The following is a 101065-nucleotide window of genomic DNA, read 5'->3' as shown; positions in this document are numbered from 1 at the left end:
GCGTAATGGTGGGTGGTACTTCCATTGTACAAGGAAACATATGACGGTCTCTATTTTTTTTACAAATTATTACTCCGAATTTTGGCAAGTACAGTTAAATATATGAACCATACTCGAACCAGTCAAAGTCCGCTACCTGATCGGAGGACTGACCGTTACTGCTACTGAACATACCGATACAGCACCCGACAAAACCGCCAGCTACCTCCGTGCTCAGACTGGTCGTGTCCACTTGTCCTGCAACCAGATGGTATTCGCGTCCATCTGTGCTGTAATAGAAGCTGAGCTGCTGCCCAAGCGCAGCCATTTTGAGGTAGACTCGCGGAGTCTCTCCATCCAGCACAACGCGTCCAGCTTGTGATTCCACACCGCCAAGCCAGGTCATGACTCGCAGCACCTGATGCCCTTCTTCGATTGCCCGCTCTATCCGCACATGATACTGGTCGTTCTGAATAACGACCAGACCGGCTGTTTCATACTCATGCTGCGGTACAAATTCCATGGCCGCTGCTGCCACGTAATCCATATGTCTTTGCCGCACACAGACAAAGCTGGAGTTTTCAAGTTCCTTCAATGTTTGCGGTTTCAGCTTCAAGCGCAGGTATCCTTTGCGTTCCGTCAAGGAATACAGGTCCTCCTGCAGATTACGCAGGAACATCCACTGCAAGCCCAGATGATCATGGTCAAAATGTTCACAGCGCAAATCTGGTGCCACAGGCGCAGCGGGCAGATGAAGCACACCCTTCTCCTCCAGCTTGCCTATTCCACGATTAACAACAGGCCAGCCATCCTCCCATTCCACCGAGGCAATGAAGGTTTCGCGGCCAAGGTTGCTGAAATCTCCGCCATACGGTCTGGAAGCCAGCATCACCATAAACCATTGTCCATTAGGTGCCTGCACCAGGTCAGCATGTCCTACATTGATTACCGGATAGTGCTTGCCCATATGACGATGCGTAATAATCGGGTTATTCGGATTGCCGACATACCCCCCGGTTAAACTGCTGCTGCGTGCAATTGTGACCGCATGGTTCAGACCTGTACCACCTTCTGCAATCATCAGGTAGTAATAATCTCCGATTTTGTATAGATGCGGACTTTCCGGCCAGATGACATCCACCATCGCCCCGCGCCACAGCACATAGCTGTCACCCACCAGCCTCATGCTGCCCAGATCAAGCTCCCGCAGCCACACTTCCCAGTTCCCGTTATAACGAACTCCCTCGGAGCAAGGCCGTGTCCCCAGATAATACGCTTTACCATCTTCATCGAAGAAAATCGTTGGATCGATACCTTCCGCTCCTTCAATAAAATAAGGATCGGACCATGGCCCCGCCGGGTCTGTAGCGGTCACTACGAAATTTCCGCCATGGGACACATTGGTGGTGATCATGTAGAAAAGCCCATCATGATACCGAAGCGTCGGGGCAAAAATCCCTTGCGAATGCCCCGCTCCCTTCAGATTGAGCTGCGAAGCACGGTCCAGCACATTGCCAATCTGCTTCCAGTGAACCAGATCGCGGCTGTGAAAGATCGGCACGCCCGGAAAATATGCAAACGTAGAAGTGACCAGATAAAAATCATCCCCCACCCGGCATACGGACGGATCAGGATAGAATCCTGGCATGATTGGATTGTTAAACGTACATAACTCGCCTTGATTTGCATTGTTCATTCTTTTACCCCTCCAATGGTGAGTCCAGTGACAAAGTATTTTTGCAAGAACGGATACAGCAAAACGATGGGCATTGCCGTCACAATGGTAATCGCTGCCCGAATGGATACAGGGGTAACCATGTTTGTCACATTTTTATATTGATCCACATTGACGGTTCCCCCTTGTGACGTTGACGAGGATAACAGCTTCATTAACTCATATTGCAGTGTTGTCAGGTTGCGGTTGCCTGCCGTATAGAGCATGGAGTCAAACCATGAGTTCCATTGACCCACAGCTATAAATAAAGCAACTGTAGCCAGCACCGGCTTGGACAGCGGAAGCACAATACGCATGAAGATGCGAAAATCTCCGGCTCCGTCCATCTTGGCCGATTCAATCAGTCCCTCCGACAATCCCTGAATATAGGTACGAATGACAATCATGTTAAATACACCGATCAGGCCCGGAATAATGTATACCCAGAAGCTGTTCAGGAGTCCAACCTGTTTGATCAGCATGTACCCGGGGATCAAGCCGCCGCTGAAATACATCGTAATCACAAAGAGTGTTGTGACAAGCTTGTTAAACATGTATTCCTTGCGGCTCAGCACATAAGCCAGCATAGCGGTACAGAAGAGCTGCACCACCGTTCCGACGACGGTTCTCGCAACCGAGATAAATGCCGCTTGGGTCAGATGAGGATTCTGGAACACGGACACATAATTTTGCAGCGTCCACTCCCTCGGCCAGAGATAGATTCCCCCGCGAATCGTATCCAGACCGTTATTGAAAGATACGGCAATGGTGTTTAAAAAAGGATATAACGTAACAACCATAACAAGCAACATAAATATGCCATTGGTGATCGAGAAAATAGAGTCACCCAGGCTTCGTTTTCCACTAATTCGGTTCATAGCGCTTCCCCCCTCATCATATCAACCGCTCTTCACCAAGAGATTTGGCAATCCCGTTGGCGATAAAGATGAGCACCAGACTGACTACACTTTTGAAAATCCCGGCTGCGGTAGCAAGGGAGTAGTTTCCAAGATTAATCCCGTATTTCAGTACGAAAATATCAATGGTCTCGGATACATCCTGCACCAGTCCGTTCCCCAGCAAGTATTGGATCTCAAAGCCTGCATTCAGCACGTTACCCACGTTGATAATCAGCAGGATAATGATGGTTGGTTTGATGCTCGGAAGGGTGACATTCCACATTTTGCGGAAGCGACCCGCTCCATCAATGGAAGCCGCCTCGTACAGACTCGGATTAATGGAAGCCATCGAAGCGAGATAAATAATCGTGCCCCAGCCAATCTCCTTCCACATGCTGGACAGACCTACGATGCCCCAGAAATATTTCGGTTCGGCAAAAAAATTGATCGGCGTGTCGATAAGCCCCAGCTTGGTCAACAGCACATTCACAATCCCGTTCTCTGTTGATAGTACATTCGCAACAATCCCTGTCACGATAATCCAGGACAGAAAGTGCGGCAGATAGGATACCGTCTGTACAACACGTTTAAATAAAACCATACGCAGTTCGTTGAGCAATAGCGCCAGCCCAATCGAACCGACAAACCCGAGAAACAGACTGATGAGACTCATCGCCAGTGTGTTTCGAATGACACGTAAAAAGGTAGGGTCCGTAAACAAGGTTCGGAAATGATCCAGCCCCACCCACTCCTGCTCCATCAAGCCCAAGCCTGGTCTGTAATTCTGGAAAGCCATCAGCCAGCCCCATAAAGGACCGTAGGCAAAAATAGCAATAAACGCAATGAAGGGGAAGGACATCCACATCAATTGACGCTGACTTTTCATTCTGGACAAGTTATATCCGATCCAGCTTTTCCCTGAAGGAATATGGCTGGTATTTAACGAGGGCTGCAGCTCCTTTTTGGCCATACGTTCTCTCTCCTTGATTACAAGTTTTATCTATATCATCCAACGCGGATGATTCGAATCCATTCCAGTCCAATAAGCACACGTCTATGTGTTGAATAAGAAAGGCTATAGGGATGCCCCATAGCCTCTGACTTGCTCACAACTTTACTTGCGTATAGTGCTTGTGGTATTGCTTATCATTTTTCTTGTTGTATTTCTTGCCAAATATTTTGTGGTGTTACTTATCGTATTGCTTGTCACATAGCTTGTTGTATTTGCTTGCGTTACTTGTGGTATAGCTGTCATGCTACATGTAGCGTTGGTCCGCCATTAACCCCACAGCTCTACACGTCTGCGAACCTCTTCGGTCAGCGCATCCTCATAAGCTTTAATATCCGCGCTCTCTTTCAGGGTCGATTGATATTCTTCCCATGTTTTATCGAACTCGGCCGGAGAAGTCATGATGACTTTCGGCAACCATTTCCGCTTCACATCATCCATCTTCTGTCTGGCAATCGTCTCTGGTTTGTTGGGTTCGAAGTTGTACGTATAGATCGGGAACCAAGGCTCGTTATCTTCTGCTGGCTCCAGGAAATCGGTAAATTTGGTGTATCCGTAAGCCTTGAGCACTTTTTTGTCGATATCATTCAAGGTTGCAAGGTACTCTTCCGGCTGTTCTTTCGGGTCCATTGCATTTTTACCGTCTGCTGTCATGCCTTCATGATGCGGGAAGTACACCAGCGGGCTTCCTGTGTTCGCAAGCACCCAGTCCGGATCTTTGGCATTGGCACGCTGCTCCTCATTACGGGAAAATACTCCTTTGTCATCCACCTGATAATCCACATCTTTCTGTCCCCACGTTCTGAGAACCTCAATCTCCGGATCAAGCAGGTCGTTAATGTATTGCAGTGCTCCTTCAACATCTTCACAGCTCTTCGTGATCGCCAGTCCGCCGTTAACATTCAGGATTGGCTTATGCTGATAACGCCCCTTCACATCCTCGGACAATGTAATGGACAGCGGCACGTACGTTCTTTCATACAGCTTCTGTTTGACAAGTGAAGCCTCTGCATCAAGGAACTGCCATCCCTGATCGACCATGCCCAGTACACGTCCTGTTGAAATTTTGGAAATGTACTGATCGTAGTTGGCTGTGAACGTTTCGTTGTCTACGAGTCCTTTGTTGTAAACCTCATTGATCTTTTTAAAATAAGCCTTCGCTTCCGGAATCGTATTATAGTTTTTCGCTGTTAATGTAGCCTTGTCGATAATAGCGGCCCCTTCGTTCGGATAACCAGCCAAGAAGAGTGGTGGGTTCTCCAGCGCGAAGTAACGCCAGTCGTACGAGATAATCTCAAAGCCAATCGTTGGCTGACCGTTAATCGTTGGATTGGCTGCTTTGTACTTTTCGATCAGATCGAAATACTGATCCAGCGTTTTGATCGTTGGGTAATTCGCCCACTCCAGCACCGCTTTTTGAATCCAGAATGCTTCCCCATCATGGGACACCTTCATGGAATCACCCTGCACGTTGCCGAATTGTGGAATGAAGTAAATGTGACCGTCGGTTGAATTTTTCATCTTTTTCCAATCGTCACCGAGATAGTTTTTGATATTTGGATATTTGTCGATATAGTCTTCCAGTGGCACAAGTGCACCGGCAGACACCAGCTGCTGTGTACCATCACTGCCATCAATAAAGTCCGGATACTCTCCACCTGCAATCATGACACCGATTCGTTCTTTGGCCGTCTGGCCTGTAAGCCAATCCATCGTTACTCTTACACCCGTCTTTTCCTCAATGGCCTTCATCACACGATTATCGTCAGGTGCAATCTTGCCAGGTACGGCAAAAAATGCGGAAAATTGCTTCAGTTCCTTGCCGTCTGCGGTCTTCTCATCCGTTTTTGATGCTCCTGGCGTACATCCAGCCAGCACTACCGTCAGCATCAAAGTCAGTAAAACGAACTGCCTGAATCTTTTTCTGACATCCTTTTTCATCATGACCCCTCCAGCCAAGTATGTTGAGAATCGCTCTTTGGAAAGCGCTTTCCAAAGGCTGACTTAAAATTATCATTGTTACCTGAGCCGCTCAACGGGACAAATTATAGACCTCATCCCAATAATTCCAGATATGCAAAAAATCCTGCTCCCCTCTCAAGGGGGACAGGAGGATTAATCTGCAGTATGCATTGCTTGTGCCCTTTTTCGATACTGGGCAGGCGTCTCTCCCCTGATTTTCTCAAAGCGGTTAATAAAATAATCCGAATCCCGATATCCCACCATCACTGCAATCTCATACACCCTGTAATCCGTTCTGCGCAGCAGCCGGGTGGCCTCTTCAATTCGAATCTGATTCAGATAATCACTGAAGCTGACGCCGTAATGTTTTTTGAAAATCTGTCCAAGATACGCACTGTTCATATAAAACTGCTCCCCGAGCAGCTTCAGGCTGATATTATCCATATAGTGCTCATGAATGTATGCTTCGACCCGGGCCAGCACACCCATTGCATTCCATTTCTGCCGCTCCTTCAGCTTCTCCGCACATTTGTATGAGAACTCACACAGATTATCGATATTCTCTTCCATCGACAGCATGGCATAATTCTCCTGCAGAAACGTCGATTGCATCCATTCCCCGTCCAGACTCAGATCGCTGTCGTCTCTGTTAACCAGTCCGAGCAGGGTATACGCCAGATAATGCAGATGGATACCTACGATGCCCGGCTCTATGCGCTCCTCCAGAAAAAATTGAAAAACAGCCTGTGCATGACCGCGTATATCCTCGGTACGATGCTCCTCGATAGCCCGAATGAGTCCGTCAAAAAGCTGTTTCTCCCGTCCGGCGGGCTGATTGTTAAACACACCTGTATCCATATGTTCAAAATAATAGATCGGACCATATGCGCTAAAGAAACGCAGGCTTTTAATTTTACCACAGGAGTAATAGGACTCATGCAGCTCCTCCAGCCTGTTAACTTCCCTGCCGGCATAAATGGCAATCGCTGCACTCTGTATGCGGCTCAATTCGGTATACAGCCGCGTGACGTATTGTTCGAGTGATACAGCCTCCTGCTTCAGCAGCAGATCGGTTACAATATGGAGCACCCTGTTTTTCTCACCTGTAAAGGACTTCAGGACATACCCGGCATACTTTTGGTTTAGAGCAGCTTCCACGTGTAGGCACCCTTCTGTCTGCTGCTTTTCCTGCTCCGACTCTGTTTCAATCATCAGACATCGATATCTGGTTGCTGTCCCGTAAAGGCTTTGCACATGATCAACTGTATCCTCATCAGCCGTTCCTAGCAGGATCGATTGCACATGCTGAGCGAGAACGATCTGTTCCTGCTTTTCCTGATGCCGCTTTTCTTCTGTTCTCTCCCGAAAGAAATCTCTGAAGGCCTCCAGCACTTGCTGCAGCTCGTCCTTGACAATCGGTTTGAGAATATAATCGTTTACCTGATACTTGATCGCTTGTTTGGCATACTCAAATTCATAGAATCCGCTGAGAAGCACCATTTTCATCTCGCCGCCATACTGTTCATATATGATTTTGGCAAGCTGCATCCCGTCCATCTCAGGCATTTTAATATCGGATATAACGAGATCAGGCTTCACAGCCCGAATACATTCGAGCGCCTGTACGCCGTTTGAAGCTTCCCCGCAAATCTGAAATCCCATTGCGTTCCAATCCATCAGCAAAAGTAGTCCTTGGCGAATAAATGGCTCATCGTCCACAATCAGCACGTTGATCATATCCTCGCTCCTTATCCCTGAGATGCTTGTACAAGAGGAATTTCAATCCGAATCGTGGTTCCCTTGTACCTTTCACTGACAATGTGCACCTGTACACGTTCATCAAAGTACATTCGAAGCCGTATAAAAGCATTCATCACCCCGATGCTGCTAAGCTCGCTGAGCCGCTCCAGACTTGGATCAAGCATCATATTGCGCAGCATAGACAGCTTGTCTTCATCCATACCAACCCCCGTATCACGTATCACAATGTGCAGTTGCTCTTGCTGCTTCTGGAAGCTTACTTCTACAACACCATCACTTGAGCCGCCCTCGATGCCATGTATGCAAGCATTTTCTACAAAGGTTAATACGGTCAGCTTTGGTATTCTCATCTCCAGAATGTCCTCATCGCCAGCATGGATCACGAACTGCAGCTTCTCGCCAAAGCGATACTGCTGAATAACCAGGTAACTCTCGACAAACCGAATCTCATCCTGGACGGTAACCAGATCATTGCCCCAATTGATCGTCTGTCGCAACAGCAACGCCAGCTTCTGAATAATGTCAGACGTTTCATGCTCATCCTTGATCAGACTTCGCATTCGAATGGTTTCAAGGGTATTAAACATAAAGTGTGGGTTAACCTGGCTCTGCAGCGCCTTTAATTCAGCCTGTTTCTTCGAAAGCTCCAGCGCCTGCCGTTCAACCTGTCCTTTAAATACAATCTCGATCAGATTCCTGATTTTGACCACCATCATGTTATAGCTGTGGGTCAGGCTGCCGATCTCATCCTTGCCAGCGGGTTCTGTGATCACTTCGAATTTTTCCTGTTTAACCTGGTCCAGATGCCTCGCGATTCGTCCTACTCTGTCAACAAGCGATCTGGAAATCAGCCAGATCAGCAGTGTCGGCACCAGCAAATTAAGGATAATAAGCAGCAGCAGATTCGCTCTGGAGTCAATCATCTCCGTTAGAAAATCCAGCTTCTCTCCACGAACGATAATTTGCCAATTTTCCGATACAACAGGAATGGATTCCGTGGATTGCGAAGCATCCAGCTCCATGCTGGACATAAGGTTAAACGGCTTCCGCGCCTGATTCATCTGTGCATCATTGGAGAAAATAATTCGATCATCCGAAACGATATAGATTTTGCCGCCAGCGCCCTCATTTTTGAAAGACTTATTGATGAAGGCATAGTCGAGATCAACCTTTAACACCTTCTCCACCTGCTGCTTCCCGAAATAATTCAGTTTGCGAATAATGCTGACCTTCCGCCCGCCTTGACTTTGCGACATCTCCGCCTGCTGCTTGTCAAAATACGAGTAGATCATCATCTGGTCGTCCGTGTTCATCAGTGCCTGATACCATTCACTCTTCCTGATGTCATCGTTCAGCTTGATAAAGTTGCCTCCGTTCACGAAGGTATCATTGTCTACATAAAAGGTCACCTGGTTCACCTGCTGGTAGCTGTAATAGTACCGAACCAGATTGTTGCCGCTCAGCATATCATAATATGCAAAATAATAATCTTCCTGATTACGGTATTTGGACTCCATAAACCGATTCAGCGTGGCATCCGTGTATAAAAAATTGGATACGTACAGGCTGTTGTCCAGACTGTTCCGCAGATTAAAACGAATCCGCTGCTGCATTTCATTGATTCTGCTCTGCTCCTTCGCTTCGATCTGTCCCTTGATGCTCTGATAGAACACGGCATTAGTCGCCAGCACAGGTATCAGCACACAAAAAATAAACAATATGTATAACTTCGTTCTAAGACTCCAATCATCCAGCACCTGAATACGCTTACAAGCTAACTTGCGTTTCATAATCGTTGTTGTCTCCCCCACCCGTGTCGTCCATTAACACCATTATAACGAGCAATGGTGATAATGGAATACACGTTTCGGATTAACATCTTACATATTTGCGTTTAAATCCAAGCTGATTGCGGTCCATTGCCTTTTGAATATTATCGGAGGCACTGATCAGCTTGCTTTTTGGCTTGTCCTGACCGACTTGCACAGGTCCAACCTTCTTCGCCGTTTCTACGGCCAGATCATGCAGCGAAACATAAGATATGGCAACGGTATAGATAAACAGATTCATGGCTATTTTCGCACGTTCAGGAGCGGTGTGAATGGTCTGCTCCACCTGTGCAAGCATCTGTCTCAGCTTATCCTCCTCAAACTCGGCATCCTTGCGGCTGCCCAAAAGCCAGCAGTAACAGCTCCACCCGCCGGACATTCGCAGCTCTTCTCCACTGACAATCCAGCTATCTGCAACGTCCTGTGCTATATCCGTCTCGGCCAGCGTCACAGCAACCACATAATCGGATAACATGTAGAAATATGCCGCATCCATCCAGCGCTCAAAATCGGCAGGGCTCATCGCTTTGGGATCAGCAATAACACCAGCAAAATACATCGCATCATAATTGCCTGTAGCATACAGCTGTTCAGCCAGCGGCTGATCTTTCTTGATCTGCTTGGCCATCGGTTTCATCGCCCCTGTCGCCACACCAAACAAGGGTTCATGTGCACCGTTGGACAGATAGATTTTTTTCGTACGTTCCGTGCCTAAAGCTTCAAGCTCCTGCATAACCTCATTTACATTCATGTGAGCAGCTCCCTTTGTAAGGATTAAGTTTACACGAACACTCCGATGACAGAACTCCGTTAAAGTGAAAATGAATCGTTTAGTCTCATAGTAATTAAAAGCAACTCGCGCTATACATAGCTTCAAGTTTTGAAATACTTTTTATCAGTCTAGCACATCAGGTAGTATGTCCATACATGTAACGTATGACATTCAGCGATAAAATGCTCCATCAGTCATAACAAAAAGCCCAAAGACTTGCAGCGTATGTGCTGCGAGCCTTGAGCTCTCTTGTAGCAAATCATTTTTACGGACACTCCGATGATGATGTTAAACCGAAGCCTGCGCCCCTATGCAGGTGATGATCGTATCAAATGGAGCGATATGCACTGTCTGCATTCCATACTCGGTGTCAATTGTTGTTGTCTGCGCCTGGTCACTGTTGTTGATCACAACCAGCTTGCCGCTTTCGGGATAATACGCACATTCGATAAGTACATTATCCGTAATATACCGGGCACTTTGGAGTTCATTACCGGCAAAACGAATCAGATTCAGCAGCAGTCTGGCATTCGCCCAGCTAAATTCATATGAGGACAAATAGATGCCTTTCCCTTTGCCAAAATCATGAATAGACAGCGCAATGCTTCCTTCCGTTTCTTGCACCACTTCTGCCGTTCCATCCGTTAGATAGACTTGTGGTTTACCTGTCATAGACACACCTTTTGGCATGAGCTTATGTCGATCCTGCACATCATAAGTCCATTTGCCATGCACCACGCGAGCTCCTGTGTCCTCATCCACCCCAAGCACATGAGCCATGCGAAAAAAAGTATCATAGCCTTCCACCGCTGACGGCTGGTTCATGCCGATGAACGTGCCGCCTTCGTGCACCCAACGCGTGAGCAGCTCCACACATGTCGTATCATGCCAGTGCTCGCCGCCGCTCCACGCTGAACCCGCTCTGCCCGCATTAATGACCACATCGACCTCGCTCAGCACACCTTGACGAATATCTTGAAAATCAATAAACCGGACGTCTAGCGGCAGCCCGGATAATGCCTCGTTCACATGGATCAAATCATGCATGTAGGTTTCGTGAAAATGACCCGACAATGTCCACGACCTCAATCGGCCCCAGCTATGGAGCACCGCTACCCGTGTCCGAAGCTGAAACGGCTTGCCTGCCTGATGCAGCTCCTTGATCTCCCTGAATTCATCTGCCACCTTCTCGATGTAGTCTACAAAGTCAGGATAAGGCTCCACCAGATGCAAATATCCGCCGAGTCCAATCCGGTCAATCTTCTCACGCAGCAGTGCGCGTCGAATGTTAATCCAGTAGTTTTTGGCGTCCAGCGTTGGATTGCCCCCTTCCTTAAAGGTCGGCAGTCCACCCAGTCCGACGGGGAACAGATAAGGGTGAAGACGGATCTCATGTGTATCCACGTTGATGCCCGAGCACATTCTGGCCTCATACCCGGAGAACACACATTTGATCATGCCGTCAAATCCAAACTCCTCAAAGCGCTCATTATACGGCTCCATACCTACCCAGCTGTCATCGTAGAATACGTAGGCAAGCTTGCCATGCCGATGCACGATATCAATCAGTTTGCGGCCAAACCCAATGACAAAATCATTGATGAACGCCATCCAGTCCAGCTTTCGCTGCCCAGCAGGCATATGACTGACCTGGTACTTTCCACCATTCACAAAATCCTCTGCCGTGAGTGAATAGCCATATTTTTCGGCAAATAAATCCAGACCTCTCGAACTTACCGTGAAATCGTATGAGCCCCAGTCCGAGAACAGATGACGGTTACGCTCATCACTGCCCCATATCCAGGCAAAATTATAAAATAGAGACGTAAACCGAACCACCGTTGTTTCCGGGTGAGCAAGGCACCACTTTTCCATCCAATCCAGCAGATAGGTCTGCGTATCCGCATAGATCGGGTCGATCTGCATCAGGTGCTCCTTGTGCCAGTTGTTCGTGGTATGATTGTACATCGAGATTTCTTCCCAGATACGATAAACCATAAAGCTCACTGTGTACTTATGCCAAGGCGTAATACCTGTGAGAACAACGTTTCCGGATTCCCTTTCGTAATTCCACTGGCTTCTTGGCACTTCCCGTCCTGTGGTACGGTCAAACACCTGCCAATACTTCAACGCTTCTCTGGAATCATTCACTTTGAACTGTTCGGCAAAAAAATCCTCCATCAGATAGATGGAAACGTAATCCTGCACCGCTACCTTCGGCTGGGTGATCAGAAAACATTGCTGCAGCTTATCCAGATTCCTCGATGCCCACTCATTATGATCACGGATGATACAGATCGTCGAATAAATGCCGTATCCGGCCTGAATAATCTCCTCCGACAATTTCGTCCCGTCACTATCGCGAATGACATCGGCTCCCCACCGTTCAGCAAGCTCCAAGGTCAGTGCCTCATAACCTGATTCTCCGGGCAACGTGAAGGCACCTTTGGTTGATTTTGGCAAATTGTTTCCTCCCCCTTATCTCACTAGGTCAGACAGAAATGCCAGTGCCAATCCCTGCCCCCAGCCTTGAATCCAGTCCTTCGGAATGTTGCGGTAACCGTCACGGTCCTTCATCACGGCCGTTCCACCGGATACCCCGAGCACACGTCCATCCTCGCTGATATTGCTCAGAATGCCTTCAAGCGCTTTTTGCACGTATTTCGTATGCAGCGGATTGCCATTATTGATCATAGCAGCGGCAATACCGCACGATGCAGACACTTCCTCATATGATTCCGGGTCATCCAGCACCGTACGCCACAAGCCATTGTCTGTTTGCAGCAGCTTAATAGCCGCGAGCTGATCGCGCAAGGAACATTCCACGTCCATACACTGCGGGTATAAATACCACTCCTGGAGCTGAGGTTTCACCTGTGACATCGTATAAGCTCCCCATGCATTCGCCCGTCCCCAGTAAAACCCGGACATATGATCCTTGTTTACGTTGTTATAGCCGTGATACCACAGACCTGTACCAGGGTCCTGGAGGTATTTGATATGCCAATAATATTGGTTCAGGGCATCCTGAATCATCGCTTCGTCCTTCAGCTTGCTGCCCACCCGGAGCAGGAAAAAAGCAGCCATAAACAACGTATCCGCCCAAGCCTGTTCGGGAAAATCATTCGCTGTTGACACCGTATGCTGCAGCACACGATCGCCAAAGCGGAGCGCATGATTTTGCAAATAATCCACCTTGCTCATCACAATATCCCAATACTTCTGATCTCCAGTCTCTTCGTATATCGTAATCATCACATGCCCCATCGCACATGTATTTACCGTCCAGCTGGGCAGTCCCAGCTCAATATATTCATCTGCCCACTTCACCAGTCTGTCCAGAATCTCCTGATTGCCTGTCGTCTGATAGGCTCTCGAAACCCCGTAATAGGCTACGCCGCAGGGCCAGTCCCAGGTCAAATCCATATCCAGCGTTTTGTTCGTTACGTTCTGAATCGCGTTTAATAGTTGCTCACGGTCATATTTCACTTGCAGCATGTGTATACCCCTCTCCTGCGCACACTCCTCGGATGATGTATGAGAAGTGACTGTCCTGTGATGAAAACGCTTTACTTATTTCATTGTACGCAGTAAAATAGTCTGCATCTAAGCATATTCGTAACAAAACTGCGCAATTTCGATCATTTATAATCCGACGAATGGGAGCAGCCGGACATGCCCAAACCGAAAAAACCTGTCATTGAATACCGCCATTACAGCTTGCCCATTGATTTTCCCGTTCTATTGCTCAGCGGAGAGCGCTGGAAAATCTCGGATATCAAAAGCGAGCATCTGCACTTTCATAATCATATGGAGATTGGCATCTGTTATTCGGATGGAGGTGTGATGGAGATTAAAGGAGAGAACGTTCCTTTCCAGGCAGGAGACGTCACGTTCCTCCCTCGTTATCTGCCCCACACCACTTACAGTTCGCCTAATAAGGCAAGCAGGTGGGCCTATCTCTTTTTTTCACCGGAAGATCTGTTTCAGCATGTTATAAAGACACCCCAAACGAATATGGAGCCGAATCTTCGGGCCATTCAAGCCAGCCGTTGTGTTCTACATAAAGACCAGTATCCCAAGGTATATACGCTGGCGACATCGATTGTTGAGGAAATTCAACGACAGTCCCCTTTTTACCGCGAGAGTGCATATGGGCTGTTAATGTCCCTGTATATTGAACTGCTGCGAATTCACGCAAATGATGAGAATGGGGGTAACCGGGAACAGGAGCAAAATCTGGAGCAGGCACTGGGACAGACACGGGAACACGAACTGAACAGTCGCCTGCCTGATCTTGTGATCTCACCCGCTCTTGAATTTATCACGAAAAATTACATGCTGCCGGTCACGATTGACGAGCTTGCAGAGCTGTGTCACCTGAGCACTACCCACTTTCGCCGCAAATTCCATGAAATTATGGGTACGACACCGCTTGATTTTCTGAACAGCACACGTGTAGAAGAGGCCTGCAAACGTTTAAAAAGCACCGATGCCTCCGTCCTGTCGATCTCCGAGCAGGTGGGCTTTCGCTCCATCTCCAGCTTCAATCGCTGCTTCGCCAGATTAATGGGCGAGTCGCCCAAGGCCTGGCGCACAGGGGCTCACATGGAATCCCAATCTGCCAAAGCATCGATACTTGCCTTTACAGGCTGGGTATAGCTCGCATATAAAAATCCCGAAAGTCATAGAGACTTCCGGGATTTTTGTTAAGAAGTAATGAGATATGTTTTATAGCAAATCAGGTAAGATCGGTTATCACGCACCCGGATTATACAGGATTACAATAAACAAAAAATAAACAAAGAAAATTGTCGAAATTCAATTGCACCCCCTGGGGATATCCGCTACAATGCCGATAGAATACTAGAGATGATTGGTAATCTCCAAAGGAGCAGCAGAACGTGTTAATACGAATTTCAGGTGTTGTTCTCACAGTGTTACTCGCTGTTACGCTGCTGGTTCTATCCACAGCAAGAGAACCGCAAGCTGCCGCGCTCCATGCACGTCAGGGCATTCTCGATCTATCCACCTGGAACCCGAAGCTTGAGGATCGCATCAGGCTGGACGGTGAATGGGAATTTTATTGGAAACAGCTGCTACCAGCTCCGGATCACGTGGCGGATGGCAAACAACAAGAAGCCCTAGCATCACCTGGTGATTTTGCAGAGGTCCCGGGCACTTGGGGACAGCTTCAGGTAGACGGCAAACACCTGCCCTCCCACGGCTATGCTACATACCGGCTTGTGCTCCGCAATACACCTGTCGAGGGTACACTCGCCATCAAGAAAAGCAACATTCGGTTTGCCAGCGAAATTTATGTCAATGGCGCCAAACTGATGCAAGACGGACAAGCCATGGAGAAGACAGCAGGTTATAAGGCAGGCAATTCACCGCAGATCGGATTTTTCCCGTATCATGGCGGCGATATTGAAATAATTGTTCGTGTCGCCAACTATGACTATCCCAATGCAGGCATCTCGGGTCCACTCTTTTTCGGAGAACAGGCCGCCATGCTAAAAAGCCATCAAAACCGCACAGCTATTGAACTGGCAACCATGGCTGTATTGGCCACGATATCTATCATTTTTCTCATCAGCTATCTGGGATCTGCCCTGTATCGAAACCGGGATGACTCGCTGCTAATTCTCGGCCTCATCTGCCTGTTCTATGCCCTTTACAATGGCATGATCAGTGAACGTGTGCTGGCGGGAACCAGCCTGAACCTTTCCTTTAATATGTTATATAAAATTAAAGATTTCTGCTCCGTTACTTGTCTCGGCCTGTTAATCTTTTATTTCTACCGCTTCAGATCGGGCATAATTTCCGGAATAATGACCTTGATCACACTGTTTATATTAGGAGCTTATATTTGCCTGCTCACATTTCTTCCGATCTCTGTTTACGTGTTGACGGCACCATTCGTTATTGGGCTCTATACGCTGGTACTGCTATGGCTGCTCATGCAATGTGCAATACGATATGTCATTAGTGAGAAGGGGGAGCGTCTATCCGGCTTCCTGTGGTACGCCGCAATACTCTGTATTACGCTGTACTGTCTGGATGTTAACCTGTTCTCTGTATCACTCAAAGAAAATGTGAATATCGGACAGTTTTGCATCGTTTTATTCAGCATCCTGATGCTCTTTCTTGCAGTGCTTCGATTTTTCGAGGCTTACCGTACCGTTCGCTCGCTCAAGGATCAGCTTCTCTTGCTGGATCAGGTGAAGGATGATTTTCTATCCAATACTTCGCACGAGCTGAAAACACCGCTCAACGCCATCGTTAATATTAGCGAAAGTCTGCTTCGAGGTTCCGAAGGAGCGCTCACGGAGGATCAGGCACATAATCTGGCCATTGTAACGGGCAGCGGGAGACGTTTGACTTATTTGGTGGATGAACTCCTCGACTATTCCAAAATGAAGCATGGTGACATCACCCTGCATCGCTCGGCAACCGATCTATCCTCTTATGTTGATTCTGTTATGCGTATGCACTCCTTCTTGCTAGGTACAAAAAAGCTGGAACTGCTGAACGAAATTCCAGCCAAATTCCCGTTGATTTATGCCGATGGAAACCGACTCGTGCAAATACTGCATAATTTGATCGGTAATGCGATCAAATTTACAGAGGAAGGCTCTGTACGCATCAGCGCTGCTATCATTCAGGGCAGAGCTGAAGTGCGCATTACAGATACCGGGCGCGGGATCAGCCCGGACAAGCTGGAGCATATTTTCCTGCCCTTCGAGCAGGAGGCAGATGCGGGACCAAGGGCTGCCGGAGGTACGGGACTAGGTCTCAGCATTACGCGTAAGCTCGTTGAAATGCACGGTGGAACCATTTATGCGGAATCGGTACCTGGTGAAGGTGCGACGTTTATCCTCACTTTTCCGCTTGCCGAAGGTAAAAAGGAAAAACGTGTCCATGTTACCCCTGTCAGTATGCCTCCTGCCATCACAGGTCATCGAGAACTGAGATATGATGAACCTCTCATTATAAAAGGGACCAGAGCGGAGTGGATTCTCGTCGTAGATGACGATGCTGCCAATCTGCAAACGATCAGCAGTCTGCTAAAGCTGGAAGGTTATAGTTATGCCGTTACTTCACGCTCCGATTCTGTATTGGAGCTGCTAGACCAGTTACCTTCCATACATCTGGTGATTGCGGATATCATGATGCCGGGAATGTCCGGCTATGAGCTGCTGGATCGCATCCGGGAGCGCTTCTCGCCTTCTGAACTGCCAGTGCTCATGCTGACGGCTGGCAACAAAGCTCATCAGTTAAAGCTGGCTTTGGAGAAAGGCGCTAACGATTTTGTATCCAAGCCCTTTGAATTGGAGGAACTGCTGGCCCGAATTGGTGGTCTGACCCGGATGAAAACGTCAGTGCAGGCTGCCCGTAATGCCGAGATCTCCTTTTTGAGGTCCCAGATCAACCCGCACTTTCTATACAATGCCTTGAATGCTATTGCTGAATTATGTGTCGATGCGCCAAATGAGGCAGAACGATTGATTTTGCAATTATCCAGTTATCTGCGGGGCAGTGTGCATTTCAAACATCTGGACTCCAAAACCAGTCTGGAGAATGAGCTGGACATGATTAATGCTTATGTTGCGATTGAACAAGCCCGCTTCGGATCAAGGCTGGAGGTTATTATCGATGTGGACGCCGATGTGGATCGAACTATGCAGATCCCGCCGCTAACCCTGCAGCCTTTGATTGAAAATGCAATTCGGCACGGACTGATGTCTCGTGTGGGGGGCGGACGTGTGATGCTGTCCATTCGCAATCTGAATGAAGCAGAAGCAAGGTTTACCATCGAGGATAACGGCATGGGTATGACCAAACAGAGAATGAATGATATCCGGCAAGTCTCCGACGGAAGCACGGGTGTAGGTCTATGGAATATATCCAGCAGACTAAAGCTGCTGTATAACAGAGATTTTCAGATGGAAAGCCATGATGGTGAGGGGACTCGCATTACATTTGATCTTCCCATCCAGCACCATACCTCTAAGGTGAACGGGAGGCATATTACATGATCAAAGTAATCATTGTAGACGATGAGGACCTGTCGCTCAAACGGCTAAAGCGTATATTGATGGAAAGCGGAGCCGTTGAGGTGTGCGAAGTATTTCAGGACCCTGAGAAAGCTTGTGAATACGCAGCACAGCATCGCTTTGATGCAGCCTTCCTTGATATTACGATGCCGCGTATCTCCGGAATGCAGTTGATTGGAGAATTGCGCAAGCATCAGGCTTCCCTGCCAATCGTGCTCGTAACGGGGTATGAGGAGTATGCCGTGCAGGCTTTTGATAAGGAAGTAACGGACTATATCATTAAACCGGTGACAACCGAACGTGTGAGCAGCAGCATACAGCGCTTGCAGCAGCGACTTCGTAACACTACAGCCTTGCCTGAGCCGATTGCCCCGGCTCCCCGCTTAACGGTGCAGCTATTGGGTGAATTTACTGTACTCGGCGGAGCAGATGCCAGCAATCCTGTCAAATTGAGAACACCCAAAACAGAGGAATTGCTCGCATTCCTCTTATATACGAAATCAACAAGCCGTGATGCTCTTGCAGATACGTTATGGAAAGACCTTAGTCCGCAGAAAGCCTGGACCAACATCAACTCGACGCTGTATTATGTCAGACGTGCAATTGGAGACAACAGCGATGTTCCGATTATCCTGAAGGATCGTAACGGAATTCGTATGGACCGTGAAGTCATTGATTGTGATCTGTACGAGTTCGAAGCCTTGTTGCGTCAAATTCGCCAAACCTCGACTTATCAGCCAGAGATGTTTGAACGGATGGATGCTCTTTATCGGGGGGAGCTGTTGAAGGGGCGACATTATGAATGGGCTTTGCCATGGTCAAGACAGCTCGAAATGGACTTCATTACCACAATGGAGACAGCTGCTCAATATCATAACCAGCAAAATCAGCCCTTGCGAGCCCTTCATTATCTGGATCGGATTCTGCAGATTGATTCTATTCGGGAAGACATTCATCGTGAGATGATTATGCTGTATTTATCCCTTGGTCGGCGTACGGAAGCCCAGTGGCAATATCAGCGGCTGGAGGAACTCCTGCAAGAGGAGCTGGGCTCCCGCCCGTCCTCCGATATCCAGCAGCTGCTGCGTCAAAGATAGGTAGCCTGATATAATAAAGAATAAAGCCCGAGCCAGTGGTATAACCAACCACAGGCTTGGGCTTCTTGCATGTTTCACATATTTAATTACAGATTCTCGGTGGCAAGCGTAAAACCTTCAATAACCGCGTCCTCATCCACCTCAATCATAATACAGCGTCTTCCCTGATAGTTGACTTGTCTCACATATTTGAGGTCCTGCGGACTGATCGAGATGGTTGCCACCTTCGTATCAATCTTGATCGATTTGGAGGTGTACTTCGGCATCACACTGTTTGCCTTCAGCTCATAATTTTTGTTGTCCACGATCGTTTCAAAGGCACGTTCCACCTTTTCGGTGGTCAGGTCTTCAACGCCGCTGGCGGTAAGCAGACGCTCCACGTCTTTGTAATCCAGCTTCGGCGGCTCTTCCTCATGGGACTCTTCATTCACTTCAATCACCCGGTTGATCTCTTCGTATACATGGGCCAGTGTGGTCGCATCCATCTGCTCCCCCGTGATCTCTTTAACGATATCCTCAAAAATCGCCCGCTCCTCGAGCGCCGTTACGGAACGTTCCCCATTCAGCACATTCTCTACAAAATGAGGGTCCGGGAAATTCGATTTCCCCGTGCAGTACAGCACACGATTCACATCGGAGTAATTATCGGTCACGCTTGGATACAGAAAGCCCTGTTCAGGCGTACTTAATTTGATAATAGGATCCACGATGATGTTATATTTAAACTCCCGCTCCACATAGTCGAAGAGCAGCGTCTTCCGCTGTTTCTCCGTCGAGTTCACACTGCACAGGATGAAGGGATGCGCAAACACCTCGTTTTTCTCGCTCTCTTCCGCTTCATCATTTCTGGCCTTGGTCGGTAAATAATACTGCCCTTTGATAAACGTAACCACCATATCCCGCTCATACTTAGCATCGGCCAGCATACGGTCAACGAGCATCAGCATCAGATCCTGCCACTCATCCGGGTCACCTGTGACGAGGGCCTGATGAAGCATCACCTGTGCGGGCTCTTCTGCCTCTTCCTGAAATTTCAGCTCGAACAGCTTCTGATCCAGTTCGCCTGTCAGCAATTTTTTGAAATTACCCATGTATAACTCTTGCTTCTCCCGATCCACCAGTTCAAACGGATGGCGTTCCCAGTGATAGACTTCATTGGTTTCTTTCGTAATATAGACATTCAGGATGTCGTAAATGTTCAGCAGGTCATGATCCAGCTTGAATTGTTTGCGAATGTGCGCGACTTCTTTTTTATTCATGATTCGTTAGACAACTCCTCAAGTAAATTGGCTTTACAAGTATAAACGATAAAAAAAAGCTGCGCCAGAAGGATAATCTTTGAAATTGGATTGTACCATATTTTCACTTTACTCTTTTAATGACCTTAAATAATATATAGTAAGCAATTAAATTTATTAAAGAAAGGAATCTTCAAATATGGAGGAACAACAATTAAGAAATATTAAACAAGCAATAAATAATTTTCAACAATACATACCCGCAGGAAAAGAAAAATTATTAATGATTGACTCTATGGATACAAAGGATTTGTTATCTTCTTTAGATAATATCTTTGAATTGGAAGAACAAGCTATAGAACTAGTACATTCCCGGCCATATGTAACTGACGATTATGAGAATGATATTATGTTCTTTGCTATACAATTGTTAGATTCCATGGTACCGAGCCACAATGAACTTAAGACCTATGATGAATATATGAATTTGCTGCGCCACAGACATGTGGCTTATGGGTTTTACAATACGATCGAGCAAAAACGTATAGAAGTAGTCGATGTGTTGGATGACACCACAATAGAAAGTTTGCTCTACTCGGGCTTGGTTGAATTTTACCAAAATTACTTTGGGACTTTCACGGATAATCAGAGAGCGATCAAGTTTCTCTGTAAATTTTATCCTAAAGATGATATTTCGATTGAACAAAAAGATACTACAGTTAGAGCAATTTATAGACATATTACAAATGCTGGAACGCCAAGTGATTTCGGTTTCGCCTTCAGTGGGATTGAAAGAATTCGGGAGAATATAGGATATCTTCCTGTAGAAATTATTGATCTTTTACTTCAAAAGTATGAGTTATATAAAATCGTTAATAAAGGTGTTTACAGAAACCAAATATTCACCATTATTGAGTACTCCTTAATACCTGATGCAGAAAAGCAAAAATATAAATTCAGTTTTTTGGACAGTTTACTTATAGCAGATTTAATGAACTCTGGTCTTTATCAAAAATACGGAGTCCAAGAACATTTAATTAGAAATTATCTTCATCTCGATGAAAGTCTAGCGTCGGACAAGCTTGGATTAATAATAGATAATCATCAAAAAAGTATTTATGGCTATTGGACAAATTCTTGTGCTTTCGATAGACAGTTTATCATAGATGAAAAAGCAATTATCAATATACATCTTCATTCTGACAATAAACAGATATCTGTAACCTACATAGATAATCCTAGTACAGAGGTGATTTTCGAATACTCCTATCAAGATTGGATGTTAGATAACTACCGCTCAATAGAATCAGAACAAAAAGTATTGGAATTCATAAATGAAGATTATTCAAAAGAATCAGAGTACATTTACAGGTCTCTTAAGTTTTCACTTCTTTATCTTAATCGTTATAGAGGTATGAAATCTCAGCTAATTGATTTTGACCATAAATTCACTTATAACGTTAACACTAAAGAACTCAAAGCTTCATTTAACTCCGATGAGATGCCAAGCTTTTATGGAAATAAAGTCTACTCACTTTCATGTATAGTTGGCAAGAATGGTATGGGAAAAACCAGTACGGTAGATTTTTTACGAGATACTTTTTTCCGCCTCATCCATTTAATAAAAGAGAAACGTATTTCATGTAATAACGGAATCGTAAATGAACTTGAATATGAACCTTATAAAATAATGGAGAATAACATCGAATTTTTTATTGTATTCCATTTAGGTGATCAACCATATTATTTGACAAATATAACCAGCACCATAACTTCAGGTGCCAATGCTTTTAATCACAAAGCATATGAAAGTAGAAATGAATTAAGCAAAGTTGTATATTTCTCAAGTATGCTCAGTGTTAACCAAGATAGTCTATTTGATATCGAAGAACTGACAACCAGAAAAGAAGAAAGAAAAAAAGCAGACAATGAAGATGACAACAAGAGCAATAAAGAGGATTTTGCCAAATCCCTTATCGGTTTAAGGCAAGTTGATTATTCTGAAAATTCAAGTTTCATTGAAAAAAGGAATGTTATAAAAAACGCTATAATTAATAAAAAAAATAAGCGAGCCAGGCCTTTTGAAACAGTCAACAAGGATCTATGTTATCAACTTGCTTTCTTAGACTATTTGGCACAAGAGGAGTTTTGGGAATATTTTGATTTCCCAGAAGATAAGAATTTTTTTGTGATGAGTACCTTATCTGAAACTCCTGAAAAACAAATATTAGTTAAAAATCTAGATGAGAATCTTAACTCTATAAGTCAATTTCTTACTTTACCTGATTCCAAGCTTGGACATTTTTCATCTGGACAGCATGCTAAATTTTCTTTTCTATCTAAGCTCTACTGGTTTCTAGAGGGCCGTCGAAAGTATTTGAAAATTTTTGAGGATTTAGTTAAAACTCAACTTTTCAGTGATGATGAGGCATTACAAGAAGGAGAAACTGCTCTTCTATTTATAGATGAAGGGGAGCTTTATTATCATCCTGAATGGCAGCGAAATTACATTAAGATTCTTATTGATCTCATACATGCTTCAAAAACCGAATCTAAGATCCAAATCGTTATTACGACAAACTCACCATTCATTATCTCTGATGTTCTTAGTGAGGACATTTCTTATCTTTCAAAAGAAGATACCGAGTTTGACCAAACATTTGGCCAAAATATACACAAACTTCTTACACATAATTTTTTTATGAATTACACCATAGGTGAATTTAGTCGAAAATTCATTGTAGATGTCAGTGAATTACTGAGTCCTGATGAAAACAACAACATTAAGCCCAAAATCAGCACATTTCTAAAACAATACTTTGACGCCCCTTTTGAGTCTGAACAATTATATGAAAAAATGAGCCAATTGATTAATAAAATTGGTGAACAAGTATACAGAGAAAAACTGATGCTCACTCTTAGCCAAAAGTTAGGTGAGGATGCTGAGTTGGATCTTTTAGTTAAACAGAGAGATGAATTAGATCTCAAGATCAAACAGTTTAAATTAATTAAAGAAAGGAAAGAGACAGAATGATTCAAATTCAAAATTATTCAGAAGAGTTTGAAAGTGAATATTGGAAATCTGTTATTGGCAAAATTCCCACCCCTTGTCAAAAACTAATTTTGAAAAGTTGTAAAAAATATCTACCCTCTAACTTCTTTGATAAGAGCAGTGATGAATTTAAGACCCTAGTTCTTGCACCTTTGCAAAAGTTAAAGGATGCATATTCCTTCATCAATAAAAATAGCCTTGAAATAATGAATAAAGAATCCTTTATACAATCAAATAAAAGTAATCCTCCTATGAAGAAATTATATAAAAAATTACATGACTCCTACTCAATTATTGCAAATTCGGAGGTTAACAAGGTTTCTGTCCGTGTTAGATTAGTTCGAAGTTCCGGTCTTAATGTATGCCCCTATTGTAATAGAGATTATATCAATTGCAGGGCAGACAATGTTGCAGGAGCACAATTAGATCATTTCTTTAATAAAGCTAAATTTCCTTTGTTTTCAATTTGCCTGTATAATTTAATACCAGTGTGTGGAAATTGCAACAGAATAAAGGGGTCAAAGAAATTAGAATTCTCCTCTCCTTTTGATAGTTCAATCAACTGGATCAATGATATAAAGTTCACTTATGATGGAACCACTTCAGATGATATGAAAATTATTGTAAAAACAGAAAGTGGTACCGAACATAATATTGCAGGAATGAGAATTCGTGAGGCGTATCAGATTCATAGCACTGAAGTACTTGAACTAATCGAAAAAAAACAGATGTACAACAACACACAAAACGAGGAAATTCAAAAAGTATTGGGCAAAATCAATTTATCTGATTCAGAAATCAAAAAAATTATTTTCGGACCAGAAATTACTGAGGACCAATTTAAAAATAAACCTCTTACAAAGATGATGTATGATCTACATAAGGAATTGAAAATTTATCCTTGACCACTTTGCAATTTTCTGAGAATTATAAGGGTTATAATACACAGAGATGTTATGGTAATTCAATATTTGTCGCCTTTCGAGATATCGTATTTCACGGTATCTTTATTTTTACTCTTAATGTACACATCCAAATCAGAATTAACAGTGGGACATTAGTTCCCCTCAGAATACATTATCTCTTTCCATATACCATTTATTAACCTAAACAACATTTGTCCATGTCCAAGCAACGCCAAGCTATGGTTGAAATGCCCTAAATCCGTTAAGTTCATGATAGTTAGTAACCACACTTAATGCATGGAAAAATGATATTTCGTTATTTCAAAAAACAGGATGAGGAAGGAAGCGAGCGATATAATGAGCACACATACAACTTCAATGATGGGATTTGCCCCTGCGCTGGGCTGGAATTCATGGAATACGTTTACGTGGGACATTAATGAGCAGTTGATTCGGGATGTAGCTGATGTGTTTGTGACGGAAGGGTATCGGGACGCCGGATACGAGTATATTGTCATCGACGATTGCTGGAGCCTGAAGGAGCGGGATGCGGACGGCAACCTGGTTGTTGATCCCGCCAAATTCCCGAGCGGAATGAAGGCGCTTGCAGATTATATTCACGACAAAGGTCTGAAGTTCGGCATGTACTCTTGTGTGGGTACGCACACTTGCGCCGGTTACCCGGGCAGCTTCGAGCATGAATTCCAGGATGCAGCACTGTTCGCCGAATGGGGTGTCGATTATTTAAAATATGACTACTGCTTCAAGCCTCGCCATATCTCTGGCGAACTGTTATATAAACGGATGAGCCTTGCCCTCAAAAACTGCGGACGCGACATTCTCTTCTCTGCCTGCAATTGGGGAGAAGACAACGTGTATGAATGGATTCGCGAATCGGGTGCACATATGTACCGTTCCACCGGGGATATTCGTGACAACTGGGATTCCGTCAAGGAGCTGGCCCTCTCACAGATCGGCAAACAAAGCTATACCGGCTCCTTCTGCCACAACGACATGGATATGCTGATCGTTGGCATGTATGGTGGAAGCAATAGCGATTTTATCGGCAGCATTGGCGGATGCAACGATATTGAATACAAAACCCACTTTTCCCTCTGGTCCATGATGGGCTCACCGCTCATGATTGGATGTGATGTGCGCAAGGCCAATCAGATCACCAAAGACATTTTGCTTAACCCCGATCTGCTTGCGATCAATCAAGACCCGGAAGCACGTGGTGCTTATCGCATCAAACCCGAGCCGCAATGGTTCCACACGGATGATGTATTCATGCTGGTGAAGGTGCTGACGGGCGGTGATCTGGCGATTGGTTTCTTCAACCTGAGCGACAGCCAGCGCGAGCTTTCCCTGCAATTCTGGGATATGGGACTGCCTTACGCATCAGGTTACTCCCTGTCTCTCTATGACTGCTGGGAGCACAAGGAACTGGGTGTATTCCGTGAGCGTTATGCACCGGTCGTTGCAGCTCACGATTGTCTTGTCGTACGGGCCAAGCTGGTGAAATAAATGGCACAAAGCCGCCTGTGTACCACCTGTCAGGTTCCGCTCTCATCCGACGATGTGGGCATCTATCTCAAGTTAGTCTCACGCACAGCCCAGCAATTTCTCTGCATTGACTGCCTTGGTGTGAAGCTGAACTGCGGGCGTGAGCCGATTGAGCAGCTGATTCGGTATTTTCGCGAGTCCGGGAACTGTGCCTTGTTTCGCTAACGCTCTCTCTTTTTCTGGTGCAACATCATATATGCGGATGGCGTATGTGATGTTGCCTTTTTGAATACTCGGGAAAAATAAAGCGGATCATGATATCCGACCGAATAGGCTATGGATTGAATGGACAGCCCGGATAACTTCAACAGCTCACAGGCACGCCGAACACGATAGGAAGTCAGGTATGCTGATATTGATTCACCCGTAGCTGCTTTGAACCTGCGGAACAGATAACTTCGCTCCAGGTTAACTGCCTGTACAATCTCCGTAACGGTCAAGGTTGGCTTCCAATAGTTCTGCTCAATGTATGTTCTCGCCATCCACACGTAATCCTTGGGCTCTGCTTCCGCTTTGCGAGGGAAATACTCTATGTAATAGGACAACAATAGCTGCAAGCGCGCATCCGCCCTCAATACTTCGCCTGGTGATGCTCCCGCATTCCAGCTTAGATAAAACCAGGGCTCCAGCGTTTCGGGCGCAGCTGGCAGTACAGGGCGCTGAACCGATAGCTGTGTCAAATCTACGAATCGCGAGGCGTCTCGTCCGTTGAACTCGATCCATACGTACTCCCACGGGTCCGCCGGGTCGGGGTAGTAATAGATTTCTTTTTGCGGAAAAATGATAAAGCTCTCTCCGGCACCCAGCCGAAATTGTTGACCTCCGGTCTCCAGTGTGCCCTGTCCCTGAATGATATAATGCAGTGCGTAAATGTCACGTACGCCAGGTCCCCACTGGTGGAGATTGATCGGTTTGTGACCACCGCTAATAAAATAAATCTGGCTTGCCCTGCTTCCGTCTCGCCATAACGAGTCCACACCCGAGCACCTCCACTCTTGATACCAGTCATTATATATCATTATGGGGGTGTCTTGGTTTAATTTCGATGCTGGAAACAACACTTCAAGTTGCTTATGATAGAGATAGAGGGTTCAATACCCAACATAATTGTAAGCGCAACCACACATCTTGAATCGGCTTGAATATAAATGTTCAATTCAGAGAGGAGAATGTTGTGTGCTTCGAACAGTTACGGTAGAAAATGGTCAAATTCAGGGACTGCCCGCCGCAGACCCGCGAATTACAAGTTTCAAAGGCATCCCTTTTGCTGCGCCCCCGGTGGGGCAGAACCGCTGGCGCGCACCTCAACCGGCAGAGGATTGGGATGGAGTGCTGCAAGCTTTTGATTTTGCACCGACCTCTATGCAGGCTCCAACCGTTATTGATGATAATAATATCTATACACGAGAATGGGCTGTTGACCCCGACCTGCCAATGGATGAGGATTGTCTGTATTTGAATGTGTGGACCCCTGCCAAACGTACGGATGAGAAGCTGCCCGTTTTCGTCTGGTATTTTGGCGGCGGGCTTCAGGTAGGTCATACCGCCGAGATGGAGTTTGATGGTGAGCGCATTGCTCGCAGAGGAATTGTTGTCGTGACCATCAATTATCGACTGAATGCGTTTGGCTTCCTGTGCCATCCCGAGATTACTGCCGAGTCGCCACATGCACCTGCAAACTTTGGTCATCTGGATCAACAGGCAGGCACGGCATGGGTGAAGCGTAACATTGCCGCATTTGGCGGTGACCCGGAGCAGATCACGATTGGTGGACAATCCGCCGGTGGCGGCAGTGTACTCAGCCAGATGACCTCGCCTCAGAACAAAGGTTTGTTCCAGCGAGCCGTTATTATGAGCGGTATCGCGACTGAGCTGTATCCAAAGGTACATGTACCTGCTGTCCGCAGTACGCTGCAAGATGCCGAGCAGAAAGGGGTAGATTTTTTCCGTTTCCTTGGAGTATCTTCACTGGAGGAAGCCAGACAACTGGATGCCGTCACACTGCGGGATAAAATTTTGGAGTATAGAAGCTTCTGGGGAACGGTCATTGATGATCAGTTCTGTGTAGGTGATCCCTTCACCCGTTTCATGCAGCACAAGCGCGAGCTCGTGCCCGTGATGCTTGGTCACACCTCCTCCGAGTTCTGGACACGGCCTGCGGTAAACAGTATGGAGGAACTGAAGCAGATGGCTGCAGAACTGTTTGGTGAAGATGCTCCTGTTTTCCTTCAGCTATGTGAAGCCGATACGGGTGATCTCGATCATGCCTTGCAGCGCGCCTCCATCCGCATGATTGAACATGCGATTCAGCTTGTAATCCGTTCAAACAGCGGTCATCCGTCAGAAACACCTCTCTATTATTATAACTTTGATGCAGAGATTCCAGGCTGGGATCAACCGGGTACGTTCCACTCCGTTGATTTGTGGTTTTTCTTTGAAACACTTGCCAAATGCTGGCGGCCTTTTACAGGCAAGCATTATGACCTGGCACGCCAGATGTGCAATTATCTATCTAATTTCATCGCAACAGGCGACCCGAATGGTCTCGATTCCACTGGAAAACCTCTGCCTTACTGGATTCCCAGCAGTATTGAACAACCGTATCGTATGGAGTTCGGGGATGTGTCCCAGCTACAACGTGCAGAGCCTGGTCCTGTGCTTGAGTTGGTGCTTGAGCAGCATTTTAAAAAACAGAACGAACCGGTGGTATAAACACATCTAATCGCTATTTATGTAAAGATCAAGAGATAGCCCTGCACTTGCAGCAGAGCTATCTCTTGATTCACTTCATAAGTTTATAATGTATATAGCTATACTTGGGATACCTTTACTCCCACTCGAAAGCACCCGTATGTAACTGATAATATATGCCTCTGTTCTCCAGCAATTGATGATGATTGCCGCGCTCCTTAATCCGACCTTTATCCATAACCAAAATAGCATCGGAATTACGCACTGTTGACAAGCGGTGAGCGATGACAAAAACGGTTCGACCATGCATCAGATTATCCATTCCCTTCTGGACCAGCGCTTCTGTACGCGTATCAATGGAGGAAGTCGCTTCATCCAGAATCATGACAGGCGGGTTCGCAATCGCCGCTCTTGCAATTGCGAGCAGCTGGCTCTGTCCCTGGGATAATCCATTCCCGCTACCATCAAGCCAGGTGTTATATCCATCTGGCAATCGTTCGATGAAACTTGATGCATAGGACAATCTGGCAGCCTGGATTACCTCCTCGTCACTGGCCTCCAGCCTCCCGTAACGAATATTGTCAGCTACTGTACCCGAGAACAAATGGGTATCTTGCAGCACTATTCCCAAGGAACGACGCAGGTCTGCTTTTCGCATACGACGAATATGGATGCCGTCATATATAATCTCGCCTTCTGTAATATCGTAGAAGCGGTTGAGCAGATTGGCTATCGTTGTTTTGCCTGCCCCGGTCGCACCGACAAAGGCGAGCTTCTGTCCTGGTAGCGCGTATAACGTAATGTCCTGAAGCACCTGCTTTTTCCCGTCATACGTGAAGCCCACACCTCTGAATTCCACTTTGCCTCTTAACGTTACCGTAGAGCCATCCTCCAGTTTCCAGACCCATCCTGTCTGATCTGCTTTCCTCTCCAAGGTCACACGCCCTTCATCTGTTTCAGGCTGTTCATCCATCAGATTAAATATGCGCTGTGCTCCAGCAAGCGCAACGACAAACATGCTCACCTGAGAGGAAATTTCGGCAATCGGCATCGTAAAATTACGCGACAGACTCAGAAAAGCGGCTATACTTCCCAGCGTCAGACCCGCGTTCCAGCCTGATATCGCCATAGCCCCGCCTGCTATTGCAACAAGCACATAGATTAAGGTCGCCAGATTGGCATTAATCGGCATCAGTATATTGGAGAACTTGTTCGCGGTTGCCGAATTGTTAAACAATTCATCGTTCAGACGTGCAAACTGTGCCGTGGCATGCTGCTCGCGGCTGAACACTTGCACCACCTTTTGCCCGTGAATAATCTCCTCAATATATCCGTCCACCACACCGATGGATTCCTGCTGCCTAAAGAAGTGGTCCGTTGCCTTCGTGCCCACCTTCTTCGTAACCCAGAGCATGACAAGCGCGCCCAGCACGACAACAATGGTGAGTGGAACATCCAGATACAGCATCGTTCCCAGCACCACGATTACCGTAACGGCTGTGGACAACAACTGAGGAAGCCCGTCTGTCAGCATCATATTCAACGTATCCACATCATTGGTATAGTGACTCATAATATCACCATGGGCCTTCCGGTCAAAATATTTGACCGGAAGCTTCTGCATGTGTTCGAACAGGCGGTCACGAATCTTCTTCATGATCTGCTGCGAGATCGTAATCATCAGTCGCTTCGAGATAAATGTGCTGATCACTCCAGCAGCATAGATCACAGCCAAAATGATTAAAGCCCGGAACAAGGCATCAAATACCGGATGCTGATCGCCCAGCAGCGGTACAATATAATCATCTATGAGCAATCGCAGAAAAGCTGCTGAAGCGACAGAGACGGCAGAAGTTACAAGCACGAGTATCAGTACAAGAGCTGTTCGAAATTTATAATATTTGAAATAAGACAGCAGACGTTTGATCGTAAGGCCATAATTAATGTTGTCCATCCTGCTCTTCACCGCCTTTCGTCTGGGTATGGTAAGCCTCTTGATAGATTTCGCTTCTGCGGAGAAGCTCCTGATGTGTTCCGATATCGGCCATCCTGCCTTCGTCCAGCACGATAATCTGATCGGCATCTTCGACCGATGCAATGCGCTGTGCAATAATAATTTTGGTTGTATCCGGTATGCTTTCCTTAAAAACACCTCGGATTAATGCATCTGTACGTGTATCCACAGCACTTGTAGAGTCGTCCAGTATCAGAATCTTCGGTTTTTTGAGCAATGCTCTGGCAATACAAAGCCTTTGCTTCTGTCCACCGGAAACGTTGGTTCCGCCTTGTGCAAGATGGGTGTCATAACCGTCCGGGAAAGCCGAAATGAATTCATGTGCCTGTGCCGCCTTACACGCCCGGGCCAATTCCTCGTCTGTTGCTGCTTCATTCCCCCAACGCAGGTTCTCTTTGATTGTGCCTTCAAACAACACATTTTTTTGCAGCACCATCGCCACCTGATCCCGGAGCACCTTCAGATCGAAATGCTTCACATTGGTTCCACTAACCAATACCTCGCCGTCACTGACGTCATATAGACGTGGAATCAATTGCACCATTGTCGATTTGGCACTGCCGGAAGCACCGATAATGCCAACAGTCTGTCCTGAGCGTATGTGCAGATTGATGCCAGATAATGCATACTTCTCCGCTTTGTCAGAGTACCGGAAAGATACATTGCGGAATTGCACTTCTCCACTATGCAGCTGTGTAACCGGTGATTCCGGGCTGATAATATCAGGCTGCTCGCTCAACAGATCGTTGATCCGTCCAGCAGATGCCCTGGCAATCGCAATCATAATAATGACAAAACCGAGCGTCATCAAACTCATCAATATTTGCATGGAATATGCAAACACACTGGTAAGCTCCCCGGTAGTCATGCTTCCGCCTACGACCAGCTTGGCTCCGATCCATGAGATGATTAACATGACGGCATATAGTACAATTTGCATCAATGGGAGTTCATACGACAGAATGCGCTCCGCCTTCACCATCTGTGCGAATATCCTCTCGGATACAGCCTGAAACTTGGATATCTCGCGTTCCTCGCGAACGTAGGATTTCACAACGCGAATGCCGCGCACATTTTCCTGAACGACTTTGTTCAGATCATCATAGCTGCCAAAGGCCCGCTCAAAAATAGGAAAGGAATACTTCATAATTAGTCCCATGCCGATGGCCAGTACAGGAATAACAATCACAAACCACATGGCAATTGTCGGGCTGATGCGATACGTCATGATCGTAGCAAAGATCATCATCACCGGACTGCGAAAGGCAATCCGTATAATCATCAGAAAGGCATTCTGCACATGGGTGATATCCGTAGTCAGTCTCGTCACGATGCCAGAGGTTGAAAATTTGTCCATATTGGAGTAAGACAACTGCTGTACATGACGGAACAGGTCATAGCGCAAGTTTTTACCAAATCCCGCCATAGCGATAGCAGAATGTTTACCCGCAAGCACTCCGAAAACAAGTGATACCAAAGCGAACAGCACCAGGATCAAGCCGTACTTCACCACCTGATTCATCTGCCCACCCGTAATCCCCTGATCAATCAATTCAGCCATAAAGAGCGGAATGACCACTTCCATCGCTACCTCGCCGAGCAGAAACAGCGGAGTTAACCATGTATCTTTTGTATACTCGCGTACACTTCCTAATAATTTCCTTACCATAAGCATTCTCCTTATCTAAAATAAACGCCCTGCTTTCGATCTAGCGGTAGATCGGCGGTCAGAACAGCTGTATTATAAACTGTATAGCAACTATACAGTCAATCCACTTCTTTCGACCTGGAGGTACCTATGCATCCGAACGATATGTTGTCCATTAGTGCTTTTTCCAAGCTGTCCGAGGTTACGCGCAAAACGCTTATATATTACGACCATATCGGCCTGTTCAAGCCCGCCTATGTTGCAGATAACGGTTATCGCTATTACAGCCGCAGCCAGCTTGAGACGATCGGAGTTATTCATATTTTCAAAGAGCTGGGCATGTCACTGGAGGAAATTCACGAGCATCTCGGTCGGCGTTCCCCGGAAAACACCCTTGAACTGCTGCGCAAGCAGGAGGAGGTGTTGCGATTGCAGATTGCCAAGTTAACTCAGGCCGAACAAATGATTATCCGGCGCGCGAAAAATATAGAGCAAACGCTGCATCTGGACACCAGCCAAATGCATGTCATATGGCAAGCCAAAGCACCATTACTGCTGAGCTGCCGCATCTATTCCTCCAAACAGGAATTTCCTGAAGAGCTGTGGGAGGACTTCCGGGTACGCCTGAACAAGGAGAATGCACCGCTTGGATATCCGGGGGGCGTCATCATTCCCAAAGAGGATTTGCTGAAAAAGGATGGCGACAAGATCTCCCATATGTACAGCTTCATGAAGACAAAACATCACAAACAGGCCTATATGCCGGAGGGATACTATCTGGTGTCCTATGCCAGAGCAGATTATGCGGATACCGAGAAAATCTATCCGCAAATCTTTGATTATATCGAGCAGAAAAAGTACGTCATTAAGGGGGATGCATACGAGGAGTACATGCAGGATGAGATTGTCCTGCAGCATGCAGAGGAATATCTGGTTCGAGTCATGGTGCAGATTGAGAAGCCCGGCGAAGAAGAAGTTCGGCCTTAACCCGGGTCAACTCAAAAAAAGGGAGTGACTCGACTTATGCCGAATCGCTCCCTCTTCTCTATAGGAACTAACTATACAATCACCTAGCGTTTTCAGACACGTCCTGGTTTTCTCACTAAATCGTTATACTCTTAACAGACCTCGAAAACCTCTTGCAGCGTAGTAGGATTCGGCACCATTATGGTACATAAACACGGTATCGTAACGAAAATCGCAAAAAACAGCTCCGCCCCGCTGCCGGATCGTGTCCGGTGTCAGCACCCAACTGGATGTTTTCATATCAAAGTTCCCCAGCTGCTGCAGCTCCCGATACTGAGACTCACTTAGAAGCTCAATGCCCATCTCGATGCACATCTGAACAGCACTGTGCTTTGGCTTGTTTTCTTTCCGTGCATCCAGCGCGGCCTGATCATAACAAACACTGCGACGTCCCTTCGGACTCTCGGTGGAACAATCTACAAATATATATTCACCCTTCTCACTGTGCAGTTCAACCAGATCAGGTTCACCGCCTGTCTTCTCCATCTCATGAAGCGACCATAGCTTATCCGGGTTGGCTTCTAGTCTAGCTTCTACGTTAACCCATCCCAGGTTTGGATGACGATCCTTGTTTTTCTCAAAACGTGCCTTTAAGGTGTTCAATAATTCATCACGTTGTTCCATTGATAATTGTTTATCACTTTCAATAGAATTTGTTGTCATCCTCATTCTCCTTCGGTTCGTGATCGAAGTGTAACGTTCGCTGTTTCTACTCGATTGTAGTGAAAATAAAAACAAAAAACAACCTGTCCCGTTCACAGGTTGTTTACCTCGGCATCGAGCCGCCGAGCCAGCCGGGTTATGTCATAGACTGCTGTCTTGCCAGCACTTGCAATCGACTTCGCATGAAATCCGGTTGGGAGCTGTTCCCCCACTATGGGCAGATTGTCGAGCTGTAGACCCGCTGTATCCAGCAAATAGACTCGTTTGGCAATCCGCAGCATCTCATCGAGCAGTACGATTAACAGCGTAATCGGAATCACTTTCCATACGTCTGTAAGGATTGCCGATTGATATATATCATCCTCACAGAAATTGACGAACCCTGCTTTGAAGGCGGTATGAACATCTGGTCTCTGCATACGAATCATCTCGGCGTTACGCTGATTACACGCAAATACATCCGTAATATTGAACCTGTTTACGAAGGCGGGGGTCATGTACCCCACTGCTAATCGTCTGCCTTCATTATGCAATCCAAGCCGGGTCGGGTCAAGATCGTCGTAATCCTGCGGCAGATATTGATCCGCTACTTTAAACTGTCCGAGTACCATCTCATATATAAAGTTTTGATTCACATAAGACAGCTCAACCGGAAGCTCCTGATGCAGCTTTACAAAGTGCAGATGATTTTTCCGGCTGGTCATCTCCACCGGATTGAACTGCTCATGTGGCAAATGTAATGCTCGGAGCGAGGGGTCTGCCCGGAAATGCAAGCCAGCCTTCCAGAGCCGATAACCTAACTCCAAATCCTCGTGCCCCCAACCGTGAAAAGACTCATCAAACCCGCCGACCTGCCTCAGTAAATGCGTTTCCACAGAAACCATGCTTGTCCAGAACATCGACCACGGAGCTAAGCAGCGATCCAGATCATTTTCGTAAAAATCAAACTGTGTTTGTCTGGAATCAGGATAGGCCTTCAGCATTGGATTCCGCAAGCAAGCCTCGGGATGTTCGGAGGAAGCAATGGATTGCAAGTATTTAGCGAGTGGATGCTGGTCATCCTTTTGATTCATGCCATGAACCGTGCCGAGTCCAATCGTATTTTCGTAACATTGATGAAAATGAATGATATTAACAATGAGGTCCGAGCCAACCAGCACACCCGTATCCAGATACATACATATTTCATATTTAGCCAGATGCAGTCCCATATTACGTGCTGTTCCTGCCCGAAATCCCAAGTCCTTCTGATAACAGTATCGTAGATCCAGGTCAGCTTCGAAGGAACAGGCGACCTCTTTTGTATCATCACTGGAACCGTCATCACACACAATGACCTCAAATAAAGAGGTATCAGCCTCCTGATGTTTCAGACATACAAGTGTTCGCTCCAGCAAATCCGAGTGATTATATGTAGGAATGATGACGGTGACGCCCCGAATCATCTAACATGCCTCCTTCCTGAACTTGAACGATTCCATGATCTGTGCATGTGACAAGTTTCATGTTTGGATCCACGATATCCACGATGCTGTATTCGATGGCCTTGCCCTGCTTTTTCAAAGAAGTAATTGCTGCAAGCAGAGGCAGAATTTCTGTTCCTGGACTCAGGCAATAGCATACACGCGAGGTTCTCAGCGCTTCCACCAGCAGATGGAAGATCATCTCGGGCCTGTACATCGTCCAAACGGTTGTAATAATACACCCGTCGAAAGTTAATGCTTCAAACGGCATGCAGCTCCCGGCAAGCGTGTAAACCTTTTTTCCAGAAATATTCATCAGGTCTTCGCTCATTTCTCTAGGGTCAATAAGAGTACTCACCTGCGATAAGGCAAACAGCCCGGCTTCATAACCTACCAATAACAAGTGAGTGTCATAGCTTGAAGTGACCATCTGCACAACAATCTGCATCACGTTGCTCATTTCATCTCTCTGTGAGAGGCTGTCGTCTATGGGTATGGTATTGGCAGTGGCCGGGACTACGGCTGAGTCCTTCCTCCAATCAAGCAGTTTGAGAAAGAATAATTCAATCTCCATGGTAGGGTATTTTCGTAAAAACCTTCTTGCATTAACCGTCTGCTCACGCCTCCGCTTTGCCTCATCCACCTCATGCGGCACATGCACAGCCCAAGCTGCCCGGCTCAACGTGAGTGTGTAACCCGATTGAACAAGTCTGTATCCCACCTCGATATCCTCAATTCCCCACCCTTTGAATCTGTGATCGAATCCACCTGCACGCTGCAATGCGGTTCGGGAAACAGAGATGTTGCCTGACCAGAATACGGCCCAAGGCCACTGCAGTTGCATTAACTGATCCTGCACTGGCCCGTAATATTTCTCCCGTTCATCTGCACTGCGCCCGGATTCATGCTTAAACCATCTCATAAATGCTTCAAGCTCCAGCTTCCCCTCATAGTTCAGCTCCTCCCGATTTATGCCCTTCTTCCCGTAAATATAACCAATGACCACATCATGTCCGGCACCCTGCATCGCCATATGCTCGCCCACAAAATCAGCGCACACAATCGTATCGGCATCGAGAAAAATAACAACATCCTCAGTGGACTGTCGAATCGCTCTGTTTCGTTTGTCTGATACCGTTGTATGTGCAGGTGTATCAAGGTAATGAAGTCGCAGCTTATGTTCAAAGGCATCTTTAAACGGTTCAAAAGCTATCGATCCGCCCTGATCAACGAGGTAAACAGAGAAGCCGGAATAATGCTGCTCAGCAAGCGCCTGCAAGGTCAGGTTCAGCACATCAGGTTTGCCGTATACCGGGATGATGACCGTCACGCTCATAATGATTCCTCCGCGAGCGTCAGGAAAAAGCTTTCCAGAATGCAAGATGTCAAACGATCCAGTGCTGTACCATCGTAAGCATACGTCTGAAGCTCTGTCTGACCACGCAAAATCTCACTGGCATATTTAGCAATCAGCCCCTGATCCATCCCGGACTCCTCCAGCCACCGGATATAACCTCTCTTGCCCATCTGCCGTGCATAAACAATATTGCTGCGGTTCACTTCTTCTCTCCGGGGAACAGCAATAGCCGGTATACCCAATGAAGCCAGTTCCCACAGCGTCGTATGCCCACCCCTGCACACCACCAGGGAGCTGTCTCTCACTTCGTCCATAAACGAACCCGGGTCTGCAATAAACTGTGTCGTTTCATCCCCGAGCCGCTGCAGTGATTTGGTCAATGTACCGCTGTACACCAGCTTGATATAATCCGTTTCCCCCTTTAAATCTGATATTGCCTTTCTGAAAAAAGGGACGTCCACAAGCGTCGCTGAGCCTGACGTGATGACAATCTTTTTCTCCCTGGCCGCTGTCCGTTCAGGCACTTCAACCACCGGGCCTACAAAGTTCAGCTTCTCCCGAATCGAGTCCGCTGCCCCGAACATCCAGTGATCCTGCTGATCCACAATCGCAATCTGGTCCGCCATCTGCAGATAGCCCACAATCTCAGGTTCATCCTCCAGCCAATTCGTGATAAAGCAGGTAGGAATGCCCATACTTTTGGCAATTGGCAGAACCAGCAACTCTTCATCCACCACGATGCCGTCGGGCTGTGTGCAACGTATCAAGTCCAGCAACTTCGAGGTTCGCTCAGCACTGCTGCCAGCAGAAGGCAGTTTGAGATCGATCAATTGGCCTGAATATACCCTCTGTAAATATTGAAGTCCTGATGAATAAGATGCGATAATGACTTCATGATTAAACTGTATGAGCCGCTGCGCAACGAGCAGATCGCGCTTTGCATGTCCAAAACCGTTTCCCCGCGAAACAAAGAGTACCTTCATCGGATATTTCCCCTTCCTCGGCTTCCAAGTATCACCCAACGGATGCGGCCATTCCCTGCTTCTTCAGCAAAGCAACCTGCGCACCGTACATGTTACGAAATACTCCATCCTCCTCCAGCAGCCTGAGCGGTGCACCTTCCTGCACAATCTGCCCGTCCGCCATAACGTAAACCCTGTCACAATGCATAACTGTACTGACCCGATGCGCGATCAGCAGGGCCGCTTTACCCTGAGCTGCGAATTGTTTCACACTTCGTACAACACGTTCCTCCATCACCGGGTCCATTGCAGCCGTAGGTTCATCCAGAATCAGCATGGTTCGCGTATTAGCCATCGCCCGGGCTACAGCCACACGCTGCCATTGTCCGCCCGACAGCTCCGTTCCGTCTGTATATCCTGTACCCAATCGTTTGTCTCCACTTCGCTCGGTGATATCCTGTACAAGCTGCTGTGCAGCTTCATTCCATTCCCGATGAAGTCCAACATTCTGCTGTACACTGAGCGGGAGTCTGGCAAAGTCAGCATAAGCAACAGAGACTGCACGCAGCCTGTCTGTATGCAGACTGGGTCTTCCATCCACCCATATCTCACCTTCGGCAGGCTCAAGCAAACCACAGATCAGATTACACAGCGTCGTTTTACCAGCCCCATTCTCGCCCACCAGTCCGACCAGCTCACCCGTGCGAAAATGCATGGTCACATCGGTCAACACAGGTTTGCTGTGATTTGGATAGGAGAATCCAACGCCATTCAGTTCAATCTCGTTCTCTGCTTTCTTGGGTAAAGCCTCTACTTGATCCGAAGTATCTGTGGCCAGAAAACGGGTAAGATTGGATGCAGCGAGCAGCTCGCTGGTAAACATACGGAGCTCCAGTACAAATGCATTGGCTTTGCCAAGCAATTCATCAATCAGTTGAAATGCGATGATCAAGCCACCAATGGAGGAACTGGATGTCAGAATGGACACCATGTAGGCTACAGAGATAAGAAGAAGCTGCCCGATCTGCATCAGTCCTGATGTCTTCTGGGAGGTAAGAAGAAAGGTTTGATTCGTCTTGCTGATATCAGCAAATGTATTTTTCCACAGGCTCACAATATAAGGTGAGTATCCAAACAGCTTGCGTTCTTTGCCCAGTTGAAAATCCATGACGGTGCTGCGGTAGTAGTTTTCCCGAATACGTTGTCTTGACAGCCGGTTCTCAACGTCAAACATCTGACGGCCCAGCTTGTATTGTTTGAACACAACAAAAGCAAAGGTTACCATCATTACCAGACACCCGATTTTCGTGACAAACCATAGTGCTGTACCCAGGCTGATCAGGGTGACTGCCGCACTTAGAACATCCAGCGCAAGCGTGAGTATGCGATGCCCGCGATCCAGGCCGTTCGCTGCCTTTTCGGCCGATTCGGAGAACGAGGCATCGAGAAGCCTCTGATATGGCACTTTATTGTATTGATCAATGTACAGCTCTTTGGCGGCTCGGCCCAAGTGAACACGCAGTCCCTCCAGCGCTATGCCATATAACGAATCCATGACTTTCTCTCCGATGGTTGCCGCTGCGAACCAGGCCATCAGCAGCAACATGCGATCGAGATCGACTCCGGAAATCACCTGCTGAACGGCATAACCAAATAGAAAAATGCGAACAGCAGGCAATATCCCTTTCAACAGCGTCACGGACAGAGCGAACGCAATCCATGGCAACAACTTTCGTTTACCTTTTACCTTAGTCAACCACATTCAGGCCACGTCCCCTCCTTCCTCTTCCTTCATCGTTTCCATAAAAGAAGAAGAGGCTTTCCACATTGCTTGATAAGGTGTGCTTGTCTCAAGCAGCCCTTCATGGGTTCCATAATCCCGGATTTCCCCGTGATCCATTAGGATCACCGAATCGGCAAAAGCACAACCGACCAGACGATGAACAACAAACAATACGGTGTAGCCCTCTAATCGATTAATGATGGACTCCAAAATGCTTAATTCGTTACTCGGGTCCAGTTTGGACGTTGGTTCATCCATAATAATGACCGAACCTGCACGATAGATAGCCCGGAACATACTTCTGGCTAACGCCAGTCGCTGCCACTGCCCCTCCGACAGATCCGAGCCTCCGACTTCCGGCCAGAGCTCGGTTTGCTGCCCTTGAGGCAGCTTATCTACAAATTGGGCATTGGTGAGCTTCAACGCTTCCATCATATCTTCCGTATGCTCTTTACGAGTGATATCCCCCAGATATACATTCTCGGCAGCGGATAACTTATAACGTCCGTAGTCTTGCAGGCAAAACCCACCAACATTCTCTGACGCTACGGAACCGTGATCCGGCTTCAACAGACCCGCAAGCATCAGCATAAGTGTGCTTTTGCCTGAGCCATTGGCACCAACGATCGCCACCTTTGCTCCGCGTGTAACATCAAAGTTGATATTTTTGAGAACAGCATGCTCCCCGTCATAACTGAACGTTAATTGACGAACGGATATGGCATAGGGAATGTCCATATCATTGTTTTTACAGTCAACCGTATTCATCGCCATACCTTCATATGGCGTTGTGTTTGTACTGCTGGCAACAACATTTGTGTTTGCTAATGTTTCAGAAGCCGGGCTTGCAGCTGTGTTCGTCTGTTCCTCGGCAGGCTGCTGAAGGAGCTCTGCCAAAAACATTTTCCGTCCCAGCCAGTGCTTGCCTTGGCTAAGAACCAGGCCAAGCAGCTGTTCCAGATGCAGACCTCCGATAAGCAGTGCAGCAACTTCTCCCGGTTGCAAGGTACCTTGCCACAGCTTCCATAAACCCGCCAGCAATACAATAGTCGTCACAATCCCACTGCCCAGCTGACCTGCCAGCCTGTAAAATCCGGCCTTGACCATTTGCCTTATCGTTAACCGTGCAATTCGACTTTGCTCTGTCTGCCACTTGCCTTTCATCCAATCGGACATGCCAAAAACACGCATTTCTTTGGCAGACTTCAATGTGGTCAGCATATCCAGAAACGTCCCTTCGAGCCTCGTGGTTTCCGAAATACTTTGCAGAAAACCCGATTCAGAGAGCGCTGCCCTTTTCATAAGCCAGACATTAAGCACCGTTCCAGCCAGGATCAGCAAAGGCGCCCACCACGCCACCACCAGCAGAATCCATATCAGGGAGAATCCCGTTATTATGACCTGAAGCAATGCCGTCAGCCCATCCAATCCGCCATGGTAGATCGAGCTAACCGATTCAGAAGTACTTGAAATTCGATTTCGCGTTGCCGCCCGAAGCAGCTCATTCTCTGTTCTGCGATTGACATTATCAAACAAACGAATAGACAAATTGTGATAGACGTGGTCTTTTACTTTTCTAAGAAAATAGGGCTGTATCACGTTGAGCAAAATCGCAATCGTGCCAGCCCCAGCAATAATGCCTATGTAAGCTAATGAAGAGTTGCGGTCGCCATCAGCCAGTTGATTCACTGAATGCTTGATCGCCCATATCATGAAGCCAGGCCATACACCGAGTGCCAAAATGAGCGCTAACAAGGCCCAGATGGCCCGATCTCCTGCCCGAACAATCATCCATATCTGGGCAAACCCGGCATGTATACGGATCATAATATTCTCCTTCCCGAGGCAGAATCTACGAAAGCAATCGGTGTATGAATCTGTGACAATACGGAAGTCTCAATGTAATAGCCTGGTTCAGTCCGAACGGAAGGGCATAATAAAACAAACTTCCAGGAGGTCTCGACATCATGATCAATGAGCAGACAGAGCGTGTCCGCAGTATCGAATTGCTTCTGCCCCGTCATATGCTCATAAGTCACGGCGGCTTCATGATAACTGCGTTGTATATGATGCCTGGAGCAGATCTCTGCAGCACCTTCTGCATCCCACGGCAGGACTAGAAACGGATACGCTCTCTCCAGTTCACCCTCATCCTCAGAATCGGCAATATCATAATAATCAGCAATCCATCTGGTATTCGCCAAAAGTTTATACTGATCCTGAATAGAGACACGAACTTTCTTCTGGATCGTATGTACGACAGTCATAGGAATATCATGACGAGCCTCTTCCAGATGCGGAGGGGGCCAGTGAGCATTCAGACTGCGAACATATTCGATCAGATGATTGCCAAACCCCATCTTGCCATCATATTGCTCGAGCGCCCACTGGTAGACCAATTTATCTTCTTCATGGAAAACCAGATCAATATTCGTACTGAAAAAGTGATCCACTTCAATCAAAATGATAGCTGAAACCAGATTAATCAGATACGGCTTCAAGCCCTCCTTCACTTCTCCATATTCACCTTCATGCGCAAGCAGCCATTCTTTAACGAGATAATGGATACCACCTCTGGCGAAGAAAGAGATGTTCAGGTTAAAATCATCCCACAGCTGAAGCGGTGGTGCTCCAAAAGCCAAATGGACGGAGGTAGTCATGGCCTTGCTCAGACTTGCTCCAAATCTCCCAATCTGCGGAGGAGGCATGGTTGATAACGGATACAGCTTCAGCTCAACAACCTCGGCTATATCAAAATTTTGAACTAAAGGTGCAAGATATTCCCGAATCGCCTCACATTGTGAAGCCAGATATTTTTCATATTCAGCCATAACCTCATCGGCTTTGTGATCGGCAGATGCACCGAGTATGCGCTTGACCAATTTCACTTCCGGCCCAGTCTCGACAGCCAGCATATCTTTCAGCAGCAAACTGCCCCAATATCGATAGACATTAGAACGAAGACCGCGGTTACGAATAAGATTCAACAGCGCAGGTGGATAGTTTCGCTCCTGGGTAACCGTCCATAGCTTATCTTGTCTTAACTCATTAATGGCTCTACACAGCTCCAGTAATAGCGGATATTGACCAACTCGTACACGAAGTGTCGGCATCGTATTCCGGCTCCCCTTCTTCCCTGATACTACATGTCAACGCAAGCCTCTTCCTCCTTGCGCTGACATATGCAGGTTATGCTGGCGCGACTACGTGAGAAAAAACAAACGGTTCTCTTCAATACTGCTTCTCCATTGCTTCGGCACAGCGCTTTCTGGAAAAATAGCTGCCACAGGGCAGGCCAGATCACACAAGCCACAATCGGTACATACCGATGGATTAATGTAATACTGCTTGGCATCCGGAGATGTCTGAATGGCGTTCTCGGGACAAGCCACGATACATTTAGCCAAACGTTCTCCTTCGCACGTAGCGGTAATTACCCATGTCATACGTTTGTCCCCCTCATATGAAAACCTATAATCGCTGCAATGCTCAGTTCGGCTTGCAGGTTATTCCAATAGTCGACTGCTGTCCGAGCCACAAAGTCCACATCACTCATGCCAATAATACCGGCAGATTCATCGGTTTCTCTCGCCACATCATAACCAGCAAAGATCACGATCCTGCTGGCAGCATACGGGAGCTCCGATAGATGCTGTCTTGCACCTTCATGAATGACAATCGTTGTCCATCCCTTCTCCCGCATACTCCTCAACTGATTGAGCGGATTTTCCTCAATGAGAATCTCTACACCAAAGGCACGGGACAAAACCTTATCATACGAAAATCCAATGGCCTCAGGATGAACGACTACCTTCATTTCAGAGAATGACCCTTGTGAACGAACTGCAGTTGATAAACACTGATTATCGGAATTTTGATTAAGCATTTGCTCATCTGGTATGTCCAGCCGCCCCAATACATCCTTTCGTCGTACGGGAGGATCAGACATATGATTACGATCACCCGCAGTAACAACGAAGTCATGTCCCAGGCTGATAATGCGATGAGCCAGATAACCGTTCATCTGGTCACGAACCAGTACAACGTCCCCTTCTTTTATTTCATCCAGTAAAGGCTGCACTGAAATTTGTTGCCCCTGAACGAGAAGAGGATGCATGCAATGGCCCTCAATGACGATCGGAATGGACTTCCCTTGCTGCAATGCGCGAATCAGGAAATCCTGTCTGCGGGTACTAAGCATTCTTTCAGAACTCCTATTTTGGATAATGCCGTTACAAAGTCCCGAATGTCATCCTCAACATGATCTTCATCGCCAATATTAAAATTCAGTTTGATCTGCTGACACATCTCATCAAGAGATTGCACGGAATCTGCAAGCATGTTCCATACCGCTTTACTGACATCATCCTCCAAGACGAATACTTCACCAGCATCAGAAAGAATGAATATTCCCTCTACATTTTCATCAAAAAAGACATCATCGGCTATTTGAAACAACTGGCTCATTCGTTTTACCTCCTGCCATTTTGAAATATGCGACCATTTTTCTACGGATACCGCGTCTGATGCCTGAACAATCCTGAGGAGAGGTTCCGTCAACATCGCCTGTAGCTCCCCAATGGAATGCACGACAGCCCCCGCCACAGGATTCCCTGAACGTACATTTCATGCACTCTGGTAACGTGTGCACCGTCCTGTTCCGCGAGCGTTCGAACACCTCCGATGTCTCCCATATTTCCCTAAGTGACTTCTCTCGAATTGATCCAGCGTGGAACATTGGAGAATGCATCAGTTTGCAGGGGAATACGTTGCCTTTCGCATCGATCGAAAATTCACTCGTGCCGTGACCACAATGTCGCCGACGCTCATATTGCCTTACGTTCAAGGCATGACAGTCTTCATGGGCATCCCCCATCTCGATATCCAGCATCCGATCGGCAATACGGCGACGTTCACCAAAGTTCAGTCCTTGCATGCGATCATCCCCGCGGCCAAGCGTCGCTAGAGGTACAATATTCAAGCGCACCGAGCGTTCCGTGGCAAACTTCAGCATCGGATCAACCGAATCCCGGTTATGCTTGGTCACCGTTTGGTTGATTTTCAACTTGATTCCGGCTTCCAGAAGAAGATCAATGGCCTTGCGCGCCCGTTCCCACGTATTTTTACCGCGGTTGGCTTCATGCTCCTCTTTGTCAAGTGAGTCAAAGCTGATCGTAAACAGATCCACCAGCTTGGCAATTTCATTGACCTTTTCACGGCTATTAATCAACGTGCCGTTGCTGATTACGTTGACTCGCAATCCAATTTCCTTGCTGTAGGCCATGAGCTCCATAATATCCTTGCGGATAAATGCCTCACCGCCCGTAAACACGATGGTACTGGTCCCAAGTTCCTTGATCTGTCTGATCATGTCCTTGGCTTCCTCGGTGCTCATATCCCCGTTCATCGAGCGCTCCGGGCTGCTATCCGCGTAGCAATAAATACAGCTCAGATTGCATTTGTAGGTGGTTACAAAATAAACAGCGGTAGGCGGCACCTTGCCCATTCCCTGCTTCTGCATCACATCCAGCATGTGATACTCGGCAGGTCGTTCTCCTTGATAAGCCACGCGATACATCAGCATCTTTCGGGCAACCTGCTTCACCTGCTGAGGATTTAAGCCTGAATCAATCAATTCAGCTGCCGATTTTCCGTCGTATATCAATTCCGATGCAATCTCATACTCGCTTGGTGAGTACACAACCCAACAGTTGAGTTGAACGTTATGTACGACATAATGGCCATCTTCGTAGTACACCGCGACATCCGGAATATGCAATCGTTCGTCTATTTGCATGAACAAGCCTCCAGTAATCAAGATAAGAGGCCGATAAACAGGCCTCTTTGTGTGTTCATGAACAATAAATGATTAGCAAGATCCATAACCGCCACCCACCGAAAATGCGCAGCCGCAGCCGCAGCCTGCTGCAACGGCAATCGCTGCAGATTCCAGTTTGCGGAACGTTGGTTTTTTATAATTCGTCATGTCTCCTCACCTCCTCTCATATAACAACGTAACGTAAGCGCTTGCATATTGAGCCAATAAAATCTAGTGAAAGAGGAAGCTGGCTGAGAGAACAAAAAAGCTGAAACAATTGAATCAGAACGAAAGGGGCAAAGGCTTGTCTAGCATAACGTTGTACATCAAGTCTAGTTTTAAACGAAAGGAGGGAAACAAGAGGTCATTCTAGGAGTGAACGTGAACATAAGTTAGGTCACATTGAATAGTACAAAAAGGTATACTGTAGAGCATTTGCGTATGTGAATTTTAGCATTGCATTGAATGCATTTTGTTTCATATATTTGAATTTTTTTCTAGAATACTGCCATTTTTTTACTGTGTCAACTGTTTTTTCGAATATTTTGTGAACGATTCATTTCTGGTGTATAGCTCTATGCTTGGAAATGTCCTGCAGTGCCTGTTCAAAACGTTCTGCAATGCTTTGAACCGCATACCTCCTTACAGATTCTCTGCATACTTCCGGAGCAGGAAGAGACAAGTCACCCTGCATCATTCTGTCCAAAATTGAAGTCAATTGCCCCGGATTCTCAGGCTCGTACAACCAGCCATTACTGGCATTCACAATCTCTCCTGGTCCATACTTGCAGTTACTGGAGATCACAGGTATTCCCCTGGAAAGTGCTTCAATAAGAACCAGTCCAAACGGTTCAGTATCGGATGCCAGAACTAATGAGGTTGCATTGTGTACTGCATCCCACGGCCTTTGCTGCCATCCATGCCAAACCATGTGATCTTGCAGCCCCAATTGCCGGGACAGCTCTACCAGCAATTCATATTGATCACCATCACCGATGATGTGTAATTCAAAATCTTTCTCTTGCAAAGGAGAAAAAGCCCTCAAAATCTGATCCACATTTTTCACCTTGGCCAATCTCCCAACAACCACAAAAACGGGATGGACTGCCCTGTTCACATATGGAATGTTATCAAATTTTACGGGATTATAGACCAGCCTGTTTTGTTTTTCGGGAAAAACACATTGCAAATCTCTTAAATTTCCTTCGCTAATGGCCAGATGGCCATCCGCAGCCCGTAAATCCTCGAAGAATTGATAATAGAAATCCAGATTAAAGTGAAGCCAGCTAACGACTGGCACGTGCATATTTAACCGTTCTATCGCCATCGTCGAGGCTTTCACACCAATTGCCCCTGTTGATACGATGATATCTGCTCCCGGAAGATCTTTCATGACGTTTGCCAAGGCAGCAGAATACATATTGAACAAAATATGCTGCGGGATAAAATCGTTTATTTTCGCTGATAACGCGATCGTGTTGATTCCCTCTTCCCAGGTATCATCTTCTGATTGCCCTCTCAAAATCACGGTGATATCATGTTTCTGTTTGAGTTCATGATAGATTAACGAAAGGGCTGTCTCCATTCCACCTCGACCACTAAGCAAAATATCCACGACAAATAGGATGTTCAATACCGGATGCCTCCTTGAATGTAGGTCGTTCAGAAGCAAAATCCATGGTTTTTTTCTAACTTTTTCCACCAAATACTAACACTTCTCCGCTTTAAAGTAAATTATTTTTTTGACCTCTAAAACTGTTTGTTCCACAAGCTCCATTTATCGATATTTACATGATCCTGCTTGTTATACAGAAAAAGCGGCACAGATGATTCCCTGCACCGCTTTTCCCCATTTATCTTATTCAGAGATCGTACAAATATCTAGCGCCCGCAGCCGGATTGCCTCGTGCTCATGCTGCCTGTAAGCTCTAAGACGCTCGCGGCAATCTTCATTCCAGAACAGTGCCTCCCCAGCAAGCTTCAACAGGGAAAGCTCTATATAAGATGAAGCCAGGTCGATCCGTAATTTCAATATATCGACGATGCCAAGAAGCTGCTCCGGTTCCCAGTATGATTTGCTTGCAAGCAGTATTCGGGTAACCTGCTGATCCACCGAATCCCATACATACGGATGAGCATTCATGATTTCTAATACAGCGTTCAGATGTACCACCGCCAGGTCAGCCTGACTCCAGCCTATTGCAGCTAAATGTAGAGGAATCACAGCAAACTTTAGCGTTTCATACGGCTGAAGCGCCTCAATTATGGCCGCATATAACGGTGCAAGCATACTCCTCACTGGCGGAGATAACGACACAATTCTCTCCAACAGCCTCAGCAAGCGCTGACGATTGGGCAGGTCTCTCTCGCTGCCCGCATTCCAGTCGTCCTTTATCTTCGCTTCAGCCAACTGCCGAATGACATACACGACCTGATCATTCACTTTTCCGTCCTGGACAACATGGACGAACGCATGCAGTGCGGCTTGCCAGCGGCTTGCGTCTTCCAGATCGATCAATGCTCCGCCCGCACAATCCGCGATGACTTCTGCACTCACACTGCCCCAGCGAGTCATGGCCTGAAAAGCCTCCATCGATACAATCGGGTCATCATGACCGGCAATTTCCGTAATCCACTGCAAATATCGCAAACGCGCTTCTACCGGCAGCTCCGCCGGGGACTGGTTCAGCAAGCTTCGAGCAATATCCCGGTCCGAAGAAGATGCCATGACACTCATCATGGCCCAGCTTCGCTCATCATCCAGACATTGTCTGGCAGCATGACCGATAGCAATGATAACATCCTTATGCTGGTTCGGCTTCTCGTACTCCCGAACAAGCAGCGGCATGCTTTCACTGCTTTTGTACGCCCCCAGCAGCCGTATCGCTTCCTTCCTCACCGTGATCTTCAGCTTCTCCCGATCCAGCAGCTTGGACAGCATAGAGGAAAGCAGCTCCGGGCTTACCCTGCGTGCACATTTCGGTATGGAATACATCGCTACGCGCGCACGATCCCCGTCCAGATTGTTCAGCAGCACCGGAAGTGCTTCTTCCGGCTCCTCTGTTAAAGAAAAAGCATGCAGCGCGGCTTCTACAATATGTACTTCGGGGTCCTGCAGCTGCTTCTCCAGCTGATCCGAGTGATAATCCGGCATGCCTGCCAAACTGCGCATTGCACTGGCTCGTTCGTGGAAGCTGCGCTTGTTGTCCTGCACCACACGCTCAAGCAGCGAAGCAAGCGCCTGCTGCTGACGCGGCAGCCAGCGGTAAAAGCCATCATACGCAGGCACGAGATAGATCGTTTTGCCCGTTAGATGTTTGCCTTTAAGAACCTTACCGGAGATAAACGGGTCCAGCCACTCCTGACGTTTCCGGTGCAGATGCTCAAACACCTCATAGAATGAAATAAAGGTCGGGTCACGGTCCAGCAGTTCCCTCACACGTGCATCCCTTGTCTTGTAGGGTGCTAACCAGTAACGGACGGCTTGAGCAGGAGCCTTCTTGCTCTTGACCAATTCCTCCAGCAGCTGATGAAGCTTGGGCAGATGATCTATGGCTTCCCCAAAACCATCAGCCATCCGCAAAACAACATAATCACTTTCCCGCTTGTTTGCTTCTAAACCCACGGCATAGATTTCGTCAAATAATGTTTCGATCGCAGCCCGTGGTATTCCCTTCCAATCCCTTGCATACAGCATGAACTGTCCGTCACGCATCGTCATTCTTTTCATCACTCTAAGCGCAAACTGGAACAGCGGATGTTCAGCCTCCCCGGCATGCTCTCGCAGAATCGCATAAGCCAGCTTCTCCGTTGCCGATCTTGTCCCATGAGAAGTATCTCTGGCCTCAATGACGCTATCGACCAGGATTGTCAGATGATCCACATGCTCCCCCTTGAACATCGGGGCAGGGCAGCTAGACAATTCTGTCATTACAGTGAAGCGCACAGGGTCCTGATCATTCTTCACCCTTGTCAGGAAACGCAAGGTCTCCCCCATGCCGCGCCGGGATAACGCTGTGCTCTGGATAAGCCGGGCATACGCTAATGCACGCTCATCTGCACTGGACGCCTGCGCCGACAGCTCCAGCGTTTCTCTGGCTGCATCGATCATACGACGCGCAGTCAGTTCAAGCATAATGCCCCGATCTTCCCGAGCATCACGCAAATTGAGCATACGGGCTGCTTCCCGATCGCGCAGCTGATGAGGAAGCACATCGAGCAGGCTCATCGGGAACATGCGCAGCTTGCGCTCCTGCTCTGGATAAGCAGCCTCGAACAACGCCCCCCGGCTGGAAGGCGCAAGTGTATCCAGCACCTTCGCCACTTGATAAGGCGCCGCAGCCAGCAGCTTCACCAGCGCAGTCCATTGCGCAGAGGTGAACCAGCCTCTTTTTTTCAATACACCCGCCGGAACCCCGTTGTTCAGCAAATACGCCCTCGATTCCTCCCGTGTCAGCAGCTCGAATACTCGCTCGGGGCTCGTTTGAATCAGAATACCCAATTGCCCTTTGATCACGGGATGGATCAACTCTTTGGGGCCATATTTCAGCGCGTAGTCCAGTATCATTCCAGGCCTGAACACACTCAGCTTCTCTACCGCAGTGCTCATCGTGTACCAGACACCTGACTTCCCGCTATCTGACGCCTCGCTCAATACCTTGTTCAGATATGCAGCTGCCTGATCAGGATAACGAGTTGTGAGGACCCGCCAGTTACGGAGAGCGTATCCCAGCTGCGGCAGCCTTGTGCGAACCGTTTCTTCACTGCACATCGGCAATAGTATAGCGGCCTCCTTGGCTCCCCAGCGTTCCAATACGATCTGCAGCAGTCGTTCTGCCCAATCCTGTCTTTTATGCTTCACGATGCTTCGGAGCAGCAGCTGACGCTCTTGATGAGACATCGAAACGATCTCGGCTTCAACAGGGTAACCTGAATCGGTAATCAATTCTGCGAGCATCCAGGCCGCCCGGCCCCTGACCCCCGATTTGCAATGTTTTAATGCATGTTTCACCGCTTGTGCATCCCGCATCGCGCCAGCACCGGTTAAGGCCAGATGGGCTTCGTAAGCTGTTCCGCTCTCCAGCAATTCGATCAGCAGCACAGCATATTCTTCAGGGACTGGATGATCCAGGCCCAGCCGTGCCATTTTTTTCATCCGATCCGAGTAGCCCAGTGAATCCAGTTCCTGCAAGATTCGATCTTTCGTTAGTGGAGTGTGACTGTTCTTCTTCATGAAGCTCTCTCCCCTCACATGTTGACATTCCTTCTATATTAACCCTTCATACCCTGCATAAGTTTCATCTGCAAATCAAAAATGCACGGCTGCTGCCTCCATCTTCTTTTCCTCTGCTATCCCATCATCTGCTCCTTCCCCTTCCACAACGATCACCGATCGGTATTACTTAGAATGACAGGCAGCTCAATCTGTAATGTGAATCTATCATTTCGCTCTGATGTGCTTAACGTTCCATTATGCTGCTCCAGAATTTTTTTACAGCTGACCAGGCCAATCTCGTTGCTGTCCTTCGTTTTGTCAACAGGTCTGATCCGATTGGAAACGTTCATGTATAATATTTGCTGTTTCATATGCAGCTCAATATGGACAGGATGGGATGTATCTGCATACTTTTTTATATTCGAGAAAATATTATCAAACACACGACGAATCGCAACCAGATTCATTTCCAGCAAAAAAGGCTGCTCCCCGTAATTCGGCTGAATCTGAACATCGATATCCTCGATCACCGCCAGCTGCTCATCCAGCAGCTGATCCAGCAGCTCCCGGCCCTCATAGATTTCGAAGTCCACATCCTCTTCCTCTGATGCAGAAGATACCGTAAAGTATTCAAACAGCTTGTCCGATAAAATCTTGATCTGATATGCCTTCTCCCGGCTATTATGGATGTATTGCAGCAGGTCCTCCTGTGTCTTGTATTTGCCAAGCTCAATGATGTCCATATACCCCAGCAAAATGGTGAGCGGTGTGCGCAAATCATGAGAAATGGCCGTAATCAATTCCCGATTGGCTGTCCTCACTCTTTCCTCGCTACCAAGCCGTTCCACAAAGGATTTCCGCATCTCATCAATACTCCAGGCGAGTGATGACAACTCATCTCTGCCGGATATGGTGATCTTGTAATCCAGGTTGCCGCCTTCCAGAATTTTAATCTCCCGCTCCAGCTTGCCTATATACGAGATTTTATGACTGATAAGCAGCAGAAAAGCGATAATAAAAGCAATAACGGCAGCGAATACACTCAAAATGAGAAGCAGGTTGTAATACTGATATTCATAAAAACCAACCAGATACACCTGTGCCGGCTGATCTGCAAACTGGACTGTAGTAATCGGTATTTTGGATGGTAAAAACTGAGTCAGCAGCTCCTCATTAATCTCCGGGTCAGCCTCGGTATTGGAGGTGTAAATCAGCTTGTCTTTTACAAATATAAACAGCTTCAGGTAACGCTCCCCGCTAATCCATCCGGATAATTCCTCATGATCCTGTGTAGACAACTGCTCGCTGCTTACAAGAGCCTGGAAGCGTTCCAGCGCATCCTTCTGCCTGTTCTCGACAAAGGTAGATTTGCTAAGATAACTGTCCAGTGCCGTCTCTCCCACCACTTGAAAAACAATGGATACACCTGCTGCAACAAGCAGCGAGATAATAATGGCAAGCACCATCTTGAGCTTCAGCTGTTTGCCCATCAGAAATCTATTCAATTTTGTACCCCTTCCCCCAGACAGTCTTCACATATTTCGGATGCTGCGGGTCGTCTTCCAGCTTGTTTCTCAGGTTACGGATATGGACCATGACGGTGTTATTACAGGTATAAAAATAAGGCTGTCGCCAGACACTCTCATATATATTTTCGGCTGAAAATACCTTTCTCCGTTTCGATGCCAGCAGCATCAAAATCTGATATTCAATATCGGTGAGCGAGACCTCCTTCTCCCCGATGTATACTGATTTGGAATCCTGATGAATCTTCAGATCCTTCACCACGATGTGGTCTGTCTCTTCGATTTTCTCTTTGCCCCGGTAGACATAATAGCGGCGCAGCAGCGCTTTGACCCTTGCAACAAGCTCGGTATAGGAGAACGGTTTGGACAGAAAGTCATCGCTCCCCGAGGAAAAGGCTAGTTGTTTATCCGAATCCTGTGTTTTCGCTGTAAGAAACAGGATCGGTGCACTCGTTTTTTCACGAATCTCGAGACAGGCCCTCAAGCCTGACTTGTTGGGCATCATCATATCCAGAATAATGAGGTCCGTCTCTTCCGTTACTTTATCCACGGCATCTTGGCCATCCACGGCTTCAATAACCTCGTAATTTTCACTCTCTAACAAAATCCTGACGATCTCGCGTATTTCACTATTGTCGTCTGCAATCAGAATCTGCTTGCTGTTATTCATTGCAATCCCTCCGTCCACTATCAGTATAGTCCGCGATTTCACCCAGAGCCAGCACATCCATCCCGGCTTAAGAATTCTTCAGAAGTTCTGTGGGCTAATCTTCATGTTTCCGATTTATACTGTAAGTAATCAAGGTTATTAAACAAAGGGAGTCGTATCTATGAAGCAATATTCGAAACATGGCGTGCTCAAAATACTGCTGGGTCTGTTCGTTGCCTTGGCGATGGGTCTGCTCATCTATTACGCTTCTGACATTATCAAAATCATGTCGTCGATGGACAACTTCAGAGCTTATATTCATTCCACGGGACACTGGGGCCCGGTCATGTTCATTTTGTTCCAGATTCTTCAGATCGTCGTTGCACCGATTCCCGGGGAGATTGTACAGATTGCCGGGGGATATATCTATGGTTCTGCACTTGGCTCCTTCTATACAACAGTCGGTCTGATCCTGGGTTCAGCCATCGCCTTCTATTTCACCCGGTTCATCGGCCGTGATTTCGTATCCCGCCTGCTTCAGAAGCAGAATATGAAATGGATCTCGTTTATGCAGGACGAGCGCAAGTTTACTGCCTTTTTGTTTATCTTTTTTGTGGTTCCGGGGCTGCCCAAGGATATGCTGGTATTTGTTGCCGCACTGACCTCCATTAGCTCCTTGCGTTTCTTCATCATACTGCTGGTGGCACGACTGCCATGGATTATCGGATCAGCTGCGTTAGGTTCGACCATTCAAACACAGCAGTACACTGTTGCGATCATCATATCCGTTATTGCTGTTATCGGTTTTGTACTCGGCTATATCTACAAAGACAAGCTAGTGAACCTGTTCTCCAAAGCGGAGCAGGCCAACGAAGCGCCCCAGGTCGATGAGACTACCAAAACAAATGAGACAAAGGATGCAAACAAGGTCATGAGCGCTGTCAAGGCCAAAGCTTCCCCTGCTCTGACCAAGCCGCGAGACATGGCCACCGTCAAAAATAAAGGATAATACGATATAGCTATTCTTCATTCTGTACTATGTACAACTTAACTGGAGGAATTATTTATGCACCCCATTGAAACCAATCGATTGATCCTGCGCAATTTCACCGCCTCGGATGCTGCAGGACTGCTGGAGTATACAGCTAACCCACGCGTGAATTGTTTTATGGATCATCAGATGACAACACTTGAGCAAGCCGTAGTTGAAGTCGAGAAACGCAGCAATGACGATTCCCATATCGCGGTCTGCCTGAAAGACAGCAATGAACTGATTGGTGAGCTGTTCGGCATGAAGGAAGAGAAGGATTCAGATACGTACAGTATTGGCTGGAATTTCAACGGAAGATATGAAGGGAAAGGTTATGCCAGCGAGAGCGCGAGTGCGTTCATCGAACATCTCTTCACGGAGCAGGGCATACGTAGACTGTACGCCTATGTGGAGGACGATAACTTCCGTTCCCAGAAGCTGTGTGAGAAGCTGGGCATGCGCCGGGAAGGTCTGTTTCTCGAATTCATTTCGTTTGTCAAACATGAGGATGGCACCCCGAAATACGAGAACACCTACCAATATGCTTTATTAAGTAAAGAATGGCTTGCGCAGCAGGAAGCTCGGAAGTAACCGAAATAAGCCAGCTAACGCAGCCGTGGCCTTATATGCAGATGCTGCATGATGCAACGAAACGGCTCACCATAAATAAGGCGGCTTCTCCCCGGATATATTCCGAAGGATAAGCCGCCATTTTGCTTTTATAGATGTATAGAAAGGTGCTGCCAGGCACAACATCTGTTCAGCTTAGATCGCATTTCCCCAGTATTGCTTTGCAATCTGCTGACCCTGATGAATTTTTGCCCACTGCTGTGCTTCACTCAGCTCATTCCCGCCGTCACAGGAGGCAAAGCCGCACTGGTGAGAGAGCAGCAGTCTGTCCTTGTCGATAATTTTGGATGCCTCATCCAGCAAACGGACAACGCGCTCCTCATCGTCAAGTGTACTTGTCTTGGAGGACAGCAGGCCGAGAACAATCTCCGTATCCGGTCGATCCTTGAACACCTCCAGCGCTTCGATGGAACCGGCACGATCATCATCCCACTCCAGGAAGAAGCGGTCATATTTCAACTGTTTCAGGAAGAGATTCGCAATCTTCGCATATGATCCACCGCCCATGTTGCGGGAATCATAGTTGCCGCGGCAGTTATGTGTCCACATTTTCAGACCCAGGCTGTGACCGTAGTCAATAATCGTGTTGTTAATGTCGATAAACTCTGTAGCGAGCCCTTGTACTTCCTCCTGATTAATATGCTCCCCGGTGAACGGCGAGTTCGGATTGTCGTCAGCGAACAGCTCCCACAGGCAGTCGTCCATCTGCAGAATAGTACCGCCCGCAGCTGCAAATTCCTGCACAAATTCCTTATACGCGCTGACCAGACCTGCTTTGAGCTCCTGTATATTCTGGTACACCGCTTCCTTGCCTCCGATGTTATCCGACCAGGATAATTCACCGAAAATATGCGATGGTGACGGAATGCAGAGCTTGGTCTGCTGGTCGCCAGCTTTCTCTTGCAGCTGTTTGAACAATTGAATAAAATGATGGTTTTTCCCGCTCAACTGGCCCGTAATGCGCAGTCCGATATCCTTGCGAGTTTCATATTTCGAAGTGCCATCCACATCTCTGAAAAAGTAACCATGATCCGCGATATAACGCTGCACCCCATCAAAGCCCCAGACAAAGTCGAGATGCCACATCGATTTGGAAAATTCACCATCCGTAATGACGGTCAGCTTGTTCTCAATCTCTTTCTGTACAACCTGATCAATGGCTTTGCTCTCACATTGCTGGTACCCTTCAAAGTTTGCATAGAATGGATACTGAATATCATCCCGGTGCTCAATCTGTGTTTTATATGTCAACAGCTCTTCTGGCCGCAATAAACTTCCTACAATCTGAAACTTGTCTGTCATAAAAATAACCCCCTCGTTTGTATATGTTCATCATATCACGCAGAGCAGGGTTAGAAGAGATACCAAAAAAGTATGACTGGTTATAGCTTTAGGCTATATCACTATGCTTCCATTACTACCGTTTCACAGCTGTTAAATAACGAGAATCGCTGGAAGCAATCGTTCACTTGTGCTTCAAGCTGCTTGGTTAACTGTACATCTTTCTCATACCAGACATGTTTCACAACAAGCTTGCTGGCTTTACGCTCCACAACAATCTCAGCCCTACCAATAAAGCGATCCCCATATAATAAAGGCAGCACGTAATAACCAAATTTTCGTTTGAGTGCGGGCGTGTAGATCTCCCATTTATAATCATAGTCAAACAATGCATTTATGAGTTTTCTGTCCCACATCATATTGTCCAGCGGAGCAATCAGCTCGCAGCGCATAGGAAATTCCGGATTTTGCAGTATAGTGTCGATCCAGGGCATATCTTCAGCCCTGCAATATAAGGTCTCCTTCATCTGCTCTACCTTGACCTCGATAATCCGATCTTCCTGCAATAGTTCTTCGAAGACTTTGTTGCGCTGCTCCGATTTTAATCCCCATATATGAAGCCAGGCATCCGATGCACGATTCCACAGCAGGCCTACAGCACCAATTCGGCGCAATACCCTCCACTTGTGATGCTGCAATTCGTTCAACAGTGGCTCAGGCGCATGCAGCAGATCAGACTGTATATGTTTCTCGGCCACATCATAATACTTGCGTGTCCCCTTTTTATGATGTATAACCAGCTCGCCTGTCGAATACATCTGCTCCAGCACGGACCGGGCAATGTTGTTACCACTACTCCAGTGGATGGCTGAGCTCCAGGCGAAATCTCCAGTCAGCTGTAAAACATTCAAATCATTCGAGCTTACCGGGCCATGATGCTGTATATAATTCCTTACTTGTGTAGTTAGCGCCTCCATCTCGGGATACTTCATGGCATGCTGCCTGGCAGCTTGTCTGTATCGTTCGAAATAAGGCCAGTCCTCCACGGGCATGATCGCCAGATTTTTGTCAGGATAATCGACCAGCAATCGATCCTGATACAATAACTCGTCAAGCATGCTCTTGCTAAACCCGCTGATTCGTGACTGGAGTACCAGTTCGGCGTTTTTCCCGCAGACATCGATCGGATCATATTGAATGCAGCCAACTTGCCGCACAAAGTCCATAATGCCTGCCTTTCCGATAAACTGATGTTCCCCCAACAACCCATGCTTCAACAGCAAAAACTGTCTTGCCTGCCGTTTGGTTAATCGTATCATGATCACGTCCACTCCTTAACAAGTTCAACCCCAGGAATCTACGGATATGTATTAAACAAAACAAAACAAAACAAAAACAAAACGTATGTTCTTATTCTATTGTAACATGAATCTTACCTTAATTGCCATTATCGTGCACCTAAGAAAATATGTATTATGGTATAATTGCATAGCAATGGAAAGGCTGATATGGGCGGTCGGCTAATCTCCCGGAAGGGAGGTGATGCCTTGTGACAGTGTTTGAAGCGATTATGCTGATGCTTACCTTTGGTTTGCTAGTTGCAGCGCTACTGTCCGATAAACACAAGTAGACCGCCCTCCATCCAAAGGTTGCGGTCTACTTGGTCGTGTATCCTCTTGTTTGAAGCCCACCGCCCTTAAAAGCGGCTATTGCGCAAAGAGTCGTGTTGACGCACGGCTCTCTTTGCATTATAAGCTGTTTATAGCCTTAGTATAACATGAGAAATAAAGATTTTACACCGTTCTGCGGCGCAGTTCATAAAAATACTGCACAGCAGGATGCTTCATTTTAATCGACTCTGACATGTTCAGAATACGCTTTTTACCCACTCGCCTGTCAATCAGCGCTAAAATATTAAGCAGGATATCTTTACTCTCCAGATTGTCCTCAATTGAAGTCGCTAGAAACGTAGTTGCTGCTGTCGTAAAGTTAGATTTGCTTAACGCCGTTTGAGCGGCTAACAGCTCTTTGGCATGAGATGTGCTTTTTCGGCCTCGCACCATGATCTCCAGCCGCTCCTCAGGCACAGCCCCTTTCGTTTCTTTGCGAATGGCTTCAATCTCTTCATGACTTACAGCAATGACGATGTTCGGATCGTTTTTGATTTCCTGATCGGTCTGATACCAACGGATGGGTGTTGTCGTATCTGCCATATTAAGGATGTTCTTCTGATCTACGGTCAGGTAACAGCTTCCTGATTTATCCGGTGAATAGCGATAGCTGGTCGCCCGGTACGCTACTGTTCCAGCCAGTGTGGGACTAAGAAAACTGTCTAATTGTTGTTTTAATTTACTCCAGGACATATACCTCACCTGCTTTCTCTATTTATTTGTTCGAACGACCAAGACCCCTCTTGAAAGAAAAACATAGCCGCGCAGGCTATGTCTCTCTAACCTAAATCATCATTCTTCTGAATTTCCAGTAACTAAGTCAGTCTACTTGCTTACCTGCCTCATCTGAATTATGGTTTTTGTCAAACTCATCCAGCAATTCACGTACTCTGGCGGTTGTTTTGGCGTTCATCAAGTTACCTCTCAGCTCACTCGCACCGCGGAAGCCACGAACGTAAATTTTGAAAAAACGTGCCAGCGGACTAAACGAACGCGGTTCGAGTTCCGAGTATTGATCATGCAGGTCCAGATGAAGCCGCAGCAGATGAAGAAACTCCTCCGTGGTGTGCTCGCGCGGCTCCTTCTCAAAAGCAAATGGATTTTGGAAAATGCCCCGCCCGATCATTATGCCGTCCACGCCGTATTGTTCCGCCAGTTTCAGACCAGTCTCACGGTCAAGGATATCCCCGTTAATGGTTAGCAGTGTATTCGGTGCGATCTCGTCCCGCAGCTTTTTGATCTCGGGAATCAGCTCCCAGTGCGCGTCCACCTTGCTCATTTCCTCTCTTGTACGCAGGTGAATGGACAAATTCACGATGTCCTGCTGCAGAATATGAGTCAGCCAGTCGCGCCATTCATCGACCTCGGTGAACCCAAGCCTTGTTTTGACGCTAACGGGCAGCCCTCCGGCTTTTGCCGCCTGAATAATCTCCGCCGCAAGCGCCGGTCGGCAGATCAGACCGCTCCCTTTGCCATTCTCTGCTACATTCGCCACAGGACAGCCCATATTAATGTCAATGCCCTTGAAGCCTTCCTTCGCCATACCGATGCTCATCTCGCGGAAAAACTCCGGCTTGTCTCCCCAAATATGAGCCACAATCGGCTGTTCATCTGCGGTAAAGGTCAACCGCCCGCGCACACTTTTGTTGCCCTCCGGGTGACAGTAGCTTTCCGTATTGGCAAACTCGGTAAAAAACACATCCGGTCTGCCCGCCTCACTGACCACATGACGAAATACAACATCCGTCACGTCCTCCATCGGCGCCAATATAAAAAATGGTCGTGGCAATTCACGCCAAAAATTGTCTTTCGTCATATCCAAAACCTCTCTATGCATACTAGGGAAATTCTTTATCCCGAAAATGGTCAAACATCTGTAGAACGATTATATCATACCCCTGAAAGAAGCATACTTCTCTTGGAAAACTGAATACATTTGACATTACCATATATCAAGGATATTATAGATATGTTTAATCTTTAATTATTGAGGACAGATTGTGAAAATCGCAAGACTCCTCGGAACCATTCCGCCCAAAATGAATTTATCTAAAATAAAATAATCACATGTGATCTACCTGATTTTCACTTGCCGATCCTCAATGGCTCAACTACAATGAAACTCGGGTAAATGGTCATTAACATTCATACAAAATGGAGGTTTACATCACATATGGAAATTTCACTGGATATCATGAAGGACAAGGTTGAATGCCTTCAGGCTTATGACTTTCAGGAACTGGAACGAGCGATCGATGAACGAATCAATGTGAACAAAGCCCTTCTTTTACGCGTGAAGCTGGTTCAGCATCAAACTACGTTTGACCCTGTTCGCAATAAAATGCTGTATAGTGCTGTGGTACATTTTGCAGTAGAGTGAATGGCTTATTTTTAGTAAAGCTTCATGATATTCGTTGAAAAAAAGCAGGTTATCCAGAAGATAGCCTGCTTGTGCTGTATTGCTGCATAATACATGTGGAGCTAAACGTATAAGCGGATGATACGGCGATCTCCTCTGATCGAAGTTCACATACTACTTCATGCATTCCCTACGGATTCAGTTAACAGAGGTGAATACATCATAAGCGCATTGTTCTCTGTGATGTATTCATCGTTAACAAGTTCACCATCCTGATTAAAAACACGTCGATGGAGCACATTACTTCTGACATATCCTCCCCAATGCTGCTGTTCAATGCGGTGCTGTTTCTCATAGATTTCATAGGAATACAGAGCTTTCTCTTCTGCACGCCATTCTCCTCTCAGTACATGATCTCTCAACTCCAGATGAAGCTGATAACAGATTGAGGTTGGATTTGAGATCATCAGATCCAGATAGTTATACGCACACGTTGCACCGCTGCCAAACGGTTGTGTACGGTTGGAGTCCGGAAAAACATCGTAACTGTGCCGATGACGCTCAACCACAGCGAGTGGAGTGTGCAGGGTCATCCAATATATAAGATTCGAGAGCTGACAGAGGCCTCCACCAACTCCCGGCTTAAAGCCGCCATAGAATAAAATCATACCCGGAACGTAACCTTTACGTGTGGTTGTTTTACCGATCAGCTTCCAATAGGACATCGTTTCACCTGGCTGAATAAGAAGTCCATTGAGGCATTGAATCGCAATCGACAGATTGATCTCTTTGTTGTGCTGAAGCCACATATCGACATCCTTTAATTTTCGGAGTGTCGGCGTTTCGTGCTGAAATACAACGTGAGGAAGCTTCTTCTGCGAAAAAGATTTAGCGAATGAAGTACCGTCCACCAGCCATCTGGCATATCTTCGCCAAGTGTAATATGTTTTCCCCAGCAACAGTCTAAGCCTGGATCTCGGAACAGGTTTCATTATCATTCAATCAGTCCCTTCCTTCATGCGATATCTGAATTCACAAGAATCCAGATCAACGATACATGATGGGATTTACATTCAGAACAGGAGCTTTCCTTGTTACTCTTCAAGAAAAACAGATAAAAATTCCGTGTCTTGCCACATCTCTTTGGATAACAGCAGTTCTTGCTCTATAGAGGGACCTGCTTCATTCTTGCGAATGAATTCCTTGAGCATGACCTCAGCGTTCATATGATTCACAGCCTCCCGTAATTCCGAAGCACGGATAACGTAAAAACCGTATTATACGGCTGCCAATGCTTCAAGCCATGCTTTTTTATAACAGAGCAAACATTGATAAAGTCGTTCAATCGAGCCACCGTCAAAAAGATAATGAAACAGCGCCTGCTCCCAAAGCACACCGTTAGCGTACACAAAGTTCCTGGCTTTATCTATGGATACTCGCATCGTGCGACCTCCCTTTATTACTCAAGATAGGTGAACGTTAACGTGGATAATTCCATACCTCTCTGCAAATCCCTTCCCCTACAGCTTGGGTTTCAAATGTCTGATTACAGCTACACTCAAAATGGTCATCCCCACGCCAAAGCCTGACATGGATAATGGACCAAGCAGAAATCGCATGACCTCGCTCTGCACAACAAAGCTCGCAAGCATAACGACCATACAGATCACTGTGAAAATGCCCACCGTTAACGTGCCTATAACCTCATTCATAGAATGGTTTTGCTCACGGGTGATCGTAATCTTATTTTCCTTCAGGATAGGAAGCTCTAACAATCTAGGAATGTAGTCCGTAATCTGGTCCTTGACCTTGCTTATGCGCTCCTTAACCATCTGCCCTTTGTTCATATGATCGGCATAGGACTGACTTGCTGCGGATAAGGAGAACGTATCATCTACAGATGACAGCGTCCCATCCAACGTAATGATGGCTCTGAATGCTCCCGCAATCGTTGGTTTTAAGGACATCCCCATCTCCGTGATCATGGACATCATTCGTTTCATCATGACAGTGGTCGGGTCTGGTGAGAAAGATGCTTCTGCTAATAAACGATTAAGACGTTGTTCGATCAGCTTTTGATCCAGTAAGTCCCCTTCCTCGCAGACCTTTGTTAAGCCATGCGCCATCTCTTTGGTATCTTTATTGCTGTAACCCATCAGGAAGCTTAACATGCCGCCTCGTTCCTCATCTGTCAGATACCCCACTGAACCAAAATCGATCAGTGCAACTTCGCCATCGGCAGTCAGCATGAGGTTGCCAGGGTGCGGGTCTGCATGAAAAATACCCATCATCAGAATTTGATCCAGGAATGCATGCATCACCATCTCCGAAACGTCGTTTGTCACCGCTCTGGTGAAGCTGGTTCCTTCGATATATTCCATAGTGAGAACCTGCTTCGTTGAACACTCGGCATAGATTTTAGGAACACGAATTTCAATACCATGTTCCTCGAAGGCTTTTCGCATCAGATTCGTATTTAAAGCCTCAATATCAAAATCCGTCTCTTCAAGTAAATTCTGTTTGAAACCTTCGGCCAGCTGGATTAATCCAAGTCTCCTGATTTTGACCGAACGTTCGGAGAGCCATGACACAAACTGGATCAAAATATCCAGGTCCACTGTCATCTTCTGCTTCACATCCGGTCTCAAAATTTTAACGACAACCTTCTCCCCCGCCAACTTCAGCGTTGCCAGATGAACCTGTCCGATCGAAGCCGCTGCAATAGGTACCATGCCGAAGGATTCATAGGTTTCATCCATATTTCCGATTCTGGCGTCAATGATTGTTTTCAGTTCCTCCTGACTTAGAGGTTTGACCTGGTCGTGTAGACTGGAGAACGCTTGAATATAGGTTGCAGGCAGCATGTCTTTTTTGGTCGATAACACTTGAGCAAACTTGACAAACACGCCGCCCATGTTATCCAGAACCTCAGCGATGGCAAAGGGCAGCTTCGCATGATCCTGCTGAATCAGATGAGTCAAGCCTTTACGTGAAATAATCCAGAACAAACGCATCATACGTCTGAAAGCACGAACCTTGTTCCAGATATAGAGGAGTGGATTGGTCGCTTGCAGCATTTTAAAATTAAACAGGCTAAGCAGCATGTAGACATAACACGCAATAAACACAATCAATAACGGATAATACATAAACATCACTCTAAGAACTTCGGCGTCCGGCGGAGCTGTGGTTTGATTGAAGTATGTAAAAGAGAGCACCAGGGTTACGATGGACGTACTGAATAATACCGCCAAGATCAGTCTCAGCTGATTGCTTTTCAACGTGCTGATATTCCCGATAATAAAATAAACGACAAACGCCGCCACTAAAATACTGCTCAGATAAAATTGCTCCAGAACCTGAAGCAGCACACTCACCACAAAGGCACTGGCTAACGAGATCAGCACTTTATGTTTCCTGTTAAATAACGAAGTCAGCAGCATGAATACAATGAAACACACAATCAATGTAATGAAAAAGAACATTTGCATCCCACCTGTTATGTAATTAGTACCGTTGGACTCTCTTCCTCATCAATATAACATACTCCCCCTTGTGTAAATAAACACAAATAACCAAGCCTCCGTGCCACTGTTAACATGCTATAAAACGTCTTTCTCCATATACACCATTCAATCGTTTTTTTGACAAACAAATATAATTACAGTAAACTGTAAACAATACAGTAAAGTGTAACATAGATAATGAACTGTAATGAACAGATCAATACTTTAGGTCAAAGGAGATGCACCATGAACAGTTATACCGCTAAACAAATCGCTGAAATGCTGCAGCAGGATGACCCGCGTATGAATCTGCGAACCGTGAGGTATTACACTCAGATCGGTATGGTACCTCCCCTTGAATTAGCAGGTAACAAAAGAGTTTACACAGATAACCATCTCCATTATTTTCGGGCAATTATCACACTGGCGAGAACCGGGGAAACCCTGGCCTCCATCCAGGAAACATTGAAGAAACTCTCTATAGCAGACATTGAAAAAATAAGTCAGCAGCTAACCTTATATGAACCCAGCCGGATAATTGAAAATGAAACGCTCAAAATCACAGATGATGTCATCATCACGTTCAGCCCTCGAATATCCGCAGAGGTCAAACAGCGAGTTATTGATTCAGTATCACAAGCTCTAAGGGGTGAGAATCTGTAATGTTTGATATCCAATTAGCAAAGTCCAAGATGGAGAACGAAGAAGGAATGAATCATCTATGGATCAGGCTCGTTCAGGGGGAACAATGGCAGGCAGCAGAAGTTCAAATACAACTGCCAGAAGGGATATACCGCTCTCAAAATTTGAATGGCCTCACTGAGAATGAACGAGGACATATTGTAGTGGATGCGCCAGATCAAGATGTGCTCCTTGAAATCTATACGCAGACAGCTGTTCCATGCGGTGAAATGACCATCGTAGTAATCCTGCACACCGCCGAGACAATGATACGCCGAGATATTACAATCCAAGTGGTTGAGGAAGACGAAATGCACACTGCCGAAATGAATGAGCACGTTGTGGAACGAATCAAGACGTTGCGTCCCCCCTCCTCAGTCAGCAATCAAGACGATGATGGAAGCACTATCATATACATTCAACCAAAGAAATTGGAAAAGAGTACATCAGAATATTCTCATCTAGAAAAAGATTACAGAGTTGACTACCGAACTTGACTACTGAAATGGAAAGGATGAACGCCATGACTCTGATTCCTTACGTTATCGAGCATACCTCGCGAGGGGAACGATCCTACGATATTTATTCCAGACTGCTGGTTGTCCAAGCCGACTGGTCAGCCACTGGAAAAGATTGCACAGGATACGGATAGGGACCACTTTATGAATGCGGATGAAGCTCAACGTTACGGTTTAATTGACAAGGTCATTCATGCGGCACAATAAAAACTTATAGATTAAGGAGCTTATGCCATGCAGGAACTACAATTTGTAAAAGGTTATAGAGATCAGGACACACTTCGAGCAAGTTTCTTCGAACTCGCTGCGAGTACGTTTGGTATCCACTTCGAAGAGTGGTATCAACAGGGATGCTGGGGCGAGGGATATGTCCCCTTTTCCTATGTGGATGGAGATCAGGTCGTTGCCAATGTTTCAGTAAATCTCCTTGAACTCATCATTCATGGGGAGAAGTATAAAGCGATACAGGTCGGCACGGTGATGACACATCCTGATTACCGAAAACAAGGGCTGTCAGCCCGTTTAATGAACAAGGTTTTGGAGGAATATGAAAATAAATACGACTACATGTACCTTTTTGCCAATGAATCGGTGCTTGATTTCTACCCCAAGTTTGGATTCAAACCCGTGGAAGAGCATCTTTTTTCGATGGATTATACGGCGAAAAAACGATCGATGCCTGCGAACATTCGCAAACTTGATGTTACTAACGCGGAGGATATACGTCTTATCTCTACATTTGCATCCGAAAGACAACCTGTTTCGCAGCATTTTGCAACCGCTCAGACTAAAGGCATACTCATGTTCTACTGCCTGAATGTTTTTAGCCATGATATTTATTATTTGGAAAAGGAAAACGTCATTGTTGTTTATCAGAAAGAAGGCAATACGATCAACCTTTTTGACGTCATTAGCTTAAACGAAATCCATATGACCAATATTTTAGATCAGATTGCAGATGAAGATACGCAGGAAATAACATTTCATTTTACGCCGGATGCAGAAGATAATATCATGCTCAAAAGCACAATAACCAATGAAGGTTTGTTTGTAAAACCTCATGGTGAAAATCTCTATCCTGTGCATGTGAAACATCCGGTTACATCGATTGCTTGATACATCTTCGGACCAACCTTATATCAGCATTATGCAATGCGTTGAGGACAGATCAGTAAGGAGTGGGGCTTCCCCCGCTCTTTTTTTATGATCAAAGATTGATCTTCTGCTCCTTCTTCTTTCGAATTGACCTTAGAAATAACCCGAAACCAACAAACAAAACGGTTGTCACAATCCCCGTTGTTGGACTGAGCCAGAATTCCCCTACTTGGGTTAATGTGATGATCCCCGCTACGGATACCAACAAGGTCGGTACTCCATCCTCCACAGCGTGCATGATCACACATGGCCATACTGATTGGGTCAGACGGTATATTTCAACGTACATTATGGACCAGGCAATCATCAACACACACCCTATGATCAGAAAGCTCAGTCTGGTCGTATTTTCGAAATAAGTTTCCGGTAGGAAAACCATATAATACGCAGCATGCCATAAAGCCCATATAAGGCCAGACACAAAATAGAGCGTCCAGTCGTTTAGCTTCAATTCAATCAATTTGGGAGTCAGATAGCCGCGTTAGGCAAATTCTTCAAAAATGTTCTTAATAAAACTGCCTGCAATGGAAACCCCGATAAGCGGCAGCAATGTGTTTAGTTCAACATCAGCGGCACTGGCACTATTGAAAAGGAAGGCAAGACCTACAACAATCACCATCACAACCGGATAGATGACAAGAGCTGCACCATACCATTTCAAATTGCCCTCCAGCTTGAATCTCACACCAATATCCTTCCAATCCCGATTCACAATTCGCAGTACAAGCATCATGAGTAACGGCAGGATTAGCCACAATCCCATGCCTAGGGAATTTTCTGCTGGCTGCTCCGGCATCACCGTATCCACCCATACACCAATCCAGCCACTTGCTAATACGACCACTACGAATACAAGAAGACTGAGCTTTATTCTTGCTGCTGACATATTGACAAGCACCTCCTGTCAGGATTGTTCCATCCTCCGCCTCGCTGTGCTGATGACATCTTCGGCTGCACTATTCATAAGCCTGATCATCTCTTGTTCCGTATACTCTTCCGGCAACAGCTCATTCGCAGCCATCACGCTGATCCCCACCTGAAACATCTTCATCTTGAGCAAAATTGTCTTCAGTTCATCATCTGATAATCCATTCAGATCAGGGTCCATTCTCATCACGTGTATGAAGCTCTTCGTTTCCTCCTCATTGTGCTTCGCTTGATCATTTTTCTTCATCACAATATCCCGAAACAATATAGGATACTCTCTGGCAAAACGGATGCTGGCTACACCAATATCCTGAAACGGATGTCCTGAGTTCTGCTCCAGCAGCATTTGTCTACTCACCTCAAAGGTTTTCTGATATACCCCTTCTAACAATTCGCCTACCTCTTTGAAATTCACATAAATCGGTGCAATGGACCCTCCCAGCTTCTCTGCCACCTTGCGAATCGTAATGAATTCAATGCCTTCTGTTCTAGCGATTTCGAATGCCGCATCAATAATTTGATCTTTAGTAAATTTCTTTTTGGGTGCCATATGTCTCCTCCCGCCATAATTGCAACGATAAATTTCATACGATATATATCATATGATATATATCGTCCAAGCCACACGTCAACTACATTTTTTCAATATAATCAAGCTCTCTCGGGAGTATACAAGGTATAATGAAGTCAGATGACCGTTTGGCATAAATTTATGACCATCATAACGAAGGAGAGGACATTCGTGGCGTTTATTCCGTTAAACTGTCCCAATTGCAACGGACGAATTGAATACAAAGAGGGTGAAATTCTAAAGTGCCCTTATTGTGAAACAGAGCTTCTATTGAAGCAAAATAATGTCTATTACGTAGACCAAACCATTAATCACTATCACGGAACGCCTCCTAAAGCTCCGCCGAAGCAGGCTGGCTCCGTAAAGCTGTTACTTATACTGATGCTGGTGCTCGTCGGCGCCATCGGTACTTATGTGTATTCGAGCGTTAGCTCCACTCATCCACAAACAGAAGCCAAGCTGCCAGTGCGCAAGATGCCTGAAAGCGAGGTACTGCTCTCCTTTTTGCGGGATATCTTCGATAAAGGGGCTGCCTTGCCGACCGAGGAAGAACTAGCTCGTATTCGCTATTTGACTGTAGATTATTCGGATAATGACCAGTGGGAGTTTACATACAGCTTCTCCGATCCCTTCAGCGATGAACAGGCCGAGAAAATTACTTATGTGACTCAGGACAAAAAACTGAATACCCAGGAGATTGATCAGCGAGATTTTGAAGCTTTTACGGGACTGACTGCACTCGATCTGACCGGAACCTATGAAATTTCCCAGACCGATCAAACTACTTTTGCACATATGCCAGGTTTAAAAAGCTATGGAGGCGCATTTAACGAATCCTTCAGCTCATTTTCCGATTACTTTGGTGATAAGTCTAAAATTACGCACCTTTCTACCCAGTTACGAAGCAATCGGGAGTTAGCTCTACTGCTAGAATTCCCTAACCTTAACTCGTTATCGATTACCTATGTGGATGAGTCTGTAACGGATTTTCACCTGTTAAACCAGCTGCCGCTCAAGTCTCTGTCGCTCACCTTTGTCAATGAATTGGGATGGTTATCGTCCATGACGGGATTATCATCCTTGTCCATCCATTACAGTGAAGCTACAGACCTACAGCCGCTATATGCATTAACCCAGCTTCAGGAGCTTCATCTGTCTTTTTTATCCAATGTGAAGTCTATCGACTTTGTGCAAAACATGCCTGCTCTGCAAACGTTAGATCTCGAAAATGTCAACTTTTCGAATCTGGATCGCCTTGCTGGCAAAGCCTCCATTACCAAACTACGCCTGGTTTCATTAAACAAGCTTGGCTCGGTAAAGGCCATAAACACCCTGCCCTCTCTGCGTGAGTTAGTATTGTCAGGCTACTACGAAAACGCAGAAGCGCTGTCTTTACCTAAGGTAACGCGAGTAGAAATTCCAAGCGCTTTTCTCGCCGGGCTGAAGGCGCCCGCTGCAACCAGTCTGACGCTCCGCGGTGGAAGCGGCGATCTGAATCTGGCGGCGCTGGGTAAATTCCCGAAGCTGGGGCAGCTATCCCTCTGGGAAACAAGTGAAATTACGGGTCTTGGTTCACTGGACACCTTGACCAGCCTGCAGACCCTGAACATCTATGACTCCTCACTGTATCAGGAGAGCGATGCCTTATTTCGTCTAAAGCAGGTTAAATCTCTGACGTGCTCCGAATGCAGACTGAATTTTGAACAGCAATCTGCCGCGGAGAACAACGTTCTTGAGCAATTGACCCTGGACCAGTCCTATTTTAGTAAAAATAACAATTCGATCACCGAGGTGGATCAGATCATGCCTTACTTTGCGAAGCTGTCCGCTCTGCGTTCCTTCACTCTGCAAGACAGTAATCTGACTTCTCTCGATTTCATGAGCGGTTGGAAGAACATAGAAGAGCTGCATCTTGAGAACAATGCCATTTCCAATGTTGAGCCCCTAAGCCAGCTGCCTCAACTGCAAAAGGTACATCTGACTGGAAATTCAGTACAAAACAAGTCTGTGCTTGGTGCGGGTGTGCAGGTGTATTAATAGTTTTGGAACGGTTATATCTTCAACATCATTTCATATTGAGTGACAAAGTGCTGTAATCCAAGGCTTATGAGAAATTTCGGATGTACTTCTAGCTGCGGAATATCACCACTTTGTCACTCAATGATGCCATATCCAGCGAATTCCCCACTATACCTGACGATGACATGTATGAATGCTTCGGGGATAGCGGTAACACATTTTCCACAAAACACTCTATCATATCTACTAACTCAGTATTTTAAGGAGGAAATCACGTTTGGAGACAAATAGATGTAACATAATCAGGCTGCAAAATAATGATTATCACGATGTGAAATTGATTTATATGAATGAGAAAGTTAGAACATATCTCGGTGGAATCATACCTGAGGAGCACACATTAAACAAGTTTTTAGATACATTAGAACGCTCCCGGACGGGTTCTTATTATTGGGTTGTGCGATTGAAAAGCAATAATGATTGCATCGGCCTGGTTTCTTTGGATAAACACATGGATGGTCAGCACTTTGAGGTTTCCTACGAGTTTCTGCCTGATTGGTGGGGACGAGGATATGCCAAAGAAGTGATTACTCGCATGCTTGATTACATATTTAATGAGTTAAATCTAACCAAAGTCATAGCCGAGACACAAACGGCCAATCATTCCTCTTGCAGACTATTAGAAAGCGTAGGAATGACATTAGAGCGAATCGTCATAAGATACGGCGCTGAGCAGGCCATATATGCTATGGAGAAACAAAGCTGGGATACCTAGTCATTCCGTTAGTAGAGGGAGAACGATATGGAAAAACCCGTAGTGATCGAAGAATACAATGAAAACTGGGCTTTCGAGTATCAACGGGAAGCACAGAGAATAAAGCAGATACTTGGTGTTCATTGTATTGCAATAGAGCATATTGGCAGCACTTCTGTTCCCGGTCTAGGGGCTAAACCGATCATTGACTTCATGGTTGGCGTACACGATTTAGGTGAAGTTGATACATGGATAAATCCCTTAGCTGCGTTAGGTTATGAGCATGTCTACCATAAAGAATTTCCTAACCGAAGGTTCTTCCGAAAAGGGCAATGGAGGGCCGGAACGCATCATTTGCATATATACACTTATGGCGGTGAGGAGTGGAAAAACATTATTCTCTTCCGGGATTATCTCCAAATCCATCCTGATATACGCAAGCAATATGAACAATTAAAACAAGGATTAGCTGAAAAATATCGTAATGACAGGGATGCTTATACGAATGCCAAACATCCCTTTATTATGGATGTGATTCAAAAAGCAAAAACGGAGTAACGACTAGTGTCATTTGAATACCTCAACGATTAACGTTATGAACAGGCCCCTGCGAAGACTTAAATATGTTTATCCTCAAGGATCAATATCGTTTGAAACAACCGGGGAAAGAGGGGGTAGTCGCCTCTTTTTTATGTCCATTCACTCAAATCTGATGATATGTTGTTCCGCATCCATAAACCCTAATACCCTTCCCCATGGGTGAAGTGCTGATGGTAACTCAACTGAGTATGATGTGGCTGAATTCACCTATTCAAGCAACCTGACATCAGCCGCTTTTACGTGACAAGGTAATTGTTCATAATTCCCCATCTCTTTAATGATCGGATATATATCCTGTAAAGCATCCTTGCTCAGTCTTCCGATTGTTGAATACTTCACCATATCCTTGGATGTCACGCCAGAAAAGGCTCTTGCAAAATGGTTAGTCGGCAATACTGCTGTAATTCCGATCCCGTAGTTAGCTGCCGAAAAAGGTGTATACTCACCGATAAGAATTTCACCTGCATTGTTTATACGGGTTAAAGCCAGATTCTCCGTTTCTTTATCACATACAATCATCAAATGTTCTGGTGCAAACCAATTAACAAACTCAAAAGCTTCCTCGATGTTTGATGCAATAACGATTGCTCCCTTACCGTTAGAACCAAAAACATTTAGTAAGTATTGTCTTCGTTTTTCTTCTACCTCATCAATACAATTCCATAGAAGCGCTTCTACTTGATGAGCAAGTATGGTCGAAGTTGTGACAAAGATAGAAGAAGAATCGGGACCATGCTCCCCTTCATTAATTAAATCACAAGCTATTTTAAACGGATCGGCAGTTTCATCTGCGAAAATTACACATTCGGTTGGGCCGATACCTAATACACTCTTTTTACCATATGTCATTGCCACACTCATTGCCGCTGCAATTCCACCCGGACCTGGCCCATAAATCCCATCAACTTCTGGAATGGAGCCTGTGCCCTGAGCAAACCCAGCAATAATCGATACTCCGTTGCCGATCACAAATTGATCTGCTCCCGCAAGTTTAGCCGCTGCAACCGTTCCTTGATCTCCTAGTCCATTTTTTAATGGTGGCATTCCCACTATAATTTTTTTAACACCAGCGGTTTTGGCGGCTACAACCAGCATTACGGCAGTAGAAATTAACGGACCTTTCCTTGCCGGTATCCATATACCTACCGAATCCAAGGGAAGCACATTTTCACCGATTATTGTTCCAGGTCTGATTTGCTTTTCCCACGTTTTCGGAAACATCGCTACATTAGCATCTTGCACATTTTTAATTGCTTGTTCTATAGCTGAACATAATGATGGTGACAGTGAAGAGACGTATTCCTCAACATAAGCGTTGGAGAGAATCAGTCCATCCAAATCAACTTCATCATACTTCATGGTCAGACTTCTGATTGCTTCATCCCCCTTGTCAGCCACCTCATCGAAAATGGATAAAACTCCGTTAAGCACATCCCTGTTGAATAGCGTCTTATGTGTTTTGAAACGCTCTGTAAGCAGCTCATTTTGTTCTGGAACTTTGAATATAATGCTTGAATTTTGCATCTCTTTCTACCTCCAATTTTTAATAAACAACAAAAAAGAGCCATGCAGGATAAAAAACACCCACATGACTCTTATGCTTCAAGTCCGCAGGTATAACGCCAATAGGCGTCTGTACCTACGGAAAAAATTCCGTAATACAGACGCCTAACTGTGATGATGGTTATAGGATTTTGTTAACACAGATACAAAACGGTTCATATCAATATCCCCTTTAACCACAATTGCACATATTATAAAATGCAAACCATAATTTGTAAAGTCCCCTTAATTCTTATTCGAATCAGAGCGCTGCGGATTGGCCTTGCCAAAGATATGATACGGGGTTATCCCCTTTGCAAATAGGCTATCGATCAGTCCGACCAATTCTTCTGACGATAGATCTTTGCCGTTGCGTATCCAAAGTCGAAACATAGATATTAATGTTGATATGTAAAACTCAATGATATATGGTGCTAAAGCATCGTTTATTGGAAAATCCACAATCAATCGCTCAAAGGGAATTTCTCTTTTCAGACGTTCAATAAAATGAACAGAACCATAGTCGCCCAAGAGGGCTTTAAGAACTGAAATGTCTTCTGCATTTTCCAAGCATTGAAGTGCATCTTGGAAAGTATGTGTAGAAAACTCTCTGCCTGCCATTTCCTCGTTAATGGACTTCAAAATACGCTCTTCAACGTAGTCCAACAACTCATAGATATCCGTAAAATATTGATAAAATGTACTGCGATTATATCCTGATTGCTTAGCAATCTCTTGAATGGATATTTTCTCGATGGGTTTTCGGCTGTATAAATCGCAGAATACATTAACAAATGTCTGCCTTGTTTTGTCCGTCATTTCAGGCTGCTTATGCATGATTTCCCTCCGTTTTCTATTCCATCCGTCTAAGCCATCATACGACAGATATAAAAAATCTGATGGTTGATGAGCGTATAGTGAATCCATACAATAACATTATACAACACGTTGTTGGATTATTAACGAGGATAAATTACATTTTTAGGAGGTAATATGAGAATTTTATTCTTCGGTAGAGGTGTCATATCGACCCAATATGCTTGGGCTTTTGAAAAGGCAGGGCACACAGTAGAGTTTTACGTAAGAAAAGGGAGAAAAGAAACCTTCGGAAGCCATATAGAGCTTGAAATGTGGGATGCGCGAAGAGGGAAACAGCTCATACAAGAAAACTGGAACGTCAAACTACATGAGGAGATTAACCCAAATTATGATCTCATTATTGTAAGTGTCCACACGGAACAACTTCCAAAAGCAGCACAATTACTATCGAACGTTGCTGGAAACACCCCTGTCCTCATATTCAATAACATTTGGCAAGATTTGAAATCATCGATCTCACCTTTGTCTATGAACAATGTGGTCTTTGGGTTCCCAGGAGCAGGAGGCGGCATCACGGACAATAGGCTTAGAGGCGGCTTTTTTAAAATGATATTTCTTGAAAAACCACGGGAAGGCACGGAACAAATAAACAACAACGTCAAAGATCTGTTTGAAAGTGCCCATTTTAAAATTAGTTGGATCAAGGATATGCAAAACTGGCTATGGAATCACTTTGCCATGAACGCGGCTATGGAATCCGAAGTGTTAAGACGAGGAAGCTTTCCAGCACTCTTGAATCATCGTGACTCATTCGCCAATGTTGGGAAGAATATGAGGGAAATTGCACCTGTACTTCAAGCAAGAGGTGCAAAAATTGATATGATTTCTCTACTGCTGACTAAAATTCCACCGGCAATTCTCAGTATGCTTTTTAACAAGGTTATTTTTGCAAAGGGCAGCCTAGCACGACTTTCCATTGAATACAACAATACCAAAGCAGGTTTTTCAGTAATCGAAGTTGTGAAAGAAGCCAAAAAGTTAGGGATATCTTTACCTCGTCTTACTGCAACTCTTGAAAACAATAAACGACACAACGTTATCGAAAACTGATCCATCCGACGAACAGAAACCTCACCGAATGCTCCGCGCTAAACATATTACTTTGGTAAAAACAACAATAGCCCGAACTTTAAAAGCTTCGGGCTATATAGCTATTTAAACAGGTGCATGTGGCTCCAGAAACTAGACCCTCATCAACATCGCTACTGACTCCACATGCGCCGTATACGGGTAACGATCCTATTATCAAGGGTTCGACTACGTCAACTGGTTCAACCAGCATCGAATTCATGGATTACTAGGGTATTTTTTCAGTATCGCCAAGAAGCCCTTAAAAAATGGTCAAAAAAAGAAGCGGGACATTACCCGCTCCGTTGCTGTATACGCCAATACATCTCAACTATTAGTCATTCCTAACCAACTTCGCTCTCCACATGTGTTGAATACTTTTCACAGACTTTAGGTACTAGACAACCAAACCCAACCACCATTAATTAAAGAAACATATGCATTATTATTATAACAAGAGCAATCACCATGAATAAAAAAGGTAGAATCGTTAAAGTTATTCCTGCAATCGCCATTCCTCTTCCTTTAGATGACTTTATTGCACTTAATCCTAGCGGAAAACCCACCAATGAGGAAATACCTGCGATGAAAAAAAATGTTAAACCTACTCCACTTGCAGATGTAACTACCTCTGCTACAATTGTTAAGACGACGAAAATGGCAGATATAATACCCAAAATCATTGAGACAATAGCAGCTCCTAGCCTATTCTTTAGTGGCTTTGGCTTTACTTTATTTACTGTTTTAGTTAAAGCTTGAGTAGACATCAAGTAGTACTCCTTTTTACCTATGTATTTTGTCCTATTAGTAAATAATACCTTTATCCTTTAACTCTTTCAACATCTTTTATAAAGTTTATTTACAATGGATGTCAACTGGTTTAATAGGCATTGAATTTATAGATCACTGGGATATTTGACACCTGTTCAGTATCGCCACCGATTCTACATGACTAATGTGCTCTAACAAAATCAAAACAAAAAAAACGGCATCTCTGCCGTTTGTGTTTAAAATGCTGATGTAGACAGCGGCGGCGGCTTCCCTGTTCGCAGCGGTTTTCATACGATGAAAAGACACATGCACAGTATGCCTGTTGATGCGGCTCATTTCTGGCAATATTAGATGTGATTTTACCTGAAAGCCTTTAACATTAAAAATAATTGATTATTAAAATGCACTTCATTCGTATATATTTTTGTAATTAAACCAATGCACTTGTCTATGATTTTCCCAGTGAACTTTTGAGACATGATGGCTTTATTCGAATAGATCCTTACTGTCTTCCAGTCACGGATAATTTGGTCCAATAACGGGTCAAGCGTATGTTTTGCATGGATATGATCAATGTTGTACTTATAGAGCGTATTTAACCTGTATTTCTCAGAACATTTTCTATAAATAGTACTGCTCAGTGTCTCTATAATCGTTTCATTTTGTATAATGAGCTCGTAATTTTCTGCGAGCAACAGTATATTATTCAAACTTTCCGTTATTTCATTTTGATACCTGCACATATTTTCTACGAATGTATTGATGGTTGTGTGTGCTGACTTCTTATTGTCCAAGATCACATGGTTACCGGGGGGCACTAGCGCATATTCCCAAAAGTAGTCTAGCATCTTTACGTGTTCCGAAGTCATACATGACGATTTAAATTCTGAAAATGGCAGAGAATATTGTCTGTACTCTGTAATATCATCAACCGTATATATTTCCTCGTTCGTAAGATTGAAGCCATAGACAAAAACAGGGTGCAGTCCATGTTTTTTGTTATAGTAAAAGTCTCTCCCGCGTTGATAAAATAAATCAATGAATATGGAAATCGGATGACCATTAGAAATAGAGTTTATGATCTCATCTTGTAACGTATCTAGTCCAGGGGATTTTTTACGAATAGAGATCCCCATTTCCTCAAGAATCTGATCTTCCTCCTCAAGATCCAACACCTCTAACTTGAAATATCCTCTTGTTTGTATTTTTTGTTTATCAAATCTATAAATAGTAATGACGTTATTCAAAATCGGCAGCTCATCTTTTTTAAAATATCTGGCAAGCGTTAACATCAAATTGTATCCGCAATTAAAATAAGGAAAATTATGATGAGGAAACATTTTTGTCATGCCGTCGAAGGGCTGAAAGGTGTCCAGGGAAATCATTTCTTCCATACAATAGTTCTCCTATACTAGGACGTGTCTTGAAACCTACTGAAGTGCATCTTTTACCGCCTTTTCGCCCCCTGCTACGTCACTTTCCCTTGACGTGCCCCGGCACACCTGCGGAAAACTTCCTGGCTTGGAACGAAAATTCAGCAAAATCTGCCGCCTTCAGAGTTTTCAGACACGCCCAAAATTATTGTTGATATTACGGCTATATTACCTCTTAACAAGGTTCATCATACGGTATTGCCGCGTTCCAGCCTTCATCTCTTCATATTTCTTCGAGCCGGGCAATGCGATGAAATCATGAATATCTCCAATATTCGTGCTCGCTTTGGCGTTGCTCGCAATCCCTTGTGTGCCAGTACGCTGCTTCGCACTCTCATCACAGGATAGAAGAACATTCGAAGTCACATCCTGATTACGGATTATAGACAGGCCTGCTTCCTCTAACAGCCTGACGTTCTGCGCTACCTGATCTCCCAGCATCAGCTCCGTATACAGAAATACGCCGCCAACTCTCATGATCCGGTACACCTCTTCATAGAAGCGTGATCGGTTCGGATAGGCATGCGCGGATTCTATATTTAACACCACATCGAAGCTCTCGTCTGCAAACGGTATATTCTCTGCATCGCCGACGAGATATAAAGCTTCGCCCCCTCGGGATTTGGCATTGCAATAGGCAATATTCGCCGGGCAGATGTCGAGACCGACAATAGACAGCGGCTTGAAATATTTAGACAGAGCTGCTATGTTCCCTCCCCTGCCGCATCCGATGTCGATCACCTGCCGCTCCAAAATCGCCGTCCTGCCCACTGTCTCAAGCAGCAGCTTGACTGAGTTTCTATTCCATGCATCGCCCGGCTCGATCACCGCATGTTGCTCACCCCCGTCCGGGACGTAACCATAATTTAAGAAGGTGGCGAATCGGCCTATACCGGACAGCGCAAGGGAGTGCGAAATCTCGCTATAATCCCGAATTTCAGCCTCTTTCCGGTTCCATTCGGAAGGGTGGGTAACCTGCTCACGCCGGTCGAGCATCGATACATAACGATCATCAATCGGATATACCGCTTCGCAGCTGCAGCATTGCAGCGACACCTCCGACTGGACCAGCACACCCTTGCAGCTGGAGCATACCAGCCTTGCATGTAGATGCTGTAGCATGACGATCACCCAGCCGATATATGCATTTGATTCAATGCGTACACATTGTAGTAATTGGGGATATTCAAGTCTTCGTAGTAATCGATCAAGACATTGAAGCCGTTGGTGCGGAAGATGTTCTCGAGCCTGCTGATCTGTTCTCCGTCCAGTCCGTGTACCTCCATTACAATTTGCCTGATTTTGCCCCAATCGTCCGGATGTATGCCTTCCAGCACCTCAAATTCACTTTTTTCCACGTCGATTTTGAGCAGATCAATGGGGTTCAGATCGTAATAACGGATCATTTCAGAGATCGTAGTTAGCTTGCATCGATGGATTTGTTCATTCAGAAGCTTCGGCGACATAAGCTGATCCACAAACCTGTTTAGCATGCGCGGGTCGTCAAAATGATCCCGGTAATGGTTGATTAATCCGTATCGGAGATCCAGATCGTGGTTCTCCCGGTATTTGATCTGGACAGAATCCGTGGACATCGTAGGGAAATAGGCAAACTCCGCTTCCTTGATCTCATTGGAAAGCCCGACGTTAACCGTTGTTACGCGAGGCAGCGAGCTCGTATTCATCTTCAAGAGCTTAAACGTCGGAGGCAGTGGCTCAAAGGCATATACCCTGCAGTTGCTCTTGCTGCTGACATACAGGGTGAACATGCCGATATTAGCCCCGACGTCCATGACCGTGCCATGATCCGGGAGCGTAATCCCGTGCTTGAAATACATCTCCTTCTGGAAAATCTCGTTGTAGAGGAAATCGGTCTCTCCTTCGTTGTTTTGATAGATTTCGATCCCGTTGTGTAGTCGCTTCTTGGCAGTATCCTCTGTCTGCGGCGAAAAGCTCTTGTACTCCATCCTGCTCATCCACTTCACCCTCTCAACCATTTGTTTGTGGCATTTCTCTAACTGCTGGCGCTCTCGTAGTGTCTGACGGCCAGCTTCCAGAACAGCCTGACCATTAGAAGCGATATCACAGGAGCTGCAAAAATCCATACCCCAAGGAAGAAGTCCAAACGGTCGATCAAATAAACCGACGGCATGTTGGTAATAAACAAGATAGGCACGACATACAGTCCTATTCTCTGCAGCCATTTGGGGTATATGTACATCGGCATATTGTTCAAATCCCAACATTTGTCCAGTATGTCGAAGATCGAACCTGACTTTACCGTCCAGAAAGCAAGAATTTGCGGAAGCAGAAGCACCGAATACATCACGATTGTGCTGCTCAAAATCACGCCGATATATCCGGCCAGGTGGATGAAGCTTGGCTCGATCCCAAGCCGCCGCCAAGCCAGTACGATCATCGTGATCCCGGCGATCAGGTTCGGAATCGGAAACGCGTAGTTAACGTTCCGGAATGAAATCATGAACTGCAGCGATAGCGGCTTCGTCATATACAAGTCCAGCGTTCCGTTGCGGATATGGCCGGCGAATCTATAAAAGTTATCCATAAACAATCCTGTATAGATTGCGATCATAATCGTATAGGTCCCGGTGAAGATCATCATCTGGTCAGGAGAAATGCCATTAATTTCGATCCCCAGCTGGAAAACGAAGATGATATAGATCAGCTTGGTAAACAGAAATACGGTCTCCATGATCAAACCGGAGTAGAAATTCGCTTTGTATTCCATATAACCGACCAAACTGTTCTTTGCGAAAATAAAAAACATACGTACATGCTTCCGAATCTCACTCAAGCTGATACTCACAGACCTAACCTCCAACGGCTACATATTTCTTCATCCCGGAATCCCAAGCCAATTTGGAAATGACCAAAAGCACCATTACCCAAACCGCCTGTACCAAGAGCCCGCTAACGATCTCATGAACCTCCAAGCTCCCGAGGATGATCTTAACAGGGAAGAATACGACATACTGGAATGGTAAATAGCTGGAGATTGTGGCAAACGTATCCCCGAAAATATTAAGCGGAAAGATGGCGCCGCTGAGCAGATAGACGCCTTGGTTGAACGCGATATACACGCCCCAAACCTCAGTAATGATGAATGCGAGCGCACTAATCGAATAAAAAAGCAGGAAGTTGATGAGCATTCCGAACAAAATACTAGTCAGGAACATAACGATCTGCCCCACTCTAAGCGGAAACTCCCAAATCTGAGTAAACACGGTCATCAGTATGACGAATAAGACAAGCACGACCCCGGTCTGAACCGTTTTCTCACCGAAGAAATTGCATATCCGATAGCTGAAATAATGAATGGGCTGAGCGATAAATTTGCTTAATCCGCCCGTCTTGATGTCATTCGCGATCTCCCCTTCGAAGCCGGCAGAAACCAGCTTGGAGACGACGCCGGACAACACGGAATAAATGATGATCTGTGAATACGTATAGCCGTTAATAATCTCTTGCGGCGAGCTGCGGAACACAGCTGTCCAGAGGAAGCATTGGACGAGTATGATAAATCCGCCGCTGATAATGCCCATCAGGAAATCGGTCCGATACTCCATCGCATTCTGAAGCGCAAGGCTGTACGTCCTTTTATACTTCTGCAAGGCTTTCATGTCTGGACCCCATCTTTCTGATATAAGCTTTCGATGCCTCGCTCGACAGGTATATCTTCAACTGTGAAATCAAGGATCGGGAACCGATCAAGTATCATTTTGGAAAGCCGCTGGAGGTCATGCTTATCAATTTCCATGACGGCATTCATGCCGTCATGTTGAGTAATCGTGCCATAGTCGCTTAGCGCTTGCCTCGGCACTTCATCCGTAAATTGCAGCTTGATAATCTTTTTGGCATGCAGCAGCTCGTTCACACGCCGAAGATCACCGTCGTATACGATCTTCCCCTGATTGATGATGATCGCTCGTTTGCATAGATCCTCAATATCCGCCATGTAGTGACTTGTCAGAATGACCGTTGCCTTCGTCTGCTCGTTATAATCCTTCAGAAACTCCCGAATGCGCTTCTGCGAAATCAGATCAAGTCCGATTGTAGGCTCATCCAGGAAAATCACCTTGGGCCGGTGGATGAGCGAAGCAATAAGCTCCATCTTCATCCGTTCCCCTAGCGAGAGTCTCCGCACCTGAATATTGAGCAGGTCTTTAACGTCAAGCATCTCCGTAAGCTCATCCAGGACAAGGTTGTAGGGCTTATCCTCGATCTCATAAATGCATTTGTTCAGGTACAACGATTCGTTCGCCGGTAAATCCCACCACAACTGCGATTTCTGCCCCATCACGATCGAGAACTGCATCTTGAATTCTTTTTTTCGCTCCCAAGGGACATAGCCTAATACCGTCGCTTGCCCGCTTGTCGGATACAAGATGCCGGACAGCATCTTCAGCGTCGTCGTTTTGCCGGAACCGTTCGGGCCTAAAAATCCGACCATCTCACCCTGCTCGATTACAAGGGATATTTCGCTAACCGCTTCTTTGATCAGTGATTTCCGCTTCACTAAATTTTTGAGCGATTTTTTGAGTCCCAGCTCTTTCTCGTAATACTTGAAGCTTTTGGATAATCCCTCCAGGTGGATAATACTCACTTGCGCACCTCATTTATGTGAATTTAGAATCGTTATACACCGTGCAAATGCAAGACACTGCACTTGGAACAAGCCGGTGTCAGTCGTTCATCCATCATTTCCCTTATCCTTCTGTAGGTCATGCTATGCCATAATTCCTGTACGGACGCTTCATGTAATTTGCCGATCTCGAACTCCTTGAAAAATTTGCACGCAACAATCGTTCCATCGGGCGTAATATCCATCCGATTCGAGAGAGCCAGGCACTTCTTATTCATCGTGCCTTTACCCCTCACCTCTTTGCCAAGCACGAAATCTTCGATCTGATCTTGATCCAGGTTCGGCTGGTAGCGTAAACGCATTTTCCAGACCCGATTATTCACCCGGTCCAACTCGCTCATCAAAGCAGGAATACGCTCCGGATCGAGCTTGTAGTTAAAGGCGTGCCAGCTCCGTTCGCCCTTGTGCTCGCTCGCCGGAAGGAAGTCGAACTTCTGGTCAAAGTAATCGTCCATTCCCTGCGTGCATTCGTCCGAGATGTACCATGGGAAGCAAACCATGACCATGTCTACACCGACGCCCTCCAGAAAGTCCAACATATCGTAGAGCTTGTCGGTCATAGCATCGTTAACGACGGTATGGATTGTAATTTTGCCCCTGAACCGATTTTCCTTGCGCAGCTCGACCAGCTTCCTAATCGCATCTATCGCCTTGTTAAATACCCCTTTGCCGCGAAGCGCATCATTCTCTTCTTCGAATCCATCAAGCGCAATGAGCAGCTCCAGGTTGTCGGAGATTCTCAGCAAGGCGTCCAGCTTTCGCTCGATCAGCACCGCGTTCGTGCAGATCGTCGTCTCACGAGGATGGGCTTCAAGCAGATCGGCCAAACGGTCGAAATGGCTGTATACGAGCGGCTCGCCGCCCCAGATATAGAGTCGCGACTTGGCTGGTTCCGTCTCAAGGATTAGCTTCTCCAGCAGCCCGTAGTCGAGCTGTTCGCGCTGCTGCTCCGGTGTCATGAAGTGATGGTAGCCGGTGTCGTTCCATTGATAGCAATGCTTGCAGCGCAAGTTGCATTGGTTCGTCAGTTTAATTCCGACCGACTCTGGCAACGGTGTCGCGTAACCCGCTATTTTCTCCATGTTCCGCTTGGTTTCCACCGTATTCCTGATAGTACGCTTCAATATTTGCAGATCCTTTGCGGAATGCTTAATCTCAGATTTCGGATTCATATCAACACACCCTTCTTAAGCGTAATAGGTCATTCACATGAATCAGTAGATATAATACCTTGAACAAGCCGTACAAATCGGAAGCATATTTTTTTTCATATACGCGCGATACTCTTTGTAATTGTCACTGCGCCAGATATCCAGCAGATTCTCTTCGTTCACGTTGCCGAAGGTCAAATCATAGAAGGCATGGCAGGGCGAAACGTCGCCCCTTGCCGTAATCTCCGCATAAGTCCATGGAAGAGAGCAACGGTTTCGTTTATCAGCCATCTGATGGAAATGTCCCGAGAAATAGTTGTGCAAATTCTGTTCATCTATCGTCTTCGGATAGGTAATCACATGGATACTGTTTTTCAGGCAATACTCTTTAACATTATTGAGCTGTCTCGTCAATTCGGGAATATCGATCTGGCTGAACGAACTGTTGTCTTTCCAGACCATCCCCTTGGCATACGGAGCTTCATGCACGCCGAATTCCTCACGAAGAACCTCCACATATTGGGCATACTGCTCTTCCGTGGCATAGAGCTGCACCTCCATGCTGATATGGTCCAACATCGACAAGTCGATATGCTTAAAGAAAAATTCCTCGATGTACATATAGTTCAAGGGCGTAATGATAAAGGATACACCCATCTTCGGAAATTGCTTACCTTTGCTTTGCCGGAGCTCATAGAGCTTCTCGATCCCTTTGATTACTTTCTTGAATACGCCTTTGCCCCTCTGCCTGTCGTTGATATCCTCAGGGCCGTCGAGCGACACCCATATCTTATTAGGCGGAGTCTCGACTAACATCTCGGCATGCTTCTCAAGCAGTGTGCCGTTCGTGGGGAAGTCCGCTATGCTTCCATAATGATTGATCATGGCGAGAATGTCGCTCAGCCAAGGGTACATCAGCGGCTCGCCGCCGAAGAAATCGTAATACGGCTTGCCGGGGCTGCACTCGATGATGATCTTTTTGATCAGCTCCGGGTCCAGCTGCGCTAATGTTTTTTTGCTTTTATAGGGCCCTTCGAGTCCCCACTCATAACACATCTTGCATCGCAAATTGCACTCCTCCAGCAGCTGCAGGACGATCCATCTCGGATAGCTTACCGTATCCTTGGCAACACTCAATGTATTTAAGCTCATCGCATAACCCCTTCTGCCATTGAAATCTTACCTCTTCGTTAAGGCAATCCTCGAACAATAGTGATCCACATAATTCGTCCGTTCACCGGGCCTGTTCTTGATCGCTTGATGCATCTCCTTAAGGATATCTACAGAAAAATCCATCTCTCGCCACTTCTCGTAGCGTATTCCGAACCCAAGCGACTCCCACAATTCCAGATTGCTGAGCTCATGACTGCCGAACGGCTCCAGAAGAATAAGAGGCGTTTCGGAGGCAAGCGAGTCGATCAATGTGCCCGCTCCCGGCTTGGCCACGATAGCCATCGCCTCAGAAGCAACGTCAAATAACCAATGATGATCAGCCTCAGCGGCGTATGAATTCGTATCTTCTCCCGCTATTTCAATATATGGCGGAAATTCGTGCAGGCCGTTCGCGCTCTTCACCCATGAACACCATTCCGGATCGTTCATCCAATATCGGTGATCGGGATCGGGCTTCGCTTCCTTCCAGTCGTAAGCTACAATATCAAGCCCATAGTTATGGCCGGCAAGCTCTGGAATTGTACTTTGATAAGTGCCCATCCCCCAGCCGCCGCCATGCACAACAAGCCGCCGCTTCCTTGATTCGAAAGGCAGTGGCGTACCAGAAAGAACCGGGATTTCGTATCGAATCGCCATCTTATCGGTGTCATAGAGACAAGCATTGTAATAATGCTCGTCATACCGGGGATGAAACTTCTTCAGGCTCTTCCAGGACGGGGCCAGATCTGAATCGACGTAGAGCAGGTCTACATGAATTGGATTCGGCAGCATCTTCTCCCTGTACAAATCCAGAATATAAACCCAGTGTCCGGATAGCGATATGAATTCGTAGCGTTCTTCCGCTTTCCACGCCTCCAGCAATAGCTCGACCTGGGCGTAATCTATACTACCCCGGATATCCATCGGCATTCGGGCCGAAAAATTGGCAATTGCGAAATTATTGTGGTATGCTGTCCTGCTGTCTGCAATATGCTCCCTCTTGTCATGCTCCAAAAAGCTTTCGAACACGAGCACTTCCGTCGCGATATCCCTTTTCCCGAAATCGCTTGCGGCTAACAGACCGGGAATATAGAACCCCAGACCGAAACCCGAGCATAGAATCGTTACTTTCCGCTTCCCCATAAACTCTCTTCCTCCATCCATGGTTTCAAGCACTTCGGAATGCATCAGCGGGCGATCTTGAAGGATAACGACAACAGAATCTCCTTAAGCTTCGCGGACAATTGTTCGTTATCCCCTGTCCCCTCGATCAGCGAATAATACAATCTGCCCTTCACCTGCTTATTCCGGATCCCCTTGCACTCGCTGATGACCTTGTTAATAAAGAGCGTATTCGCGCTTAACGGTAGTATGCCAAACCCTTGATCAGGCTTATATAGAACGCCCTCGCGGTCCAGCGATTCCAGCAATTGATCGAATGATACATCCCCTGCAAACTGTAAGGTCGCATGTGTCATACTCCCGGCCGTACCGTGCTTCTCGAGATACCGGTCAACGTAATGCTTGATCAGACTCATCGATTTTCTTGCATTGACCTCAACAATCGGAATGATGCGGCCGTCTCTTAGCAGCATCGAATCGACGCATACGTCCCCGTAATAACCCGACTGGTAAAGCTCGCGGGCCGCCAGCTTCATTACATCAAAGTACTTCGCTTCGTGCAGCATATGAAGCAGCCTGTCATCGGCTGTATAGGAGCCTTGGTAAGCGAAATTGTGATTAACCAATTGCTGCACAGAGATATGGCGGTACGTACCGTCCGGATCGATATGGAATTGGCAAGAGAAATCCAGCTCCTTGAGGAGGAACGGCTCAATAATAAACCGAACCGTTCTTCCCTTTCTGCACTGATCGGCGAGATAGGATGTGACCCGCTGCAGAATCGCTTCCGACTCGATTAGCAAATTGCCCTTCCCGGATACCCCAAACTCATCTTTGATCAGAAAGGGGCCTTGTTTCAGCAGAGCCAAGCCGCTTGACAGCAGCTCTTCGTGGGAATAGACCGGCTGGCTGTCACACTGAAGCTCAAGGCGACGATTCAATTCGGTTGAATATAGCTTAGAATTGACCGTCTGAATCGTCTCGACAGCTGGATAATCCTGTTCCAGACCGAAACGCATAGCAGCACGGTCCGCCCCCGGAATGACCGCAAAGGGCGACAACCTGGCGCCGTTCAGCCAGTCTGGATCCATGTTACCCACATGATCCGTTGAGGTGAGCAGGTCGAATATATTGGCGGTTCTGCCTGCGCTTCCTCCATCAGGACTCTCAAGATCGGTTGAATTGGACAGAAATTGGAATCCGATCTCATGCAAATACGCTTTATGAGAAGCGTTCATTCCATAACGGGTAATGAGCCTATCCTGAGCCCCGCAAAATGGGAAGAGCAGCTCATCCATGGCCATCACGACATTCTCCATTTCAGGATCGTGAAACGACGGCAGTTTGGCTTGATTAGGGTCGCGCCAGAAGCGTTCCGCATCAAACGTTCCGATAATGAGCTCGAACTTGCGTCTATCGTTCATGCAGATGCCGTCTTCTGCAGCTCCGAGATATAATTGCAAAAGATTGTAATCGATTCCATGCAATCGAATTCGAATTGTTCGAAATCAATTTCAATGTCGAAGCGCTCCTCCACCTTCAATAAGAAAGTAATTAGCTGTAAAGAGTCCAATCCCCCGTCTTCCATGATGCTGGAATGCCCGTTCAAGCTGACTTCCAGTTGGGCGTCGTCCTTGACTTCGCTTATCATCGCTATGATCTGTTCTTGCATAGGTACCTCCTGTTTAATAGATATATTGACCCTGGTAATAATGGATCGTTCTAGTGAGTGCATTATGCAAACTGATCGCCGGTTCCAAGTCCATGATGGTGGCTTCCGGCAGATTCTTCAAATTAACTGGCTGTTCATACGTAAGGTTGGTGAACGGTGCGTTGCTCCCAAACGAAACAGGTATGGTTCTAGGCATGAATCACAAGATGTCGGGTCAAATACTAGGAGAGATTCTTGAGGTGAGTGGATTCGCTGTGGTTGTGCCGGAAAAAACGCTTGAAGCAATACGGATCGTTGAAAGACAAGAAGACATTAGGCTGTCAGCAAACGTAATCTTTAGGACAAAAGTAACGGTTTGGCTTACTCAATACGCTGTATCGCAACGATTATAAGCCCGGCATCACTCCCTCCACAAATATGCCCGGATCACCACCGGCTTCGGGCTAAGGCTTCTATTCGGGTGCAAGAAGAGATATCCACAACTAACATCATCTGCTCCTTCAACATTACTGAATGCCTACCTTCTTCAGCCATCGTTCAAGGAATATGGATTCTTCATTTTCTATACTCGTAATCAGCGTTTGAAAACTTTCGGAAATACTCGTATCCCTTGTCAAATTATATTTCATCGCTACATTCACAAGTATCTTTGCCTTAAGTTCAATGGCTGTGAATTCATCTATATGCTCTTGATTTAATTGAATGAAATGCCGATTATCGTACAAGTACTTGAGTCTTAACGTCATTAACTTCTTATGATCATAAAGTAAATGAAAGGGTCTTATATCAAGCATAGCCTTCTGTTCCGATGTCTCTTTCGCATAATTTAATAGAGTTTTGTATATTTGCATGCCGAAGTCAAGATTATGCCTGTCGCCCCCATAGTTAAACATCTCCCAATACTCCGGCGTTTTCTTAGTGAAATAATTTCTTATAGAATTCACTAAGGTATCTGCACTGAATTTATCCTGATGTTGCTCATTGAATGTATACAGATAAACCATTTCTCTAAGATAATCATGATTGGTTGTTAGATGATTCGTGTCGAACGCAAGCTTGAAATCAGTAAATGATATCTCAGCCTGACTATACACGCCGTTCTTAAAGAAGTCGGAAACATACAATATCTCTCTATCCAAATCATAGCCGTAAACAAATATGTCATGATGCAATTGAAGTTTATTGTAGCGATCGCTTAGGGGCACGTAGAAATAATTGACCATGGTGTGGACATAGTTATTCGCATTAATATTTTCTATAATAAAATGAATAACCGAGTCCCATTTCGTTGTTACCGTATCTCTATGTATCTTTTGAGTAGTAATCCATTTGCACGAATCCGAAGGCCGCAGCTCATAAGTCACAGGGAAATAAAAATCTCCCCAATGATGTTTATAATCTTTGTTAATAAACAATTGGATATAATTGCTGAATATCCATGGATGTGCGCACTCGTAATGGGTAAGTATGGACAAGAGATGAGCATGCTGCGTATAGGTTGTAATCATCGGATAACTGACCGGCAATATTAGTCTGCCTAACGTTTGAGTTGAATTTTTCAACCTTTCGTTCACCCCTGATTATTTGGTTAAATGGCTTAAGGATTTCGAATCAGTATATCTCATTTAGCAATAAGCGCTTCGTACTTGCCCTGTCCAGTTTTCCTGTTTTGGTTTTTGGAATGTCATCTATAATCCTCCATTGTCTAGGCACTTTATATGATGACAAATGCAAGTTGCAATGTTGTGTCAGTGCATCTATATCAATCAGGCATTCATTAAAAGCTTTCAGAAATGCGACGGGCACTTCGCCTAACAGGTCATCGTGCACACCAACTACCATAACCTCCTCCACTTCTTTCAAGCCGTACAGGAATTCCTCGATTTCTTCCGGATAGATATTGATACCGCCGGATATAATGATATTCTTCTTTCGGCCTGTCAGTATGAGACACCCTGATTCATTCCAATATCCCAAATCTCCTGTCTTTAACCAACCCTCAACAATGGTAGCATTCGTTAACTCCGGGTTTTTGTAATAACCGAGCATCACATTCGGGCCCTTGACCCAAATTTCTCCGATCGCTGCTCCTTCAACCTCATTCTCTTCTTCGTCAACAAGACGAACAGAAACGTCATTGATGGGTGTTCCACAGGATAAGCTGCGCTCTCCCCGTTCCATCATGCTCACCCGCGGAGAAGCTTCGGTCAATCCATAGGTTTGAATAATGTCCGCGTGAGGAAATACAGTCTGAAGATGGTCACCTAATTTTGCGGGAATCGCCGCACCGCTAATTACAATAAATTCAATGGAATCAAAGGCACTCCAGTTCTTTGTCTGATGGAAATCGGAAACAAAGTGCATCAATTGCGTAGGCACCGCTGAGAAGGCCGTGACCGCCTTATTCTGAAACAGTTTAAACGCGGTGCGCGGCAGCATAGGCAAGCTGATAAGCTTAATTCGGGTTCCATATAACATGCAAGAAATCAATTGCGTGATAATCGTAGAACTGAAATGAACGGGCATCGTTACAAGAAACGAATCCTGATCCGTATACCCCACCTTTTCGCCATGTGCCAACGCATTCGTTAATACATTCCAATGGGATAACATCACGATTTTAGATTTTCCGGTTGTGCCCGATGTAGGAAGGAGAATCGCACATTGATTGGGATCGGACTGATTGGTTAACAAGATCGATTCAAACGAAGGCATTGGTTCTTGCGATAAATCCTGGGCGGTAACCCAAGGAATGTCGCAATTCAAATGCGCAGGTTGTGCAGATTTGCTGATAACCAGTTTGGCGTCACTGGCATTTAAAATATTTTCGATTTCAGTATTGGATGCCGAATAAGGAACCGGTACTAACACATAACCGCAGAATTGAATGCCAAGCGCCGCAAAAATGAACAAGGGCTCATTATTTGTGTATAATGCAAGATGACTCCCCGACTCAAGCTCGAAATTTTTGCGGATATATAAAGCAATCAAATAAGCTTCTGTCATCACATCTGCGTAAGTCCATTGCTGCTTTAAATCTTCAAGGATAATATGATCTTGGCGATCAGAGGCCTCCAGAAATAGACGCTGAATGATCGTCATCATAGCGTTTTCTCAGTCAAATAATTAAGAATTAATCCAGCCGTGGAGAACTTCTCAAATAACAGATCTTCATCAGGGATCGAGATGTTAAACTTCGATTCCATTAAAACAATAAGCTTGATGAAGCCTGCTGAATCGATACCTTGGTCCAACAAACGGGTATCGTGGTCTTCCGGATACTCGATGTCCAGCTCAGCAAAAATTTCATCTCTCAAGATAGATTCTATTGATTTAGACATCATGTTTCCCCCGTTAGATAATCTTTAGAAAGGCTGATTAAAGAGGATCGTACAAGTGATGAGCAAGTGAAAGTAATTGTGAAGAAGAATAAGTTCATAACGATAGAAAAGGTGCATTTGCACTGAAAGAGTTGTTTACAGAGTTGTTTGCAGAGATACTGCAATTCATGCTGGAGGCGGAATATGACACGGTGCAGGACATAAAAAGCTTGACGCGAAGAGTACAACGACGGAAATACTTGAGGGTTACCATCGTCAACATCGCAAAGCCTAAAGAAAAAAGCATTTTCCCAAGCAATGAAGCGTTGCTGAAAATGCTTTACAAAACTACGATGAATGTCATTCGTAAATGGACAGGACGTGTACAAAACTGTGACTAAGTCTCCCATCGCCTCTCCATTTTCTTCCTTGGTAGAATCGAACTATATTGCGTAAAGTTTTGCTTCAAGAGCGTTTACACGAGTAGATTTACAGCACCAAGCGATTGATATATTAAATATAATTACATATATGCCAATTGTCAACAATTTTGAAAAAGCCCGTTGATGCCCTCTGGAATTTTGCCTTTGCTTGATGGAAGATCACCTCCGGTTAATGCAATCGTGTTCCTTTCGTTTGGCAATATCTACAACATATCGTCCATTAACATCTTCGAAGAAACCGAGAGCTCGCAACGCTCAAAGTATTAGGCTATTATGCTCAAGGATAATGGCTAACCCCGTGCAAAGACGGCAAGTATCCCTTATCGCGATATGATTGAATCACTAAAAAGGTTGGAATAGCTATCCCAACTTTGAGGGATTGAAGAGTGATTGCGTATATCTCTATAATTCAGATATTGGATTAAAGATAATCTAGATAGCGGCAGGGGTGCCGAAAAGGAGGATGCATATGAATAACCAAACAGCAATGGCTCCGAAACGGCAAAAAAGCCGCTCTTACAGAGTAGATGAATACGTAAAATCGCCGGAGAAGCAGAAGAAGCTGTATAAAAAAACGTTATGGCTTGTTGTTGTCTCACAAATATTCGGAGGAGCGGGGCTGGCTGCCGGGCTTACTGTTGGAGCGCTGCTTGCGCAGGACATGCTAGGCAGCGACAACCTTTCCGGTCTTCCCGCAGCTTTGTTTACGCTAGGCTCTGCGGCGGCGGCGCTGATTGTGGGAAGGTTGTCACAGCGATTTGGACGAAGAGTCGGGCTGGCTGCCGGATTTATAGCGGGTGGAGCTGGAGCAACTGGCGTTGTGTTTGCCGCGCTTTGGGATCAAGTAGCGCTGCTATTTGTGTCACTGTTGATTTATGGAGCGGGCACGGCAACCAATCTGCAAGCCCGGTACGCGGGTACGGACCTGGCGCTTCCGAATCAGCGGGCCAAAGCAATTAGTACAGCGCTGGTGTTTACGACGATTGGCGCGGTGGCAGGTCCCAATCTGGTAGAGCCGACTGGCCGCATGGCGGCCTCCATCGGTCTTCCTGCTTTGTCGGGGCCGTTTATTCTAGCGGCAGTTGCCTATTTGATAGCGGGTCTGGTACTGTTGCTGTTTCTTCGTCCTGATCCGTTTATCGTTGCCAAGGCGATTGACGAAGAGGAAAGCTTGAATAAAAGCACGCAAGTGAAAGGCGGCCAAAATCTTCAGGTGAAGCGAGACGAAGGCGAATCAGAGAGCACCCATAACCGAACAGGACTTATTGTGGGAGCAACGGTTATGGTGCTTACCCAAATCGTAATGGTGGGTATCATGGTCATGACGCCCGTTCATATGAAGCAGCATGGCCATGAGCTTGGAGATGCAGGTCTGGTGATTGGCATCCATATCGCATTCATGTATTTGCCTTCCCTGCTGACTGGCGTGCTGGTGGATAAGCTTGGCCGTACCTTTATGTCCTATGCATCAGGAGTAACGCTGCTGCTGGCAGGTTTGACCGCGGCTTTTGCACCAGGCGAATCCATGGGCTTACTTATTGTAGCGTTGGCACTTCTCGGCCTAGGCTGGAACTTTGGCCTGATTAGCGGAACGGCGGCCATTATCGACTCCACAACGCCGAAGGTTCGCGCGAAGACACAAGGCACGGTTGATGTGCTAATTGCGCTGGCCGGCGCGTCCGGCGGCGCTTTGTCAGGCATGGTTATGGCTGGCGTTGGCTATTCCATGCTTTCCCTTGCCGGAGGATTGATGTCCTTGCTGCTTATTCCGGTGGTGGCTTGGTCATGGCGGAAAAATTCAACCTCTCATTCTGAAAAGGGGTAAATGCTTTGTCATCCTTTTACAGAGCCGGCTGTAATGCCCTAATTGCTCAAGCTTCTCAGTACCCGGCCCATGCTTATCAAACCGTATTCCAGCTAGCAACGCAGTTCGAATGAAAATGCCAATGGCTCTAGATAATACTCTTGCACTTTATTAATCACAGACCACGTAAATGCCTGGGTTGGAGAACCGCTCACGCCCCTTTTCAGAGGAACTGTCGCACTTAGCTTGACAATCCGTCATTTACAAATACGCTTTCTATGGTGATTGTGGACGTGGAATGCATTATTAAGAAGAACTTTAAGGGATATGTTTGGGGTACTATAACAAGCCAGGTAAAAACGGGAGAGTAAAGTGTAGTGACCATCTCGTACGTGAAGCAGATTTAAAATTAGCTATTATCGAGGATATTCGAACGCTCGCATCCAATCTCTCAAATGCTACAATTTATAAAAAACTTGAAAATCAGCTACAGAAAATCAATTGGCAAAATGAAAAACAAATAAGTTCGGTAGAAAGTGAATTTGACAAGTTAAAAACTCGAAAGAAAAAAGCACGAGACAAAAATCTGGATGCAATGACAGATTTTGGCGTTCAGCGAATTAAAACAGCTCCTCGGAGAATTTTTGTCCTTCAGGGAGTTGACTCCAGAGATTTTGCACCGACTAATTAATCGAATTGAGATTAAAGCAAACGAGAGTCCGAGAATCTTTTACAGATTCTCGAACCCTTCTGCTTATTCTTTAATCCTCACTATCATCGCAACGCTCTCCACATGCACCGTATGCGGGATCATGTGGGAGTTAGTTTGAATCTGTATCAGTTGGCTAAAAGCCTTGATATATAGAGTGTTCTTGAAACGCAGACTATTCTTTTTGTTTGGATTTTAATAGCTGTTGACGTTGTTCGTCAACAAGTAGTCAACAACTATTGTTGAATATCGATTTATTAAATCACGCAATAGGATGAGATCAAGGGGCGAGTTTAATTAGGTTCTCTGAAACCCATTTTAGTTTAAAATCATTCCTTATTAGCACTTACGGCTTCATCCTTTTCTCTTCCGAATGATCCGAAGCGTTTAGCACAGTCGGCAAGGTATTGCCTAAGCCCTGGCCAAACGCTCTCCATCCGACTTCTATGAATTTTATTATAATTGCTCCTTACTGATTGCCCAATTTATAGAAATAGTTGTATACACATTTTTTTTCGCTACTAGTTTTTCATAAGGGTTTTGAATTAATTTAATATTGGGTATGCCATCCAGGTTACTTACCAATACTAAAATATACCTTTCCCCCAATTCTTTTGCCACAATCCACTCTTTATCCGTAAATACTACTCCCCCAATTATAGCCGATAGCCCTTTAACCTCAAAGACAAAAGGAAGGGATGAGTCCAGTTCAAAGTCAAAACCACAGCCATCATTTCTTCTATCTTTTAGCCCCCCTCCAAATCCGTCAATTTTATTCTTAAGGAATGACTCATAAAAAAATTCTTCCGCTCTTTTACCCGTTATGCCTCTTGTACTAAATTTTCGAGTAGCGTGCTTTGTTTCATCATCTTCCTGTATTGTATCAATATATACTTGAATGTTTTTATCTAATTCAGTAGTCCGATTCAACGTACTATAAGATAAAATGTCTTTTACTATCCCCAATAATGCTGACTCACTCAATTCCTCATATTTCTCCAAAACTTCAAGACGGCTTGGCCTCAGTTCTCTTTGATACCACCCTCTTCTATTATTAGGATGAAAGGGATCGAATTCATCTCTCATATTCTTAATCGTATTAGGTTTAACACTTAGTTTAAAACCAATGTCTTCAAAAGCGGCTGTGAAATTTGAGTATCCAAGATTCTCTAAAGCTATCTCATTGTACTTTGAAAGAAAGTAAGCAACAATTAAAGCTAACTTATGATTATCCAGCATTACGAACACCTCTTTTTTCTTACTTTATCAACACAGAATAAGAAAATTTTTAATATATAAGCTACCAATGCTTACTAATACCAAATATTAAGACCCGAACGTGACGAAATGAGTCATTCGGGTCATTACAAAAAGAAGTTCTTATGAAAAATACCCTATCTGTTGAGAACCTGGCAAACCGACGGTCAGTCCCCTGTCTAGAAACCGATTGAATTCTTCACATGCTGTTTCCGGCACAAGAGAGCAGCTATGGCAGGCGGCCAAGTTACAAGAATCAGGTCCTTGTGGCCCAATTTCGGAACAAATAGGATCTGAAGAACACCAACCTGCATTTATTAATGATTTTTGAATTACCTTCTCTAGATAGCCCGGCTTCCCCATTCGAACCAGTCCACCCATCGTTCCATCTGAATCACCTGCTGCGGTGTATATCAATATACCGTACATAGGATTGGCTTCGTCATCGGATATGTACAATCGTTCTCTTAGTGAAGAAGAGCTATACCCGCATTCGAAAGTAAGCTGATTCATCAGAAGATGAGCAAAAGTATGAGCCATTACAAACCTAGGTGTAATTTGCTTTTCCCGAGTACGCCGATTCACGAGCAAATTTCTATAACGTTCTGCTAATGGTTGAAGTCTGGAGACCACGTCGGCCTTGTTCTCCCACGTGTTTAATAGATCAGGATTGAATTTCAAGAAAATTCCTTCACCGTATACAACATAAGCGGGTAGCCAATTATCTGAGGACTCATCTGGTACACTCCGCCACATCTGATATTTCAATTGCTGAACGTCTGTAGGCCGATCATTAAAAACCCGGTTAAAACCCGCAAGCACCCGCGTTTCTTTTAATTTTTCTACCAGAAATACATCAGAAAAATATTTTTCCATATCAAACAGATTACTGTCATACTGTGCAAGTGGAATCCACCGGATTTTAAGATCATCTTGATCCGAAGTTTCACTTAATACACTATACTCTTCTAGACGCAGAACTCTTTCTAAATCTGTACCGCCAGCCCCTTCGTTTTCTTCAATTTCAATAGTTGCACGTTGCTCCAAGCTCAAAATCGCGCGCTTTATTTCAGCATCAGAATATGTTTCCAGCTCAATCCGAAACTGTGCACGGAGCTCATCCACTGTTTCTTCTTCACTTAAGTTACCCCGTTTTGAAAGATTCAGAATACGCACATATTGAGGCGATTGAAATAATTCAATCAATGTTTTGATTTGTCGACTTACTTCACCTGGTATATAAATCGCACTTCGGACTTGAGCGAAATAAACATTTGAAGCACTGCGGAGAGATCCCCTAAGATGGCATCTGCATGTTTCGCCATCCTCAGTACCAAGCCAGGGCCTTTTTCCCTGGCAGTAAAACACATTTCCGCCACCAACTAACTCTTTACTAAGTTCCGTGCTTCCATCCGGATGTGCGCTGGTTATTTTATTGAGCATACGGGGTTCTACTCCACACCCGCATTTTACTTGCATCGTCGTCAGCGCACCGCCGCCGGTACTTACCAGCTTCATCGTGGCAGTACAAGATGGATTTGCTGAACGATGTACCCATTCACGCCACGGGAAATCTTGAATATGCCCGTTTTCGCATATTGCTATAAAGGGTACTTGCACCATAAACTTTTTGATGTTGTTAGCCTTACAAGTTGAGCATTCTTCCCTCGACTTAGTTGTAAGCTCCGTCTTTTTCATATCTCCGCAAAATGTGCAATAATGCCATTGTGGAAACCTTAAAAAGGGAACGGTCAAAAATTTATTATTCTCGCCTGCGCCTTTATAGCGGAAATCTGGTGGTAACCGAAAATGGTCTACCCCAAGCAAGCGTTCTAAACGCCACTCTTTGATTTTGTACTGTGATAGATCCACCCGCTCCGAAGATCCGTTTTTGTCCTTATACCAATGATCAAGTCCTCCACAAATAGCTGAGATTCCACTTTTCGATATAGACATTGCTCCGGTACCAAATGGGGCTATCATTTGTGCTCTGCGTATCGGATATACCATACTATTCCAAGTCCTCCAGTTCTTCAAGTTTATACAACACGGATATATCCCCCCGACATTGGGCATCAACGTTCCTTAATGACATCGGCGTTGCCAAGGAGAGCCTGGTTGAACGTTCATCAGCATACTCTCCGGCGACTCGTAAGAGCGGATAGTCACCACCCTCGGCTGTTCCAGACCACTCAGAGGGATTTAGTTTCATCCAATGTGCAAGTCTTTTTTCAAAAACACGCTTAACGTTTTCCAATTCCTCAGGATCCGTGCGCTTCACACGCCGCACTAATATTTCCTCAAGTTGGTTCAGGATATCCTGTGGCAATGGCCGCGGCGTATCAACTTCAACGGCATCACCGATTTGACGCACATAACCTACCATCACAGCATGGAGTAAGCGGTCAATGACAGCCGGAGAAAAAGGTGTAACACTAGTCGGTTCTACCTGGGCATATAGTTTTTCATGATAACTCCTGAACTTTTCATAGTGCGAGCGGTCACGCGGCTTTGATGCGCTGTATAATGTCACGACTAACCCTGGCCTTTCGAACCAGCGACGGCCCACGCGACCGGTAACCTGGATGTATTGGCTGGTTGTCTTCGGCTGTCCTATAACGGCCATTAATGAAAGACGGTCAATATCTATACCCACCTCAATAATGTTCGAGGCAAGACATACATCAATAGCCGTTCCACGCTTCACATCGGTTTTTAATTCACCAATAGCAGCAGAAATTTCATCGCTGGTTAAACGGGATGTTAATTCCTTAATCCGGTTTAATCGGCGTAACTTGTCATAACCAATACCTTCCCTATTTTTGACCACTTTTAGGTGGTTTGGAATGTCTGATTGCAATAGGGTGACAGTCGTACCTAATTCCCGTAGACTATTAAAAAATATTAGTAATGTCCACCATGGATCCCGCTCCCCTTCACCCATTTCAAAAGGTTTTTGCAGAAGAGCTGTTAAAGATCTCACTTGAAGTGTTTGCATAGATCCCAGACCTGGTGTGTTAATACCAATATACTTTCTCCCCGGCATTAATTTACCTTCTGTGTCAGTAGCATTTTGGGCGAAAAACGAATCATCCGCTTCAAGCCCTGGTGATGGAAACAGCCGAGTATTCTCCCTAGCGTAAACATCCTTAACTTGTCTCTTGAATCTTCGTATTGTTGCCGTAGAACATACAAGCTTAGGGCGGACAGGCTCTTGTGCACGATAATCCGTGCACAACTCTTCAATTAAAACTTCAAACAAACCGGTCATAGAACCCAGTGGACCTGAAATTAAATGTAATTCGTCTTGAATAATTAAACCCGGGGGAGAACAAAAACGCTCCCCGTCCGCACCAATACCAAACATCGCACGAGGCACGGAATTCCAGGCTAGCAGTGCAAATTTATCTACCGTTCCAATGACTAAAGTTGGTCTTTTGGAGTAGATATCTTCGTCCACTACATAGACAGGAAGTTCCTGGTTGAATATACAATCACGATCTGGACAGTGAATCATCACATTACCAGAAGATATTTTGTATCCATTAATATTGAATCCCAAGCCTTTTCTCTTACTACGACCACTTCTTAGTCCGGATTCAGTTTTCCGGTTATCTGGTATTTTCCCCATTTGCGCTCCACACCAAGGGCAAGAGCGAACCAAAAACGGATTGTCCTCACTCGTTCCATTCTTCAAAGCTTTTAAATCAGCTAATGCGCCTTTGTGTGTGTTTGGTGTTGTATCTGATCCCAACCATATTCCTATTGAAAATGACTCGTCTCCCAAATCTATCTCATGTAGCTTTCGAATATATTCCATTGAACAAATAAGCCTCGATGCTCTTTGAAATTGATCCGCAGTTAACAAGCGTAATGTATAACGCATAAGTACTTGGACACCTGTATCATAGGGGTCTCGTAGACGACGTAAGAACATAGAGTAGGCAGCTAAACCTAAATAGGCTTCTGTTTTACCTCCACCAGTAGGGAAAAAGATGAGTTCAACAGTTTCGCGTTCGTTAGAAAAGAAATTGGCAGTGGATTCAATTGACATCAACATAAAAGCAATCTGAAACGCACGCCATTTACCTTTATCTGTGCCAATGACATCAGGATTTGTATAAGGCTTACTAAAAAGAACACCATTCTCAGTTACTTCTGATTCCCGAACGACTGTACCAGTTATCTGCTGGAGCAGCATGGCATAATTCGCCAGTTGAAAAGCCTTTAACGCTTCTAAATTATTCTTAAGATAATTAAGTCCTTGTTCCATCCTGTCTGCGCATTCACTACAAAGAAGCAGGTTTCTTTCCGCCACTTCTTGTAGGTGTTTATCCAACTTCGGAATCGTTAATCTCTTCTTCTCGATCCATTTCCTATACAAATTTACTATTTCTTCTAATTCATTGAAGCCATGATCGCTGCTTGAATCGAGACCTGCCAATGTCCTCATGGAAACTTCAATATCGGAACCGTCCCCTCGCTTAATTGCAGGTGTCATACTCTTTGTTTCATAGCTAGGGAGAAACTCGGTTCTTACGCTTTCCACTTTATCACCGGTCATATCCCAATCTGCAGAACAGCCATGTCCCACAGCGTATGTCTTCATCGAGCGATATAATAAGGCAAGTGATTGTTCCTCTTCATCAGCATCTGTTGGTTCTACAGCCTCCGGATAAGGCAGAATGCCTACGCTTTGATCTGCTTGATTTAACGGAAAAATATCTGCTGTAAATTGTGACTGGAATAAACTGACACTATCAACTGATGTATTACCTCCAAATTCGGAACGATTAACCAAGCTTACAGTAATTAGACGGCTACCATCTTCAATTGGCCTCGACAGAATCTGCACCTGCAAGTTTAGACCGTCTGTATTGTCGGCCTCAATTACCCGGCCTGTTAACAACACATGTCTTTCCGTATTTAACTCTTCAGCTGAACATGTGACTTTCATACTTACAGGTGATCGAACCCACCACTTTCTTTCCCTTTTATCCCCTTCTATCCTCGCTTTAAAAGAATTATAACGTCCACCGGTTACAAATATTCTGAGCTCCGATTCAGGATTAAGGATAGCACGAAAACTTACTGCCATACTGCTTTGTTGATAGTCATTTGCTGATGAAATATCCAATTCGGAATCTTCATCATTTTTGTTGGAACTATTTCGCGATTCAATTTCCTCAATTTCTCTCGTATTGACAAGCTGGATAGCATCCGAATCTGCCGGGTCTAACTGATGATCTTCACTTTCATCACGACCGATACCGTAAGGGTAAAGAATTGCAGCCCCGTATCGTCTGCTGGGTTGCTCATGTAAAATCTCCTCTCCCGTCTCCTTATTTCTGTATGGCCTGTAATATTCTTCTTTACTTTTAAATAACACATCCGTCTGGCAACTAATTGACATACTGTTGTCTGAAACAGCAGGCCCGATAAATTCCCGCCTCAATGCCTCAAAAAGCTGATCCCTGTTTTTCATATTTTTCTGCAGTTCGGTTAACATAATTCTGACACCTCTTTCATGTTTAAAAGTGTACGAGTTCTATGTTCATCAACATAAAAATCATTTGTGCCGATATACTCCACTTTAAAAGCAGTAAAGCTCGCATCCTCGGCTCCTGGCAGAGGGAAGATAATAGTACGCTCCAGTTCCAATTTAGAAAGGTCCGCTTTGTTTACAACGTTTAGTAACTGCTGCCTAATGGTAGCACCAGCCTGTAGATGACCTCTCGCCAGAATTTCTGCTTCCCTCCATAGATCCTTTTCACGATCGTTATATTTTAAGATTTTAATAATTGATGAAAAATCTTGACGGTCCCTTGGTTTAATACTGTCCAGAGACATCCAATTACGTAAATTCATATGATTTGCCTTTGATGAACCATTTTTACGTAAGGCACGAATAACACGGTCATATCCATACTTATAGACAAGTTTCTGAAGCCCCTTTTTCCATTCAACGTGTCTTTCACGCATTGATACCGCTTTCTCACCCAATATTTGATCCGCAATATTTTGAATCACGTCCCGCTCTGTCCCTGTTCTAATGAGTATGTAGCATTCCGTATCCAGTTGCTGTACAGGCAACCGTATAACTTTTTCTTCTTGGTTAAAAGTAAGGACCCAAATGTTACCAATAGTATGCTTTTCAAAAAAAATATACTTACCGCCTGCTAATGCTACTAGTGTAGCTGGTACTTGACTTTGCTCTTTAGGTTTACCGGATCTTCTATAAATAGATTGTTCTAATGCCATATAGTTTGTCTGAACGTTTTCGATGATTATTTTATCGGCCGCCTTGAAATTCCCTTTTTGTTCAGTGACTGTACATCCATCATACAATGATGATACTCTGCTGTTCTCCCCACTGAAATGGTGGCTATTACTATTTTTCCAAGGTTGCCATTCATAAGCAACACTATCAATTAAACGAGCACGAGGCGAATTATACAAATACTCGGGATACCAATGAGGTGCGCCAAAAATAATTAAGTGTTCAAAAATTGCGCCATGCTTTAAAGCCAATGGGCTGACTACAGTTATAGAAGCAGATAGCGATTTCTGTATCATCCGGTTAACTAAGTCTAAGTTGTTTGCAACCTTAATGACTAATCCGGTGTTTCTTCCGGCTTGTACCTGCCTGCTAATAAAATCTAAACCCGGTTTTTCATTTGATTCAACAACTGTAATACCAGCTTCCACTAATCTAATAGCTGATTCTTTCAAATCAGGAAACATTAAGCCACATTTTCTCGCGAGATTCTTTAGCTTGATTTGGTCAAATTGATCCTGTGAATTTGAAAAAGGTAGGACGCTTGCCGTCACGTAAAAGCGAAATCTCCTTAAATCACTAACGAAATCACGAATAAATTCATCTTCTCTAGCTTCCTCATTTAAAATGCGTTCAAACTTCGATAGCATGCTGGAAAAAGCGGATAAGGAATTGGACGTAACCTCATGAAAATTCAGCATGTATTTTTGTGACAAATCAAACACCCGGTTCATATGTTCAAGTTTGTTCATCGCTTTTCCTTCCAATATAAAATTTCAATACCTTTAGGTAACTTAGATAGCTCTGGCCTTGTCACGTTCAAAAAATCGTTATTCTCCAGAAACCTATTGTTTAATTCATCCACCGCTAGTTGATATTGCGTTTCAGATCGGTCGAGAAGAACAATAGAATCATAGTCATGAAAATTATGGTGGCAACTCAAATAACTGACCGCATTACAATATATAATTACAGTTGCTGGTTGCAGTACTACATCAATTTTCCTTGACTGTGAAGCAACGACCTCGGATTGATATATATCCGTTGTTCCCAGAAACTGTCTAATTTTTAGTATTTCGTTAAGGCAGCCGGAGATATATCTGCTTTCAGTTAAGGTTGCAAACTGGTAATCATTTGTTTCAGCCAACAAAGCTTCCTTATTCCCCACAAAGCATATCTTAGGATCGGAAAAACGGAACATCGGCGTATTTCCCGCGTTATCAAATAGTGCTGCTAAGAATTGGGACTCAATTGCTTCTGTTCTTCCAACCTGATTATTGGGTATTTGTAGCTGTTGATTATTACTTATACTAATATCAAATGCGCGTGATTGTGGTATAAAGTCCACTAAACCACCTGCCTCGGGATTTTGGGTCTGAATCTTTAGCCGTTTTTCACCATAAATAATTTCTGTACCTAAAAAAGTTGCTATCTTTTGTCGGC

Annotated in this window: 81 protein-coding genes and 4 pseudogenes (1 of these 85 only partly in view); 26 read left to right on the top strand and 59 right to left on the bottom strand. The window is 45.5% G+C overall.

Translation table 11 applies throughout. The features are described 5' to 3' along the window. Positions 1 to 94 precede the first annotated feature (94 nt). The 9 genes from HNR77_RS16405 to HNR77_RS16365 all read right to left on the bottom strand — a co-directional run bounded on the left by HNR77_RS16405 (position 95) and on the right by HNR77_RS16365 (position 13423). A complete protein-coding gene (locus HNR77_RS16405; RefSeq protein WP_184186416.1) occupies positions 95 to 1675 on the bottom strand; it encodes a glycoside hydrolase family 43 protein in 1581 nt (526 codons plus the stop codon). Continuing rightward, positions 1672 to 2571: a carbohydrate ABC transporter permease gene (locus tag HNR77_RS16400; RefSeq protein WP_111269743.1), complete on the bottom strand. Its 900-nt coding sequence runs from the start codon at positions 2569 to 2571 to the stop codon at positions 1672 to 1674. Before HNR77_RS16400 ends, HNR77_RS16405 begins: the two co-directional genes overlap by 4 nt. A 16-nt stretch (positions 2572 to 2587) precedes the next feature. Further along, the gene (locus HNR77_RS16395; RefSeq protein ID WP_184186413.1) at positions 2588 to 3562 is read right to left on the bottom strand and encodes an ABC transporter permease; all 975 of its coding nucleotides are present in this window, start codon (positions 3560 to 3562) and stop codon (positions 2588 to 2590) included. A 309-nt stretch (positions 3563 to 3871) separates the two neighbouring features. Next, positions 3872 to 5542, bottom strand: coding sequence for an extracellular solute-binding protein (locus HNR77_RS16390; protein ID WP_184186411.1), 1671 nt, complete (start codon positions 5540 to 5542; stop codon positions 3872 to 3874). Between the two features lie 174 nt (positions 5543 to 5716). Then, the gene (locus tag HNR77_RS16385) at positions 5717 to 7300 is read right to left on the bottom strand and encodes a response regulator (RefSeq protein WP_184186409.1); all 1584 of its coding nucleotides are present in this window, start codon (positions 7298 to 7300) and stop codon (positions 5717 to 5719) included. A gap of 11 nt (positions 7301 to 7311) precedes the next feature. Next, positions 7312 to 9114, bottom strand: coding sequence for a sensor histidine kinase (locus tag HNR77_RS16380; RefSeq protein ID WP_184186407.1), 1803 nt, complete (start codon positions 9112 to 9114; stop codon positions 7312 to 7314). 82 nt (positions 9115 to 9196) lie between these two features. After that, a complete protein-coding gene (locus HNR77_RS16375; protein WP_184186405.1) occupies positions 9197 to 9904 on the bottom strand; it encodes a DNA alkylation repair protein in 708 nt (235 codons plus the stop codon). A 309-nt stretch (positions 9905 to 10213) separates the two neighbouring features. Further along, positions 10214 to 12388, bottom strand: coding sequence for a 1,3-beta-galactosyl-N-acetylhexosamine phosphorylase (gnpA, locus tag HNR77_RS16370; protein ID WP_184186403.1), 2175 nt, complete (start codon positions 12386 to 12388; stop codon positions 10214 to 10216). Positions 12389 to 12403: 15 nt separating this feature from the next. Further along, positions 12404 to 13423: a glycoside hydrolase family 88/105 protein gene (locus HNR77_RS16365; protein ID WP_184186401.1), complete on the bottom strand. Its 1020-nt coding sequence runs from the start codon at positions 13421 to 13423 to the stop codon at positions 12404 to 12406. Between the two features lie 177 nt (positions 13424 to 13600). Between HNR77_RS16365 and HNR77_RS16360 the strand changes: the two genes are divergently transcribed. From HNR77_RS16360 to HNR77_RS16350, 3 genes are all read left to right on the top strand, one after another. Next, complete coding sequence (locus tag HNR77_RS16360; RefSeq protein ID WP_184186399.1) at positions 13601 to 14587, top strand: helix-turn-helix domain-containing protein; 987 nt, start codon at positions 13601 to 13603, stop codon at positions 14585 to 14587. A 242-nt stretch (positions 14588 to 14829) separates the two neighbouring features. Next, entirely contained in the window at positions 14830 to 17967 is a 3138-nt protein-coding gene (locus HNR77_RS30655) for an ATP-binding protein (RefSeq protein WP_184186395.1), read from the top strand. After that, entirely contained in the window at positions 17964 to 19082 is a 1119-nt protein-coding gene (locus HNR77_RS16350) for a response regulator (RefSeq protein WP_184186393.1), read from the top strand. The genes HNR77_RS30655 and HNR77_RS16350 overlap by 4 nt, the downstream gene beginning before the upstream one ends. 86 nt (positions 19083 to 19168) lie before the next feature. Here the strand turns inward: HNR77_RS16350 and HNR77_RS16345 are convergent, their stop codons facing one another. After that, positions 19169 to 20341 (bottom strand): DUF4317 domain-containing protein, encoded by a 1173-nt coding sequence (locus tag HNR77_RS16345; RefSeq protein WP_184186390.1) that lies wholly within the window; start codon positions 20339 to 20341, stop codon positions 19169 to 19171. A 178-nt stretch (positions 20342 to 20519) separates the two neighbouring features. Between HNR77_RS16345 and HNR77_RS16340 the strand changes: the two genes are divergently transcribed. From HNR77_RS16340 to HNR77_RS16325, 4 genes are all read left to right on the top strand, one after another. Continuing rightward, positions 20520 to 23354 carry an AAA family ATPase gene (locus HNR77_RS16340; protein ID WP_184186389.1) on the top strand — a complete coding sequence of 945 codons (2835 nt, stop codon included), beginning with the start codon at positions 20520 to 20522 and terminating at the stop codon, positions 23352 to 23354. Further along, the gene (locus tag HNR77_RS16335; protein WP_184186386.1) at positions 23351 to 24277 is read left to right on the top strand and encodes a hypothetical protein; all 927 of its coding nucleotides are present in this window, start codon (positions 23351 to 23353) and stop codon (positions 24275 to 24277) included. The genes HNR77_RS16340 and HNR77_RS16335 overlap by 4 nt, the downstream gene beginning before the upstream one ends. Before the next feature lie 357 nt (positions 24278 to 24634). Then, positions 24635 to 25804: a glycoside hydrolase family 27 protein gene (locus HNR77_RS16330; protein WP_260410598.1), complete on the top strand. Its 1170-nt coding sequence runs from the start codon at positions 24635 to 24637 to the stop codon at positions 25802 to 25804. Then, positions 25805 to 26008, top strand: coding sequence for a hypothetical protein (locus tag HNR77_RS16325; RefSeq protein WP_184186384.1), 204 nt, complete (start codon positions 25805 to 25807; stop codon positions 26006 to 26008). It begins immediately after the preceding gene. Here the strand turns inward: HNR77_RS16325 and HNR77_RS16320 are convergent. Then, on the bottom strand, positions 26005 to 26820 hold the full coding sequence (locus HNR77_RS16320) for an AraC family transcriptional regulator (RefSeq protein WP_311768639.1): 816 nt from the start codon (positions 26818 to 26820) through the stop codon (positions 26005 to 26007). The genes HNR77_RS16325 and HNR77_RS16320 overlap by 4 nt on opposite strands. Positions 26821 to 27019: 199 nt before the next feature. Here HNR77_RS16320 and HNR77_RS16315 point away from each other — a divergent pair, with 199 nt between their 5' ends. Beyond that, positions 27020 to 28555: a carboxylesterase/lipase family protein gene (locus HNR77_RS16315; protein WP_184186378.1), complete on the top strand. Its 1536-nt coding sequence runs from the start codon at positions 27020 to 27022 to the stop codon at positions 28553 to 28555. A 115-nt stretch (positions 28556 to 28670) separates the two neighbouring features. Here the strand turns inward: HNR77_RS16315 and HNR77_RS16310 are convergent, their stop codons facing one another. Together HNR77_RS16310 and HNR77_RS16305 are read right to left on the bottom strand one after the other, a co-directional pair. Beyond that, positions 28671 to 30488: an ABC transporter ATP-binding protein gene (locus HNR77_RS16310; RefSeq protein ID WP_184186375.1), complete on the bottom strand. Its 1818-nt coding sequence runs from the start codon at positions 30486 to 30488 to the stop codon at positions 28671 to 28673. Next, positions 30475 to 32217 carry an ABC transporter ATP-binding protein gene (locus HNR77_RS16305; protein WP_184186372.1) on the bottom strand — a complete coding sequence of 581 codons (1743 nt, stop codon included), beginning with the start codon at positions 32215 to 32217 and terminating at the stop codon, positions 30475 to 30477. Before HNR77_RS16305 ends, HNR77_RS16310 begins: the two co-directional genes overlap by 14 nt. A gap of 129 nt (positions 32218 to 32346) precedes the next feature. Here HNR77_RS16305 and HNR77_RS16300 point away from each other — a divergent pair, with 129 nt between their 5' ends. After that, positions 32347 to 33183 carry a MerR family transcriptional regulator gene (locus HNR77_RS16300; protein WP_184186370.1) on the top strand — a complete coding sequence of 279 codons (837 nt, stop codon included), beginning with the start codon at positions 32347 to 32349 and terminating at the stop codon, positions 33181 to 33183. Between the two features lie 123 nt (positions 33184 to 33306). On the opposite strand, the gene HNR77_RS16295 is transcribed toward HNR77_RS16300, so the two are convergent. The 15 genes from HNR77_RS16295 to HNR77_RS16225 all read right to left on the bottom strand — a co-directional run bounded on the left by HNR77_RS16295 (position 33307) and on the right by HNR77_RS16225 (position 52679). Further along, positions 33307 to 33885 (bottom strand): DUF4256 domain-containing protein, encoded by a 579-nt coding sequence (locus HNR77_RS16295; protein WP_184186367.1) that lies wholly within the window; start codon positions 33883 to 33885, stop codon positions 33307 to 33309. A gap of 92 nt (positions 33886 to 33977) precedes the next feature. Then, positions 33978 to 35330: a glycosyltransferase gene (locus HNR77_RS16290; RefSeq protein ID WP_184186364.1), complete on the bottom strand. Its 1353-nt coding sequence runs from the start codon at positions 35328 to 35330 to the stop codon at positions 33978 to 33980. Then, positions 35293 to 36684, bottom strand: coding sequence for a glycosyltransferase family 2 protein (locus HNR77_RS16285; protein ID WP_184186359.1), 1392 nt, complete (start codon positions 36682 to 36684; stop codon positions 35293 to 35295). Before HNR77_RS16285 ends, HNR77_RS16290 begins: the two co-directional genes overlap by 38 nt. Next, the gene (locus HNR77_RS16280; RefSeq protein ID WP_184186356.1) at positions 36681 to 37688 is read right to left on the bottom strand and encodes a glycosyltransferase; all 1008 of its coding nucleotides are present in this window, start codon (positions 37686 to 37688) and stop codon (positions 36681 to 36683) included. The genes HNR77_RS16285 and HNR77_RS16280 overlap by 4 nt, the downstream gene beginning before the upstream one ends. A 31-nt stretch (positions 37689 to 37719) precedes the next feature. Further along, on the bottom strand, positions 37720 to 39429 hold the full coding sequence (locus HNR77_RS16275; RefSeq protein WP_184186353.1) for an ATP-binding cassette domain-containing protein: 1710 nt from the start codon (positions 39427 to 39429) through the stop codon (positions 37720 to 37722). Further along, positions 39430 to 41277, bottom strand: coding sequence for an ATP-binding cassette domain-containing protein (locus HNR77_RS16270; RefSeq protein WP_184186350.1), 1848 nt, complete (start codon positions 41275 to 41277; stop codon positions 39430 to 39432). Further along, positions 41274 to 42563 (bottom strand): hypothetical protein, encoded by a 1290-nt coding sequence (locus tag HNR77_RS16265; RefSeq protein ID WP_184186347.1) that lies wholly within the window; start codon positions 42561 to 42563, stop codon positions 41274 to 41276. The genes HNR77_RS16270 and HNR77_RS16265 overlap by 4 nt, the downstream gene beginning before the upstream one ends. Before the next feature lie 90 nt (positions 42564 to 42653). Beyond that, positions 42654 to 42896 carry a 4Fe-4S dicluster domain-containing protein gene (locus HNR77_RS16260; protein WP_184186344.1) on the bottom strand — a complete coding sequence of 81 codons (243 nt, stop codon included), beginning with the start codon at positions 42894 to 42896 and terminating at the stop codon, positions 42654 to 42656. Next, on the bottom strand, positions 42893 to 43651 hold the full coding sequence (locus HNR77_RS16255) for a S24/S26 family peptidase (protein ID WP_184186341.1): 759 nt from the start codon (positions 43649 to 43651) through the stop codon (positions 42893 to 42895). The genes HNR77_RS16260 and HNR77_RS16255 overlap by 4 nt, the downstream gene beginning before the upstream one ends. Further along, complete coding sequence (locus HNR77_RS16250) at positions 43621 to 43917, bottom strand: PqqD family protein (RefSeq protein WP_184186339.1); 297 nt, start codon at positions 43915 to 43917, stop codon at positions 43621 to 43623. Before HNR77_RS16250 ends, HNR77_RS16255 begins: the two co-directional genes overlap by 31 nt. Beyond that, positions 43889 to 45247, bottom strand: coding sequence for a radical SAM/SPASM domain-containing protein (locus tag HNR77_RS16245; RefSeq protein ID WP_184186336.1), 1359 nt, complete (start codon positions 45245 to 45247; stop codon positions 43889 to 43891). Before HNR77_RS16245 ends, HNR77_RS16250 begins: the two co-directional genes overlap by 29 nt. 577 nt (positions 45248 to 45824) lie before the next feature. Continuing rightward, a complete protein-coding gene (locus tag HNR77_RS16240; RefSeq protein WP_184186334.1) occupies positions 45825 to 46901 on the bottom strand; it encodes a glycosyltransferase in 1077 nt (358 codons plus the stop codon). A 225-nt stretch (positions 46902 to 47126) separates the two neighbouring features. Beyond that, a complete protein-coding gene (locus HNR77_RS16235; RefSeq protein ID WP_184186331.1) occupies positions 47127 to 50501 on the bottom strand; it encodes a HEAT repeat domain-containing protein in 3375 nt (1124 codons plus the stop codon). Positions 50502 to 50653: 152 nt separating this feature from the next. Further along, entirely contained in the window at positions 50654 to 51988 is a 1335-nt protein-coding gene (locus tag HNR77_RS16230; RefSeq protein WP_184186328.1) for a sensor histidine kinase, read from the bottom strand. After that, positions 51981 to 52679, bottom strand: coding sequence for a response regulator transcription factor (locus HNR77_RS16225; protein WP_184186325.1), 699 nt, complete (start codon positions 52677 to 52679; stop codon positions 51981 to 51983). The genes HNR77_RS16230 and HNR77_RS16225 overlap by 8 nt, the downstream gene beginning before the upstream one ends. 160 nt (positions 52680 to 52839) lie before the next feature. Here HNR77_RS16225 and HNR77_RS16220 point away from each other — a divergent pair, with 160 nt between their 5' ends. Next, positions 52840 to 53667, top strand: a complete 828-nt coding sequence (locus HNR77_RS16220) for a TVP38/TMEM64 family protein (protein ID WP_184186322.1) — start codon at positions 52840 to 52842, stop codon at positions 53665 to 53667. A gap of 57 nt (positions 53668 to 53724) precedes the next feature. Next, positions 53725 to 54279 (top strand): GNAT family N-acetyltransferase, encoded by a 555-nt coding sequence (locus tag HNR77_RS16215; RefSeq protein ID WP_184186320.1) that lies wholly within the window; start codon positions 53725 to 53727, stop codon positions 54277 to 54279. A 174-nt stretch (positions 54280 to 54453) separates the two neighbouring features. Here the strand turns inward: HNR77_RS16215 and HNR77_RS16210 are convergent, their stop codons facing one another. Together HNR77_RS16210 and HNR77_RS16205 are read right to left on the bottom strand one after the other, a co-directional pair. Beyond that, positions 54454 to 55620, bottom strand: a complete 1167-nt coding sequence (locus HNR77_RS16210) for a cobalamin-independent methionine synthase II family protein (RefSeq protein WP_184186317.1) — start codon at positions 55618 to 55620, stop codon at positions 54454 to 54456. 101 nt (positions 55621 to 55721) lie between these two features. Next, a complete protein-coding gene (locus HNR77_RS16205; RefSeq protein WP_184186315.1) occupies positions 55722 to 56918 on the bottom strand; it encodes a winged helix-turn-helix domain-containing protein in 1197 nt (398 codons plus the stop codon). 230 nt (positions 56919 to 57148) lie between these two features. On the opposite strand from HNR77_RS16205, the gene HNR77_RS30795 reads away from it, so the two are divergent. Next, on the top strand, positions 57149 to 57229 hold the full coding sequence (locus HNR77_RS30795) for a putative holin-like toxin (RefSeq protein ID WP_397366954.1): 81 nt from the start codon (positions 57149 to 57151) through the stop codon (positions 57227 to 57229). 163 nt (positions 57230 to 57392) lie between these two features. Here HNR77_RS30795 and HNR77_RS16200 read toward each other — a convergent pair whose 3' ends face one another. Together HNR77_RS16200 and HNR77_RS16195 are read right to left on the bottom strand one after the other, a co-directional pair. Next, positions 57393 to 57962, bottom strand: coding sequence for an SF0329 family protein (locus tag HNR77_RS16200; protein ID WP_184186311.1), 570 nt, complete (start codon positions 57960 to 57962; stop codon positions 57393 to 57395). Positions 57963 to 58089: 127 nt separating this feature from the next. After that, positions 58090 to 59085 (bottom strand): tRNA dihydrouridine synthase, encoded by a 996-nt coding sequence (locus tag HNR77_RS16195; RefSeq protein ID WP_184186308.1) that lies wholly within the window; start codon positions 59083 to 59085, stop codon positions 58090 to 58092. 357 nt (positions 59086 to 59442) lie between these two features. Between HNR77_RS16195 and HNR77_RS16190 the strand changes: the two genes are divergently transcribed. Then, positions 59443 to 59649, top strand: a complete 207-nt coding sequence (locus tag HNR77_RS16190; protein WP_184186304.1) for a DUF2536 family protein — start codon at positions 59443 to 59445, stop codon at positions 59647 to 59649. A 158-nt stretch (positions 59650 to 59807) separates the two neighbouring features. On the opposite strand, the gene HNR77_RS16185 is transcribed toward HNR77_RS16190, so the two are convergent. From HNR77_RS16185 to HNR77_RS16175, 4 genes are all read right to left on the bottom strand, one after another. After that, on the bottom strand, positions 59808 to 60620 hold the full coding sequence (locus HNR77_RS16185; RefSeq protein ID WP_184186443.1) for a VanW family protein: 813 nt from the start codon (positions 60618 to 60620) through the stop codon (positions 59808 to 59810). Positions 60621 to 60722: 102 nt separating this feature from the next. After that, on the bottom strand, positions 60723 to 60854 hold the full coding sequence (locus HNR77_RS30335) for a hypothetical protein (RefSeq protein WP_260410596.1): 132 nt from the start codon (positions 60852 to 60854) through the stop codon (positions 60723 to 60725). 51 nt (positions 60855 to 60905) lie between these two features. Further along, entirely contained in the window at positions 60906 to 61070 is a 165-nt protein-coding gene (locus HNR77_RS16180; protein WP_184186301.1) for a hypothetical protein, read from the bottom strand. 78 nt (positions 61071 to 61148) lie between these two features. Next, positions 61149 to 63113: an ABC1 kinase family protein gene (locus HNR77_RS16175; RefSeq protein WP_184186298.1), complete on the bottom strand. Its 1965-nt coding sequence runs from the start codon at positions 63111 to 63113 to the stop codon at positions 61149 to 61151. Positions 63114 to 63380: 267 nt separating this feature from the next. Between HNR77_RS16175 and HNR77_RS16170 the strand changes: the two genes are divergently transcribed. The 5 genes and pseudogenes from HNR77_RS16170 to HNR77_RS16155 all read left to right on the top strand — a co-directional run bounded on the left by HNR77_RS16170 (position 63381) and on the right by HNR77_RS16155 (position 65449). Then, positions 63381 to 63797: a MerR family transcriptional regulator gene (locus HNR77_RS16170; protein ID WP_184186295.1), complete on the top strand. Its 417-nt coding sequence runs from the start codon at positions 63381 to 63383 to the stop codon at positions 63795 to 63797. After that, entirely contained in the window at positions 63797 to 64312 is a 516-nt protein-coding gene (locus tag HNR77_RS16165; RefSeq protein ID WP_184186292.1) for a hypothetical protein, read from the top strand. The genes HNR77_RS16170 and HNR77_RS16165 overlap by 1 nt, the downstream gene beginning before the upstream one ends. A gap of 32 nt (positions 64313 to 64344) precedes the next feature. Then, positions 64345 to 64413 (top strand): annotated as a pseudogene (locus tag HNR77_RS29935) (ATP-dependent Clp protease proteolytic subunit); the annotation flags it as partial. Position 64414: 1 nt separating this feature from the next. Next, a pseudogene (locus tag HNR77_RS16160) lies at positions 64415 to 64540 on the top strand (ATP-dependent Clp protease proteolytic subunit); the annotation flags it as partial. A gap of 27 nt (positions 64541 to 64567) precedes the next feature. Beyond that, on the top strand, positions 64568 to 65449 hold the full coding sequence (locus tag HNR77_RS16155; RefSeq protein WP_184186289.1) for a GNAT family N-acetyltransferase: 882 nt from the start codon (positions 64568 to 64570) through the stop codon (positions 65447 to 65449). A 91-nt stretch (positions 65450 to 65540) separates the two neighbouring features. Here HNR77_RS16155 and HNR77_RS16150 read toward each other — a convergent pair. Together HNR77_RS16150 and HNR77_RS16145 are read right to left on the bottom strand one after the other, a co-directional pair. Then, positions 65541 to 66374 (bottom strand): annotated as a pseudogene (locus tag HNR77_RS16150) (CPBP family glutamic-type intramembrane protease). 18 nt (positions 66375 to 66392) lie between these two features. After that, the gene (locus HNR77_RS16145; RefSeq protein WP_184186286.1) at positions 66393 to 66965 is read right to left on the bottom strand and encodes a TetR/AcrR family transcriptional regulator; all 573 of its coding nucleotides are present in this window, start codon (positions 66963 to 66965) and stop codon (positions 66393 to 66395) included. 291 nt (positions 66966 to 67256) lie between these two features. Here HNR77_RS16145 and HNR77_RS16140 point away from each other — a divergent pair, with 291 nt between their 5' ends. The 3 genes from HNR77_RS16140 (at position 67257) to HNR77_RS16130 (ending at position 70317) form a co-directional block, all read left to right on the top strand. Further along, complete coding sequence (locus tag HNR77_RS16140; RefSeq protein ID WP_260410595.1) at positions 67257 to 69023, top strand: leucine-rich repeat domain-containing protein; 1767 nt, start codon at positions 67257 to 67259, stop codon at positions 69021 to 69023. Between the two features lie 259 nt (positions 69024 to 69282). After that, positions 69283 to 69780 carry a GNAT family N-acetyltransferase gene (locus tag HNR77_RS16135; protein ID WP_221443871.1) on the top strand — a complete coding sequence of 166 codons (498 nt, stop codon included), beginning with the start codon at positions 69283 to 69285 and terminating at the stop codon, positions 69778 to 69780. Between the two features lie 27 nt (positions 69781 to 69807). Then, entirely contained in the window at positions 69808 to 70317 is a 510-nt protein-coding gene (locus tag HNR77_RS16130; RefSeq protein WP_184186280.1) for a GrpB family protein, read from the top strand. Positions 70318 to 70566: 249 nt separating this feature from the next. On the opposite strand, the gene hisD is transcribed toward HNR77_RS16130, so the two are convergent. Continuing rightward, positions 70567 to 71883 carry a histidinol dehydrogenase gene (hisD, locus tag HNR77_RS16125; RefSeq protein ID WP_184186277.1) on the bottom strand — a complete coding sequence of 439 codons (1317 nt, stop codon included), beginning with the start codon at positions 71881 to 71883 and terminating at the stop codon, positions 70567 to 70569. A gap of 264 nt (positions 71884 to 72147) precedes the next feature. Beyond that, the gene (locus tag HNR77_RS16120) at positions 72148 to 72738 is read right to left on the bottom strand and encodes a TetR/AcrR family transcriptional regulator (RefSeq protein WP_184186274.1); all 591 of its coding nucleotides are present in this window, start codon (positions 72736 to 72738) and stop codon (positions 72148 to 72150) included. 156 nt (positions 72739 to 72894) lie between these two features. On the opposite strand from HNR77_RS16120, the gene HNR77_RS16115 reads away from it, so the two are divergent. Beyond that, a complete protein-coding gene (locus HNR77_RS16115; RefSeq protein ID WP_184186271.1) occupies positions 72895 to 73830 on the top strand; it encodes a ketopantoate reductase family protein in 936 nt (311 codons plus the stop codon). Positions 73831 to 74316: 486 nt separating this feature from the next. Then, positions 74317 to 74607: a hypothetical protein gene (locus HNR77_RS16110; protein WP_184186268.1), complete on the top strand. Its 291-nt coding sequence runs from the start codon at positions 74317 to 74319 to the stop codon at positions 74605 to 74607. Positions 74608 to 74978: 371 nt separating this feature from the next. Here the strand turns inward: HNR77_RS16110 and HNR77_RS16105 are convergent, their stop codons facing one another. The 14 genes from HNR77_RS16105 to HNR77_RS16035 form a co-directional block, all read right to left on the bottom strand. Then, complete coding sequence (locus HNR77_RS16105; protein ID WP_184186266.1) at positions 74979 to 76013, bottom strand: hypothetical protein; 1035 nt, start codon at positions 76011 to 76013, stop codon at positions 74979 to 74981. Between the two features lie 207 nt (positions 76014 to 76220). Further along, the gene (locus HNR77_RS16100) at positions 76221 to 77174 is read right to left on the bottom strand and encodes a class I SAM-dependent methyltransferase (RefSeq protein ID WP_260410602.1); all 954 of its coding nucleotides are present in this window, start codon (positions 77172 to 77174) and stop codon (positions 76221 to 76223) included. A 5-nt stretch (positions 77175 to 77179) separates the two neighbouring features. Then, the gene (locus HNR77_RS16095; RefSeq protein WP_184186260.1) at positions 77180 to 78028 is read right to left on the bottom strand and encodes an FkbM family methyltransferase; all 849 of its coding nucleotides are present in this window, start codon (positions 78026 to 78028) and stop codon (positions 77180 to 77182) included. A gap of 38 nt (positions 78029 to 78066) precedes the next feature. Then, positions 78067 to 78879 (bottom strand): ABC transporter permease, encoded by an 813-nt coding sequence (locus HNR77_RS16090; RefSeq protein WP_184186257.1) that lies wholly within the window; start codon positions 78877 to 78879, stop codon positions 78067 to 78069. A gap of 4 nt (positions 78880 to 78883) precedes the next feature. Beyond that, entirely contained in the window at positions 78884 to 79693 is an 810-nt protein-coding gene (locus HNR77_RS16085) for an ABC transporter permease (protein WP_184186254.1), read from the bottom strand. After that, on the bottom strand, positions 79690 to 80676 hold the full coding sequence (locus HNR77_RS16080) for an ABC transporter ATP-binding protein (protein WP_184186251.1): 987 nt from the start codon (positions 80674 to 80676) through the stop codon (positions 79690 to 79692). Before HNR77_RS16080 ends, HNR77_RS16085 begins: the two co-directional genes overlap by 4 nt. Before the next feature lie 32 nt (positions 80677 to 80708). Continuing rightward, positions 80709 to 81839 (bottom strand): radical SAM/SPASM domain-containing protein, encoded by a 1131-nt coding sequence (locus HNR77_RS16075; protein ID WP_260410594.1) that lies wholly within the window; start codon positions 81837 to 81839, stop codon positions 80709 to 80711. A gap of 90 nt (positions 81840 to 81929) precedes the next feature. Next, positions 81930 to 83018, bottom strand: a complete 1089-nt coding sequence (locus HNR77_RS16070; protein ID WP_184186245.1) for a radical SAM protein — start codon at positions 83016 to 83018, stop codon at positions 81930 to 81932. Positions 83019 to 83045: 27 nt separating this feature from the next. Beyond that, complete coding sequence (locus HNR77_RS16065) at positions 83046 to 84161, bottom strand: glycosyltransferase family protein (protein ID WP_184186243.1); 1116 nt, start codon at positions 84159 to 84161, stop codon at positions 83046 to 83048. A gap of 44 nt (positions 84162 to 84205) precedes the next feature. Beyond that, positions 84206 to 85564, bottom strand: a complete 1359-nt coding sequence (locus HNR77_RS16060) for an ATP-grasp domain-containing protein (RefSeq protein ID WP_184186240.1) — start codon at positions 85562 to 85564, stop codon at positions 84206 to 84208. Further along, positions 85561 to 85812: an acyl carrier protein gene (locus HNR77_RS16055; RefSeq protein ID WP_184186237.1), complete on the bottom strand. Its 252-nt coding sequence runs from the start codon at positions 85810 to 85812 to the stop codon at positions 85561 to 85563. Before HNR77_RS16055 ends, HNR77_RS16060 begins: the two co-directional genes overlap by 4 nt. 506 nt (positions 85813 to 86318) lie before the next feature. Next, on the bottom strand, positions 86319 to 87374 hold the full coding sequence (locus HNR77_RS16045; protein ID WP_184186231.1) for a hypothetical protein: 1056 nt from the start codon (positions 87372 to 87374) through the stop codon (positions 86319 to 86321). A 49-nt stretch (positions 87375 to 87423) separates the two neighbouring features. Continuing rightward, entirely contained in the window at positions 87424 to 88917 is a 1494-nt protein-coding gene (locus tag HNR77_RS16040; RefSeq protein ID WP_221443870.1) for a class I adenylate-forming enzyme family protein, read from the bottom strand. Beyond that, positions 88914 to 89153 carry a phosphopantetheine-binding protein gene (locus HNR77_RS16035; RefSeq protein WP_184186226.1) on the bottom strand — a complete coding sequence of 80 codons (240 nt, stop codon included), beginning with the start codon at positions 89151 to 89153 and terminating at the stop codon, positions 88914 to 88916. The genes HNR77_RS16040 and HNR77_RS16035 overlap by 4 nt, the downstream gene beginning before the upstream one ends. Positions 89154 to 89379: 226 nt before the next feature. On the opposite strand from HNR77_RS16035, the pseudogene HNR77_RS30790 reads away from it, so the two are divergent. The 3 genes and pseudogenes from HNR77_RS30790 to HNR77_RS16020 form a co-directional block, all read left to right on the top strand. After that, a pseudogene (locus HNR77_RS30790) lies at positions 89380 to 89533 on the top strand (IS256 family transposase); the annotation flags it as partial. Positions 89534 to 90062: 529 nt separating this feature from the next. Then, positions 90063 to 91400, top strand: a complete 1338-nt coding sequence (locus tag HNR77_RS16025; RefSeq protein ID WP_260410601.1) for an MFS transporter — start codon at positions 90063 to 90065, stop codon at positions 91398 to 91400. A gap of 310 nt (positions 91401 to 91710) precedes the next feature. Further along, positions 91711 to 92070 carry a hypothetical protein gene (locus tag HNR77_RS16020; RefSeq protein ID WP_184186449.1) on the top strand — a complete coding sequence of 120 codons (360 nt, stop codon included), beginning with the start codon at positions 91711 to 91713 and terminating at the stop codon, positions 92068 to 92070. Between the two features lie 474 nt (positions 92071 to 92544). Here the strand turns inward: HNR77_RS16020 and HNR77_RS16010 are convergent, their stop codons facing one another. The 5 genes from HNR77_RS16010 to HNR77_RS15990 form a co-directional block, all read right to left on the bottom strand. Next, the gene (locus HNR77_RS16010) at positions 92545 to 93327 is read right to left on the bottom strand and encodes a protein NO VEIN domain-containing protein (protein ID WP_179261656.1); all 783 of its coding nucleotides are present in this window, start codon (positions 93325 to 93327) and stop codon (positions 92545 to 92547) included. A gap of 141 nt (positions 93328 to 93468) precedes the next feature. Then, a complete protein-coding gene (gene drmB / locus HNR77_RS16005; protein WP_184186214.1) occupies positions 93469 to 95355 on the bottom strand; it encodes a DUF1998 domain-containing protein in 1887 nt (628 codons plus the stop codon). Between the two features lies 1 nt (position 95356). Then, a complete protein-coding gene (locus HNR77_RS16000; protein ID WP_184186211.1) occupies positions 95357 to 98854 on the bottom strand; it encodes a helicase-related protein in 3498 nt (1165 codons plus the stop codon). Next, the gene (locus tag HNR77_RS15995; protein ID WP_184186208.1) at positions 98848 to 100374 is read right to left on the bottom strand and encodes a DISARM anti-phage system protein DrmE domain-containing protein; all 1527 of its coding nucleotides are present in this window, start codon (positions 100372 to 100374) and stop codon (positions 98848 to 98850) included. The genes HNR77_RS16000 and HNR77_RS15995 overlap by 7 nt, the downstream gene beginning before the upstream one ends. After that, positions 100371 to 101065 carry the 3' portion of a hypothetical protein gene (locus HNR77_RS15990; RefSeq protein WP_184186205.1) on the bottom strand. Its footprint extends 295 nt past the window's final position, so 695 of the gene's 990 nt are visible here — the last part of the coding sequence; its start codon lies off the right edge, out of view; the stop codon is at positions 100371 to 100373. Before HNR77_RS15990 ends, HNR77_RS15995 begins: the two co-directional genes overlap by 4 nt.

Origin of the sequence: Paenibacillus sp. JGP012 (assembly GCF_014203995.1) — a bacterium.
Taxonomy (GTDB): Bacteria; Bacillota; Bacilli; order Paenibacillales; family Paenibacillaceae; genus Paenibacillus; species Paenibacillus silvae.
The sequence above is the reverse complement of the archived record's forward strand: the minus strand, read 5'-3'. Positions and strand labels throughout refer to the sequence as shown.

Excerpts from the sequence above, each read along its gene's own strand:
- HNR77_RS16405 (WP_184186416.1), bottom strand. The coding sequence starts at position 1,675 with ATGAACAATGCAAATCAAGGCGAGTTATGTACGTTTAACAATCCAATC.
- HNR77_RS16400 (WP_111269743.1), bottom strand. The coding sequence starts at position 2,571 with ATGAACCGAATTAGTGGAAAACGAAGCCTGGGTGACTCTATTTTCTCG.
- HNR77_RS16395 (WP_184186413.1), bottom strand. The coding sequence starts at position 3,562 with ATGGCCAAAAAGGAGCTGCAGCCCTCGTTAAATACCAGCCATATTCCT.
- HNR77_RS16390 (WP_184186411.1), bottom strand. The coding sequence starts at position 5,542 with ATGAAAAAGGATGTCAGAAAAAGATTCAGGCAGTTCGTTTTACTGACT.
- HNR77_RS16385 (WP_184186409.1), bottom strand. The coding sequence starts at position 7,300 with ATGATCAACGTGCTGATTGTGGACGATGAGCCATTTATTCGCCAAGGA.
- HNR77_RS16380 (WP_184186407.1), bottom strand. The coding sequence starts at position 9,114 with ATGAAACGCAAGTTAGCTTGTAAGCGTATTCAGGTGCTGGATGATTGG.
- HNR77_RS16375 (WP_184186405.1), bottom strand. The coding sequence starts at position 9,904 with ATGAATGTAAATGAGGTTATGCAGGAGCTTGAAGCTTTAGGCACGGAA.
- HNR77_RS16365 (WP_184186401.1), bottom strand. The coding sequence starts at position 13,423 with ATGCTGCAAGTGAAATATGACCGTGAGCAACTATTAAACGCGATTCAG.
- HNR77_RS16360 (WP_184186399.1), top strand. The coding sequence starts at position 13,601 with ATGCCCAAACCGAAAAAACCTGTCATTGAATACCGCCATTACAGCTTG.
- HNR77_RS16350 (WP_184186393.1), top strand. The coding sequence starts at position 17,964 with ATGATCAAAGTAATCATTGTAGACGATGAGGACCTGTCGCTCAAACGG.
- HNR77_RS16345 (WP_184186390.1), bottom strand. The coding sequence starts at position 20,341 with ATGAATAAAAAAGAAGTCGCGCACATTCGCAAACAATTCAAGCTGGAT.
- HNR77_RS16340 (WP_184186389.1), top strand. The coding sequence starts at position 20,520 with ATGGAGGAACAACAATTAAGAAATATTAAACAAGCAATAAATAATTTT.
- HNR77_RS16335 (WP_184186386.1), top strand. The coding sequence starts at position 23,351 with ATGATTCAAATTCAAAATTATTCAGAAGAGTTTGAAAGTGAATATTGG.
- HNR77_RS16330 (WP_260410598.1), top strand. The coding sequence starts at position 24,635 with ATGAGCACACATACAACTTCAATGATGGGATTTGCCCCTGCGCTGGGC.
- HNR77_RS16325 (WP_184186384.1), top strand. The coding sequence starts at position 25,805 with ATGGCACAAAGCCGCCTGTGTACCACCTGTCAGGTTCCGCTCTCATCC.
- HNR77_RS16310 (WP_184186375.1), bottom strand. The coding sequence starts at position 30,488 with ATGGACAACATTAATTATGGCCTTACGATCAAACGTCTGCTGTCTTAT.
- HNR77_RS16305 (WP_184186372.1), bottom strand. The coding sequence starts at position 32,217 with ATGGTAAGGAAATTATTAGGAAGTGTACGCGAGTATACAAAAGATACA.
- HNR77_RS16300 (WP_184186370.1), top strand. The coding sequence starts at position 32,347 with ATGCATCCGAACGATATGTTGTCCATTAGTGCTTTTTCCAAGCTGTCC.
- HNR77_RS16295 (WP_184186367.1), bottom strand. The coding sequence starts at position 33,885 with ATGACAACAAATTCTATTGAAAGTGATAAACAATTATCAATGGAACAA.
- HNR77_RS16290 (WP_184186364.1), bottom strand. The coding sequence starts at position 35,330 with ATGATTCGGGGCGTCACCGTCATCATTCCTACATATAATCACTCGGAT.
- HNR77_RS16285 (WP_184186359.1), bottom strand. The coding sequence starts at position 36,684 with ATGAGCGTGACGGTCATCATCCCGGTATACGGCAAACCTGATGTGCTG.
- HNR77_RS16280 (WP_184186356.1), bottom strand. The coding sequence starts at position 37,688 with ATGAAGGTACTCTTTGTTTCGCGGGGAAACGGTTTTGGACATGCAAAG.
- HNR77_RS16275 (WP_184186353.1), bottom strand. The coding sequence starts at position 39,429 with ATGTGGTTGACTAAGGTAAAAGGTAAACGAAAGTTGTTGCCATGGATT.
- HNR77_RS16270 (WP_184186350.1), bottom strand. The coding sequence starts at position 41,277 with ATGATCCGTATACATGCCGGGTTTGCCCAGATATGGATGATTGTTCGG.
- HNR77_RS16265 (WP_184186347.1), bottom strand. The coding sequence starts at position 42,563 with ATGCCGACACTTCGTGTACGAGTTGGTCAATATCCGCTATTACTGGAG.
- HNR77_RS16260 (WP_184186344.1), bottom strand. The coding sequence starts at position 42,896 with ATGACATGGGTAATTACCGCTACGTGCGAAGGAGAACGTTTGGCTAAA.
- HNR77_RS16255 (WP_184186341.1), bottom strand. The coding sequence starts at position 43,651 with ATGCTTAGTACCCGCAGACAGGATTTCCTGATTCGCGCATTGCAGCAA.
- HNR77_RS16250 (WP_184186339.1), bottom strand. The coding sequence starts at position 43,917 with ATGAGCCAGTTGTTTCAAATAGCCGATGATGTCTTTTTTGATGAAAAT.
- HNR77_RS16245 (WP_184186336.1), bottom strand. The coding sequence starts at position 45,247 with ATGCAAATAGACGAACGATTGCATATTCCGGATGTCGCGGTGTACTAC.
- HNR77_RS16235 (WP_184186331.1), bottom strand. The coding sequence starts at position 50,501 with ATGAAGAAGAACAGTCACACTCCACTAACGAAAGATCGAATCTTGCAG.
- HNR77_RS16225 (WP_184186325.1), bottom strand. The coding sequence starts at position 52,679 with ATGAATAACAGCAAGCAGATTCTGATTGCAGACGACAATAGTGAAATA.
- HNR77_RS16220 (WP_184186322.1), top strand. The coding sequence starts at position 52,840 with ATGAAGCAATATTCGAAACATGGCGTGCTCAAAATACTGCTGGGTCTG.
- HNR77_RS16215 (WP_184186320.1), top strand. The coding sequence starts at position 53,725 with ATGCACCCCATTGAAACCAATCGATTGATCCTGCGCAATTTCACCGCC.
- HNR77_RS16210 (WP_184186317.1), bottom strand. The coding sequence starts at position 55,620 with ATGACAGACAAGTTTCAGATTGTAGGAAGTTTATTGCGGCCAGAAGAG.
- HNR77_RS16205 (WP_184186315.1), bottom strand. The coding sequence starts at position 56,918 with ATGATACGATTAACCAAACGGCAGGCAAGACAGTTTTTGCTGTTGAAG.
- HNR77_RS16200 (WP_184186311.1), bottom strand. The coding sequence starts at position 57,962 with ATGTCCTGGAGTAAATTAAAACAACAATTAGACAGTTTTCTTAGTCCC.
- HNR77_RS16195 (WP_184186308.1), bottom strand. The coding sequence starts at position 59,085 with ATGACGAAAGACAATTTTTGGCGTGAATTGCCACGACCATTTTTTATA.
- HNR77_RS16190 (WP_184186304.1), top strand. The coding sequence starts at position 59,443 with ATGGAAATTTCACTGGATATCATGAAGGACAAGGTTGAATGCCTTCAG.
- HNR77_RS16185 (WP_184186443.1), bottom strand. The coding sequence starts at position 60,620 with ATGAAACCTGTTCCGAGATCCAGGCTTAGACTGTTGCTGGGGAAAACA.
- HNR77_RS30335 (WP_260410596.1), bottom strand. The coding sequence starts at position 60,854 with ATGAACGCTGAGGTCATGCTCAAGGAATTCATTCGCAAGAATGAAGCA.
- HNR77_RS16180 (WP_184186301.1), bottom strand. The coding sequence starts at position 61,070 with ATGCGAGTATCCATAGATAAAGCCAGGAACTTTGTGTACGCTAACGGT.
- HNR77_RS16175 (WP_184186298.1), bottom strand. The coding sequence starts at position 63,113 with ATGTTCTTTTTCATTACATTGATTGTGTGTTTCATTGTATTCATGCTG.
- HNR77_RS16170 (WP_184186295.1), top strand. The coding sequence starts at position 63,381 with ATGAACAGTTATACCGCTAAACAAATCGCTGAAATGCTGCAGCAGGAT.
- HNR77_RS16165 (WP_184186292.1), top strand. The coding sequence starts at position 63,797 with ATGTTTGATATCCAATTAGCAAAGTCCAAGATGGAGAACGAAGAAGGA.
- HNR77_RS16155 (WP_184186289.1), top strand. The coding sequence starts at position 64,568 with ATGCAGGAACTACAATTTGTAAAAGGTTATAGAGATCAGGACACACTT.
- HNR77_RS16145 (WP_184186286.1), bottom strand. The coding sequence starts at position 66,965 with ATGGCACCCAAAAAGAAATTTACTAAAGATCAAATTATTGATGCGGCA.
- HNR77_RS16130 (WP_184186280.1), top strand. The coding sequence starts at position 69,808 with ATGGAAAAACCCGTAGTGATCGAAGAATACAATGAAAACTGGGCTTTC.
- hisD (WP_184186277.1), bottom strand. The coding sequence starts at position 71,883 with ATGCAAAATTCAAGCATTATATTCAAAGTTCCAGAACAAAATGAGCTG.
- HNR77_RS16120 (WP_184186274.1), bottom strand. The coding sequence starts at position 72,738 with ATGCATAAGCAGCCTGAAATGACGGACAAAACAAGGCAGACATTTGTT.
- HNR77_RS16115 (WP_184186271.1), top strand. The coding sequence starts at position 72,895 with ATGAGAATTTTATTCTTCGGTAGAGGTGTCATATCGACCCAATATGCT.
- HNR77_RS16110 (WP_184186268.1), top strand. The coding sequence starts at position 74,317 with ATGAATAAAAAAGGTAGAATCGTTAAAGTTATTCCTGCAATCGCCATT.
- HNR77_RS16105 (WP_184186266.1), bottom strand. The coding sequence starts at position 76,013 with ATGGAAGAAATGATTTCCCTGGACACCTTTCAGCCCTTCGACGGCATG.
- HNR77_RS16100 (WP_260410602.1), bottom strand. The coding sequence starts at position 77,174 with ATGCTACAGCATCTACATGCAAGGCTGGTATGCTCCAGCTGCAAGGGT.
- HNR77_RS16095 (WP_184186260.1), bottom strand. The coding sequence starts at position 78,028 with ATGAGCAGGATGGAGTACAAGAGCTTTTCGCCGCAGACAGAGGATACT.
- HNR77_RS16085 (WP_184186254.1), bottom strand. The coding sequence starts at position 79,693 with ATGAAAGCCTTGCAGAAGTATAAAAGGACGTACAGCCTTGCGCTTCAG.
- HNR77_RS16070 (WP_184186245.1), bottom strand. The coding sequence starts at position 83,018 with ATGAGCTTAAATACATTGAGTGTTGCCAAGGATACGGTAAGCTATCCG.
- HNR77_RS16065 (WP_184186243.1), bottom strand. The coding sequence starts at position 84,161 with ATGGGGAAGCGGAAAGTAACGATTCTATGCTCGGGTTTCGGTCTGGGG.
- HNR77_RS16060 (WP_184186240.1), bottom strand. The coding sequence starts at position 85,564 with ATGAACGATAGACGCAAGTTCGAGCTCATTATCGGAACGTTTGATGCG.
- HNR77_RS16055 (WP_184186237.1), bottom strand. The coding sequence starts at position 85,812 with ATGCAAGAACAGATCATAGCGATGATAAGCGAAGTCAAGGACGACGCC.
- HNR77_RS16040 (WP_221443870.1), bottom strand. The coding sequence starts at position 88,917 with ATGATGACGATCATTCAGCGTCTATTTCTGGAGGCCTCTGATCGCCAA.
- HNR77_RS16035 (WP_184186226.1), bottom strand. The coding sequence starts at position 89,153 with ATGTCTAAATCAATAGAATCTATCTTGAGAGATGAAATTTTTGCTGAG.
- HNR77_RS16025 (WP_260410601.1), top strand. The coding sequence starts at position 90,063 with ATGGCTCCGAAACGGCAAAAAAGCCGCTCTTACAGAGTAGATGAATAC.
- HNR77_RS16010 (WP_179261656.1), bottom strand. The coding sequence starts at position 93,327 with ATGCTGGATAATCATAAGTTAGCTTTAATTGTTGCTTACTTTCTTTCA.
- drmB (WP_184186214.1), bottom strand. The coding sequence starts at position 95,355 with ATGGTATATCCGATACGCAGAGCACAAATGATAGCCCCATTTGGTACC.
- HNR77_RS16000 (WP_184186211.1), bottom strand. The coding sequence starts at position 98,854 with ATGTTAACCGAACTGCAGAAAAATATGAAAAACAGGGATCAGCTTTTT.
- HNR77_RS15995 (WP_184186208.1), bottom strand. The coding sequence starts at position 100,374 with ATGAACAAACTTGAACATATGAACCGGGTGTTTGATTTGTCACAAAAA.